The organism is Frateuria hangzhouensis (assembly GCF_026410505.1).
Taxonomy (GTDB): Bacteria; Pseudomonadota; Gammaproteobacteria; order Xanthomonadales; family Rhodanobacteraceae; genus Frateuria_A; species Frateuria_A hangzhouensis.
In genome coordinates, this window is record NZ_JAPMIU010000014.1 from 1 (window position 1) to 82,464 (window position 82,464).

The window sequence follows — 82,464 nt, forward strand, 5'->3', positions numbered from 1 at the left end:
TGCCGGCCCGTGGTCCCTGCGACCACCTCGACGAGGCCTCATACATAGACGCAGCCGGTCGTTCTTGACAGCAAACGGGGGTTGACCGTGGAGGCGAGTCCATACATAGGGTGGGCTTCAGCCCACCCGCTCTCCGGCACGGTGGCCCGAAGCCCACCCCGCGAAAGTCGGTGCATACGCCGCCGTCCGGTGCAATCCCTCGATTCAGGTCGTAAGCTTGTCCGGATGCCTAACTTGCGCCTCGCCAACCTGATCGACGGCCGCCTCGTGGCCCCGCGTGCGGACCGCTGGCTCGACGTGCACGAGCCGGCCACCGGCGAGGTTTTCGCGCATTGCCCGGATTCCGACGCCGACGACGTGGCCGAAGCGGTCGCCGCCGCGCAGCGCGCCGCGCCGGCCTGGGCAAACACGCCGATCGAGCAGCGCGCAAGCCTGCTCAATCGCCTGGCCGAACTGATCGAACAGGACCTGGACGCCTTTGCCGCGCTGGAGTCGCGCGACAGCGGCAAGCCGCTGGCGCTGGCGCGCAACCTGGATATCCCGCGCGCGGTCAGCAACCTGCGCTACTTCGCCGCCGCGATCCAGGGTTGGGACAGCCAGTCGCACGCCATGGCGCTGGGCCAGCCCGACAGCGGCGCGATCAACTACACGTTGCGCCAGCCGCTGGGCGTGGTCGGCTGCATCAGTCCGTGGAACCTGCCGCTGTACCTGTTCACCTGGAAGATCGCGCCCGCGCTGGCCGCCGGCAACGCGGTGGTGGCCAAGCCGTCCGAGGTGACGCCGTGCACCGCCGCGCGCCTGGCCGGGCTCAGCATCCAGGCGGGCTTTCCGCCGGGCGTGCTCAACATCGTGCAAGGCCGCGGCCCGGGCGTGGGCCAGCCGCTGGTCGAGCATCCGGGCGTCAAGGCGATCTCCTTCACCGGCAGTACCGCCACTGGCGCGGCCATCGCCGCCGCCGCCGCGCCCCGTTTCAAGAAGGTCTCGCTGGAAATGGGCGGCAAGAACCCGGCGATCGTGTTCGACGACGCCGACCTGTCCGATGCCAACCTGGACACCATCGTCCGTTCCGGCTTCGCCAACCAGGGTGAGATCTGCCTGTGCGGTTCGCGCCTGCTGGTGCAGCGTTCGATCTACGAGCGCTTCCGCGAGCGCTACCTGGAACGCGTGCAGCGCCTGGTCGTGGGCGATCCGCAGGATGGCTCGACCCATCTCGGCGCGCTGGTTTCCCAGGCGCATTTCGACAAGGTGATGCGCTGCATCGCCGAGGCCCGCGAGGTTGGTGCCACCGTGCTGTGCGGCGGCGAGGCGGTTCAACCACCCGGCCGTTGCGCCCATGGCTGGTTCGTCGCACCCACGGTGTTCGAGGGGCTGTCCAACGCCTCGACCGCCCACCAGACCGAGATCTTCGGCCCGGTAGTGGGCCTGATCCCGTTCGAGGACGAGGCCGAAGCGATCGCGTTGGCCAACGACAGCCGCTACGGACTGGCCGCGTCGGTATGGACGCAGGACCTTTCCCGCGCCCACCGCGTCGCCGCCGCGCTCGAGTTCGGCATCGTCTGGACCAATTGCTGGCTGCTGCGCGACCTGCGCACGCCGTTCGGCGGCGTCAAGCATTCGGGCATGGGCCGCGAGGGCGGCACCGAGGCGCTGGCCTTCGTCACCGAGCCGAAGAACATCTGCATTCGTTACTGATCCAAGGAAAGCCCATGCCGCACACGCTCAAAGATCTGCTCGCCAACAACCGCCGCTGGGCCGCGGACGTCACCGCCGCCGACCCGCACTTTTTCGAGCAGTTGTCGCAGCAGCAGGCGCCGAAGTACCTGTGGATCGGCTGCTCCGACTCGCGCGTGCCGGCGACCCAGATCGTCGACCTGCCGCCGGGCGAGATCTTCGTCCACCGCAACGTGGCCAACGTGGTGGTGCACACCGACCTCAACGCGCTGAGCACCATCCAGTTCGCGGTGGACGTGCTCAAGGTCGAGCACATCCTGGTGGTCGGCCATTACGGCTGCGGCGGCGTGGGCGCGGTGCTGCGCAAGGACAAGCTGGGGCTGATCGACAACTGGCTGCGTCACGTCAAGGACGTGGCGTTCAAGCACGCCGATGCGCTGCCTTCGAGCGTGCCTTTCGCGGCGCGCCACGACCGCCTGTGCGAGCTCAATGCGATCGAACAGGCGCTCAATGTGTGCGGCACCAGCATCGTGCAGGACGCCTGGGAGCGCGGCCAGAAGCTGGCGGTGCATGCCTGGGTCTATGGCCTCACCGACGGCCACATGCACGACTTGGGCCTGGTGGTCACCGGCCGCGACGACATGACCGAAGCCTATCGCCGTGCGCTCGGCGGCATGGCCGAACGCTGGCAGGCAAAGGCATGAGCGGGGGCATCCGCACCGACAGCGCGCCGTCCCCGGTCGGCGCCTATCCGCATGCGCGCCGCGTGGGCGATTTGTTGTTCCTCTCCGGCGTGGGGCCGCGCGAACCGGGTACCAACAAGGTGCCGGGCAATGTCTACGAGCACGACGGCGGCCTCGCCGCCTACGACATCGAGGCGCAATGCCGGCAGGTGTTCGCCAACGTGCGCGCGGTGCTCGAAGCCAGCGGTGCGCGCTGGGAGGACCTGGTCGACGTGACCGTGTTCCTTACCGACATGGCGCGCGATTTCCCGGTCTACAACAAGTTGTACGCCGAGCATTTCGCCGGCGTGGATGCCTGCCGCACCACCGTGGGCATCAGCGCCCTGCCTACGCCGATCGCGATCGAGCTCAAGTGCATCGCCGCGCTGTCGGGCGGTTGATTGCGTAGGGTGGGCTTCAGCCCACCTCATGCGACGGCATGGTGGGCTGAAGCCCACCCTACGTGGCTCAGGCCAGGCAGGCGCGCAGCAAGGGTGCGATGACGCCGCGCAGGACCATGGCCTTGTCCTCGTCCCAGGCGAAGCTGTCCTCGTCCATGTAGCAGCACTGGGCGATTTCCAGTTGCACTGCATCGACGCCTTCGTCCGGGCATCCGTAGTGCCTGGTGATGTAGCCGCCCTTGAACCGGCCGTTGACCGCATAGGTGTAGCCGCTCTGGCCGAGCACGCCCTGGAGCTGCTGCTGCAACGCCGGCGAGCAGCTGGCACCGTCGGCGGTACCCAGGTTGAGATCCGGCAGGCGCCCGTCGAACAGCATCGGCACGCGGCTGCGGATCGAATGACCCTCCCACAGCACCACGCGGCCGTGCAGCGCACGCAGCCTCGCCAGTTCCTGCTGGAGCGCGGCGTGGTAGGGGCGCCAATACGCGTCCACGCGGCGCTGGACCTCCGATGCATCCGGTTCGCCTTCGCGGTACAACGGTTCGCCGTCGAAACCGATGGTGGAGACCAGCCCGGTTTCCCGCTTGCCCGGATACAGCGCATGGCCATCGGCCGGCCGGTTGAGGTCGACAACATATCGCGACGCCAGCGGACGCAGCAGGCTGGCGCCCAGCATCTGCGCCAGCGGCGCATACAAACGGGCGACGTGCCAGTCGGTATCGGACGAGCGGCGCGCCTGCGGATGCATGCGCGCGGCGATGTCGTCGGGAACATGGCTGCCGTCGTGCGGCAGGCTGATCAGCAGGGGCGACGTGCCCTGGTCGAGCTCGAAGATGTCCATCGGGCCAGTGTAACGCCGACCCATGCGCGCCTTTTCCCGGTCAGTGCATCAGCAGCATCTCTTCCGACGACGTCGGGTGGATCGCCACCGCGCTGCGCAGTTCGCGCCGGGTGAGGCCCTGGCGCATCGCCACCGCGAAGCCCTGCAGCATCTCCTCCACGCCGGGCCCGAGCGCATGCATGCCGAGCACGCGTTCGTCGTCGCCCGTGCAGACCAGCTTCATCACGGTGGGCTGGCGGTGTCCGGCCACCGCGAACTGCAAGGGCACGAAGTGTTTGGTGTACACCCGCACCGCATCCCCATGGCGCGCCCGCGCCTGCGCCTCGGTCAGGCCGATCTTGCCCAGCGGCGGGTCGGCGAAGACCACGGTGGGTATCGCCTGGTAATCGAAGGACGCCTGCGGCTGCCCGCCGAACAGCCGCTCGACCAGCGCGTAGCCCGCCGATACCGCCACCGGCGTGAGTGCCGGGCAGGCGGTGGCGTCGCCGATCGCGCTGATGCCGGGCACGGTCGTGTTCTGGTGCGCATCGACCTGGATGAATCCCTTGTCGTCGCGCGCCACGCCGACCTCGTCCAGCCCCAGGCCATCGCTGTTGGGCACGCGCCCGACCGCCCACAACACCGATTCGTAGGGTCCGTGCGCCGCACCGCGGGCATCGTCCAGCAGCAATTCGCCGGCCTGGCCGCGGGCCGCGGTGACGTTGCTCTGCGGCGTGATCCGGATGCCCTGCCCGCGCATCTGCGCGGACAGCGCCTGCGCCAGCTCGGCGTCGAAACCGTCCAGCAGTTGCTTGCGGATCAGCATCTCCACCTCGCAACCCAGCGCCCGAAGCAGGCAGGCAAACTCGGTGGCCACATAGCCGCCGCCGACGATGCCGATCGACCGCGGCAAAGCACTCAACGAGAAAATGTCGTCGGACACCATGCCGAGCTCGAAACCGGTCAGCGGCAGCCGACGGGGCCGCGCGCCGGTGGCGATCACGATCTGCGGCGCGCGATAGCGCGTGCCGCCGGCTTCGACCGTGTCGCGATCCACCAACCGCCCTTGCGCGCCGAGCCACGCCACGCCAGCCTCGTCCAGCCGCTGCGCATAGCGCTGGCGGATGCCCTCGATGTAGCGGTCGCGCAGGCCGCGGAAATGGTTCCAGTCCAGCCGCCCCGGCGCCAGGTCGAAGCCGTAGTCCGCCGCAAGCGCCTGCGCCTGCGCCAGCTGCGAGGCGAACCAGAGCGCCTTCTTCGGCACGCAACCGAGATTCACGCAGGTACCGCCCGGCGGTCCGGAATCCAGCAGTGCCACCTTTGCGCCGTACCGCGCCGCGCGCTGCGCCACCGTCAGGCCACCGGAACCGGCGCCCAGCACGATCAGGTCGAAATCGGAAGTCATGGCCCCTCCGTGATGGTTCCGCCCAGCATGCCAACCCCGGGTTGGCCGGATGTGAACGGGAACGTCGCCGCCCCCTCCACGGCCCAGTCGCATGGCCCTTGCCCGAACCGCCATGCGGCGCCTAGTCTGGCTCCGGGCACTCCAGGGGAAATAAGCGCATGCCGTTTCGCTTGACCGTTGTTCTTGCCTGCGTGCTGGCCGCCGCATCGACCCAGCCTGTCCCGGTGCAGGCGAGCGATATCTCCACCCGGCAGTTGCTGGCCGCCATGCGCGACACCAACGAGCTCGGCCGCTATGGCTACCTGCTGCAGGCCATGCCGCAACTGGAGCCGGCCGACAGGGGCATGGCGCAACAGTACTTCGCCTTCAGCGAGAACGAACTGGGGCTCTACGGCGAGGCGGTGCGGGATTTCCCGCTGAAGGCCCGCCTGCCCGGCGATACCAAACTGCCCTCGCCCTCGGACTGGCAGGCCACCGACGCGGTGGATGCCATCGTCGACCTGGCTGCGCACCGGCGCGTGGTGATGGTCAACGAGGCACACCATGACGCCCACACCCGGCTGCTGACGCTCGAACTGCTGCCCCGGCTGCGGGCGATCGGTTACACCCACCTGGCCATCGAGGCGCTCACCGAAGACAACTCGCCGCTGCGCCAGCGCGGCTACCCCACCAGGCGCAGCGGCACCGAATACCTGCGCGAACCGGTCTACGGCGAAATCGTCCGCGAGGCGCTGCGGCTGGGCTACGTGCTGGTGGCGTACGACGGGGCGGACCATGGCGCCGACGACCGCGAAAAGGGCCAGGCGCGCGCGCTCTACGACAAGGTGCTCGCCGGCAACCCGAAAGCGAAGCTGCTGGTGCATGCCGGCTACGCGCACATCGACCAGGCGCGCGGCCGGCTCGGCAACGTGCTGCCGATGGCCGCGCGCCTGCACGCGCTGACCGGCCTGGACATCCTCAGCATCGACCAGACCGACGTGCGCGAGGAAGAGCCGTCCAACGAGCTGGAGGCCCACCGCATGGTCAACAACGCCGTGCGCACCGGCGACTCGCTGCGCGGCGTGCCGCCCAGCGGCCTCACGCCGCACCTGGACGCGCGCGGCATCCTGCGCCAGCCCTACCACCAGATCGTGCAGGCGTTCCATCCTCACGGGCCGATCGTGCTGCGCCATGCCGGTGACGGCCGGTTCTGGAGCGCTCGCCCGCGGCTTTACGACATGAACGTGATCCTGCCGCCGGCCAACCAGCGAGTCAGCTCCTACGTGCGCGACCGCGTGATCTCGCTGCGGGTCGACGGCAAGACCGCGATCGCCCTGCCGCCCGCGGCCGACGGCCACCGCCCCGGCTGGCTGTCACTGGACGGCCGGCGCAGGCCGGTGCCGGTCAGCCCGGATCTGTGCGCGCAGACCTTCCCCTGCCTGGTGGAAGCCCATTACGCCAGCGAGTCGGACGATGCCGTGGCCGCCGATCGCTACGTGTTCCTCGAAGGCGGCGCCGGCAACACCCTGTGGTTGCGGCCGGGTCGCTACCGGTTGCGCAGCCTGGATGCCGCCGGCAAGGTGCTGGCGACCCGGCCCGTGCGCGTGGATGCGGCGCATTGAGAGCTGCAGTGCCGCCTCACCAACTTGACGCAAGCCATTGATTGGATAAGCTCGGGCAAAACACTACCGAGGTAGCCATGACCGGGTCCGGACGCCTTTTCTCCGCCACGCGCCTGCGCCTGGTCCTGGTCGGGACGACGGCGCTGCTGCTGGCCGCCTGCGCCGGCGACCCGCACCGTCGCCAGCCCACGTTCAAGACCTCGCACTCGTCCCTGGCCGACCTGCCGCCGAAGGCTCCCTCGGCGGCCAGCGCGGGCACCGCCAACGATGTGTTGTTCCGCGCCATCGCACTGGTCGGCACGCCTTACCAGTGGGGAGGCAACACGCCCGATGGCGGCTTCGACTGCAGCGGGCTGGTCGACTACATCTATCGCAACGCAGCGGACATCCTGCTGCCGCACAACTCGCGTGCCATGTCCGAAGTGGACGGGCGCAAGGTGCGGCGGATGAGGGAGCTGGCCAGCGGCGACCTGGTGTTCTTCGACATCGGCGGCGACATCAGCCACGTGGGCGTCTACGTGGGCAAGGGCCGCTTCGTGCATGCACCCAACAGCGGCGGCACCGTGAGGCTGGACGACATCGACGGGCCGTACTGGCGCGACCATTTCGCGTTCGGAAAGCGGTTGCTGGATTGAGGGCTGGGCTGGATTGGCCCCGAGCTTTTCCCCGGAGGGCAGGGGCAAAGGAAAGGGCCGAGGCCAGGTCGATCCCTCATCCCAACCTTCTCCCCGCAGGGGAGAAGGTGCGAAGGAAAACGGCGCCCGAGGGCGCCGTTGTCGTTACCGTTTGAAGCGCGTCCTGGCGCGCTTCGCGCTTCAGTGCGCTTCCTGCCCCGGCGGATGCGCGTGCCCATGTTTGAGCTCATCCTCGGTCGCCTCGCGCACGCCCTCGATCGCCACGTCGAAATGCAGCGTCTTGCCGGCCATCGGATGGTTGAGGTCCACGTCGATCGTGCTCATGCCGACCTTGTGCACGGTCACTGCGCGATGGCCGCCTTCCTTCAGCGACAGCACCGTGGCCATGCCCGGCTTGAGCTTGGCCGCCTGCTGGAAATATTTCTTCGGCACGCGCTGGATGCGGCCGTCCTCGCGCTCGCCGTAGCCCTCGGCCGGCGCGATGTCCACGGCGAGCGTGTCGCCCGCCTCGTGGCCTTCCAGCGCCTTCTCCAGGCCCGGGATGAGCTGGCCGTGGCCGAGCAGGATCCACAGCGGCTCGCCGTTGTCGTGCGAGTTTTCCACCTTGTCGCCGTCCACCGTGAGCGTGTAGTGGAACGCGATGACGTTGTCCTTGCCTGCCTTCATTGCCTGTCTCGTGGGAATGCGAAACCCGGGATTCTATCAGGCCCGCGACCGGCCGAAGCGCCCGCCGGCGTGGATCACGGGCCGGCTCACGCAATGTGAACGGCACGCTCATGCCGCCGCTTCCAGCATCGGCTCCGGCCATCAAGCTGGCACGCGGTCGTGTGCAGCTGCGACGAGCATGTTGCGCAGCAAGATGCCATCTCCCCAGAGCGACGTAGCGTGCCCAGCCGGCACCTCGCCTCCTTGGGGATCGGCGAGTGCCGACACATGGCGCGACGGGGCAGGAGGCTACTGACCGCCCATCCATTTCCTCGGGAGGGAAACACCCATGATGCAAAAACCGCTTGCCGGCGCCCTGCTCGGCGCCCTTGGCCTGGCCGTGGCCGCCGCCGCCCCGGCCGCCACGCCCCACACCATCCACGCGCCCGCCATGGGCCAACTCAATACCAGCGCCCTGGCCCAGCGCCTGGGCATGGACCCGCAGGCCACGCTGGCGCCCGGACTGCAACTGCGTACCGCCCGCGGCACCCTCAAGACGCGTGAGCACCAGATGTTCCGCGGCGTGCCGGTGTACGGGCGCAGCGTGGTGGTCGAACGCGACGCCGCGGGCAACGTTCGCAGCGTCGAGGGCCATCTTTCCAACGGCCTGGGCTTCGATCTGGCTTCGGTCAGGCCTCGCGTCAGCGGCTCGGGCGCGGTGACCGCCCTGCGCCAGCATGCCGGCCTGCTGCCGCTGGGCATCGGCACCGGCATCAACGCGGTATCGGACGCCGACCTGCAGAACGTCAAGCACCAGTTGTACGTCTACGCCGAAGGCAGCAAGGCGCGGCTGGTCTACCTGACCTCGTTCTTCGTCGACCGGCACGGTCATCCCACGCGCCCGACCGCGATCGTCGACGCCAATACCGGCGCCATCATCGAAAGCTGGGAAGGGCTGACCACGGGTAACGGGCATGGCAAGCCCGGCGGCGGTGGCGGTGGTGGCGGCTCCGGCACGGCGGCCGCGGCCAACGGTCCGGGCGGCAACGAGAAGACCGGCCAGTACTTCTACGGCACCGATTACCCGGCACTGTCGGTGACCCAATCGGGCAGCACCTGCTCCATGGTGAACGCCGACGTCAAGACCAACGACATGGGCCAGAGCCGCAACCGCGCCACGCTGTGGACCTTCACCTGCCCGACCAGCAGCGGCGACGGCATCAACGGCGCCTACTCGCCGATCAACGATGCGCACCACTTCGGCGCCGTCGTGCACGACATGTACAACGCCTGGTTCGGCGCCCCGCCGCTGAACATGCAGCTGGTGATGAACGTGCATTACAGCCGCAACTACGAAAACGCATTCTGGAACGGCAGCTCGATGACCTTCGGCGACGGCGCCAGCACGTTCTACCCGCTCACCGCGCTGGACGTGACCAGCCACGAGATCAGCCATGGCTTCACCGAGCAGAACTCCGGCCTGCAGTATTCCGGCCAGTCCGGCGGCATGAACGAGGCGTTCTCGGACATGGCCGGCGAAGCGGCCGAATACTATGACCGCGGTGCCAACGACTGGCTGGTCGGCGCGGACATCATGAAGCGCGGTACCGCATTGCGCTGGATGTGCACGCCGGGCAACGACGGCGGCTCGATCGACAACGCGGCCGATTACTACAGCGGGCTCGACGTCCATTACTCCAGTGGCGTCTATAACAAGGCCTTCTGCACCCTGGCCAAGTCGTCCAACTGGAACACGCACAAGGCGTTCGAGGTGTTCGAGCGGGCCAACGCGCTGTACTGGACGGCCAACTCCACGTTCAACGCCGGCGCCTGCGGCGTGGAGAACGCGGCCGACGATTACGGCTACTCGCGCAGCGACGTGGTGGCCGCGTTCAACGCGGTGGGCGTAACCTGCCAATAACCGCCAGACCGTCGCATGACCAAAGAGCCCGGCTTCGCGCCGGGCTCATTTTGCGAGAGTCCAATGTGGGGCCCGACGTGCCGCGCAGCGCTTACGCAACCTCGAATTACCCCTCTGGCGCGATCCCTTGTAGGGAACCTCGAAAACCCCGAATGCTTGCGACGCCCACTGTAGGAGCCCACTTGTGGGCTACAAAAGCGTCGCGCGAAAGAGAGTTATTCAAGGTTCCCTGTAGGAGCGCACCTGTGCGCGACCGCCCGGAGGGCCAGGCCAACGGCCGCGCACAGCTGCGCTCCCACGGAGATCCGGCCGGTTTTGCGACGTTGCCTCATGGCGCATCGTCGCCGACGCGAGCCACTCGATAGCACGCCTGGGCGCGCATGCGCTGCCTGCACATCCGGCGCGCGGAGGCCGCCTATACTGGCGTCCCGTCCGCGGAGTGCGACCATGCAGCGATCGTCCCGACACGAGGCCCGCCCCGCGCCCGGCCAACCGGAGCGCCAGCCTTGACGGTGCGGCCGCGCTACCGCCTCGACCGTTCCATGCGCGCCACGCTGTCGGCGCGGTTCACCGGTTTCAACCAGCGCCAGTACGTGCGCGGCAAGCTGGCCGGCGATCCGGTTTATACGGCGGTGGCGCGGCTGCTACAGGAATCGCGGCCCTTCCCGCTGCTCGACGTGGGTTGCGGCATGGGGCTGCTGGGCCATTACCTGCACGGCTGCGGCGTGCTGCATGGCTATGTCGGCATCGACCACGACGAGCGCAAGATCGCCGACGGCCGGGCTGCCGCGGCGGCGATCGACGATGCGCTGGACCTGCGCTGCGCGGATGTCGCCGACCTGCCGGACTTCCGTGGCCACGTCAGCCTGCTCGACGTATTGCATTACCTGCCGGCCGCGCGCCAGGCACCGCTGCTCGAACAACTGGCCGGCCACGTAGCGCCCGGCGCCCAGTTGATGATCCGCAACGTGCTGCGCGCCAGGCACTGGCGCTTCCATGCCACCGTGATCGAGGAACACGTGCTGCACGCCACCGGCTGGATGCGCGTGGGTGCCGACCACTACCCCACCGCCGAAGAAGTGACCGCGCCACTCGAACGCGCCGGCCTGGTCACCTCCCTCACGCCGCTGTGGGGCCGCACCCCGTTCAACAGCTACCTGGTCGTGGCACGCCGGCCGGACTGAAGCCCGGACTGGCGGATGCTCGCGACAAACCATCCGCGAACAACCTGTAGGAGCCCACTCGTGGGCGATGCTCTTTGGCCGCGATCGATCGGCCGCAAGTGATACCGGCCATCTCGAATGACGCGCTGACCCGATCCCGAACGGATTTTTTCGAGGTTGCCCCGGTTGGCCATGGCGCAACTTGCCGCCCACAATCCGCAGCCGGCACCTTGCCAACGGTTGCGCTATACTGCGCGGACGGCCTCGAAGCCGTTGCGGCCCACAGCCGCCCCTTTCCCCATATCGCAACGCGGTTCTGAATGAACGCTCCGGGTTGCACAGGAGTGTTTTCATGTCTTTCGAATCGCTGGGCCTTGCGCCCGCGTTGTTGCGCGCGCTTGCCGAACAGGGCTACACCCAGCCCACCCCGATCCAGGCCGGCGCCATTCCCCTAGTGCTGGAAGGCCACGACTTGCTGGCCGCCGCGCAAACCGGCACCGGCAAGACCGCCGCCTTCGCGCTGCCGCTGTTGCAGCACCTGTCCACCGCCGGCGCCACGCAGACCCGTCGTCCGCGCGCGCTGGTGCTGACCCCCACCCGTGAACTGGCCGCCCAGGTGCACGACAACCTGCGCGGCTACAGCAAGCACCTGCGCGTCTCCAGCACCACCATCTTCGGTGGTGTCGGCATGGGTCCGCAGATACAGGCGCTGCGCCGCGGCGTGGACGTGGTCATCGCCACCCCGGGTCGCCTGATCGACCACATGCAGCAGCGTTCGGTCGACCTGTCCGGCGTGGAAGTGCTGGTGCTGGACGAAGCCGACCGCATGCTCGACATGGGCTTCCTGCCGGCAATCAAGCGCATCCTCACCGCGGTACCCAAGCAGCGCCAGACGCTGCTGTTCTCGGCCACCTTCGCCGAGCCGATCAAGGCGCTGGCGATGCAGTTCATGCGCTCGCCGCGCGAGGTGTCGGTTACCCCGCCCAACACCGTGGCGCCGCTGGTCACCCATCACGTGCATCCCGTCGATGCCTCGCGCAAGCGCGACCTGCTGCTGCACGTGCTGTCGCAGGACAGCCGCCGCCAGAGCCTGGTGTTCAGCCGCACCAAGCACGGCGCCGACAAGCTGGTGAAGTTCCTGGAAGCGTCCGGCATGCGTGCCGCCGCGATCCACGGCAACAAGAGCCAGAACGCGCGCACCAAGGCGCTGGGCGACTTCAAGAACGGCCGCGTGACCGTGCTGGTGGCCACCGACATCGCCGCGCGCGGCATCGACATCGACCAGTTGCCGATGGTGATCAACCACGACCTGCCGATGGTGGCCGAAGACTACGTCCATCGCATCGGCCGCACCGGTCGTGCCGGCTCCGAGGGCATGGCCGTGTCGCTGGTCAGCCACGAGGAATCGGGCCTGCTGCGCGACATCCGCAAGCTGCTCAAGCAGGAGATCGAGATCACCGCGGTGGAGGGCTTCGAGCCTTCGGCACCGCTAAGGCTCGATGCCGGTGCGCCGCGCCCGGTGCAGGGCCAGCGCCAGCCGCGTGCACCGCGCAATGGCGGGCATGCCGGGCATGGCGGCAACCATGGGCAGAATCGCAACGTGGCGGCCAACGCCGGGCGCAACAACCGTCGCCCCCGTCGTGGCGGCAGTGCGTCGCGGCCGGAAACGCGCGGCTGATCGATTCACGGCGGCGGCGCGTGGCGACACGCGCCGCCGCGGTCCTTGCGAGCGACTACAGGCCCAGCGCCCGCGCGTGATGGCGCAGATGGTCGTCGACGAAGGTCGTGATGAACCAGTAGCTGTGGTCGTAACCGGGCTGCCGCCGCAGTACCAGTGATTGCCCGGCCCCGGCGCAGGCCTGCTCGAACAGCTCGGGCCGCAACTGTTCCATGAGAAAGCGGTCCGCCTCGCCCTGGTCGATCAGGATGGTGCCGGGGAAGGTCTGCCGGGCCACCAGCGCGCAGGCATCGTAGTCGGCCCAGGCCCGTCGGTCCTCGCCCAGGTAACGCGCGAACGCCTTCTGTCCCCACGGCACCTGCGAAGGCGCCACGATGGGCGCGAACGCGGACACCGATCGATAGCGTTGCGGGTTTGCCAAGGCGAGGGTCAGGGCGCCGTGCCCACCCATGGAGTGCCCGCACACGCCGGCTCGTTCGATATCCACCGAAAAATGGGCAGCCAGCAGCGCGGGAAGCTCGTCCACCACATAGCTGCGCATACGGAAGCGCGCAGACCACGGCGCCTGCGTGGCATCGAGATAGAACCCCGCGCCCTCGCCGAACTCCCAGTCGCCGGTGGCGCCCGCCAGGCCGGTATCGCGCGGGCTGGTGTCGGGCATCACCAGCGCAAGGCCGAGTTCAGCGGCCAGGCGCTGCGCGCCGGCCTTGATGGTGGCCGTCTCCTCGGTGCAGGTCAGCCCGGCCAGGAAGTACAGCACCGGGCAAGGTTGCGCCGCCGCCTGGGGCGGCAGATACAACGCGAAGCGCATCGGCCCGCCACACGCCTGCGACTCGTGCCGATAGAAGCCCTGCACCCCGCCAAGGCAGCGTTGTTCGGAAAGCGTTTCGATCGTCGCCATGCGGCGGCTCCACATCCACACAAGCCTTCGATCATAACCACGACCCGCCGACGCCACGTGTACCTTGCGCCGACGCCTTACCCGCGAGGCTGTTAGAATGCCGCGCCCGCGCGGCGCCGCCCCAGCTATCGCCGCTGCCCTTTTTCCGAGGTTCCCATGTCATCCCCCGTTTCTGGTCCCACGCCGGCCGAGCACGACCCGGCGCCGGCCGGTTTTGCCGCGCTCGCACTCGGCCCCGAAGTCCAGCAGGCACTCGCCGATGTCGGCTACGAGTCGCCCTCGCCGATCCAGGCCGCGACCATTCCGCCGCTGCTGGAAGGCCGCGACGTGCTCGGCCAGGCGCAGACCGGCACCGGCAAGACCGCCGCCTTCGCGCTGCCGATCCTGTCGCGCCTCGAAGCCAGGCCCGGCAAACCGCAGGCGCTGGTGCTGGCGCCCACGCGCGAACTGGCCATCCAGGTGGCCGAGGCGTTCCAGCGCTACGCCGCGCACATTCCCGGTTTCCAGGTGCTGCCGATCTACGGCGGGCAGAGCTACGGCCCGCAGTTGCATGCGCTGCGCCGCGGCGTGCACGTCGTGGTCGGTACCCCCGGCCGCGTGATCGACCACCTGGACAAGGGCACGCTGGACCTGTCCGAGCTCAAGTACCTGGTGCTCGACGAAGCCGACGAAATGCTGCGCATGGGCTTCATCGACGACGTCGAGAAAGTGCTCGAGGCCACGCCACCTACCCGCCAGGTCGCGCTGTTCTCGGCGACCATGCCGGCGCCGATCCGCAAGATCGCCCAGCGCCATCTGAAGGAACCGGTCGAGGTCACCATCAAGGCCAAGACCACCACCGCGGCGAACATCCGCCAGCGCTTCTGGTTCGTCAGCGGCATGCACAAGCTCGATGCGCTTACCCGCATCCTGGAGGCCGAACCGTTCGACGCGATGATCATCTTCGCGCGTACCAAGCAGGCCACCGAAGAGCTGGCCGAGAAGCTCACCGCGCGCGGCCTGGCCGCCGCGGCGATCAACGGCGACATCGCCCAGCCGCAACGTGAGCGCGTGATCCAGCAGCTGAAGGACGGCAAGCTGGACATTCTGGTCGCCACCGACGTGGCCGCGCGCGGCCTGGACGTCGAGCGCATAAGCCACGTGTTCAACTACGACATCCCCTACGACACCGAAAGCTACGTGCACCGCATCGGCCGCACCGGCCGCGCGGGGCGCAGCGGCGAGGCGATCCTGTTCGTCACGCCGCGCGAAAAGGGCATGCTGCGCGCGATCGAGCGCGCCACCCGCCAGCCGATCGAGGAGATGAAGTTGCCCACCGTCGAGGCGGTCAACGACGTACGCATCGCACGCTTCAAGCAGCGCATCACCGACACCCTGGCGCAGGGTGAACTGGCCCAGTTCCAGCAGTTGATCGAGCAATACGAGCAGGAGCAGAACGTACCCGCGCTGGAGATCGCCGCCGCGCTGGCGAGCATCGCGCAGGGCGACCGCCCGCTGCTGCTCACGCCCCCGCCCAAGCGCGAATACGAGCCGCGCGAACGGGCATCGCGCGAGCGTGCCGGCGAACGCCGCCCGCCTCAGGAGCATAAGCCGCGCGAACCCCGAAGCTTCGACAACCGCCCGCCGCGTCCGCACAACGCGCCGGAGCCGGGCAAGCGCACCTACCGCATCGAGGTCGGCCACGAACATGGTGTCAAGCCGGGCAACATTGTCGGTGCGATCGCCAACGAGGCTGGACTGGAAAGCGGATTCATCGGCCGCGTCAGCATCCGCGGCGACTACAGCCTGATCGACCTGCCCGAAGGGATGCCGCCGGAAGTGTTCGAGCATCTCAAGAAGGTCTGGGTGAGCCAGCAGCAGCTGCGCATCGCCGAATGGGACGGCACCGAGACGCCGGCCGGCGACCAGCCGCCCCGGCGCCCGCGGCCGGGCGGTTTCAAGCCGCGACCGGGCGGCAAGCCGCCGCGGCGCAAGTAACCCCACGCGGGTCCTTCGGCTTCGCGCCGCACCCCGTGTGACGGCGCGGGGAGCGTGCGCGCCGCCCGCTCGCCCTCGGCCCGCGGCGGGACGTACCATCGCCGTTCCACCCGGCGAGACTACACAATGCCCGCTTCCTGGCCCCGCCCCGAGCACCCGACCGACATGGCCACGCGCACCGCGGGTCTCTCGCCCGGTCAGGTGCAACGACTGGAGGCGGCGGCCCGGGGCATTCGCGATGGCGCGCTGCCGCCGGCCCAGCACACGCTCGGCACCCTGCTGGCGGAGGCTTCGGAGCATCCCGAGGCCCTGCGCCTGCTCGGCATCCTGCACACCCGCGCCCGGCAGCCCGACGCGGCGCGCGAGGTGCTGACGCGGGCGCTGGGGCACTGGCCCGACGACCCGCTGCTGCTCACCGACCTGGGCAACGCCGAACAGTCCGCCGGCGATGTGGAGACCGCGCTAGCGTATTGGCGGCGCACCTGTGCGCTGGCGCCGGATTACCCGATGGGCTGGTTCAACCTGGGTCGCAACCTGCAGGTGCTGGGTTTCACCGAGCCCGCGATCGAGGCGCTGGAGCACGCCTGCGCGGCCGACGCCGGACTGCTGCCCGCGCACGTTCTGCTTGGCGATGCGCTGGTGCATCTGGGCCGCTTCGACGAAGCCGACCGCAGCTACCGCGCGGCGCTGGGGCTGCACCCGGCATGCGGCGATGCCTGGCGCGGCCTGGCCAACATGAAGACACGGCCGTTGTCGGCCACGGACCGCGACCGGCTGGCCGCCCTGCTCCAGCGCGCCGACCTGGCCGAAACCGACCGCATCGCCATGGGCTTTGCCCTCGGCAAGGCGCGCGAGGATCAGGGCGCCTACGCGGAAGCCTTTGCCGCGCTGGGCGATGCCAACGCACGCCAGCGTCGCCTGGCGCCCTGGAACGCGGGCGGCTTCCACGCATTCACCAAAGCGGTGGTCGCCGCCAGCGGCGCGCTGCCGACGCCGGTAGATCCCACGCTGGGCAGCGAAGCCATCTTCATCGTCGGCCTGCCGCGTTCCGGTTCCACGTTGTTCGAACAGATCCTCGCCGCACACCCGCAGGTGGAAGGCGCCAGCGAGCTGCCCGACCTGGGCGAGGTGCTGGCGGAGGAGTCCGCCCGCCGTCGCCAGCCGTTCCCGCAGTGGGTACCCGCCGCCAGCGCGCAGGACTGGCAGCGGCTGGGCCAGCGCTATCTCGAGCGCACCGAGCGCTGGCGCCGGCAGCGTCCGCGCTTCACCGACAAGTTGCCGGAAAACTGGCTCTACAGCGGCGTGCTGGCCGCGATGCTTCCGGCGGCGCGCATCGTCGACGCGCGGCGCGATGCACTGGAGGCCGGATGGTCGTGCTTCAAGCAGCAGTTCTACCGGCTGCCGCACTTCGCCTGCACGCTGACCGACATCGCCGCCTACGTGCGTGATTACGAAGCGGCCATGGACCGCTGGCAGGCGGGGGCGCCCGCGCGCATCCGCACCCAGCGCTACGAGGCGCTGCTGGCCGATCCGGAGGCCGAGATCCGCGCCCTGCTCGACTTCTGCGGCCTGCCCTTCGACCCTGCCTGCCTGGATTTCCACCGCGCCATGCGCAGCGTGCGCACGCCCAGTGCCGCACAGGTACGCCAGCCCCTCGACCGCAACACCGCACGCGCCGAGCGCTACGGCCACCTGCTCGATCCGCTGCGATTGGGCCTGGGACGGCCGCTGGCGCCACGGTAGGGGCACTCCGGGGACATCGCGCGGCGTTCTCGGCTTCGCCGCGCCGGAACCGCGCGCCCCGCGCCCCTCACGCGCTCTGCGGCAACGGAGGCACGCTGTCGTCCGGATGGTCGAGCCAGTCCTCCGGCGCGAGCGGGGTCAGCCCGTGGGCGATGCGGCCTTTGTCGCACTGGGGGCTGTGCCGCCCGAACTCCCACGACGGCTCGACCTCGCGGCACACCGAGGGCTTGATCGGATGGATGCCGCAGTGGGCGGCCTCGCCGATGGTCCCCTTCAGCGCCACGCAGCGTGGCTGCTTCGATTGGGTACCGCGCATCACCACCCGGTGTGGGTCAAGCTTTTCGGTGAGCTCCGCGGGCACGGTTCCGCCCAGGAAGGGGTCGGTTTCGGACCAGTGGAAGGCAATGCGGAAGTAGGCGCAGCACGCGCCGCAGCTCAGGCAGGGATGGGCCATGGGACGGACCGAAGGCGCACCCCCTGGCGCGCAGCGCGCGGATTCTAGGGTATGGCGAAGTTTTGCGGTAGAGGGATGGAGGGGAGGAAAAACCCTTTGGAGGCAGCTGTTTAGGGATGATTGGGTTTGGCTGTCCTGAGGCTGGCAACCCTTCGACTTCGCTTCGCTACGCTCAGGGCGAACGGCATGGGCGAACGGTATGGGTGAACAGCATGGATGGACCGTTCACCCTGAGCGTAGGCCCGCAGGGCCGAAGTCGAAGGGCCGCCCCGCGACCGCGCTCACTCAGATGTCCCCGGAGAAGGTGTCGCAACTGGACGGCTGCCCACTCTCCAGCCCGGCCTTGAACCACTTCACCCGTTGCGCCGAGCTGCCGTGGGTAAACGAGTCTGGCACCACCGTGCCCCGTGCTTCGCGCTGCAGCGTGTCGTCGCCGATCTGGCTGGCGGCGTTGAGCGCCTCCTCCACGTCGCCCGCTTCCAGCCAGTGCAGCCGTTGCTCGCTGCGGTTGGCCCACACGCCGGCAAAACAGTCGGCCTGCAATTCCTGCCGCACGGACAGGCCACGGGCGCCTTCCATCGGCGCGCCCTGCGCGCGCGCCTGTTGCACCTGGTCGAACACGCCCAGTTGCTTCTGCACATGGTGGCCCACCTCGTGCGCGATCACGTAGGCCTGGGCGAAATCCCCGGCTGCGCCGAAGCGGTCCTGCAATTCCTGGAAGAAGGACAGATCGAGGTAGATCTTCTCGTCGCCGGGGCAGTAGAACGGCCCGACCGCGGTGGAAGCCAGTCCGCAGGCGGTGCGCACGCCACCGCTGAACAGGTCCAGCGTGGGATCGGCGTACTGGCGCCCGCTGGCGGCGAAGATGTCGCCCCAGGTCTTCTCGGTCGAACCGAGGATCGCGCTGACGAAGTCGCGCTGTTGCGGATCGACCTGCGCCGGCTGGCCGGCCGGCACCGCCTGGCCGGGCTGGCCGCCCTGGTCGAGCAGCGCGGTGGGATCCTTGAAGAACACCCAGCCCAGGATCGCCAGCACGATCAGGCCGCCGACGCCCAGCCCGCGGCCGCCGCCGAAGCGGAACCCGCCACCGCCGCCCCGGCCGCTGTCGATCTCGACGTTGCGACTGCGCTCGCCCTTCTGCCAGTCCATGCCGTCCGCCTCGCCATGCGCCGCAGCGCGGTCGCGCGACCATACTCGCCGTCGCGTCTGGCGTGCGTGGACGTTGCCGCTACAGTAGGCCACCGTTCAAGCGATCGCGAAGCCCACCGATGACACAACACCTGCCTGCCCTGGTCACCCTGCTTGCCGTCCTGCTGATGTTCGGCACTGCCTTCGCGGTGGGCCGGGCGCGCGGCCGCTACGGCATCCACGCCCCCGCGACCAGCGGCCATCCGGCGTTCGAGCGCGCCTTCCGCGTGCAGATGAACACGCTCGAGGCCGCGCTGCTGTTCCTGCCCACGCTGTGGCTGGCCGCGGCCTACGGCTTTGCGTTCTGGGCGGGCATCGCCGGCCTGGCTTGGCTGGCCGGGCGCATCTGGTACGCGCTGGCTTACTTGCGCGAAGCATCCCGGCGCGGTGCGGGTTTCGCGCTCGGCATGCTGGCCTGGGTGGCTACACTGCTGATGGCAGTGCTCGGCCTGGGCCAGGCCATGCTGGCCGGCTGACCCGACTTCCGGGGGATTGCGGCGCGCCCGGCCTGGCCGCTAGCGTGGGTGTTCGGGCCGCGCACGTCCGCCCCTTCCAAGCAGATCCCGCACGGCCGATGTCCTCCCGCTCCCTCCATCCCTCACTGCACGATACGCGGCTGCCCCACCTGGGCAGCGCCATCGGGATGATCGTCCTTTATTTCGTCCTGCAGTTCGTGGCCAGCGGGCTGGTAGGGCTGGTGCTGGGCTTCGCGATGGGCGTCTCGGGCACGCCGGCCAGCGGCATGGCGGCGCGCATCCGGATGGTGCTGGCACAACCGGATGTCCACGCGCTGCTGGTGATCCTGACACTCCTGCTGGCCGCCAGCGCGACCCTGGTGCTGGTGCGGCGGCTGTGGCCGGCGGCCTGGTCGCATGGCGCCCCGCCGGGTTTGGGGCTGACCCGTCCCGGCCAGCCGATGTATTACCTGGCGGCGGTGTTGCTGGGGCTGGCCCTGCCGATCGCCGGCGGCTGGCTGACCCGGTGGGTCGCGCACGGCCACGAGGTGACCCAGGACGTCAAGCAGATCGGCAGCGCCGCCACGCTGGCCCTGCGCATTCCGATGGCGCTGCTGGTGGTCAGCCTGGGACCGCTGGTGGAGGAACTGCTGTTCCGCGGAGCACTTCTTTCGGCCCTGTTGCGGCGTGTCGGCACCGGCTGGGCGATCGCCCTCAGCTCGCTGCTGTTCGCCTGCGTGCACCTGCCCGATCTCGGCTTCCTGTGGTACGCCGTGCCCAACCTGGCCCTGCTGGCCGCGGTCCTGGCCTGGCTGCGGCTGCGTTCCGGTTCGCTGTGGCCGGCCGTGGTCGCGCATGGCGTAAACAACCTGCTGGCGGTGGTGGCCTGGTTCGTCATGTCATCCGGCGCTGCCTGAAGAATCAGCGAAACCTGTCGCAACCAGGCGCATGGGTCCGTTGCAGGCCTACAAAGGCATGTCATAGATTCGGACCTTCTCCGTTCCGTATCGAGCAGGACGCCCGATGATGCGATTGCCCCGCCCCGCCCTCCGCACCTTGTTGCTCCTTCTCGCACTGACAGGATGTCTATCCGCCATGGCACTTCCTGCAAAAACCTCGGCCTCGACGACGCACAGGCCGCCAAATCATTTTCCACTTAAGTTCAAGCAGCATAATTTTCGCGCCCATTGCTACAACACAATCGGCTGCGAGGTGATTTACGCCAACAACAACTTCACTCGACGTTATTACGGTGACAAGATCGCTCCACCGCCGTCCTCAACCGATTATCGGGACGCGTGGGGCTTGGCTGGTTATCTAGGAATACCTAATTTCCCACCGCCAGCTGAAGTGAAATGGAAGTCGCTCGATGGCATGGCCCATGAAGCCAAAGTCGATATCGGCGCCATCTTTAAAGACGAACTTATTCGTTATAACGTTCCTAACGACCAGATCGCTGAAGGCCTGTATCCCGGCCCGGGACCAGCAGGACCGCCAAGCATTTTTCTTGAGGTGAACGATCGCACGATAAGCGTTTTCATGAAAGCAATCATTCCCACGAAAAAAGAACAAATACCTGGTAATAAGTACAGCAATTTCAGGGACGATTTGATCTTGACTTGGACGCGAACGTACTAACGACAGGAACTGGAGCCACGGATGGGCAACGAGGACATCACCGACGGCCTTTTGAACGATGGCGTCTCATCTTATCCAGCCAGCGCTAGCGATATGTTGTTCTACCGGGATGCCAGTGCCTCGCTATCGCGCTTCAAGGCACCCACTTTCCTTCGATCGAATGATCCGCACACACGCCTTTTTGTAGCGGCCTTCGACGGCACCGGCAATGACAAGTTCAAAGATCCGCTGCACGCCACCAATGTTGCCAAAATCGATGGCCAGATCGTTGACCTGCTTGATAATGGCCAGCAAAACATTAGCGTCGGCTACGTACCTGGTCCCGGCACGGAGGATCATGCGATCAGGCGTGTCTTTGATGGCGCCATCGGCTTTACCCATGGCGCGCGCGTCGAAGCGATGTATGCCCAATTCTTAGGTAAGGCCGCAGAATGGCTCCGCGAGGATCCGAATGCCAAGATCAGTCTTGCCGATATTGGCTTCAGCCGAGGAGCGGAAGAAGCGGCGAGCTTCGCCCGATTGGTCCACGAACGCGGCATCCAGGATCCGCTTGGCGCGATTTACAGCTACGACTCCCACGGCAACATCACCCACGTTGAGTACACCAAGCCTCCCCTGGTCGAACCCGGCAAGGTAGCCCAGGCCGTCGGGCTGTTCGACCCGGTAGGCACCGGCGCGCCGGTGAAAGACTACGACCGGCGGCTACCGCCGTCGGTGATCTCCGGCGTGCAGATCTTCGCCAAGGACGAGCACCGCGGGTTGTTCAAGTCCGATCACATCATCGATCCAGGCCTGACGCCGGACGGCCGCTTCTTGGGCGTGCTGGTGCCAGGCGCGCATTCGGACGTGGGTGGCGGTTACCTGCGCAACGGCCTGAGCATCCGCAGCGGCAACCTGATGGTTGATTACCTCAACGCACTGAGCGACCGCCCGTTCCTGGAAAAATCGCCCGAGCCGACCGACCCCCGCCTCAACGTGGTGCACCGGTCCACCGAGGGCTTGTTTCTCTACCGGGTGTGGAACAAGGTCGACCGGCTGGAGCCGGGCGGCTATAACACGCTGGAGGCACCGACACACCATCACCACGGCTACCGCGTGGTCGGCGATCCCTACAACGCCCTGCCGCGCGACGAGGCGTTGATCCAGCAATTCGAATTCCAGCCGGTCGCCATCGGGCCGGTCCCGGAAGACGCTCGCGAAACGGGCCGACAGCCGACAACGGCCGATCAGGACGCCACGCAGCCGGCCCTGGCCGGCGACGTCAGCGGCAACTCGGTCGATGCCATGGTCGAGCGGCTATACCAGGCCGCCCTCAAGCGCGACGATAGCGCCATGGATGCCGTGGCGGGCGATTACCTGCGGTCGCCGCAAGGCGGCAACTGGTGGCGCGAGATCCAGCAGTACAGCCAGGCAACGGCGATGCCTTCGCTGGAACCCGTGCTTGCCGGCCAGGGCCCGATGCAGGAGGCTTCCGCGGCGGTGGCCATGCAGCGGTGACGGAAACACAGGCGAGAGAGAAGCCCATGGACGGCGGTCACATCGACGAAGTGAAGCAAATGCTGGTCAAGCTCGCGGTCATCGCCGAGCAGCTTGACGCGCGCAGCCGGGGCGTCCTGCAGCGCATCGAAACCAATGCAACGGCGCTCGACCGCAGCGCGCAGCGCTGGACCGACGGCGCTGACGCCTTCTCGCGCAAAGTGCTGGAAGCCATCGGTTCGCAGGCGCGCGAAAGCATCGCGTCCGCGACGCGGCAGGCACTGGGTCCAGCAGACACGCAACTGCGCCAGAGCGCGGACGCGGCGAAATGGGCGGCCAACGCCCTGGCCGAGCAGCGCAAGCTGCTCACGCGCGCCCAGGGCTCGCTGCTGCGCAACGGCCTGCTCGCCTTGCTGGCAGGCACGGTGCTGGCCGTGGCAGGCAGCGGCTGGATCACCTGGCACAACATGCACCGCGCCGCGCTGGGGGATGACGTGCTGCAGGCGGTGCGCTCCGGCGCGCTCGTGCGCTGCCCGGACAGCCCGTCCCTGTGTGTCAGGATCGGCGCCCAGCCTCGTCGCAGTGGCGATCGCGGCCAGTACCTGGTGGTGCAGCCGTAAGCGCCCCCTAGTCCGGTAGGATGCCGAACCCGCGCAGCAGTCGCGCGGTCTCGAACAGCGGCAGTCCCATCACGCCGGAATAGCTGCCCTCCAGGCGCTCGACCAGCACCGCGCCGCGTCCCTGGATTGCATAGGCGCCAGCCTTGCCGAACGGCTCGCCCGTGGCGACATAGGCGGCGATCGTCGCCTCGTCCAGGGCGGCGAAGCGCACGCTGGAGAGGCAAAGCTCGTGGCGTGCCTGCCCCGCGCTCACGCCCCACACCGCCGACACGACCGCGTGCGTACGACCCGCAAGCCGCCGCAGCATGTCCGCGGCCTGCCGTGCGTCCGCCGGCTTGCCGAACACCTCGCCGTCCAGTACCACTTCGGTGTCCGAGCCGAGCACGATCGCAGCGGAGACATCCGCCAGCCCGGCCAGTCCCGCCTGCGCTTTGTCGCGCGCGACACGGCTGACGTAATCCTCGGGCGACTCGCCCGCTTCGCGCACTTCGGGCACGTCCACGTCCAGCGCTTCATAGGACACGCCGAGTTGCCGCAACAGTTCGCGGCGACGGGGAGACTGGGAGGCGAGATAGAGCATGGCGGACCGGTCGGCCAAGGGAGTCAGGATCAAGGGCCGGGAGTGCGCCTCGACGCAACCGGCCATAAAGACGTGCCGCTAGAGCGTGAGCGCGTACTCGCAGAACTGGCGGTCGCGCTGCCAGCCCAGCGCTTCGTAGAGCGCCTGCGCCGGCCCGTTATCCAGCGCGGTAGACAGCGACAGGCTGGCCGCGCCGAGCGCGCGGGCATGCGCGGCCGCCTCGCGCAACAGCGCCCCGGCCACACCCTGCCGCCGCGCCGAAGGCGCCACGAACAGGTCGTTGAGCAGGTAACTGCGCACCATCCGCACCGACGAGAACACCGGGTAGAGCTGGGTAAAGCCCAGCCCGGCGCCCTGCCCGTCCAGCGCAAGCAGGATCACCGACTGGTGGTGCGCGAAGCGCGCCGCCAGGAAGCCGCGGGCGCCCTCCGCATCGGCGCGCTGGCCATAGAACTGCCGATAGCCGTCGAACAGCGGCACCAGCACATCGAGGTCGTGGACGGTGGCTTGGCGGACATGGACGGGCATGGCGACTCCGGCAAAGGGAATGCGCCGAACGTAGCGATCCGCCGGCATCCGCACAAGCCTGCCGCCGCCAAACATGACGAGCCGCCTTCACGGCCGCTAGAGCGCGCCTTTCCGGTCCGGCGGCTAGCGTTCGGGCTCCACGCCTGCAACGGAGCCGTTCATGAAGCTGCCATCAGTCCCGACCCCCGCCGCTCGCCGCCTGCTGCTCGGCCTTGGGCTCGCATGCGCTGCAATGGCCCCGCCGTCGCCCGCCGCGGAGACGCCAAGCACGTCGCACACGCTGAACAAGCAGGAACAGGCCTTCGTCGCCAAGGCCACCGCCGACAATTCGATGCAGATCACCCTGGCCAAGGTCGCGCTGGACCGCTCCGCCAGCGCTCAGGTTCGCGCGTTGGCGCAACAGGTCATCGACGACCACGAGGCCTTGAACCGCAAGTTCACGGATTTCTCGGTCGCCCAGAAGGCCCGTGGCCAGGCCCACGGCACGCCGCCGGAAGATGTCACCGAGGACACCCTGCAACTGCAGCGGTTACAGGGCGAGGCGCTGGACCAGGCCTTCGCGGGCATGATGGTCAAGGAGCACCAGAAGATCATCCCGCTGTATGAACAGGCGGCCAGGGACGCCCACGATCCGGAGTTGCGCGGGATCGCGCGCGACGGACTGCCCATGCTCAGGGACCACCTGCAGGTTGCGCAGGCGATCACGGCCAAGTGAGGCGTTCGCCTCGCGGGGATCAGTTATCGACGGCTCCGGCCGGACTGTTGCCGCGGACATGCGGTCCGTAAGGGAACCTCGAACAACTCCCTCTCGCGCGACGCTTTTGTAGGAGCCCACTTGTGGGCGATGCCCTTACGCCTGATTGCACCGGCAGAAGCATCGCCCACAAGTGGGCTCCCACAGTGGGCGTCGGAAGCTTTCGTTTTTCGAGGGTTTCCGTAAAGAGCGCGCCCGTGCGCGTCCGGTCCCGTCCGGATGCCCCTACGGTCGCGCGCGTCCAGCCGCCGCCGGTCGTTGCAGGTGTCTTCGGGCGGGTGTGGCTTTCCGCTCGCCCGATAGCCCGCAAGTGGGCTCTACAGGTGCTCGGCACGGTGATCGGTCGGCGGACGGTGAGGCGGCGGCGATGCCGGGCTCAGTCGGGACCGGCCAATACGAAGGCTGCCGCCCTCTCGCCGATCATGGCCGAGGGCGCCTCGGTGTTTCCGCTCACGAGCGTGGGCATGATCGAAGCGTCGGCCACGCGCAGGCCCTGTACGCCGCGCACGCGCAACTGCGGGTCGACCACGGCACGCGCATCGGCACCCATGCGGCAGGTGCCGACCGGGTGATAGATGGTGTCGGCGTGCGCGCGGATCAGCGCGCGCAAACCCTCGTCGTCCTCCGCGCCGTTGCCGTGCAACGGCCGCCCGCGGTAGGGGGCCCATACCGGTGCGGCGAGGATGCGGCGCACGATGCGCGCGCCCTCGAGCAGCAGCTCCCGATCCTGCGGCGCGGCGAGGAAGTGCGGATCGATCAACGGCGCGCGGGCGATGTCGGCCGCGGCCAGGCGCACGCGGCCGCGGCTTTGCGGGCGCAACACGCAGACGTGCAGCGCGATGCCGGTGGACAGGTGCATGCGGCGGTTGTGGTCATCGACCATGCCGACGCAGAAATGCAGTTGCAGGTCCGGCCGGTCCAGCGCCGGATCGCTCTTGATGAAACCGCCGGCCTCGGCGGCGTTGCTGGTCAGCAGGCCTTCGCCGCGCGCGCGGAACGCGCCGATGCTGCCGGCCACGCGCGCCACCGCCACCGGATGCAGGCCAAGCAGGCCCGCGGCGCGCATCCGTACGTTGGCGGCGTAGTCGATGTGGTCCTGCAGGTGCTCGCCCACGTCCGGCGCGTCATGCACCACCGGGATGCCTAGTTCGCGCAAGTGCGCCGCCGGGCCAACGCCCGAGAGCATCAGCAACTGCGGCGAGCCGATCGCGCCGGCGCACAGGATCACCTCGCGCCGCGCCTGCAGCTGCCGCCCACCGATGATGACGCCGCACGCACGCTTCCCCTCGAACAGGATGCGCCGCACCGGCTGCCCGGCCAGCACGCGCAGGTTGGGCCGGGCCCCGCCATCGCCGAGGTAGGCGCTTCCGGCATCGACCCGGTGACCGTCGCGCTGGAACACCTGGTACAGGCCCACGCCCTCTTGGCGAGGGCCGTTGAAGTCGTCGTTGGGCCGATAGCCGCACTGCACCGCCGCATCGACGAAGACGCGGCTGAGCGGACTGGGCGAGCGCAGGTCGCTCACCGGCAGCGGCCCGCCGACCCCGTGCCAGTCGTCGGCCCCGCGCTGGTTGTCTTCGATGCGGCGGAACAGCGGCAACACCTCGCGCCAACTCCAGCCCGCGCAACCGAGCGCTGCCCAGCCGTCGTAATCCTGGGGCTGGCCGCGGGTACAGATCATCGCGTTGATCAGGCTGCTGCCACCCACGCCGCGGCCGCGGGGCACGTAGCCGCGACGGCCATCCAGTTGCTCTTGCGGTACGGTCTGGTAGGCGTAGTTGTGACGGTTGCGGAACGGCACCAGCGCGGCGATGCCCAGCGGCACCCGGCTGAGCCAGGAGGGCGTGGCCGGCCCCGTTTCCACGAGGCACACTGACGGCCGCTCCGGCGCATCGGCCAGCCGCGCCGCCACCGCGCAGCCGGCCGGGCCGGCACCGATCACGATGTAATCGGCCGCTTCCGCGTCGGCCAAGCTCAATGCCCCGGATTGAGCGCGTTCTGCAGCAGGTTGTTGAGCACGTCCTCTTTCTTCTTGCTGGGCGGCTCGCGCGTCGCCGGCTTGGCGCTGTCGCCGTGGCTGCCGGCTTCCAGCAATCCGGCGGCGGCACGCGGGTCGAGCTTGAAGCTGGGCGCGCTGGCGGTGCCGCCCACATGCACGCCCACGCCGTTGGTACTCATGCCCTTGAGCAGGCCGCCGAGGGCGCTGCCGGCCTTGGAACCACCCAGCAGGCCAGCCAGCCCCTGCCCGGCCTGGCCGGCCCCGGTGATGCCCTTGTCCAGCTTGACCAGCATGCGGAAATCGAGCCCGCCGTCGGCAGCCATGCGGCCCTAGCCGGTGAAACTGCCCAGCTGCGCGATCTGCGCGCGGGCCGGGTCGGCGTCGATCCCCTTGGGCGAGATGGTGAGCGTGGCCTCGGCGTGGCGGATCACGGTGTCCTTCGGCGCGCTGATGCCGACCAGCGCCAGCGCGCCACCGAGCTTGGCGCCCAGGCTGTAGCCGGCCAGCCGCGTGTCGTCCAGCGCGACCGGGCCGTGGATGACCAGGGCATCGAGCGGGCCGCGCACGGTGAGATCCATGCTGGCGGTACCGCCGGCCAGCCGCGAGTCCTTCGGCAGGATCACCCCGAACACCGGCAGCAGCGGCTGCAGGTCGTCGATCGGCTGCCGCTGGCCTTTCACGGTGAGGTCCAGCTTCATCACCGCCGGCCGGTTGTCGAAGCTGCCGCCGATGGCCAGCTCGGCCGCGCCGCTATGCAGCACGGTGCCGCTGATGCGGCCGGTGCCGGCGGCCAGCCGATAACTGGCGTTGTAGTCGATCTGCAACGGCTGCGGGGAAGGTGCGCCGGAGGCGACCAGTTGCAGCTTGCGCGCCTCGATGCGGCCCTTCGAGGTCAGCACGCCCTTGGCCGAGACAATGCGCGTATCCAGGTCGAGCACGCCGCCGACGCCACTGTCGCGCGCCATCAGCCCGGCGCCGACCAGGTCCAGGTCATGCATCGCCAGTTGCGCGTCGACCGGCGTCAGCACGGCGTTGCCCGCCTTCCACGGACCAAGCTTGCCCTCGAGCGCCAGCGTGCCGCCGCCGGCGATGTCGGCGGCAAGCTGGAACGGGAACGCCGTCTGCGTGCCGACATGGTCCGCGCTCAGCCGCACGTGGCTGTAGACCTTGCGGTCGCCGGCCATGCGCGTCAGTTCGATGCGTCCGTCCTCGATGCGCAACCGCTCGACCGTGAGCCCGGACGGCGCCGCGGCCGCCTCTTCCGGTGCCGGCGCCGGCCCGCCACCAAGCCCGGCAAAGTTCCACTCGCCCTTGCGGTTCTGCAGCAGGCGCACCACGGGCTGTTCGAGCGTCAGCGAGGTGACGTGCAGTTCGCGGTGGACCAGCAGCGGCCACAGTTGCACGCCCAGTTCCAGCGACCGGGCGCTGACGAAGGGCTGTTCGCCGAAGGCCGGGTCGTCGCCGATGCGGATCTGCTCCGCCTCCAGCGAGCCGGACCACAGCGCCATGTGGAGCTTGCCGATGCTCACCTGGCGCCCGACCGCCTTGCCCAGCGAGGCCTGGATCTGCGGACGGAAGTGGTTGACGTCCACCAGCAGCAAGGCCGCGGCGGCGAGTGCCACCAACGCCAACACGACGACGATCAATCCGATCCACAGGCGCTTCATGGCTCATCTCCCCCGGCAAGAATCCCGATACTAACCAAACACCCACGCCGGTTCCGACCTTCCGGCATCGCGGGCGTGACGTGGTTCCCGGGCCCGGTACGGTTGAACCTGCCGCTGAGCGAACCCATTTCGATGCTCCATGGGTTGTCTTCCGGTTCCGCTGTTCTTCCTGCTCGGCTTCGGCATCGGTTACGCCCTGAACGGCACGACGGGTGCGCTTTGGGGTGCGGGTATCGGCCTGGCGCTGGGGCTGGCCGGCATGGGCTGGTTGATCCGCCTGATGCGTAGCCGCCGCTGAACCGGCAGAACCTGCGCGCTGGCGTTTCAGTACGGCGCATAGTCGAATGACAAGCCGTCGCGACCGGAGTTTCGGGTGCTCAAAGACATAGACCGCCTCAACCGACGGCTCGATCGCTTCGAGCGCCGGCTGCCGCGCTGGGTCCGCCTGCCGCTGCGGTGGCTGCGTGCGCCTTCGTCGCGCTGGGTACGCATTCCGGTGGGCGTGCTGTTGATCGTGGCCGGGCTGTTCAGCTTCCTGCCGCTGCTGGGCTTGTGGATGTTGCCGCTGGGCCTGGTGCTGCTCGCCCAGGATCTGCCCTTCCTGCGCCGCCCCACGCGCTGGGCGCTGAGCCAGCTGGAGCGGCGCTGGCTGCGCTGGAGGCGCCGACGGCGCAAGGAGGCCGGGAGATGAAAGTCCCTGCCGCATCCGCCGGGGAGAGGTCGGGCACCAGGTCCTGCCTGCGCCTCGCAACCATGCTCGCCCTGCTCGCGCTGCTCGGCGGCTGCGCGCGGCCGCGCGTGGAAGCGCCGCCGCGCCGCCCGGCCGAGGTGCGCGCGCAGATCGTGCGGATGCTGCCCGCCGATACCGCCGACCGCGGCGGCTGGGCAACCGATGTCTACGCCGCCTTCGCCGCGCTGGACATCCCGCCGACCGACAGCAACCTGTGCGCAGCGCTGGCCGTTACCGCGCAGGAGTCGTCCTTCCACGCGGAACCCCAAGTGCCCGGCCTGGCCCGCATCGCGCGCAAGGAGATCGACCGTCGCGCCGCGCAACACCACATCCCCGGGTTTCTCGTGCGCGCCGCGCTCGCGCTGGACTCACCCGGCGGCAAGAGCTACGGCGAGCGCCTGGCCGCGGTGCGCACCGAGCGCGAGCTCAGCCGGCTGTACGAGGACTTCATCGGCATGGTGCCGCTGGGCCGGCGGCTGCTGGGCGACGGCAACCCGGTGCACACCGGCGGCCCGATGCAGGTCAGCGTGGCCTTCGCCGAAGATTACGCGAACGATCACGCCTATCCGTACCCCGTCGACGGGTCGATTCGCCACGAGGTGTTCAGCCGTCGCGGCGGCATGTATTTCGGGATCGCCCATCTGCTGGGCTATCCGGCGGACTACCCGCGCATGCTCTACCGCTTCGCCGACTTCAACGCCGGCTGGTACGCCAGCCGCAATGCAGCGTTCCAGAACGCCGTGAGCGTGGCCTCCGGCATTCCGCTGGACTTCGACGGCGACCTGCTCCGCTACGACGGCGGCGTCGGCGCCACCGAACGCGCTGTGCGCACGCTGGTGGGCCGGCTGGACCTGGACGAAGGCGACATCCACGACGCACTGGCGCAGGGCGAGAGCCCCGACTTCGCGCGCACCGACCTGTACGCACGCGTGTTTGAGCTGGCCGAGGCCACCGCCCGCAAGCCGCTGCCGCGCGCCATGCTGCCGCGCATCCGCCTGGAAAGCCCCAAGATCACCCGCAAGCTCACCACCGCCTGGTTCGCCAAGCGCGTGGATGGGCGCTACCAGCGTTGCCTGAAGCTGGCATCGCGACACCGGCACTGACCGCGCTCCGCGGGGCGCCCATGTGGAGGCCGGGGCAGGCGCACGACTTCGGCGCTTCGCGCCTACGCGCAGTGCTGCTGGGCCATACCGTCCCGATCTTGAGACCGACCGTAGGGTGGGCTTCAGCCCACCACGCGCTTGCGGGAAAGGCGGTGGGCTGAAGCCCACCCTACGAAGCGCTAGGAAACTTTCTTCCGCCCGGCTGACAGCTCCGCCGGCGGCTCCCAGCCAAACACGCTGCGTCCGCCGTACTCGTGCGAGCGCGCGCGCTCGTCGGCGATGTACTGCTCCACCGACGGGCCCTTGGCGTGCCGTTCCAGCCGGCGCGCCTGTTCGTCGAGCCGCTTGAGCGCGGCCAGTTGTTCGTCGCGGCCCAGCTTCGCGTTCTCCACGGCGGACTTCAGCACGCCGATGGTGTGGTCGTAGACGCGCGTGGGTACCGGGAACGGGTGGCGGTCCTTGCCGCCGTGCGCCAGCGAGAAGCGCGCCGGATCGCTGAAACGGCACGGCGCGCCATGCACCACCTCGGCCACCATCGCCAGCGCGCGCACGGTGCGGGCGCCCACGCCCGGCACCTGCAGCAGTTCGATGAAATCGCGCGGACCGTTCTGCGCCGCGGCGGCCAGCGCGCCATGCAGGCGCCGCGTGACCACGTCGGTACCGCGCACGTCGTGGTGGTCGGGCATCGAAAGGTGCGGCAACAGCCCCAGTTGCAGCGGTGCGTCGGCCGGCGGCGCGGGCGCAGGCTTGCCTTCGATGCGCCCCAGTTCGCGCGCGATGCCGTCGGGTCCCAGCGTCTGCAGCAGATCCAGTTGCGCCAGGCGCGAGGCCTGCGCGCGACGGTCGGCCAGGTTCACGATGCGCCCCTGCCCCGGCCCATCGACCGCCGCGTGCGGGTCGTCGACGAAGCTTTTGAGGTTCTCCGACAGCCAGTGGTAGCGGCGCGCCTGGCGGCGCTCGCCGTTCATGCCCTGCTGCACCACCACCCACTGGCCGTCGTCGCTGACGATGAAACCGTGCAGGTAGAGATCGAACCCATCCTGCACCGCGGCACTGTCCACCTTGGCCACCAGCCGGCTCGCGCTTGCCAGCGCGCTGCCGTCGAAGCCGACCCTCTCGCCGATCGCCACCAGCTCGCCCGGCGTGGCGCGCGAATACTTGCCGCGCCCGCCACACGCGTGGATGCCCAGCTCGCCCGACAGCGGCGCCAGCCCGCGCTTGAGCGCACCGATCACGCTGGTGGTGATGCCGGAGGAATGCCAGTCCATGCCCATCACCGCGCCGAAGGACTGGAACCAGAACGGGTGGGCCAACCTGCGCAGGAATTCGTCGCGGCCGTACTCGCGCACGATCACCTCGGCCATCAGCGCGCCCAGCCGCGTCATCCGGTCCGCCAGCCAGCGCGGCACGCGCCCGCCATGCAGCGGCAGGTCGGCGCTTCCGGATCGTCGGGTCATGCGGTCGGGATCTCCAGCAAATGGGCAGGCGCCACCGCAGGGTGGGCTTCAGCCCACCATGCAAGCAGCGCGCAAGTCCCGAGTATCCCAGAACGCCGTCTCACGGAATGAACCTCCCGCCACCCGCCGCCTACACCGTCCCATGGACCGCGCGCGCGTCGGCTCGCTAAGCTGGGGCGATGCCCCTGCCCCACACGCCCATGACCACCGCCCCCGACCGTGCCGTCACCCGCCTCGCCTGGGCCCGCGCCACCCTCGGCGATACCACGCTCACGCTGGAGCCGGCCTCGTCCGACGCCAGTTTCCGCAGCTATTGGCGCACGCAGTCGGAGGGCACCAGCTGGATCGTGATGGACTCGCCCCCGGCACTGGAAGACCCCGCGCCATGGCTGGCCATCGGCGAGCGCCTGCGCGCGGCCGGGCTGCACGCTCCCGCGGTGCTCGCGCACGATCTCGCGCAAGGCTTCCTGCTGATCGAGGACCTTGGCCGGCAGCCCTACCTGCCGGCCTTGGCTGACGACACGGTCGATGCACTCTACGGCCAGGCCATGGACGCCCTGCTGCGCCTGCAGACCCGCGTCGATGGCACCGACCTGCCGCCGTACAACCACGCCTTCCTGCAGCGCGAACTGGAGCTGATGCCCGAATGGTTCCTGCAGCGCCACCTGGGCTACACGCCCGAGTGCGAAGAGTGGGACGTGATCGAGCAGGCATTCACCGTGCTGCTGCACAACGCCGCCGAGCAGCCGCGCGTGTTCGTGCATCGGGATTTCCACAGCCGCAACCTGATGCTCGTCGGGGACGCCGCAGCCGGTGGGCGCGGGCTGCCCTGCCTGACGCCCTTGCTTGAAACCGAGCCGGCTCCGCAATCAGCCGATCGCGTGCCGCTGTTGCGCAACCCTGGCATCATCGACTTCCAGGGCGCGCTGCACGGTCCGCTCGCTTACGACCTGGCCTCCCTGCTGCGCGATTGCTACATCGCCTGGGACGAGGCGCGCATCACGCAGTGGGTCGAGCAATATCGCCAGCGCGCGCTTCAGGCCAGCCTGCTCGATGCCGCGGTCGATACCGCCCGCTTCCGCCGCTGGGTCGACTTGATCGGCCTGCAGCGCCACCTCAAGGTGCTCGGCATCTTCTGCCGCCTGTGGTACCGCGACGGCAAACGCGGGTATCTGGCCGACCTGCCGCGCGTGCTCGGCTACGTGCTCGACGTCGCGCGCCGCTATCCCGAACTGGCCGACTTCGCTGCCTTGATCGAGCGTTGCATCGGCGATCGCGACATCACCAAGCCGGCGACCGCATGAGGCACGCGCTGATCTTCGCCGCGGGCCTGGGCGAGCGCATGCGTCCGCTCACCGAGAACACACCCAAACCGTTGCTCGAGGCCGGCGGCAAGCCGCTGATCGTATGGCATCTGGAAAAGCTCGCCGCCGCCGGCGTGCATTACGTGGTGATCAACACGTCACACCTGGCCGGTCAGTTCCCCGAGGCGCTGGGCGACGGCAGCCGCTGGGGCCTGCGCATCCGCTACGCCTACGAGGGCACGGTGCCGCTGGAAACCGGCGGCGGCATGCTCAACGCACTGCCGTTGCTTGGCGAGGCGCCCTTCATCGCGGTCAACGGCGACATCCACAGCGATGTGGACTATGCCGCGCTGCCGCTGGAGCCGCAGGGCCTCGCGCAGCTGGTGATGGTCGAAAATCCCGCGCATCACCCGCAGGGCGATTTCGCCCTCGACGCCCAAAGTCACCTGCACGACGAAGGCATGCCGCGGTTGACCTTCAGCGGCATCGGCGTCTACCGCCGCGAGCTGCTGGAGCACTGGCGCGCGGCGATAGGCGACGCCGCCGGCGCCGACGACACGCCGCCGCGGTTCAAGCTTGCTCCGCTGCTGCGCGCAGCCATGGCGCGCGGCCAAATCGGCGGTACGCACCACCGCGGAGCGTGGACCGACGTCGGCACCCCCGCCCGGCTGGCCGAGCTCGACCAGCGCCTTCCGCGGCACGACTGAGCCGCGCCACGCCGAGGCTGCCTGCACGTGGCGGCGCCGAGCTGGCGCGCGCCGTCGCGGGGGCAGGCAGGCTCCCGTGTTCCGGGTGCTGCGATGACGTGCCGTGCATGGCGCGCGCCTATAGTGGAAGAAAACAAAACCGACGAACATGCGGCCCATGGACGATAACCAACGGATGCAAGCCGATCCAGGGATGGCGCAGCGCGTGCGCAGCTACGACTGGGGCGCTACCGCGCTGGGGCCGATGGCATCGTGGCCGCAGGCGTTGCGTACCGTGGTCGACATCATCCTGTCCTCCAACCTGCCGATGGTGATGGCCTGGGGCCCGGACGCCCAACTGGTCTACAACGACGCCTACGCCGTATTCGCTGGCGGACGCCATCCGTACCTGCTCGGCCTCAATGTGCTGGCGGCCTGGCCCGAAGTGGCCGAGTTCAACCAGCACGTGCTGGACACGACGCTGGCGGGCCGGCCGCTGTCCTACAAGGACCAGCCGCTGGTGCTGTTCCGCCACGGCCATGCCGAGGAGGTCTGGCTGGACCTGGACTACACCCCGCTGCGCGACGGCGACGGTGCGCCGCGCGGCTTCCTGGCCACCGTGGTGGAAACCACCGCCCGCGTGAATGCCGAGCGCGCGTACCATCGCGCCCGCGAACAGGTCGAGCTCGCGCTCGATGCCGGCGCGGTGATCGGCACCTGGTTGTGGGACATCCAGGCCGACCGTGTCACCGCCGACAGCCGCTTCGCACGCACCTTTTCGATCGATCCGGCCCAGGCGGCCGCCGGCGTGCCGATCGATGTTTTCACCGAGCGCATCCACCCGCGCGACCGGCCGGAAGTGGAGGCGCGCATCCGCGAAAGCCTGCAGGGCGCGCCCTACCGCTGCCAGTACCGCATCCGCCAGCCGGACGACACTTACCTGTGGGTCGAAGCCTCCGGACGCTGCGAGCAGGACCCGAACGGGAAACCGACCTGCTTCGCCGGCCTGATGGTCGACGTGCAGGAGCGCAAGCTGTCCGAGCAGCAGCAGCGCACGATGATCAACGAACTCAATCACCGGGTGAAGAACACCCTGGCCATCGTGCAGTCGCTCGCCGCGCAATCGTTCAGCGGGGCTCCGTCGGTGGAAAGTGCGGCCGAGGTGTTCAACGCGCGCCTGATCTCGCTCTCGCACGCGCACGACGTGCTGACCCGCGAGCACTGGCTCAGTGCCCTGCTGGGCGACCTGGTCGAACAGATGGCGCGATCGCACAATTTCCGCGGCAGCGAGCGTTTCGACATCGAGGGGCCCCGCGTGCGGCTGTCGCCGCAGAACGCGCTGTCCTTCGCCATGGCGCTGCACGAGCTGGCCACCAACGCGATCAAGTACGGCGCGCTGGGCAACCGCGGCGGCGGCGTGCGCATCCACTGGCGGCTGGGCGAAGCCGACGGCCGGCGCGTGCTTTACCTGGACTGGGTCGAACATGGCGGCCCTTCCGTGCGCCCGCCGGAGCGCAAGGGGTTCGGCACGCGGCTGATCGAACGCAGCCTCAACCCCTCACGCAACGGCGCCGTCTGCATCGACTACCGCGAAAGCGGCCTGGCCTGCCACATCGCCGTGCCGTTGCCGGAGGTGGCAGCGGAGCCGGGCGTCCTCCTGTAGGCAACCCTTATTACCCGCTGGCCCGATCCCTTGCAGGAGCGGCGGTGGGTAGGCGCCGAAAGCTCAGCGACCCGCGGGACGCAGCGTCGGCGGGATCGGCAGCGCCGTGATCGCTACGGGCTCGCTGGCGGGAATGAGGTTGCCGGGGGGCGCGCCCTGCGTCGGTTCCGCCGCGGGCGGGACGATGTCCGCGGTCGGCGCCGGCGCGGCTTGCGTGGCCGCCGTGGGCGCCTTGCCGGGCAACGGCGGGCGGATGTCGACCACGTCCTGCGACAATGCCGCCGCCTCGGCCGCTTTGGTCATCACGATGATGCTGATGCGCCGGTTGATCGGGTTGGCCGGATGGGCCTTGTCCAGCGGCACCGAGGCGGCCAGCCCGAGCACGCGGGCAGTCTTTCCATCGAGCATGCCGCCGGCCAGTAAAGCGCGGCGCGCGGCATTGGCGCGATCGGTGGACAGCTCCCAGTTGCTGTAGTCGCGCTCGTCGGCGTACGGCGCGTCGTCGGTGTGGCCGGTGATGCTGATGCGGTTGGGCACGCGATTGATAAAATCGCCCAGCTCGCCGAGGATGGCGCGCGTGTAGTCCTTCAGCTGCGCGCTGCCCAGGTCGAACATCGGGCGGTTGAGCTTGTCGACGATCTGGATGCGCAACCCTTCGGAGGTGATGTCCAGCAGCAACTGGTCCTTGAATGGCGCCAGCGCCTGGCTGTTCTGGATGGCCGCGTGCAACTGCTCCATCAGTTCCTGCAGCCGTGCCTTTTCCTGCGCGCGGGCACGCTGCTCGAGCGCCTCCTTGGACACCGGGGCCGACGGGCCGTTGTGGCGGTCCTTGCCCGGGCCATGGGACAGATCCATAGCGCCGCCCAGCTGCACGGCCGCGTCACTGGCGCCACCGGGGCCCATCTGGCCCGGCGGTGCGACCGTGGCGTTGCCCGGGGTCATGCTGGGGTTGCGGAAGTACTCGGAAATGGCCGCCTTCTGCTCACGCGTGCCGGCGCCGAGGATCCACATCACCAGGAAGAACGCCATCATCGCGGTGACGAAGTCCGCGTAGGCGACCTTCCAGGCGCCACCGTGATGGCCATGCGCCTGCTTCTTCACCCGCTTGATGATGATCGGCGGGCCGCCCCCCTCGCTCATGCACCGGCTCCGGCGCGCGCGCCCTTGAGGTGATCCTCGAGATCCTGGAAGTTGGGTCGCGAATGGGCCGACAGCACCTTGCGCGCGAACTCCACCGACACCTTGGGGTTGTAGCCGCGCATGTTGGCCAGCAGCGCCACCTTGACGCACTCGAAGGCCTTGCCGTCCTCTCGCACGCGGCTCTCCATCGCCGCCGCCAGTGGGCCGATGAAGCCGTAGCAGAGCAGAATGCCCAGGAACGTGCCAACCAGCGCGCCGGCGATGTGCGCACCGATCTGCGAGGTGTCGCCGCCCAGGTTGGACATGGTGGTGACGATGCCCAGCACCGCCGCCACGATGCCGAAGCCCGGCAGCGCATCGGCCATCTTGGCCACCGCCTGCGCGGGTGCCTCGGCTTCGTGGTGATGGTTGTCGACTTCGGCGTCCAGCAGCGCCTCCAGCTCATGCGCCTCCATGCTGCCGCCGACGATCAGGCGCAGGCAATCGGTAATGAACTCGACCAGGTGGTGCTCGCCCAGCAGACGCGGATAAGCCGAGAAGACCGGACTCGATTGCGGGTCCTCGATGTGCGGCTCCATGCCGAGCACGCCTTCCTTGCGCATCACGCCGAAGATGTCGTACAGCAGCGCCAGCAGATCCACGTAGTCCTGCTTGCGGTACTTCGGACCCTTCAGCAGGCTGCCCACGTCACTCAGCGCGGCCTTGACGATCTTGCCGGGATTGGCCGCCAGGAAGGCGCCGATCGCGCCACCGAAGATGATCAGCAACTCATACGGCTGCCACAGCGCCAGCAGCTTGCCGTGCGACATCACATAACCACCGAGCACGCAGCCCAGCACGATCAACGAACCAACCAAAACCAACATGTCCAACACTCCGGCGGCACGAGGCCTGGCAGCATTCCGGGTTATCGGTTCGGCAACAAAAAAATTTAGGTTCATCGCCCGACCGCGGCGACTTGTCGGCCACCGGCAACCGCCCAACCGAAGAAGCCCGGCGCAGGCGAGCCAAGTGGCGGAAAGGCCGCGCAAGAGCAGCAACGTTCCTGCCCGCATCCCCGCGAGCCCCGGCCCCTCACCCCAGCCCTCTCCCCGGAGGGGAGAGGGAGCAGAGCACGCGGCTCCCGAGCGACCGCGGTAAAGCGGCGGCAGCTCCTCTACGAGCAGGCGCCCGCCAGGCAAGGCAAGAAGGCACCTAGCTCTTCTCCCACCCCGCGCTCCACAGACCCTTTCTTTTGGTTACTTTTCTTTGGGTCCGCAAAGAAAAGTGACTCGAGCGCCGACAGGCGATCGAAAGCCCGCCGCATGCGGGCCAGGTCGCGGAAGCACCGCGCAAGAACGGCGAGCCAAACAACGTCATTGCCACATTCCGGCGAGCCCCGGCCCCTCACCCCAGCCCTCTCCCCGGAGGGGAGAGGGAGCAGAGCACGCAGCTCCCGAGCGACCGCGGTAAAGCGGCGGCAGCTCCTCTATGAGCAGGCGCAAGCCAGGCAAGGCGAGAGGGCGCCTAGCTCTTCTCTCTCCCCGCGCTCCACCAGACCCTTTCTTTTGGTTACTTTTCTTTGGGTCCGCAAAGAAAAGTGACTCGAGCGCCGACAGGCGATCGAAAGCCCGCCGCAGGCGAGCCAGGTCTAGGAAGGACGCGGCCAATGCGACAAACGGCACAGCGCCCTTGCCGACATTCCCGCGAGCCCCGGCCCCTCACCCCAGCCCTCTCCCGGAGGGGAGAGGGAGCAGAGCGGCGGCTCTCGAGCGACGCCACAAAAAAGCCCGGCACGAAGCCGGGCTTTTCCAATCCCGTACCGGGAAACTCAAGGCCGGCGCGCCAGCTCCGGATTGTCCTTGGTCTGCGGCATCAGGTCCTTCTTGGACACGCCCAGCCACAGCAGGATCGGGCTCGCCACGAAGATCGAGGACAAGGTGCCGACCACGATGCCGATCAACATGGTGATCGCAAAACCGTGCACCTGCGGGCCACCGAAAAAGTACAGCGCCGCCATGGTGATGCCGGTGAACAGCGACGTGATGATGGTTCGCGACAGCGTGGTGTTGATCGAGCGGTTGAGGATCTCTTCCGGCTCGGCCTTGCGGGACAACCGGAACAACTCGCGGATACGGTCGAACACCACCACCTTGTCGTTGATCGAGTAGCCGATCACCGCCAGCACCGAGGCCAGCACGGTCAGGTCGAACTCGCGCTGCACCAGCGAGATCACGCCCAGCGTCACCAGCGTGTCGTGCACCTCGGTGAGCAGCGCGGCGATGGCGAAACGGCGCTCGAAGCGGATCCACAGGTACACGCCGATGCCGATCATCACGAAGATCGCCGCGATCGAGCCATCGCTCTTGAGCTCGTCGCCCACCTGCGGGCTGACGAAGCTGTGGCTGTTCTCGGTAGCGTCCGGGCGATCCTTCTTCAGCGCCGCCATCACGCTGGCGGCCACCTTGTCGGCGCGAGTGGAGGCGCTCTCGCCGGCCGCGGCCGCGTCACCTTCCACCTTCTTCGGCTGCAGGCGGATCAACACCTGCCGCGAACCACCCAGGCTCTGCACCACCGGATTTTCGATACCGCCCTCGTCCAGCGCGCGACGCACGTCGCCGACGTCGACCGCACGCTCGTACTTGACCTCGACCGAGATGCCGCCGGTGAAGTCCAGGCCGTAGTTGAGGCCGCGGGTGAACAGCAGCGCGATCGAGGCGATCATCAGCACGGCGGCGATGACGGTGCTGATCTTGCGCCAGTGCAGGAACGGAACATTGCTGTTGTGGTTGAAGATTTCCATTGCGTGTCCCGCCCCTTACACCGAAAGGGTCTTGAGCTTGCGATTGCCGTGGATCAACGCGGTGATCGCGTGGGTCACGGTGACCGAGGTGAACATCGAGGTCAGGATGCCGATCAGCAGCGTCACGCCGAAGCCCTTGATCGGACCCGAGCCCATCGTGGTCAGCGCCAGCGCGGCGATCAGGTGGGTGACGTTGGCATCGAGAATGGTCGCCCAGGCCTTTTCGTAGCCGGCGCGGATCGAGGCGTGCGGGCTGGAGCCGTTGCGCAGTTCCTCGCGCACGCGCTCGCAGATCAGCACGTTGGCATCGATCGCCATGCCCAGGGTCAGCACGATGCCGGCGATGCCCGGCATGGTCAGGGTCACGCCGATCATCGACATCACCGCGACCAGGATCACCAGGTTGAAGAACAGCGCGATGTCGGCCACCAGGCCGAACAGGTGGTAATAGATCGCCGCGGCCAGCAGCACCAGGCCCAGGCCCAGCAATACCGCGCGCAGGCCCTTCTCGATGTTGTCCTGGCCCATGCTCGGGCCGATCACGGACTGCGAGGCGATGTTCATCGGCGCGGCCAGCGAGCCCCCCTTGAGCAGCAGCGCCAGCTCGGAGGCTTCCTTCGGGCTGTTCAGGCCGGTGGTCTGGAACTGCTTGCCGAACACGCCCTGGATGGTCGCGTCACTGATGACCTCCTGGGTGGTGTGCGGAATGTGGACTTCCTTGCCGTCGACGATCTTGGTGTCGTAGACAGTCTCCACGTAGACCACCGCCATCGGCTTGCCGACGTTGGCGCTGGTGAAGTCGAGCATCTTCTTGGCGCCGGACGCGCTCAGGGTGACGTCCACCTTGGGCGTGCCGCTCTGCTGGTCGATGCCCGAAGCGGCGTCGGCCAGTTCGTCGCCGGTGACGATGATGCGCTTGCTGACCAGCACCGGCAGGTTGCTGCCGCGCTCGTAGTACAGATTGGCGTCCGGCGGAACGTTGCCGGTGCGCGCGGCCTCGACGGCGCGCGGGTCGCCGGGATAGCCGATGCCGGCGCGATATTCCAGCGTGGCGATGGCGCCGATCACCTTCTTGGCCTCGGCCGGGTTCTGCACGCCGGCCAGTTCGACCACGATCTGGTCTTCGCCCTGCTGCTGGATGACCGGCTCGGAGACGCCCAGCGCATTGATGCGGTTGCGCAGCGTGGCGGTGTTCTGGCGGATGGTGGCCAGCGCCAGCTCGCGCAGTTTCTCCGGCTTGACGGTCACGTTGAGCGGGAAGCGGTCGCCGGTGCTGCTGCGTTCCTGCACCAGCAGGTCCGGATAGTCGATGGCGATCGCGTCGGTCGCCGCGCTGCGGTCGGCAGCCGAGCGCAGCACCACGTTGATGCCCTGCCCGCGCTGGGAGCTGCGGGTCAGCGACTCGTAGCGGATGTTCTTCTCGCGCAGCAGGGCGCGGATGTCGTCGGCATAACGCTCTTCCTGCTTGTCGACGACGGCGTTCTGGTCGACCGCCATCAGGAAGTGCACGCCGCCCTGAAGGTCCAGGCCCAGCGGCATCGAATTGGCGTGGATGGCGCGCAGCCATCCCGGCACGGTCGAGGCCAGGTTGAGCGCCACGGTGTAATCGTCGCCCAGCGCGGCCTTGACGACGTCGGCCGCCTTGGCCTGCACGTCGGCGTTGGGGAAGTCGGCGACCAGGTGGTCACCGTCGATCTCCAGCCCGCTGTAGGCCACCTTCTGCGCGGTCAGCGCATCGGCCACCTTCTGCTTGACCGAGGCATCGAGCGGCGCGCCGTGGGTGGCGAGCACCTGCACCGACGGTACCGGCGGGAAGGCGTTGGGCAGCGCGTAGATGATGCCGAACAGCAATACCAACGCGACCAGCGCGTATTTCCAGCGTGGAAAGTCACTCATGCCTGGGAAGCCCGTTCTCGTTACTTCGAAGGCCGCGGCCCCCTCGGCCGCGGCGGATGGCCTGGGTCGGCCTGATCAGGAGGCCTTCAGCGAGCCCTTGGGCAGCACCTGGGAAATGGCGCCCTTCTGCAGCTTGACCTTCACGTTCGGCGCGATCTCGACGGTCAGGAAGCTCTCGCCCACCTCTTCCACGCGACCGGCCATGCCGCCGTTGGTCACCACCTCGTCGCCCTTGGCCAGCGCCGAGACCATGTTGCGGTGTTCCTTCTGGCGCTTCATCTGCGGGCGGATCATCAGGAAATAGAAGATGACGAACAGCGCGATCAGCGGCAGGAAGCTGAAAAGCGGGTTGCCCGGCGCGGCGGCGGGGGCGGCCTGGGCGATCACCAGGGACATCGGAAGGCTCATCGTTTCATCCTGCAAGTAGCGGCGTGGACAGGGATTTCTGCCCGCGCCCGAAAAAGGTCTTGGATTATGCCATGCGGCCCAAGGGCATGCACGGAGCGTTCACGCGTTCCTGCATGGCGGCGGGTGGCTGCGTTTGCAAGCTCCGCGCCTTGGTAAACGGCCGCGGCGGGAAGTTCCCTCGGTACTGTAGGAGCGCACTTGGGCGCGGCCGCCATCTCCGCCATACGCGAGCTCCCGGGTGTGGCCATCATGGCGGCCGCGCCCAAGCGCGCTCCTACGCCGCGGCCCCCCGCCGGCGGGCGTAGAACGCGGCGACGAAGTCCTCCAGCGCTCCGGCGGCGATCGCCTCGCGCAGCCCGGCCATCAAGCGCTGGTAATGGCGCAGGTTGTGGTGGGTAGCCAGCTGGCTGGCGAGAATCTCGTTGCATCGGTCGAGGTGCCGCAGGTAGGCGCGCGAGAAGCCGTTGGCGCAGGCGTAGCAGTCGCAGCCCTCCTCGATCACCCGCGTGTCGTCGGCGTACTTGGCATTGCGGATACGCAGGGTGCCTTCGGGCACGAACAGGAAACCGTTGCGCGCGTTGCGGGTGGGCATCACGCAGTCGAACATGTCGATACCGCGGCGCACCGCCTCGACGATGTCCTCCGGTCGACCCACGCCCATCAGGTACCGAGGCTTGTCCCGTGGCAGCATCGCCACGGTGAAATCCAGGGTGCGGTTGCGCTCGTCTTCGGGCTCGCCCACGGCCAGGCCGCCGACCGCGTAACCGTCGAAACCGATGCCCACCAGGCCCTCGGCCGAGCGACGGCGCAGCGGCTCGTACACGCCGCCCTGGACGATGCCGAACAGCGAATTGGGGTTCCCCAGCTCGTCGAACGCGCGCCGCGAGCGCTCGGCCCACCGCAACGACATCGCCATCGAGTCGGCCGCCTGCTGTTCGGTCGCCGGGTACGGCGTGCATTCGTCGAAGATCATGGCGATGTCCGAATCCAGCGTCTTCTGGATCTTCATCGACACTTCCGGCGACAGGAAAACCTTGGAGCCGTCCACCGGCGAGGCGAAGGTCACGCCCTCCTCGGCCAGCTTGCGCTTGTGCGCCAGCGAGAACACCTGGAAACCGCCCGAATCGGTGAGGATCGGTTTGTTCCAGCCGATGAAGCGGTGCAGCCCGCCGAACTTTTCCACGATCTCCAGCCCGGGCCGCAGGTAGAGGTGGAACGTGTTGCCCAGGATGATCTGTGCACCGATCTCGGTGATGTCGCGCGGCGTCATCGCCTTGACCGAGCCGTAAGTGCCCACGGGCATGAAGGCGGGGGTCTCGATGGTGCCGCGGGCGAAGGCCAGGCGGCCGCGGCGGGCGGTGCCGTCGCGGGCGAGGAGCTCGAAAGTCATGGAAGTCATCGCGGCATTATCGCATCGCCGCGCTTCTGCCCGCCGGTTCACGCGCGTCGTAGGGTGGGCTTCAGCCCACCGCCCCTGGCCATGCACGTGCCTGGTGGGCTGAAGCCCACCCTACGGATCCGGCGGATAGGAGATCAAGCGCGCGGCAGGATCAGCATGGCGTCGCCATAGGAGAAGAACCGGTACCGCTCGCGCACCGCATGCCGGTACGCCTCCAGCATGAACTCCCGTCCTGCCAGCGCCGACACCAGCATCAACAAGGTCGACTGCGGCAGGTGGAAATTGGTGATCAACCCATCGATGCTGGTGATGCGATAACCCGGGAAGATGAAGATCTGCGTCTCGCCCGCGAACGGGTGCAACTGGCCGTCCTTCGTCGCGCTCTCCAGCGCCCGCACCACCGTGGTGCCCACCGCGATCACCCGCCCGCCGGCCGCCCGCGTGCGGCGCACCTTCTCCACCAGCGCAGCGCCGACGTTCAGCCACTCCCGGTGCATGGTGTGCTGGTGGACATCTTCCACCCGCATCGGCTGGAACGTGCCGGCACCCACGTGCAGCGTGACATAGCCGGAATCCACCCCCAGCTCGCGCAGGCCTGCGAGCAGCGGCTCGTCGAAATGCAGCCCGGCGGTGGGCGCGGCCACGGCGCCGGGTTCGCGCGCGTAGACGGTCTGGTAGCGCTCCAGGTCGGACGCATCCGCGTGGCGTTCGATGTAGGGCGGCAGCGGCATTTCGCCGAGCTTCGAGAGCAGCCTTTCCAGCGGCTCCGGGGATTCGAAGCGCAGCTTGAAGAACGCGCCTTCGCGGCCCAGCACGGTAGCATGGCTGCCATCGCCCAGTTCGATCCGCCCGCCCTCCTTGGGCTTCTTGCTCACGCCCAGCTGCACCGTCGCCTCGTGCGCGCCGGTGACGCGCTCGATCAGGATCTCCACCGCGCCGCCGGAATCCTTGCGCCCGTACAGCCGCGCCGGCAGCACGCGGGTGTCGTTGAACACCAGCAGGTCGCCGGGACGAAGGAACGAGGGCAACTCGCGGAACCGGTGGTCTTCCAGCGTGCATGCGGCCGGGTCCAGCCACAGCAGGCGGCTGGCCGAGCGCTCCGGCAAGGGAGCCTGGGCGATCAGCTCGGGCGGCAGGTCGAAATCGAAATCGGACTTCTTCAAGGCGGGTCTCTGCTGGCTCTTGTAGGAGCGCCCTCGGGCGCGGCCGCCATGCCCCGGTCGCGCCCAAGGGCGCTCCTACAGGAAATGCCAGGCGGCGGCCGGCAATGATAGCCCTCCCCCGCGGCCCCGTGCTGCGCTGCGCATCGGCTACACACCGCATATCTGCTAGCTTTACGGGCTTTGCATCGACTCGGGACTCACCCTGCATGTTCGAGCGCGTACTGATTGCCAACCGCGGCGAGATCGCCTGCCGCGTCATCCGCACCTGCCGCCGGCTCGGCATCCACACCATCGCGGTGTACTCGGAGGCCGACAAGGACGCCCAGCACGTGCGGCTGGCCGACGAGGCCTGGCCGATCGGCGGGCCGCGCCCGGCCGACTCCTACCTGCGCGGCGAGGCCATCCTGGAGGTGGCGAGGCGGGCCGGCGCACAGGCGATCCATCCCGGTTACGGCTTCCTGTCGGAAAACACCGGCTTCGCCCGCGCCTGCGTCGAGGCCGGCATCGTATTCATCGGTCCGAAGCCGGAGAGCATCGACGCGATGGGCTCCAAGGCCGCCGCCAAGGCGCTGATGGAACACCATGCGGTGCCGCTGGTGCCGGGTTACCACGGCGACAACCAGGAGCCTGCGTTCCTCGCCGAGCAGGCGCGCAAGACCGGCTTCCCGCTGATGATCAAGGCGGCGTCCGGCGGCGGCGGCAAGGGCATGCGCATCGTGCGTGATGAAGGCGAATTCGCCGACGCGCTGGCCTCGGCGCAGCGCGAGTCGGCCAATGCCTTCGGTGACACGCGGGTGATCCTCGAGCGCTATGTCGAGCATCCGCGGCATATCGAGTTCCAGGTGTTCGGCGACACCCAGGGCAACGTGATCCACTTGAACGAGCGCGAATGCTCCTCGCAGCGGCGCTACCAGAAGGTGCTGGAAGAGACGCCCTCGCCGTTCCTCACGTCTGAGCGGCGGCGCGCCATGGGCGAGGCGGCGGTGGCCGCGGCGAAGGCGGTCGATTACGTGGGCGCGGGCACGGTCGAATTCATCGTCGGTACCGACGGCGAGTTCTTTTTCATGGAGATGAACACGCGCCTGCAGGTCGAGCATCCGGTCACCGAGGAAACGTTGGGCCTGGACCTGGTCGAATGGCAACTGCGCGTGGCCGCCGGGCAGCCGCTGCCGCTGATGCAGGAGCAGATCCATGCCCAAGGTCATGCCATCGAGGTACGCCTGTACGCGGAGGATCCGGAGCAGAACTTCCTGCCGAGCTCGGGAAAGCTGGTGCGGTTGCGGCTGCCGGCTCCATCGAAACACGTGCGGATCGACGGCGGCGTGGTCGAGGGCGACACGGTTTCGATCTTCTACGACCCGATGATCGCCAAGCTGATCGTGTGGGACATCAATCGCCCACAGGCGCTGGAGCGGCTGCGCGAGGCGCTGACCCAATGCGAGATCGTCGGGCCCAAATCCAACATCGCCTTCCTTGAGCGCCTGGCCCGCCACCCGGCAGTGGTGAAAGGCCGCATCGATACCGGCTACCTCGACCGGCACCTTGACGAGTTTCTCGAAGGCGACGCGCCGCCGGCCGGCCGCGTCCTGTTCGCCGCGGCCACCGCGGCATTACTGCAGGAAGAGCGCAGCGCGACCACCAATCCGGCCGATCCGCACTCGCCCTGGGCCAGTGCCGATGCCTGGCGCATTGGCCACGCCGGCAAGCGCGTGGTGGCACTGTCGCTGCGCGAGGAGCGCTACGAGGTCACCGCGCATGGCCACGGCGGCGACTACCGGCTGCAGCATGGCGAGGCGGCTTGCGAGGTCCACGGTGCACGCCTGGAACCCGATGCCCTGAGCGCCCGATTCGACGGCGAGGCACAGCGCCTGCCCGCACGGATCGACGACAGCCGCGTACTGCTGCACGACGCCGCCGGTCGCCGCTATCGCTTCGTGCGCACTCCCGCGTTCGCCTGGGCCTCGACAGAGAGCGCCGGCGGCAATCAGGTGGTCGCGCCGATGCCCGGCCGCATCGTGCTGGTCAAGGCCAAGCCTGGCGACAGCGTCGAGCAAGGCCAGGAGCTGCTGGTGATGGAGGCGATGAAGATGGAGCTGGCGCTCAAGGCACCGCGTGCCGGCACCATCGAGAGCGTCAACGCCATGCAAGGTGAGTTCGTCGAGGCGGACGCCGTGCTGGTGCGGTTCGAAAGCTGAGCGAAATCGGCTCCCTCTCCCTTCGGGGAGAGGCTGGAGTCAACCCCTCTTGCGGGGCATCGCCACCCACCGATACCTCCTACGAAAAAGGGGTCTGATGCGTCGGGCGGATCATGGCTGCGAGGACTTTCCCGCACATCCGCCAGGAAGCAAAGAAAAAAGGCGGCCTTTCGCGGCCGCCTTTCCTTTACTGCTTCTTCTTGGGTCCGATCATCATGACCATCTGGCGCCCTTCCAACCTGGGGAAGGATTCCACCTGGCCATTGTCGCCGATGTCCTCCTGGATCTTGCGAGCCAGGTTCTGGCCCAGGTCCTGGTGGGACATCTCGCGACCACGGAAACGGATCGTGACCTTGACCTTGTCGCCCTCTTCCAGGAAGCGAAGCATGTTGCGCAGCTTGATCTGGTAGTCGCCCACGTCCGTGACCGGACGGAACTTCACTTCCTTGATCTCGACCTGCTTCTGCTTCTTCTTGGCGGCGGACGCCTTCTTCTGGTTTTCGAACTTGTACTTGCCGTAATCCATGATCCGGCAGACCGGTGGGTCGCCGTTGGGCTGGATCTCGACCAGGTCCATGCCCGCTTCCTGCGCGAGCGCCAATGCCTCGTCGCGGGAAAGAATGCCGAGCTGTTCCGAGTCGACGCCAATCACGCGTACGCGCGGCACGCGGATGTCGAGGTTGCGGCGGTTGCCCTTGTTGTCGGTGGTAGCGATACCACTATCCTCCAGAAGAAGTTATCGAATTAGGCCACGCGGAACATCAACGCCGCGTTTCGGCCTCAAGTCGTTCGATGAAGGCGGACAGCGGCATGCTGCCCAGATCCTCACCCGAACGGGTACGCACGGAAACGGCCCCCGCTTCCTTCTCGCGATCACCGACCACGAGGAGATAAGGGACCTTCTGCAACGTATGCTCGCGGATTTTATAGCCGACCTTTTCGTTGCGCAAATCGGCCTCCACCCGGAAGCCTTTGTCGACAAGGGCTTGCGCCACTTCGGCGACATAACCGGCCTGGGCGTCGGTAATCGAGAACACCGCCGCCTGCACCGGCGCCAGCCAGGCCGGAAGATGGCCTGCGTGGTGCTCGATCAGGATGCCGATGAAACGCTCCATCGAACCCACAATGGCCCGGTGCAGCATGACAGGATGGCGCTTCTGCGAGCTTTCGTCCACATATTCGGCACCCAGGCGCTCGGGCATCATGAAATCGACCTGCATGGTGCCGACCTGCCAGGCGCGTCCGATCGAGTCCTTCATGTGGTATTCGATCTTCGGGCCGTAGAAGGCGCCCTCGCCGGGCAGTTCCTCCCATTTCACGCCCGCGGCAGCCAGGGCCTTGCGCAAGGCATCCTCGGCGCGGTCCCACACCTCGTCCGAACCGATCCGCTTGTCCGGGCGCAGCGCGATCTTCAGCGCGATGTCCTGGAAGCCGAAGTCGGTATAGACCTGCATCGCCTGCTGGTGGAACGCGGTCACTTCCGGCTCGATCTGCTCGGGCGTGCAGAAGATGTGGCCGTCGTCCTGGGTGAAGGCACGCACGCGCATGATGCCGTGCAGCGCGCCGGACGGCTCGTTGCGATGGCAGCCGCCGAACTCGCCGTAGCGGATCGGCAGCTCCCGGTAGCTGTGCAGGCCGGTGTTGAAGATCTGCACGTGACCGGGGCAGTTCATCGGCTTGAGCGCGTAGGTGTGCTTCTCCGACTCGGTGAAGAACATGTTCTCGGCGTAGTTGTCCCAGTGGCCCGACTTCTTCCACAGCGACACGTCCAGCACCTGCGGGCAGCGCACTTCCCGGTAGCCGCTCTTGCGGTACACGCCGCGCATATACTGCTCCACCTGCTGCCAGATCGCCCAGCCGTTGGGGTGCCAGAACACCATGCCGGGGCTTTCTTCCTGCTGGTGGAACAGGTCCAGCGCCTTGCCGATCTTGCGGTGGTCGCGCTTCTCGGCCTCCTCCAGCTGGTGCAGGTAGGCCTTGAGGTCCTTGTCGTTCAACCAGGCGGTGCCGTAGATGCGGGTCAGCATCGCGTTGTTGCTGTCGCCGCGCCAGTAGGCGCCGGCCACCTTCATCAGCTTGAACGCGCGCAGCTTGCCGGTGTTGGGCACGTGCGGGCCGCGGCACAAATCGGTGAACTCGCCCTGGGTATAGAGCGAGAGCTCCTCATTGGCCGGGATCGACTCGATGATCTCGGCCTTGTAGGTCTCGCCCAGGCCGCGGAAGAACGCCACCGCCTCGTCGCGCGACTTGACCGTGCGCGTGACGGGCTGGGCTTCCTTGACGATTTTCCCCATCTCGGCCTCGATCTTCACCAGGTCCTCGGGCGTGAACGGCCGTTCGTAGGCGAAGTCGTAATAGAAGCCGTTGTCGATCACCGGCCCGATGGTCACCTGCGCGCCCGGATACAGCCGCTGCACGGCCTGGGCCAGCAGGTGCGCGCTGGAGTGGCGCAGGATCTCCAGCGCCTCGGGGCTCTTCTCGGTGACGATCTCGAGGTTGGCGTCGTGGTCGATCGGGCAGCTGGCATCGACCAGCTTGCCGTCGACCTTGCCGGCGAGCGTCGCCTTGGCCAGGCCTGCGCCGATGGAGGCGGCCACGTCCTGCACGGTAACGGGATGATCGAACGGCTTCTTGCTGCCGTCGGGAAGGGTGATCTGGATCATGGATGGAAACCTGATGCGCCCGGCGCGGGCGAACAATGGAAGGGGAAAGCGGGCAACAAAAAAGGGCGCGCAGCGCCCTTCGACAAGCTCAGGCCTGGCACGCGGATCAGCTGGAGTATGGCGTAGTTTCCATGTCGCACACTCGGCCGGCAGGCAACTGCGGGCCACCTTCTCGTCGTTTTGCAGGGATTGGGAAAGCTAGCCCGGGCGGCCAGACCTGTCAACGACGAGGCCCGTTGCTTCCGCAGGGCCGCCGAACCGCTCCCGGCAGGCCACCGTGCGAAGAACCTGCAGGAGCCCACTTGTGGGCGATGGCCTTACGCCTGATTGCACCCGCCGAAAGCATCGCCCACAAGTGGGCTCCTGCAGTGGGCGTCGGAAGCTTTGGGTGTTTCCCGACAAGGGCGCAGCGATCAGAAGTAGTACCCGAAGTTGATGTTGAAGCGGTGCTCGACCTCGCCGTCGCCCACCATGCTGCCCCCGATGAATGGCTGGTTCCTCGCCGTGACGAAGTCGAAATAGGTGAACAGCCCGCCCGCAGCCACCGACATGCCGGTGATGTTCATCCAGGTGTGCGGCAGGCCGCCGGACTTGCGGTTCACCATCGAGTAGTCGTTGTAGAAGGTCAGCGCGGTGACCGGCCCCCACGACACCGGCCACGTGTAAGCGAGGTTGCCGGTCCAGCTGCGGGCACGCGCGGCGATCGAGTCATAAAAGTCATACGCACCCACGGCAATGCGATCGGCGCCGCCATTGATCTGGTAGGCGTAGCGGGCGGCCTGCAACTGCAGGTTCCAGCGGCCCAGGTTGGCGTTGGCGTGCAGCGCCTCGGCGTCGTAGTCGCCCGCCCGCGCAACACTGCCTTCCAGGCTGCCGCGCAACGCCGAGACACCCACCTCGATCGCCGCGTCGTCGGCTGGATGGAAGGTGTAGCCCACCCGCGCCACGGCGGTGTCGGCCACGCCGATCGGGTGCAGGGGATCATCGCCACCGCCCTCGCCCGGCTCGCGGTAACCCACCACGTTGTAGGTATAGCTGTCGGCGCGATTGCTCACGAAGCCGTCGACGCCGCCCATCGAATCGTTCTTGAAGAACCCCAGCTGCACGTTCCACGGATCGCCGCTGTGCACGTACAGCGCGCCCATCTGGTAGGCGTCCTCCAGGCCAAGGTAGTAATTGGAACTGAAGAAGTAGCTGTGCGAATCGAATGGCTGGTTGCCGAACGGCACGCGCGTGATGCCGAGCTGGCCTTCGTCCTGCTCGGTGAACTTGTAGCCGACCCAGGCATGGTGGATCGCGCCCATGTACTGGAACCAGCGGTACTGCGCCGACAATTCCACGTCGCCGATCGAGCCGTCGAGGTCGAGACGGAAGATGTCGAAATCCATGTCGCCGCGGCGCTTGCGGTTGCCTTCGCTGTAGCCCTCGCGGCTGTACTGGAAGCGCACGGCGCCGCCGAGCTTGATACCGTCCTCGTGGGCCTCGGCCGCGCTCTGGCGGCTCTCCTCTGCGGCCGCAACCGATTCGGTGGCGCTATCGACCGGCATCGCCGCGGCGGCGGCCTGCTGCTGGCGCATGGCATCGAGCTGGTGCTGCAGCGCGTCGATCTGTGCCTGCATGGCGGCCATCTGCGCCGAGGCGTCGGTGGCCGGCGCAACCTGCGCCTCGGCGGCATGAAGCGGTGCGGTGAGGCTTGCGGCCAGCCCCAGGGCGATGGCGCAGGCAAGGGGTTTGATCGTCATGGATCGGTTCCTTGAAGTGGGAAGTGTCATCCGGTGGAGGCAGTCGGCCATGGCTTTACGGAAAATGGCGGCTCGGCTTTTCCAGGCGCACGGCCGCCGCGCCGCCCTTGCGGGCGGCGGGAAGCCACATCGGGAATCAAGCCCGGCACACGGCCGGGCGAACGTTTACGGCGCGGCCGAAGTCCAGCTCGCCACCTGCTCCGCGTGGGCCTTCACCCATGCCTTGGCATTGGCCATCGCATCGGCGCCCTGCGCCTGGTCGGCAGCCATCACCTGCTGCATCGCCTCGGGCGTCCAGTGGAAGCCATCGAGGATCTGCCAGGCCTTCGGGCTGTCCTGCTTGAGCCCCTTGCGCACCAGCGTGTCGATGTTCTCGGCACCGCCGTAGACGCCCTTGGGATCGGACAGGTACTTGAGATCCCAGCGCGCCCACATCCAGTGCGGCGTCCAGCCGGTGACCACGATCCACTGCTGGTTGTCGATGGCGCTCTTGAGCGCCGCGGTCATGGTGGCGCCGCTGCCGTCGATCAGTTTCAGCGGGAGCTGGTACTCGTCGATCGCCTTGTGGGTGATGCCCATCTCGCCGGCGCCCGGATCGATGCCGACAATGCGGTCCTGGAACTTGCCGGCGTTGGCTGCGAGCTGGTCGATCGAATCGATGGTGACGTAGTCGGGCACGACCAGGCCGATCTTGGTGCCGCTCATGTTGGGACCCAGGTCATCGAGCTTGTCCCGGGTGCGCTCGAAGTAATTTTTATGGGTGCTGGGCAGCCAGGCGCAGACGGTGGCGTCGGCATCGCCCTGCGCCAGCGCCTGGTACATCGCCGCGCCGCTGACCGAAAGCGCATCGACCTTGAAGCCCTGCTGCTCGAGCACCGACTGCACCACGTGGGTGGCGGCCGTGCAGCTGGCCCATTCGACGTAGACCAGCTTGATGGTCTTGTCCGCCGGGCTGGTCGATGCACCCGCGTCGGAAGCGGTGTCCTGCCCGGCCGGCGAACAGGCACCCAGCACGGTGGCGGCGAGCACGCCGACGATCGCCGCGCGCAGGCGGTTGCCCTGCTGTCGATTGAAAAAGGTTCCCATGGCATTCTCCTTTGGCTGTGCCGCGATCACTTCGCGGCCTTGGCGGACGGGTTGCGCCCGATACGTTGGGTGACACGGTCCAGGATCATCGCCAGGATCACGATGGCGATGCCGGCCTCGAAGCCCTTGCCCGGCTCCAGCCTTTGGATCGCCCGCCAGACTTCGCCGCCCAGGCCGCCGGCACCGATCATCGCGGCGATCACCACCATCGACAGCGACAGCATGATGGTCTGGTTGACGCCGGCCATGATGGTCGGCACCGCCATCGGCAACTGCACCTTGAACAGCTTCTGCCGGCGGGTGGAGCCGAACGCGTCGGCCGCCTCGACCAGGTCTTCGGGCACCTGGCGGATGCCCAGCGCGGTCAGGCGGATGGTCGGCGGCGTGGCGAAGATCACCGTGGCGACGCTGGCCGACACCGCGCCCAGGCCGAAGAACGGAATCGCCGGGATCAGGTAGACAAACGCCGGCATGGTCTGCATGAAATCCAGCAGCGGCATGACGACGCGCGAGGTGCGCGTGCTCAACGCCGCGGCGATACCCAGCGGCAGGCCGATCGCCACCGCGATCAGGGTCGAGATCAGCACCAGGGTGAAGGTTTCCACCGTGGCCGACCACAGCCGCAGGTCCCACAGCAAGAGCAGCCCGAGCAGGCTGAACAGGGCCACGCGCCAACCGGCGGCGCGCCAGGCGACCAGTGCGACGGCGGCGATCAGCAGCCACGGCGGCAGCCACAACAGGCCATTCACCAGGCCATCGATCAGGATCGAGATGAAATGGCTGAACGCCTTGGTGATGAACGCGCCATGCGCGGTCAGCCAGTCCAGCGCTACGTCGATGCCGTGCGCCAGCGGGAGTTTGGGGACAGTCATCAGGCTCATGCGCGCGCCTCCGGGGTCGGGGCCAGCATCTGGGCGGCCGGCGCCGAGCGGCTCTGCGCCAGCGCGTTGATCACGCGTGGCCGGGTGACCACCCCGAGCAGCTTGCGTTCGGCGTCGACTACCGGCAGCCGGTACGGCCAGGCGGCCATCTGGTTGATGATCTCGGCCAGCGGCGTGTCCGGGTCGAGCGTGGGCGCGTCGTGCTGGACCCGCGCGGCAATGCTCTGCTGGCCCTCGCGCATGGCCTGGTCCAGCGCATCCAGGGTGATCATGCCGACCAGCGTGTGATCACGCTCGACCACCAGCATGCTGGTGTCGTTGCCCTCGGTCATCTTGTGCAGCACGGTGCGTGGGCCGTCCTGCGGGAAGGCCACCTCGCGCGCGCGGCCCATCACCGAGCGCGCGGTGAGCACGCGCGACATGTCCACGTTCTCCACGAAGCGCTCGACGTAGGCGTCGGCGGGATGGTTGAGGATCTCCTCCGGCGTGCCGATCTGCACCACGCGGCCGTCCTTCATCAGCACGATGCGGTCGCCGATCTGCAGCGCCTCGTCCAGGTCGTGGGTGATGAACACGATGGTCTTTTTCATGCGCCGTTGCAGCGAGGCGAGCTCCTGCTGCATGTCGCGGCGGATCAGCGGATCGAGCGCACTGAACGCCTCGTCCATCAGCAGAATGTCGGACTTGACCGCCAGCGCCCGGGCCAGGCCCACACGCTGCTGCATGCCGCCGCTCAACTGGCCGGGCTTGGCGTTTTCCCAACCCTTCAGGCCGACCAGCTCAAGCGCCTCGATGGCCCGTGCACGGCGCTCGGCCGGCTCCACGCCCTGCACTTCCAGCCCGTAGGCGGCGTTGTCCGCCACGCTGCGATGCGGAAACAGCGCGAAGTGCTGGAACACCATGCTGATCTTGCGCCGACGCAGGTTCAGCAGCTGCTCGCGATCGGAGCGGGTGATGTCCTCGCCGTCGATGAAGATGCTGCCGCGGGTGGACGTATTGAGGCGGTTGAGGCAACGCAGCAGGGTCGACTTGCCGCTGCCGCTCAAACCCATGATGACGAGCAGCTCGCCCTCTTCTACGCTGAAGGAAACGTCGGCAATGCCCACGGCGTGGCCGGTCTTGCGGATGTCCGCGTTGCTCGCGCCGCCGTCGAGCATGCGCAAGGCCTGCTCGGGATGCGGTCCGAAGACCTTGGTGAGCCTGTCTACCTTTATTTTTTTCATGGGCCTCTGCCTGGATTTTTCTTGGCCACACTCGGTGCAAGGACCGCGCGGCTGCGCTTCGACGAAGCGACATGGGGCAATCGCTGGGGCAAGAAGACGCCAGGGCGAGGGCACGAAGACATGCCAGCCCAGGTTTGCGGAGAAGGAATCCCGCCATTGTAGCGGATCGCCGCAGCTAGCTCAAATAAGCACGGCGCGCAATAGATGCGTGATCAAGAAATGATGGGTGTTTTGTTACCAGTCAGCTAAACACGATGCCCACGCACCAGCGTCCGCACGGCCGCCTGACGCCGGCAATGCAACCTGCCCCGCTAGAATCACCATTCCTGTACCGAACGGAATCCCGATATGCGCATCCTCGTCACCGGCACGGCCGGTTTCATCGGCGCGGCCCTTGCCAGGCGGCTGCTCGAACGCGGCGACGAGGTCTACGGCATCGACAACCACAACGACTACTACGACCCGTCGTTGAAAGAAGCGCGCCTGGCGCAGTTCGCCGGGCATCCGGCCTACACCCACCTTCGCGCGGACCTGGCCGATGCCGATGCGGTCGACCGCGCCTTCGCCGACTTCCAGCCGCAACGCGTGGTGAACCTGGCCGCGCAGGCCGGCGTGCGCTACTCGCTGAAGAACCCGCGCGCCTACGTGCGAAGCAACCTGGACGGCTTCCTCAACATCCTCGAGGGCTGCCGCCACGCCAAGGTCGAGCACCTGGTCTACGCCTCGTCCAGCTCGGTCTACGGCGCCAACCGCAAGATGCCGTTCGCGGTGGAAGACGCGGTCGACCATCCGGTCAGCCTGTATGCGGCCAGCAAGAAGGCCAACGAGTTGATGGCACACAGCTACAGCCATCTCTACGACCTGCCCACCACCGGCCTGCGCTTCTTCACCGTGTACGGCCCCTGGGGCCGGCCGGACATGTCGCCGATGCTGTTCGCCGACCGCATCAGCCGCGGCGAGCCGATCGACGTGTTCAACTTCGGCAATCACAGCCGCGACTTCACCTACATCGACGACATCGTCGAAGGCGTCATCCGCACGCTCGACCATCCGGCCCGGCCCGATCCGGCCTACGACGCCGAACGACCGAGCCCCGGCACCTCCGGCGCACCCTACCGGGTCTACAACATCGGCAACGACCAGCCGGTGCAGCTACTGCGCTTCATCGAACTGCTCGAGCAGAACCTCGGCCGCACGGTGGAAAAGAACCTGCTGCCCATGCAGCCCGGCGACGTGCCCGACACCTGGGCCGACGTCTCCGCCCTGCGCCGCGACGTCGGCTACGCGCCGGATACGTCGATCGAGGAAGGCGTGGCCCGCTTCGTGAAGTGGTATCGCGAATACCACCAGGACTGACTTCCGCCAGGAATGGCTTGACCCGATGGCCTTTTGTAGGAGCGCACCCTGTGCGCGGCCGCGACGTAGGCCCAGCTGTACGGTCGCGCACAGGGTGCGCTCCTACACGGCGGACGTCTAACCTTCAATCAGAACGGCTTGGCCAGCACCAGGAAGATCACCCCCAGCAGCAAAAGCACCGGCAGCTCGTTGAGCCACCGCAACGCCCCGGCCGACGGCAACGCCCCGCCCTTTTCGCTCCGCTTGAGCATCCGCCCCACCACGATGAAGTACGCCAGCAATACCGCCACCAGCCCCAGCTTCAGATCGATCCAGTGCATGCCCGCCGCCACGTTCGGCAACGTCGAGGGAAACACCCGCCACCCCTGCCACAACACCAGGCCGAACAGAAAGGCCATGCCGAACATGTTGTGCCCGAACTTGTACAACCGCCGCCCCATCAACAGCAGCCGCGCCCGCACCGCAGGTTCACCGCCCGCCTCGGCCACATTCACCAGGATGCGCGGCAGGTAGAACACCGTCGCCATCCAGGCGATGACGAACAGCAGGTGGAAGGATTTGATCCAGAGGTAGGTCATGGTTGCGGCGCCTGGTAACGAAACCGTGCCATTGTGGCGCACTACCTGCTGCTCCGGGGCCTGTCCGGTCGCCGGCCACCACAGGACACGCACGCATCATCCGATGATCGTACCCGCGACCTGCGTTTCCGGTTCGGTGGCGGCCGGGGCCGAACGGCCGTGTCAGGCCCCCTGGCCGACGGCGCGGGCCGAAGAGCTTGCACGTGAGAAAAAGCGGTGCATCGCGCGCGGCGCGCTGCAGCCAACCGCAGCGCTCCGCAAAGTGCTGGCGGTCAAAAATGGCTCCCCTTAGGTGGCGTGAAGCAACGTCATTCTGACGAATGGGCGCACCGGCCAAGCCGTGATGGCGGCCATCTGACGATAGGAGATCACACAAAGGTCTGTAGCATTATCCCTAACACCCTTCTGATCGGCTCCCCTCGATGAATCCGCACAAGCCCGATGCCGCCAAACTCGATCGCATCGTCGCCGAGGCCCGCCGCGCTGCCGAACAACGCGAACTGGGCTATCGCGAGCGCGCGCTGAAAATGTACCCGTGGGTGTGCGGCCGCTGCGCACGCGAATTCACCCGCACCAATCTGCGCGAGCTGACCGTGCACCACCGCAACCACAACCACGACGACAACCCGCCCGATGGCAGCAACTGGGAACTGTTGTGCGTGTATTGCCACGACAACGAGCATTCGCGCCACATCGACCACGTGCGTGGCGCCGGCTACGAAGCCACTGACGCGGCACCCGCCACCGGCAACCCGTTCGCCGACCTCAAGGCGATGCTGGAAGGCAATGGGAAACGCGGGACCTGACCCTCGGCATGCTCGCAAGGGGAGGGTTGGCGCGAGCGCCAGTGCGGCGATGCAACGCCTGTTCGACAAGATCTGCCGCGTCGCGCCGCTGGACGTGACCGAAGGCCACCCTCCCTTGTAGGAGCCCACTCGTGGGCGATGCTCTTCGCGGGTCCGCCAAAGAGCATCGCCCACAAGTGGGCTCTTACAGGGATATCTGGAGCAAGGCCGGGCGGCTCTCCAACCCCGACGTGGATGCTGTTTGGCTCCGACTGCCCCCACCCAGCCTCCCCTGCAAGCCGGGGAAAGGCTTGTCCACAGCCGTACTGGCGAGCCTGCGGCTGCGTGAGGCGGGACGGTAGCTACGGACGCGAGTAATGCCGCACTTGTGGGCGATATTCCGACCTATCGTCCGAGGCCCTGCTCAGAGCGGCTGGCTATACGGTCGTCCCGCGCGGCAATCGTCGATGTCGCCCGCCTCCAGGCTCGCGTAGGGACGCAGCGCCTGGACGCTGTCGACCATGGTCACCTGGGTGTCGAGCATCGTCTGCAACAGCGCGCAGAACTCCGGCGAGTGCGGGATCGCGTTGGCATCGGCCTCCACGGCATCGCCCGCGTGGTCCGCGCCATGCATGACCAAGCCGAACAGCACGCGCGGTATCGCGAACTTCACCAGCCTGGATGCGTCGCGCAGGGAATGATCCACGACATCGAGCGCCGCGTGGCGGTACGCCAGCGTGGCGGCCTTCTGGCTGCGGTCGATCGGCAGTGTTTCATCGCCGATGGTCACGCTGCCGTCGGTTGCGATGGAGGCCGGGGGCAGGCCCTGGCTCGCCCGCAATTCCAGCGGCGCCTGGTGCGCCTGTATGCGGTCGGCCTCGATCTCGTGCCGTGCGGACGTCGCGCAACCGCCGACCAGGGCGGCGAGCAGGAGAATGCCGATGCCCGGCAGGCTTCGGCGGGCAGCGCCGATTGCGGTGCTACCTGACCGAACGGACGGATGGATGGCCGAACCTGACTTCATGGGGGTGCCGTTTCGTACTGACGAAACATCACCCTAGGCGAGCACGCCGGCACCATCAATATGACTGTCGACAGGGGAACGCGCCCCGTGCGGCACTAGCCGCAGTGGCCGCAGCAGGTGCTTCCGCCGCTGATGTGGACGTCCTTCTCCAGCGGCCTGACCACGCAGCCGAGCCCCTGCAGCACGTCCATGACCTGTACGACGGTGGCGCTTGCGAGTACCTCCAGGCGACCGCGCCCGGCGTCAAGGGCAACCTCTACGCTCGGGTCGAGCCGGCGCAGCGCGGCGGCAAGGTCCGCGGCGACATGTCCGCGGGTGGAAAGTTCGAATTGCATGCGTCGCTCCTGGGGACGGGATGCCGGCATCGGCCGGCGCGGCATGATGCGCAATGCCCGCTCCCCTGCCCTTGATCCGGATCAATTGCGGCAGTGGTTGCCGCACGTCGGGCGCGCGGCCGATGCAACCGGGCGGAGCGGCTACCATCGGAACACCGCAGCTCCGGCATTCCCCGCATGCGCCCGATCGAAAAGCAGGCTACCTCCGGCGTCTCGCGCGGCTCCATGGTGATCGCCGCGCTGTCGACGGTGGTGGAGTGGTACGACTTCACGCTCTACCTGTACTTCACCACGGTGCTTTCGCGGGTGTTCTTCGGCGGTGGCGAGAACTCGCTGCTGGCCACGCTCGCGGGCTTTGCCATCGCCTACGGCATGCGGCCGCTGGGCGCGATGGTGTTCGGCCACGTCGGCGACCGCATCGGGCGGCGTCGCACGCTGCTGCTGTCGATGATGCTGATGACGATGGCGATGCTGGCCACGGCGTTGCTGCCCGATTACGCCACGATCGGGCCGGCGGCGGGTGTCCTGTTGATGCTGCTGCGCTGCTTGATGGCATTTTCGGTCGGCGGCGAATACACCGGCGTGGTGGCTTACCTGCTGGAAGGCGCACGTGCCGAGCGGCGCGGCCTGATTACTTCGCTGGCATCGGCCGCCAGCGAGATCGGCGCGTTGCTGGCCGTGGCCTTGTCGGCGTTGACGGTGGCGGTCATGGATGCCGCCGATCTGGACGCCTGGGGTTGGCGCATCCCTTTTTTCGCGGGGGCGGCGCTGGCCGGTGGCGTGTGGATCGCACGCTCGGCCATGGAGGAATCGCCGGATTTCCTGCGCCAGGTGGCGCAGCGCACGGTGCCCGACTCGCCACTGCGCCACACCCTCGCGCATCACCGGCCGGCACTGTTGCGCACCTTCGCCATCTCGGCGCTCGGTTCGATCACCTACTACGTCGGCATCACCTACGTGCCGACCTTCCTGAGTTCGTCGGGCGGACTCGCCGAGGGCCATTCGCTGGGGCTGTCGACGCTCGCCGCGGTGGCGGTGATCCTGGTCACGCCGCTGGCCGGCGCGTTGTCGGACCGGGTCGGACGCAAGCCGGTGCTGGTGTGGCTGGCGGTCGCGTCGGTGCTGCTGCCGCTGGCGATGTTCGGCCTGATGACGGACGGCGCCGAGGCGACCATCGCAGGTGCGGCGATCGTGCTGGCCTGCCTCGCCGGCGGGGTGAGTGCCGTCGGTGCACCGGCGACGGCCGAGCAGTTCCCCGGCGAAGGCCGGCTCAGCGGCCTGGCGCTGGGTGTGACGGTCGCCACGGCGATCTTCGGCGGCCTGACACCCTTCCTCGCCGAGTTGCTGATCCGTTCGACCGGTTGGAACGCCCTGCCTGGCGCCATGATCGCCGCGGTTGCCCTCGTGGTGCTGCCGGTCTTCCTGTCGATGCCGGAAACCCGTCCCGCGCGCCAGGCCGCGAACGAGGCAGGTGCGACTTCCTGAAAGCAACCTCGAGTCACCACATTTGTCGGCTCGAAAGACCGGTTGCTCCCTGTAGGAGCCCACTTGTGGGCGATGCTCTCCGCCGGATTCGACAGGAGCATCGCCCACAAGCGGGCTCCTACAACGGCGGCGGATGGGCGAGGTTCCCTGGAATCAATCCGGGAAGCGGACGACCGCGTTCTCCACCGGCCATTCGTCGCGGCGCCGCGACGATTCCTTCGCCGGCCTCGGCGCCCAGCGGGCCTTGCCGAGCTTACCTAGGTCGCCATAGCTGCCCAGCAGGTCGAACGCCTCGAGGACGAAGGGCCGGCCTTCCGAGGCGACCGTGGACGGTCCGTCGGCCACGTGGAAGTGCAGGTGCGGGCCGGTGGATGCGCCGGTAAAACCCAGTTCGCCCAACACGTCGCCCCGATCCAGCCGTTGTCCAGGCCGGACCGCCACGCTGCCGGGGCGCAGATGTTCGTAGAAGGCGTAGCGGCCGTCGTCCAGGTGGATCGTCACGTAGTTGCCGGCGTCCTCGTCCAGCGTGTGCTTCGGGTTGTCGGACACGCGGGGCGATTCGGCCATGGTGTCGCGCACGGCCACCACGGTGGCCGCGGCTACCGCCAGCACCTCGGCGCCGTAGCCGAGTGCGTTGCCGGGCACGTCCGGATCGCCCTGTGCGGTACGGCCGGCTGCGTCGACACGCACCCAGTCGACGGCGAAGCGCCCCGGGATGCGCGCCTTGCCGTCGACCGCATTGAACACGCGCCGGTGGCCATGCGGCCATGCGGCGGCATGGATGGCGACCCACGGGCCGCCACGCAGCGGCGGACCCAGCGGGGCGCCCACGTCGTACGACACGATGGCAGCACCGCCCCGCACGGTGGCGGTCGCCGCCGCCGGCAGCGCGGCATAAGTCACAACGTGCCGGATCGTCCGCGGATGGTGCCCGTGCGTGGGCCATTGGAGGTAGACCACGCCGTGGCGGCCCGGCGCGACGACCGCGCCCTGCCCCGGCCCGGCCGGCCCGATCAAGGCGAACCGCTGCTCGAGCGCTGCGCCCGCAATGCTGGCCAGTACGTGTCCGTTCGCCGCATCCACCACATCGACGCGGGAAAGGCGCAGCGGCGCTTCGGCGAAGCTGGTCAGGTGCAGCTCCTCGAACACCGCTTCGCCGGCATCGGTACGGGTTGCGTGCGGCGCGTCGGCCACGCGCAGGTCGAACGATGACCGGAGCGGTTCGGCGCGGACCGGCGCGACGCACGCAACAGCGAGGAAACCGGCGACCCACAGGCTTGTCATGGATGGCATGGCGTGTTCCTGAGCGAGGGCGTGCCACCGTGCAACAAGGCGCGCCCATGGCACGAGCGGTGCGGGACGAGGCGTACGCATCGCGGGGCCAGCGGCGCCATAGAAGTGACGACATGACGCCCACTCTCGAACGGATCGCCGGCCTCTTGGTCGGGTTCTTCACGGTGAGCCGGACCAGAGTCTTGAACGCCACGACGCCGCTCCGACGCATCACGCAAGGTTTTTGTAGGAGCCCACAAGTGGGCTCCTGCAGGGAACTCGGCGGAGCTCCTATTTGCGCGCGGCGATGATCTCGCTCAGGTAGTCCGGCGTGCCCTGCACCCGCACCAGGTGCGGGTACTGCAGGCCGCCGTGGTAATCCACCGGCACGGTCCGGTAGCTGCCTTGGAACTTCAGCAGCAGCTGGATCGGCGCCTTGCCGTTCTTCGCCGCCGTGATCGCCTGCTCCAGCGCATCGTCCGAATAGTCCTTGCCGTTCACCGCCACGAGCGTGGCGCCGGTGCTGACGCCCGCCTTGAACGCCGGCCCGTTCCAGCGCACGTCGTTGATCCGGCCGCCGTTACCCAGGGTCAGGCCGATCGACCAGGCGAAGTTGTAGAGGTGCCGCGGCGATTGCGGGCGGCTGTCGTACTGCTTTTCGTAGGCGCTCGGCTGATCGGTATAGACCAGTTTCCAGCCGGTGCCTGCCACGCCGTCCAGCAGCGGCGGATCGAGCGCATCGACGCGCGCGCGCAGAAAGCCCGTCCAGTCGTACTTGGCCACGTCGTTCAGCGCCGCCGCCACGTCGCCGAAGGTGTAAGTCCGGGTGACGAAACTGCCGTTGTCGACGCCGAAGAAGGAGCGCGCGAAATCGTCGAGCGACTTGTCATCGTGCGTCAGCGCGCGCAGCTTGGCATCGACCGCCAGCCACAGCATCTGCCCGCCGCTGTAGTACTCCTCGCTCATCTGCCAGCTGCGGTACGGCAGGCTCGCGCGATGGGCCGCCGTGGCGTCGTTGGTGGTGTCCTCCAGCGTGCGCCACTGCAAGCCCTGGCGGTTGCGCTCGTAGTTGGCCGCGACCATCGCCAGTGCATCGCGAAACTGCTGGGGCGTCCACAGGCCGGCACGCGCGGTCAGCACGTAGCCCCAGTACTGGGTCTGCCCCTCGTACACCCACAGCAGCGAGTCGCCCATCGGCACATTGAAATTGGGCGTCCACAAATCCGCCGGGCGGCGGAACTTGCCGTTCCAGGAGTGGGTGTATTCGTGCGCCAGCAGGTCGCGGCCAGGCGCGGCGTCCTTCCAGGCGGTGAAGTAATCGGCGCCCACGCCGTTTTCGCTGGACTGGTGGTGTTCCAGCCCGTTACCGCCCAGGTGGTCCGACAGCGAAAACAGGAAGTCGTAGTGGTCATAGTGATGCGAGCCGAACAGCTTCACCGCCTGCGCCACCAGCGACCGGTGCGCCTGCACCTGCTCCGGCGTCATCTGCAGATATTCCGGCGCGTCGGCGACGACGTCCAGGTAGACCGGCGCACCGCCCGCGGGCGTGAGATCGACGCGCTTGAAATAGCGCCCCGCATAGATCGGCGAATCGACCAGCGTGTTGAATGGCATCGGCTTGAACGTGGTGGTGTCGCCCGAACGCGAGGCGTGGCCCTGGCCGGCGCGTTCCAGCGCGCTGCCGAACTGCCAGCCATGCGGCAGCGTCACGCTGGGCGCAAAGGTAATGCCGCGCGAGAAATGGCCGGCCGGATACAGCGCCATCTTGTTCCATTCCAGGTCGAGCATGCGGTCGGTCATCTCGAAGCCGCCGCTGCGGTCGGACAGGTACTGGAAGTCGGCCTCGATGCTGGACACACCGGCAGGCACGTCCAGGTGGAAGGCGTAGACGTCGTATTCGTCGCGGGTCCACTTCAGCGGCTTGCCATCGGCGCTGATCTTCAAGCCGGCGAGCATGGCCACCGGACCACTCGGCGAGTGGTCGCCCGGAATCCATTGCGGATACAGCAGGGTCAACGCGCCGGCCTTCACCGGCAGCGTTTCGTGGACGCGGAAAATGCCCTGCCTCGTGTCGCTCGCGTCGACGTGGATCGCCACCGTGCCCGGATAGGGCGTGTCCTGCGGCGGCGGTACACGGTCGCCTGCCGTGGCCGGTTGCGCACCGACCACGCCGGCCGCCAGCGCCAGCGACACGGCCAGCACAAGACGCGACACGCGGCGGCGCACAACCGTCGACCTGACAACACGAGGGGCATGAGACATGAGGAGCTCCGCAGACAGGTGAACAGCCTGGGAACTTAACAGCAAACGGCCCGCGCCTCCCCCCTTACCGGACCTTGTCGCTCCCGCCGTCACTGCCCGCGCGCAAGGGCTTGCGCCAAAGCGCCGAGACCCCTGCTGTCGCCGCAAGAACTTTCGTCGAGCGGGCCGAACGGTGTTATGCACGGACATGACAAACGAAATTCCAACATCCGACGACGCGGGGGGTTCATGGAGGATTCCTATGAAACGTCTATCGCCATCGTGCCGCGCGATCGCGGCTCTGTTTTTCACTCCTGTTTCGGCCTCGTTCGCCTACCAGGCAGCGCCGGCCCCCATCCAGCCCATGGCAGTCGGCTCGACCGGCCCGGCCACGAGTGCGCCCCATGTGCCCGTCCCACGCAGCACCCCCTGCGTGGTCGACCTGTTCCAGGGCCAGTCTCTGATGGAGCAGGGCCAGGGCATGCCGGAAAGCGGAACCCACTACACCTATGTCCCGCCCGCCGGTTGCCGGGGACCTTGGGCCAAAGTGGTGCTGAAGGTCGCTGTCGACGAGGACGGTTTCACGGATGCGGCCAAGGCTTATATCCGCCTCGGCGGCATCAAGATCTTCGAGGGATCGTTGTCCGGTATCGCCTCGAGCGCCCCGCCATCTCCGTCAGAACCAGGTTGGGAGGCCGAGCGTGACGTGACCGACCTCGCCTCGCTGCTGGCCAACCCGCACAACGGCCAGGTCGGCCTGAAACCGGAACAGGCCATCTGGCAGAACAACATGACGAACCAGGGCGCCACCCTGAGCGCGCAGTTGCTGTTCTATCGCGCGTCCTACGCCACGCCGGCACAGAAGACGCCCGATGCCGTGTTCCGGGTCATGCCGCAGGCGGACACAGTCACGCTGCCGCACAACATCGTCCGCGCGTATCTGGACGTCTATAACCAGGAGCCATGGTGGTTCACCTGCGTACCCGACCATGAGCTGCACCGGGGGTGGCCCTTCTGGAGCGAACTGGCCCCGGGCGGGGCGAACAAGATCGGCATCTACGAGCCCTACCAAGGTTGTAGCGGCGGCAGCTTCGCGGAAATACAGGTGAGCATCGACGGCACGCCTGCCGGCGTCGCGCCGGTCTTCCCGCTGCTGTCGTCGAGCCTCAACTACCGTTTCACGAACATGGTCAATGCCCCGACCCAGCCGCCGCAGATGCTCGACTACATGCCTTATCGGGTGGACCTGACCCCGTTCGCGGCCATCCTCAACGAAGCGGGCGAGCACACGATCGCGCTGAGCCGCCCGGCAAGCGCCTATCTGCTGGTCTACCAGGACAAGCGGTCCACGCGCGTCAGTGGCGCGGTGACGCTCAACTCCCTGGCAGGATCGCCCAGTTCGCCGGTGGTAAGCGATACGCTCGAACAGGCGGGCGATACGGTATCCGGACAGGTCGCGACCGGTCTGGATCGCAATTTCAAGATCACCGGCTTCGTCAATACGTCGCACGGTCGCGTGACATCGTCGGTCCATCAGAGGAGCCATTTCCAGGACACGCAGACGTTCTACCTCGATGGCCTGCAGTTCCCCGAATACCTGCATTACCGGCAACACCTGCAACTGAGCAGCTGGACGCTGGAACACAGCCGCCGCACAAGGGGCGGGGCCGTGCTGGACAACAACCTGCTCACGACCGCTTACCCGCTGACATGGCGGTATGACATGGACGGCTACACCATCGACGATAATCCCGACGACACCGAGGCGATCCCTTCGAAGGGAACCGTCAGCGTCGAACAACGACGCAACCTGGATGCGTCCTACGACCACCACGGCCACCGCCGCTACGCCAGCGGCGTCCGCGAACGCTTCGAATCCAGCCGCACCTTCGACGTGCAGGCCGCGCAGAACAGCAACTGGCAGAGCACCGCCCGTTACCACTTCTACGACAACCGCGGCAGTTGCTACCGGACGGCGTTGACGGCGCTCGATGGCGCAGTGACCGGCGAAACCCGCGGCCTGGGCTGCCCCGACGGGCACAACCACGTGCGCTGGTTCGCTCATTCGGACGGCTCGCCCGACAGCCTCGGATGGATGCATTGACTCACTTGGAGGGCGCCCGGAATGGCGCCCTCTTCCGCCGACCAGGAGATTCGCGTCTCCCGTCACCCTGAGCGGCCAGGCGCCCGGGACGGCGGGCAGCGCTACAATCCGCGCCCCATCAGCCGCAGTCCGTTCCGCCATGCGCAATCTCCTGCAAGACCAACTACTCAAGGCCGGCCTGGTCAAGAAGGGCAAGGTCGACCAGGTGGCGCGCGAGCAATCGAAGCTGCGACAAGGCAAGGCCGCGGCCGGTCCCGGTGCCGGGCAGGTCGAGGCGCAGCGGTTGAAGGTCGAGCGCGACCGCGCCCTTGCCGCCGAGCGCAACGCACAGGCGCGCGCCAGCGAGCTGCGCGCACAGGCGCGGCAGATCGTCGATGCGCACAAGGTCGAACGCCGCGGGGAGATCCCCTACCGCTTCGCCGACGGCCAGCGCATCACCAGCGTGCTGGTCGACGAGCGGCTGCGTTCCCAGCTGGCCAGCGGGGCGCTGGTGATCGCACGCCACGGCGAAAGCTACGAACTGGTGCCGCGCGCCGTCGCCGACAAGATCGCCGAGCGCGATCCCGACCTCATCGTGCTCGACCATGGCCGCGCCGGACAGAAGCCGGCCGCTGACGATGACGATGCCTACTACCAGCAGTTCCAGGTTCCCGACGACCTGATCTGGTAGCGGCCTGCCCGGCTGGAACCCGGCGCCGCGGGCGAGTAAAGGCAGCCGGCTGTTCCCCTCGTGGGTGAACGCACGCCACGGCGACCACCCGGGTTCCACCGTCCTTTAACCGTGCCGGTGCCACAACCAGGCGCAGGACAGCCGACCCGGAGCCTGCCATGAGTGACAACCTCGACGATCGCGGCCCTGCCGACCGCACTCGCGTGAACATCGACGAAGACTACGAAGCCCGCTACTGGGCCAACAAGTGGGGCGTCAGCCAGGACGAACTGCGCGCCGCCGTGGGCCGCGTCGGCGTCATGGCGGACGATGTCGAGCAGGCGCTGAAACACTGAACGTTCCTCCGGACAAGGCGTCGCTCAGGCGCGCCTTGCCCGGATCCGATCAGTGCGCCGCCGATTCGCCCTCGCCATCGACCGCACGCTTGATCGCGGCGACGAACGCGCGCCGCGCCTCGACCAGCGCCTTGCTGGTGGCCTGCGGCCACGCCGCCACCTGGGCGATCACCAGCTTGCGTGCCGGATCGACGTAGACCAGCTGGCCGAAGATGCCGATCGCCGCATAGCTGCCATCGGTGTCCGTCCACCACAGATACCCGTAACCGCGATCGGGCTCGTCGACATCGGCCTGGCGGCGCAACGCGCCCTGCAGCCACGCGTCGGCGATCACCGGCTTGCCGTCGATGCGGCCGCCCTCGAGCATGAACTGGCCCAGCCGCGCGTAGTCGGCCAGGGTGGCCGACAGCCCGCTGCCGCCGGTATCGCTGCCATCGCATTCGTCCTTGATCCAGTACGCGTCGGCGGCCATGCCGAAGGGCTGCCAGACAGACCGTGCCAGATAGCCGGCCAGTGACTGGTGCGTGGCCCGCTGCACCAGGATGCCGAGCAGGTCGGTCTCGGCGGTGTTGTAGTTCCAGTGCGTGCCGGCCGGCCATTGCCGCGGCAGCTTCGCCAGGTACGACAGCACGTGCGCGCGGCCGCCGACGCAAGCACCGTCGTACATTTGCGCCACGTCCGAATCGGCGTCGGCGTAATCCTCGTTCCAGCGCACGCCCGAACGCATCGTCAGCAGCTGTTGCACGGTGACGTCGGCGTAGGCGGTGCCGTGCAGTTCCGGGATGTAGGTGGCCAGCGTGTCGTCCATGCTGTGGATGTAGCCCTGTTGCAGCGCGATGCCCAGCAGGGTGGAGGTGACCGACTTGGCCACCGAGAACGAGGTCCAGCGCTGCTGCGGACCGAACCCGGGCGCGTACCGCTGCAACCGGACGTGGCCGTCCTGCAGCACCATCACGCCGGCAATGTGGTGCTTGTCCATGTAGCCGGCGAGCCAGGCCGACGCGTCCTGCCCGTCCATGGCCAGCGGCCGGCCCTGCGGCAACGCGCGCACGTGCTTGCCGTGGGCGGCCCGGTCGCTGGGAAACAGCTCGTACATTTTCGGGAAGCGCGCCTCGCGCTGCGCCTGGGTCCAGAACAACACCGCCTCGCGCTGCTGGCCGATGGTCGGGGTGGACGGCCCGGTGGCTGCCGAAGGCAGCGACAGGACCAGGCAGAAGGTGGCCGCGAACAGGCGGGTGGCGAGGTTGGGACGCATATGGGGGAACGGCCAGGGTGGGGGAACGGCCATTTTAGCGGGCCGGGCCGATGCGGGCTGCGGCATCCGGGAGCGCACCTGTGCGCGATCGAGGACCCCGCGCTCCACGCGGTCGCGCGCAGGTGTACTCCTGCAAAGGGCGCGCAACGCCATTCAAGGTTGCCGCTAAGGGCGGCGTAAGGCCCGCCGCCTAGGGTGGCAATCCACCGTACCGACCGCGGCAGGCCATGCACCCCCACGACAAGCACGCGAGCAAGGTTCCCGAAGTCACGCTGCTGTTCTGGGTCACCAAGATCCTCGCGACCACGTTGGGCGAGACCGGCGGCGATGCGGTATCGATGTCGATGCAGCTGGGCTACCTGGTCGGCACGGGCATCTTCGCGGTGATCTTCGCCGTCGCGGTGACCACGCAGATCCGCGCCACCCGGTTCCACCCGTCGCTGTACTGGCTCACCGTCATCGCCACCACCACGCTGGGCACCACGCTGGCCGATTTCGCCGACCGCTCGCTCGGCATCGGCTACGCCGGCGGCGTCGCGCTGCTGCTGACGCTGCTGCTCGGCTCGCTGTTCGCCTGGCATGCACGGCTCGGCTCGGTCGCGGTGGATGCCATCACATCGCTCCAGGCGGAAGGCTTCTACTGGGTGACGATCATGTTCTCCCAGACCCTGGGTACGGCGCTCGGCGACTGGACCGCCGACAACGCCGGACTGGGCTATCTGGGTGGCGCTGTCATTTTCGGCACGGCGCTGATGATGCTTGCCGCTGCCTACGCGTGGACCCGCATCTCGCGCGCGGCGCTGTTCTGGACCGCATTCATCCTGACCCGGCCGCTGGGCGCGGTACTGGGCGATTTTCTCGACAAGCCGATCGACCACGGTGGCCTGGCTCTCAGCCGCTACAGCGCCTCGCTGGTGCTGCTGGCGGCGATCGCCCTGTGCGTTTTCGGCTTTCGCCACCGTGCCGCGGGCGGATCCCGCGCGGTGCGTTGAGCCCGGCTCGGCCAACCACATGTGAGCATCAGCTCCTCCGCTGCTCGCAGGGGAAGGTTGGGAGGGAGTGCCTGTTCGGAGCGAAAGAGCCCCCCTCCCCAACCCTCCCCTGCAGGCAGGGGAGGCAGCAGATGGCTTGTCGATTGGGACTCGTCAGAGCGGCCGCCAGCGCTCAAAGCTCCGTGTAGCGCGCGCAGGAGACGCGTGGATTCCACATGGAGAACACGCCGACCGGATTGTGCTTCCATGCCCACACATGCAGGCTGTAATGCGCCGGCAGGCGGAAGCGGTTCGGTCCCTCGGAGTAATCGAACAACTGCCCCATCAGCGTCGGCGGCGAGCCATCGGTGTGCGTGCCGTCCCATGCCTCCGCGATCGCCAGGTACTCGGCCGCGACCAGGCGCATCCGTCCGTTGCCCAGTGGCTCGTAAACCAGCAGTTCGGGGTGCGCCACATCCACCACGCCGTCGCCGAGCAGGCTGGCCTTGAGGTAATGCGCACCCATGGCACCCATGTCCGGTCCGCTGACACACCCGAGCACCGGGACGTAGCCGTCCATTTCGGCCCGGGACACATCCCGGTAGCGGTAGGTGGCGTCGCGAACCGCCTGGACCAGCGGGCCGGCCCGGTGATGCGTGAAGTTCCACGCTGCTTGTTGTTCCGACTGCGAGTCGGTGCCCGCGGCGGTGGATGTTCCGGCCAGCAGTGCCGCGGCGCAGAGGCCGATGAAGACCGCGTCGAATCGACGTTTCATGATGTTCTCCCGGATCGGATGGTCGATCCCCGCCCGCGCTTGCTGAGCGCAAGCCGGCAAGAGACGGGGACCGATAAGAAAGAACACCGCCTGCGCGCGAGTTGCGACATGCCGGTTGATACGAAAAACCCTCTCCTCCGGGAGAGGATTGGGAAAGATCCGGCCCTTGCGGCCGGCTCCCGGCACAGCCCGGACCGGCTGCCGTTCCGCCAGACGCAACCGAACGGATCTAGTGCGCCAACGCTTCCTCGACCGCGCTGAACGCCGACTTCCCGCCTTCGCGTTCGTCCGGCATCCCGGTGGCGAACCACACCACGCCGGCGCCGCCCTTGCGGTCCACCCACAGCCCTGCCTGCAACCCGTAGGCGGAACCCGAGTGGCCCACGCGCGCCACGCCATCGCCGAACGGATCGTCGCGGCAACCCTCCGTGGGCGTGGCCAGCGTCTGCACGGCCAGGCCGTAGCGGCAGAAGAAGCCCTGGTCGACGTCGCCGGTGTCTTCCTCGTAGGTCTTGCCGTCGCCGGTCCCGTACTGCCACTGCGGCGTGATCATCGCCTGCACCGATGCGGGCGTCAGGAACCGCTTGCCGTCCAGCGTGCCCCGGCCCAGCAACAGGCGGCCGATCCGGGCCAGGCCGTTGGCTGAAATGCGCAGGCCGCCCTGCGGCGAGAACAGCGCGCCGTTCTCGCCGGCACGCCAGCGCGACAGATCGCAGCTTCCGTCGCTGGCCGGCATCACCGGGCATTCGGGCTTGCGGCCGTGATTGTCGTCCTTCACCGGCTTGCCGTCGGTGTCGTACAGCACTACGGCGCGGGCGGCGGTGGCCGCATCGCAGGCGTCCCAGTTGAAGCAGCCGTCGATGCCCAGCGGACGCAGCACGAGCCGTTCCATCAGCTTGTCGAAGCGCTCGCCGGTGGCGCGCTCCATGATCTGCGCCACCAGCGGAAAATTGAGGTTGGTGTAGCGAAAATACGTGCCCGGCGCGTGCGCGGTGTCCCATGCGCGCGGATCCTTCACGATGTCGCGCAGGGATCCGCCCAGCGGCGTCTGCCAGTAGCCTGCGCCGTCGGTGAGGCTGGAGCGGTGCGACAGCAACAGGCGCAAGGTGATCGGCGTGTCCGGGAAAGCCGGGTTGCGCAGCGTCCAGCCAAGCAGGCCGGACGCATCCGCATCCAGGTCGAGCTTGCCGGCCTCCACCAGCCGCATTACGCCCAGCGTGGTCACCAGTTTGGAGATCGAGGCGATGCGCACCGGGTCGTCCGCGGTGACCTTGCGGCCCGTTGCCTTGTCGGCCAGGCCGTGCACCCGCGTGGCGGTGATGCCGTCGCGGTCGAAGGCGACGCGCACCGTGGCGACGGGCTCGTCCGCCCGGGCGGCCATGCAGACCACCAGGGACAACAGGCAGGCAATCCACCTCAGAGGCATGGTTCTCTCCGTTTGGCTGGGCGGAGACGGGGAACCGGGGCCCCTGGCATCGCGCCAGCTCCGTGCAGCCCGAACCATACCCGGTCAGCGTTGGCCGCGCTGAAGTTGACCGGCGGCATGTGGTGGGTTAACTGTGGCTCGAATCAGGGACGAGGGGAAAGCATGACCAGGATGCCCACGTTCGCAGCGTGCCTGTTGGCGCTGTGTCTGCCGCTGGCGGCGGCTGCCCCCAGGACATTGCGCGTCGTCGGCGACAACAACTATCCGCCCTACCTGTTCATCGGCCCGGACGGCAAGCCGCAGGGCTACGCGGTGGATGCGTGGAAGCTCTGGGAAAAGAAGACCGGCATCAAGGTGGAACTGACCGCCACGAGCTGGGCCGATGCCCAGCATCGCCTGCAATCCCGCCAGGCCGACGTCATCGACATGATCTTCCGCACGCCCGAGCGCGCGGCCAGGCTCGATTTCACCCGCCCCTTCGCCACGGTCGAGACGGCCATCTACGCCGATCGCGAGCTCACCGGCATAGCCGATGCGTCGGGCCTGAGGGGCTTCGTGGTCGGCGTCCAGCGCGGCGATGCCTGCGTGGAACGACTGCACCGGGCCGGCGTGTCGAGCACCCGGGCATACACCAGCTACGCCGACATCATCGGCGCCGCGCGCAGCGGCGACATCCGCATCTTCTGCATGGACCGCTCCCCGGCCGAGTACTACCTCTACCGCCTGCACGCCCAGGACGAGTTCGTGAAGGCGTTCGATTTCTACGGCGACCGCTTCCGCCGCGGCGTGCGCAAGGGCGACGCGGCGACGTTGGCCCTGGTCGAACAGGGCATGGCGAAAATCACCCCGCAGGAGCGGCAGCAGTTGCAGGACAAGTGGATGGGCCAACGCGTCGACCTGACCGGGTACGCGTCCATCTTCAAGACGGCGGCATCGGTGCTCGCGCTTGTCGGCATCGTGCTGCTGGCCTGGATCTATTCGCTGCGACGGGCGGTCAGGAAACGGACGCGCGACCTGCGTTTCCTGGCCCACTACGACCCGCTCACCCGCCTTCCGAACCGGCACCTGCTGCTGGACCGCATCAACCACGCGCTGGCGCAACCAGGCATCGCGCTGTCCGTGCTGCTGGTCAACCTGGACAACTTCAAGCGCATCAACGACCGCTTCGGCCACCCGCTCGCCGACCAGCTCCTGCAGCAGGTTGCCGAGCGGCTCAAGGCCCTTGCGGACCCGATCGACACGGTGGCCAGGCTCGGCGGCGACGACTTCGTGCTGACCCTGCGCTCGAGCGATGTCAGCCAGGTCACCGCGCTGGCCGAACAGGCGCGCCAGGCGATCGCTGCCGTCCTCGTGCTCGAGGGCGAGGAGGTGTTCCTCAGCGCCAGCGTGGGCGCGAGCCTGTATCCGCACGACGGCGAAAACGGCGTGGTGCTGCTGAAGAACGCGGACACGGCGATGTCCCGCGCCAAGCAGAGCGGGCGCAACATCATCAGCTTCTACCGCGCCAGCCTGAGCGCGCAGGCCAGCCACTTCGTCACCATGGGCGCCTCCATCCGCCGCGCGATGCAGCGCGGCGAATTCGAGCTGTTCTACCAGCCACAGCACTGCCTGCGCTCGTCCCGGATGCAAGGCGTGGAAGCCCTGCTGCGATGGCGCAGGGACGGCGAACTGGTGTTGCCGGCCGAGTTCATTCCGTGCGCAGAGGAGCTCGGACTGATCGAGGAGCTCGGCGAGTGGGTCATGAAAACCGCCTGCCGGCAACTGGCCGATTGGCGGGCCCGCGGCGCACCCGCGCTGCGCATGGCCGTCAACCTTTCCGCGCGGCAATTGACCAGCCCCGGCCTCGTGTCCGCGGTGGAGTCCGCGCTTGCGCAAGCACGGCTGCCCGGGGACCTGCTGGAGCTGGAAATCACTGAGAGCGCACTGGTGGGCAGCGAAGCCGAGATCAGCGCCACGCTGGAAGCCATCCGCGCGCTGGGCGTGCGCATCGCCATCGACGACTTCGGCACCGGCTATTCCTCGCTCGCCTACCTGCGCCACCTGCCGGTCACGGTGATCAAGATCGACAAGAGCTTCCTGGACGGCGCGCCCGAGGACCCGGCCGCCGCGGAGGTCATCGGCGCCATCGTCGCCATGGGCCACGCACTCAACCTCACCGTCGTGGCCGAGGGCGTGGAGAGCGCCCCGCAGGCCGCGTTCCTCGAGGAGATCGGCTGCGACCTCGCGCAGGGCTGGTTCTACAGCCGCGCCGTGGCACCGGAGCAGATCGCCAAGGCGCTCTAGCGGAGCCAAGCCGAAGCGACGACTGCGACGCCGAACGCTTCCTCAGTCCGGCCGCCGACCTGTTCGTGATCGATACCGCCACGGGCGACGCAACGCTGGTCGCGGCTACCGTCCGGGCGCCCTACGCCGGATGGGGCGTGGGCGACATTCCCCATGACGGCCACGAGGTGATTTACGGCGTCGTCTACGACACGCACCAGCCTGGTCCCTGCAACCAGCCGACCGATTCGAGCCATGGTCTGGTGCGCCAGGAACCTGCTGACGGGAGCGACTGCCCGGTTGACCGATCCCGGCAATGTCGTCCAGCTCGGCTTTCAGGGGCAGGCGCTGATTTCGCCTGACGGTTCCGAAGCGTATCTGGCAGGCACGGCCGATCTGAGCGCCTTCAACCCCGAGGTCGAACTTTACGGCGTCAAGACCGACGGGAGCGGCCTGCGCAGGATCACTTCATCATGCATCGCCATGGATTCGGCGACCTCCATGCGGTGGCAACCGGTGCGGCTGTCGCCGGATGGCAAGCGGATGCTCGCCAACTGCCATACCGAACACTTCCCGCCCGCCCCCGTCGTGCGAACGGACAAGATCATGATCGTGCACCTCGACGACGGCAGCGCCTGCTTCGTGACCCACGGCCGGGCATACGACTGGCACGTACCGACGACGTAGCCGCAGAAAGGAGGCGCGGGCCAGAGTGCTGCCTGGCCCGCGCTTGCACCTGGCAGGACCACGAGGTTCTCGTGCCGGGCGCGAACGCGGGTTCTCCGCTGTCCGCCACAGCGTGTCCCATCATGCCGGGTTCGCACTCGACCCTAATAATGGCGGGCACCTTTTCCGCATGGAGCGCGTCATGGTTTTTTTCGTCGCCCTGGCCTTGCTGGTGCTGCTGGTCGCCGTCGGCAGCCTGGCGCCGCAATGGCTTTCCGTCTCGATGCACAAGGTGCTCGACGGCACCATTGCCTACGCCGGATGGTTCTACCTGCTGGTGGTGTTCTTCGTGGTCGCTTTCCTCGTATACCTGGCGTGCAGCCGGTTTGCCCAGTTGCGCATCGGCGGCGAGGAGGCGGAACCGGAATTCTCCGGCACCAGCTGGTTTGCGATGCTGTTCTCGGCGGGCATGGGCATCGGGCTGGTGTTCTGGGGCGCGGCCGAGCCGATCTCGCATCTGGCCGAGCCTCCGGAAGGCATCGAGCCGATGAGCAACGGTGCAGCATGGGCCGCACTGCGCTATTCCTACTTCCACTGGGGCCTGCACCCGTGGGCTATCTACGCCGTGCTGGGGCTGGCGCTGGCCTGGTTCAAATTCAACCGGGACGCCAAGGGGCTGATCAGCGAGCTGCTGCGGCCGCTGTGCGGGCGGCTGGTGGATGGCTGGCTGGGCGGGCTGGTGGACGTGCTGGCGATCATCGCCACCGCCGTCGGCGTGGCCACCTCGCTGGGCTTCGGCGCGCTGCAGATCGGCGCCGGGCTGAACCACATGTTCGGCCTGCCGCAGACCAGCGGCACGCGGCTGGGCATCATTGCGGTGGCGCTGGTGCTTTACCTGCTTTCCTCCACCACCGGGCTCAACCGGGGCATCAAGTGGCTGTCCAACCTGAACATGATGCTCGCCACCTTGCTGCTGCTGGCGTTTTTCGTGTTCGGGCCGACCGGCTTCATCTTCGATGCCTTCACCAGCACGCTGGGGCAGTACCTCAACTACCTGCCGTCGATGAGCCTGCGCATGACGCCTTTCACGCAAGGCACCTGGGTGGCCGACTGGACCATCTTCTACTGGGCGTGGTGGATCAGCTGGGCGCCGTTCGTCGGTTCGTTCATCGCACGCGTCTCCTACGGTCGCACGATCCGCGAGTTCGTGGTGGGCGTGCTGGCGGTGCCGGCGGCACTCAGTTTCCTGTGGTTCGCGGCACTGGGCGGCACCGCCCTGCACATGCAGCTGGCCGGCCAGGTCGATCTGGTCGCGGCATTCGCCCATGGGCCCGAGCAGGTCCTGTTCGGCGTACTCGACTCGCTGCCCTGGGCAGGGACGCTGGCCGTGCTGGCGACCGCGCTGCTGCTCAGCTTCTTCGTCACCTCCGCAGACTCGGCCACGCTGGTGCTCGCGGCGATGTCCTCCCATGGCGCGCTCGACCCGCCGAACTGGAAAAAACTGGTGTGGGGCGTGGTACAGGCGGCGGTGGCAGGAACGCTGCTGGTCGCCGGCGGGCTGGACGGGCTGCAGTCCATGGCCATCATCAGCGCCCTGCCCTTCGCCCTGATACTGATGGCCGTCTGCTTTGCCTTGCTGAGCGTGCTGCGCGAAGAGGAGACCCGGGTCGAGCACGAAGAAGTGGCACAGCGTCAGGCGTTCCGGCGGTGGCTGGCCAGGGAGCGCGATGGCGGGAAGCCTGAACGACCAACCTGACCGGCCTCATCCGGCAAGAACGGCCAGGCCGCAAAAAGGCCGGGCTCGTCTGTTGTTTGCGGCCGGATCAGAGCCCTCCGTCTGGCGGGCTCTGATCCGGCCTGCCCCATGTCCCGCCTGTTGGCGCAAGCACACCGGTTCGATGCCCGTGGCGAGGCCGGCCCTCGGGATCGCTCACGGGGCGACATCGCGTAACTGCATCTGCAGCCGTCGGCCATCGCCGAGCACAAGCTCCAACGCGGTGCCTTCGCGCTGCCAGTGGGTCATCTCCCGCAGCTGGCCCTGGCCGATGGATGTCGCCGGCTGGCCGTCGACGGCGACGATCTCATCGCCCTGCTTCAGGCCAGCCTGCGCCGCCGGACCGCCTGATATCACCCAGCTCACCCGATAGCGGTCCGGCCGCCCCGCCGACTTGCTGGCACGGAAGCCCGCCGTGGCATAACTGCGCTCGACCTCGTGATCGCGCGGCAACAACACCAGCTGGCCGCGGCGATAGTCGAAATGCTGGTTGAAGCGCGCGAGCACGTCCTGCCCGATGTTGGCGGCCTCGCTGGGGTTGCCGGTGGCGCCCGCGTCCGCCCGGGTGAGCAGGCCGACCACGTTGTCGGTACGCCAACGGCCCAGTTGCAGGCTGCGGATATGGGCGAGGTGGGCGGTGTAGCTGCCACCCACGCCACCGGTCGGCCTGGGCGCACCCTTGGCGTAGCGCGCGTCGATGCCGTTGCGCGCGGCCCACTGGGGAAACACCAGGGTGATCCCCGAGTTGCCCGTGTCGATGCCGAACACCCCGTCGTGCCCGTCCAGGCGGCCATCCACCAGCGGCATGTCGTAGGTGAAGCGCAGCGGCAGCACGTTACCTTCCACGGCCGCCGGCGCGTCGCCATGGTCGTAGGGTTCGAGCACCAGTTGCTGCCGGTCGTAATCGAACGTGACGGCGAAGCGCTGGAAGATCTCCAGCCCCAGGATGCCGGCGATCGGCTCGCGCCCCTCGCCGCGCTCGCACATCTCGAACGGATAGGGCATCACCAGGAAGGTGAGGTCGCGGATGTCCGCCTGGCCCATGCCCAAGTGCGCGACCTTGGTGTAAGCCGTGCTCATCGCCCCCGGCCCGGAACCGGTACTGGAGCCTTGCCCCTGCGTGGACAGGCCCAGCTTGCGCGCCGCATCGGCCGTGAGGATCGCATGGCCGCCCGTATCGAGAATGAAAGGCAGCGGGCCGTGGCCATCGATGCTTGCCTCCACCAGCAGGCGGCCGCCTTCCAGGTGCATCGGGGTGATTGCGCGCCGTGCGTCGCCGGCCATCGTCACGTCACCCACCTTGTTCTGCGGCCGCTCCAGGCGTTGGGTGGGTACGCGGTCGATCCAGCGATAACGCTGCACGGTGACGGTGCTGTCCGTATCCACGCCGCCGCCCGTCGTCACCGCCCGCCGGTCGAGGCGGAACGGCAGCCAGCTGCCCGCCACCGACCGGTAGTCGCCATAGCGCCAGGTGACGTGCAGGAACGAGCTTTGCCAGGTGGCGTGGTCCAGGCGATGGGTCGCCGGATCGATCCACAGCACGATGGCACGGCCGCCCGCCGGCGTCGCTTCCAGGCGCTGGAAACGACGCCCGTCCTCCTCCGCATCGGGCAAGACACGGTAGTGCGCGCCATCACCCGCATCGAGAAAGCCGAATCGACGCAGCCAAGTCTCGCTGGCGGCCACGATGACCGCTTCCCGCGAGTCGTAGGGATGGGTCAGACCGCTGGCGCCCCGGTGCCAGCGGCCGTGCCCGTCGTAGCCGTCCGCCACCGTGAACACCGGGTTGTGCGCCTGTTCGGCGAAGTAGCCGTTACTCAGGTCGACCGTCAGTTGCCAAAGGCCTTCCATCCCCTCGGACCGCTGGCGTCCCTCGGCCACCAGCGCGGCGTGGCGGGACAGTGACCCGGCACCGTGCGCGTGCCTGAGCTGGCGCAGCAGGGTGTCGGCGTCCGTTGCACTGGCGAGCGCCGGCAACAACAAGGCGAGGAGCAGGTACAGGAGCGGGTTTCGCTTGGGCATGGGGTCTTCCGTGTGCGCGGGGCACCGATACTGCCCCGGCCCTGCGGCGGCAGCTAGGACGAGCACGATGTTTCAGGACGCGCTTTGCATCCGCCGCCGGAAATTGCGCGGCGTCTCCCCGGTCATCCGCTTGAACACGCGCGCGAAATGGCTCTGGTCGGCAAAACCGGCCTCGGCCGCAACCTCGGCGATCGGTCGCCCGTCGTCCGTCAGCGCCTGGCAGGCCCGACGGATGCGCAGCGCGCGGCGGTACTCCCCCACCGACATGCCCTGTGCCCGCTGGAAGCTGCGCGCCAGGTGCGCCGGATGCACGCCGGCCGCCTTGCCGAGCTCGGCCAGCGACAAGTCCGCCAGGGGGTCGTCGTGCAGCCGCTCGAGCACCGCGGCCAGCCAGCCCGGATGCCGGTCCTCGCGCTCGCCACGGCAGGCCAGCGCCACCAGCTCGAGCACGGCGGCCTGCAAGGCCAGTGGGGCGGCGGCATCGGTGGCCGCCAGTTCGCGTCCGACGCGCGCCAGCAGGCGCGGTGTCTCCGGCAGGCGCAACAGCCGATAGTCGCCGAGCAGGCTGCGGATCGCGCGGTCGTCAGCCAGTTCGCGCGACAGGAAGATGCTCAGGCACTGCGCCCCCGTCGCCGCGAAGCGATTGGCATGGCGATGCCCCCGCGGATGCACCAGCAACAACCCCGACCTGCAATCGGCCTCTCCGCCGCGATCCCGCTGCACATAGCCCCCGGCGCCCACCAGGCACAGGTACGCCTCGTCGTGCTCGTGGAACGGCAGAGTGCCCTCGCCGGCGTACTGCGTGGCGGTCACCAGCAGCCCGCCGACGGAACGGCGGTGCAGCGGCGAACCGAAATTGGCGCGACCAAGGCGATGCATCGCGACAGTGTACGGAGGCGCCGCTGATGGCCATGTGCCATGGGTCAGGGAATGCGGGAACGCGGCAGGCAAAAACGCGGGTCAGGGTGGGCTGGCCCGGGCTTCCCTTTGCGTTTCGGTTACCTGGTTTCCAGCTACGCTCGCGCGATGGATGGTAGGAGGCAGCACGCGCCCGTCAGCGCTGCGCGTACATGCAGCCAAGCCAGCCATTCCTTGGACAAGCGAGGCGATCATGATCCACACGCACCGTCGATCCGGTTCTCCCTTTTCCCGGACGCGCCTCATGCTCGGTGCGCTGCTCGCCCTTGCCAGCCCGATCGCCTTGGCCGCCGCCCGTAGCGCCGACGCGCCACCGCGGGTGACGGTGGACCAAGGCATGCTCGAGGGCAAGCTGGCGCACGTTCATGGCACGGTGCTGCGGGAGTTCCAGGGCATCCCTTACGCAGCGCCGCCACTGGGCGAACGGCGCTGGAAGCCGCCGCAACCCGCGGCCTCCTGGCAAGGCGTGCGAGCGGCAACCCGTTTCGCGCCGCGCTGCATGCAGCTGCCACTGTTCGGCGACATGGTGTTCCGCTCCAACGGCATGGCCGAGGACTGCCTGTACCTCAACGTGTGGACGCCGGCCAGCGACGCGCGCGCGGGCTTGCCTGTGTTCGTCTACTTCTACGGCGGCGGCTTCGTCAGTGGCGATGGCTCGGAGAACCGCTACGACGGCGCCAGCCTGGCCAGCCGCGGCATGGTCACCGTGACGGTCAACTACCGCCTGGGCGTGTTCGGCTTCCTGGCCCTGCCCGAGCTTGCCGCCGAATCCCCGGTGCACGCGAGCGGCAACTACGGCCTGCTCGACCAGAACGCCGCGCTGCGCTGGGTCAAGGGCAACATCGCCCGTTTCGGCGGTGATCCGCGGCGGATCACGATCGGCGGCGAATCGGCCGGTTCCATCTCGGTCAGCGCGCACATGGCCTCGCCGCTGTCGCGCGGGCTGATCGCCGGCGCGATCGGCGAGAGCGGCGCCTTGATCGCGCCGATCGCACCGCAAAGCCAGGCCGAGGCGCAAACGCAGGGAGCCGCGTTCATGCGCAAGGCCGGCGCCGCGACGCTCGCCGCGCTGCGCGCGATGCCGGCAACCGCCCTGCTCTCAGCCAGTGCCGCGCCGGCACCGGACATGGGACCGGACATCGACGGCCTCTTCCTCACCGAGCCACCCGCCGCGACCTTCGCCCGCGGCGACCAGGCGGACGTGCCGCTGCTGCTGGGCAGCAACACACAGGAAGGCTTCTACCCGAACCTGCTAGGCAGGCTACCGCCGACAGCGGCGAACTACCGCGCGGCCGTCACGCGGCTGTTCGGCGACCAGGCCGAACGGGCGCTGGCGCTGTATCCCGGCGGCGATCGCGCGCAAGTCGAGCGCTCGGCCAGCGACCTGGCCGGCGACCTGTTCATCGCGCACAGCACCTGGCGCTGGATGAACCTGCAGCGGCGCACCGCCGACGCGCCCGTGTACTTCTACCTGTTCGCCCGGCCGCGACCCGCCAAGCGCCATCCGCTACCCGGCGAACAGCCCGACCCCGGCGCCGTGCACAGCGGCGAGATCGAATACGCGCTGGGCAACCTGGACAGCAACCCGGTGTACGCCTGGACGCCCGCCGATCACAAGGTGTCGCGCGTGATGGAGGGCTACGTCGAACGCTTCGTCAAGACCGGCAACCCCAACGGCCCCGGCCTGCCCGCATGGGCGGCCGTAGGCAACGCGGATGGCCCTGTGCCGCGGCAGCGGATCGACGTTGATACCGGCACCATCAACGACACCGGCGCGGCTCGCCAGGCGTTTCTGCAATCGTTCATCGCGACGCACCCGGCGATCGCGCTTCCCTGAAGAAGACCGCGCAGGGTGCAGGCGGCCGGACGGTGGGCCTAACTGCCCCGTCTCTTTGTCGCAGCAGGGCAGCTGGCTCATGCAAGCCAGCGTGCCCATTCGGCGGAAGCGGCTAAGGCAAACCGCTTCCCGTGCGCAGCGGAGCCCGTGGGTGGTAGCGGCGTGTTTCGGCGGTGTGCTGGCGATAGGCCAGGAGCAGGCCCCAGATCAGAATGGCGACGCTGAAGGCGCAGGTGAGGATGCCGATGGCGGTAAACACGATCATGGCGACTCCTTGGCGAGGGCAAAGGCAGGCGTGTATCCAGACGTGTTGCGGGGGCAAGCATAGCGCGCGGGAGCACTGCAGGGGCTTGGTGGGCAACCTGCTTCCGAGGAAGGGGCTCTGACCGGCTTAAGTTGGAGTTCGGTCTAGTGCTCGGGCCGCAGCCCGAACAGCCTGCGTAGCTCACCACGCAACTCTTTGTCGGCGTCCAGAAGCAGAGGTTCCGAACGATCGAGCCGGGAGGCCGCGCCGACCCACCCGGGGCCGAACCAGAGCATGCACAAGACGCGACCGTCCCGAGCTTGGAAGGCGACGCTCGTCTCACCCGTGGGGTAAGTCGTGCTGGCCGCGTGCCACTGGCGATGCTGGATCAGTTCCAGAGCCCGTTCGATAACAAGGTGTTGTCGGACCACGTGGGTGGATTGATCGGTGTAGCCGTCCTCCACCGTCGCATAGGCCACATCGCTGGCCTCCGGAAACAGGGGCGCTGGCCTGCTCGAGCAAGCACAGAGAACACACACAAAAGCCAAGATGACAGCTCGCATCCGCCTTCCGCTATGAAAGTGCACTCTGCGCTGACCCACATTTTTGCAGACGTGTCGCGGGGCAACCATAGCGCGCGCGCCACTGCAGGGGCTTGGCGGGCGACCTGCTTCCGCGGAAGGGGCTCTGACCCTGAGGTTTCCCCACGTTTTCACGCCAGGATCCTCATCTGATCGAGTACTGATGACGGGAGCGCTCGTAAGCGCTGCAGCCACTGCGATGTTCGTTCCAAAGGCCACGCTCGGACCAGTGCTTCGCGTCCGATTCGCAGGACCGAGTAAAGCCGGCGTGCGGAGGCAACGGGCGATAGCCACCGGTCAACGCCCGTAGCCTCGCAGGCCAAGCCGGCCAACCAACTGGCGAAGGCCGCCAGTGCATTGACCAGCAAAAGGATCTCGATGCGCTTGCCACCACGCGTCAGACTGTCCTCGAAGCCTTGGCCATAACGGTGCGATTTTCAGATCGCGAAACGACAGTTCGATCTGCATGCGCCGGCTGTAAAGCGTGACCAGGTGGCGTGCGCTGAGCGTCGTCAGCGCAGGCGAGGCTACGATCCGCCGAAAGAGGGTCAGGTTCACTTCGGGACGCGCGATGAGCGAATGTGACTCCGTTTCTAATGTGACTCCGTTTCTAGTGCTGCCCAAGCGGAGAACGCGTCTAACCCCTCCGCCCGCTTTATTCGCCCGGAATAAGGGCACGCTCACATGGCATGGCGATGACGAGAACGCGCCGCTGGCGCAGGCCGTTGCACGGCGGGGAGTGACATCAAGCGCGAAGTTTGGCCGCTTGGGCTGCCTTGGCTGCGGCAAGCTTTCCTGTCTTTTTCCGCTCGTAAACCCCGACGTTAGCCTTTGTCACCTTGTTCTTTGATCCCTTGTTTGGCTTCTTGCCAGAAGGCACAGCCTTCTTCAGCGAAGCCGGCGCAGGTCGACGAGCGGGGCTAACTCCCATCTTGAAGCCAAGTGCGCGGACGACCTTTCCTACGGTTGCGTAGCCATGGGTCGCACCAGGCTTCAACGCCTTGTAGAGGCTCTCGCGGCCAACGCCAGCATCCTTGGCCAGCTGAGCCATGCCGCGCGCCTTTGCAACATGGCCGAGCCCGCGTAGAAGCTCATCGTCATCGCCATCGGCCATAACTTGCGAGAGGTACTCGGCAATGGCCTCCTCGCTGTCGAGAGAGTCGAGGATGTCGAAGGTCGTTAGTTGAAGGGTCATATCAGACTTCCTTTGCAAGCTTGGCAGCGTGCTTGATGTCGCGCCGCTGGGTCTTCTTGTCACCGACGTCCCCCCGCCTTTGAGTAGCACATCGGTTTGGAGTCCAATCCCCCATTCGAAGGAGATTGGACGTGAAGAAGCGTTTTTCCGAAGAGCAGATCATCGGCTTCCTGCGTGAGGCGGAAGCCGG

73 protein-coding genes and 1 pseudogene are annotated in these 82,464 nt (G+C 67.9%); 34 read left to right on the forward strand and 40 right to left on the reverse strand.

All coding sequences use genetic code 11. From position 1 onward, the window contains the following. Positions 1 to 225: 225 nt before the first annotated feature. Genes OSC30_RS13800 through OSC30_RS13810 form a run of 3 tightly spaced genes read left to right on the forward strand, consistent with a single transcriptional unit; the run spans position 226 to position 2,794 of the window. The gene (locus OSC30_RS13800; protein ID WP_267172448.1) at positions 226 to 1,692 is read left to right on the forward strand and encodes an aldehyde dehydrogenase; all 1,467 of its coding nucleotides are present in this window, start codon (positions 226 to 228) and stop codon (positions 1,690 to 1,692) included. A gap of 14 nt (positions 1,693 to 1,706) precedes the next feature. Continuing rightward, positions 1,707 to 2,375: a carbonate dehydratase gene (can, locus tag OSC30_RS13805; RefSeq protein WP_267172449.1), complete on the forward strand. Its 669-nt coding sequence runs from the start codon at positions 1,707 to 1,709 to the stop codon at positions 2,373 to 2,375. Beyond that, the gene (locus OSC30_RS13810) at positions 2,372 to 2,794 is read left to right on the forward strand and encodes a RidA family protein (protein ID WP_267172450.1); all 423 of its coding nucleotides are present in this window, start codon (positions 2,372 to 2,374) and stop codon (positions 2,792 to 2,794) included. Before can ends, OSC30_RS13810 begins: the two co-directional genes overlap by 4 nt. Positions 2,795 to 2,861: 67 nt before the next feature. Here OSC30_RS13810 and hutG read toward each other — a convergent pair whose 3' ends face one another. Beyond that, positions 2,862 to 3,659 carry an N-formylglutamate deformylase gene (gene hutG / locus OSC30_RS13815; RefSeq protein ID WP_425474756.1) on the reverse strand — a complete coding sequence of 266 codons (798 nt, stop codon included), beginning with the start codon at positions 3,657 to 3,659 and terminating at the stop codon, positions 2,862 to 2,864. A gap of 16 nt (positions 3,660 to 3,675) precedes the next feature. Beyond that, complete coding sequence (gorA, locus tag OSC30_RS13820) at positions 3,676 to 5,019, reverse strand: glutathione-disulfide reductase (protein WP_267172451.1); 1,344 nt, start codon at positions 5,017 to 5,019, stop codon at positions 3,676 to 3,678. Positions 5,020 to 5,177: 158 nt separating this feature from the next. Between gorA and OSC30_RS13825 the strand changes: the two genes are divergently transcribed. Together OSC30_RS13825 and OSC30_RS13830 are read left to right on the forward strand one after the other, a co-directional pair. Next, a complete protein-coding gene (locus OSC30_RS13825; RefSeq protein ID WP_267172452.1) occupies positions 5,178 to 6,620 on the forward strand; it encodes a hypothetical protein in 1,443 nt (480 codons plus the stop codon). A 77-nt stretch (positions 6,621 to 6,697) separates the two neighbouring features. Next, complete coding sequence (locus tag OSC30_RS13830) at positions 6,698 to 7,255, forward strand: C40 family peptidase (RefSeq protein ID WP_267172453.1); 558 nt, start codon at positions 6,698 to 6,700, stop codon at positions 7,253 to 7,255. Positions 7,256 to 7,435: 180 nt separating this feature from the next. On the opposite strand, the gene OSC30_RS13835 is transcribed toward OSC30_RS13830, so the two are convergent. Next, entirely contained in the window at positions 7,436 to 7,921 is a 486-nt protein-coding gene (locus OSC30_RS13835) for an FKBP-type peptidyl-prolyl cis-trans isomerase (protein WP_267172454.1), read from the reverse strand. A gap of 328 nt (positions 7,922 to 8,249) precedes the next feature. Between OSC30_RS13835 and OSC30_RS13840 the strand changes: the two genes are divergently transcribed. The 3 genes from OSC30_RS13840 to OSC30_RS13850 all read left to right on the forward strand — a co-directional run bounded on the left by OSC30_RS13840 (position 8,250) and on the right by OSC30_RS13850 (position 12,662). Further along, positions 8,250 to 9,821: a M4 family metallopeptidase gene (locus OSC30_RS13840; RefSeq protein WP_267172455.1), complete on the forward strand. Its 1,572-nt coding sequence runs from the start codon at positions 8,250 to 8,252 to the stop codon at positions 9,819 to 9,821. A 512-nt stretch (positions 9,822 to 10,333) separates the two neighbouring features. Then, positions 10,334 to 11,005, forward strand: coding sequence for a class I SAM-dependent methyltransferase (locus OSC30_RS13845; RefSeq protein ID WP_323374219.1), 672 nt, complete (start codon positions 10,334 to 10,336; stop codon positions 11,003 to 11,005). 331 nt (positions 11,006 to 11,336) lie between these two features. After that, a complete protein-coding gene (locus OSC30_RS13850; protein ID WP_267172457.1) occupies positions 11,337 to 12,662 on the forward strand; it encodes a DEAD/DEAH box helicase in 1,326 nt (441 codons plus the stop codon). Positions 12,663 to 12,717: 55 nt separating this feature from the next. On the opposite strand, the gene fghA is transcribed toward OSC30_RS13850, so the two are convergent. Further along, entirely contained in the window at positions 12,718 to 13,563 is an 846-nt protein-coding gene (gene fghA, locus OSC30_RS13855; protein WP_323374218.1) for an S-formylglutathione hydrolase, read from the reverse strand. A gap of 156 nt (positions 13,564 to 13,719) precedes the next feature. Between fghA and OSC30_RS13860 the strand changes: the two genes are divergently transcribed. Together OSC30_RS13860 and OSC30_RS13865 are read left to right on the forward strand one after the other, a co-directional pair. Further along, positions 13,720 to 15,540 (forward strand): DEAD/DEAH box helicase, encoded by a 1,821-nt coding sequence (locus tag OSC30_RS13860; RefSeq protein ID WP_267172458.1) that lies wholly within the window; start codon positions 13,720 to 13,722, stop codon positions 15,538 to 15,540. Between the two features lie 165 nt (positions 15,541 to 15,705). Then, on the forward strand, positions 15,706 to 17,283 hold the full coding sequence (locus OSC30_RS13865) for a tetratricopeptide repeat-containing sulfotransferase family protein (RefSeq protein ID WP_267172459.1): 1,578 nt from the start codon (positions 15,706 to 15,708) through the stop codon (positions 17,281 to 17,283). 67 nt (positions 17,284 to 17,350) lie between these two features. On the opposite strand, the gene OSC30_RS13870 is transcribed toward OSC30_RS13865, so the two are convergent. Continuing rightward, positions 17,351 to 17,737, reverse strand: coding sequence for a YkgJ family cysteine cluster protein (locus tag OSC30_RS13870; RefSeq protein WP_267172460.1), 387 nt, complete (start codon positions 17,735 to 17,737; stop codon positions 17,351 to 17,353). A gap of 285 nt (positions 17,738 to 18,022) precedes the next feature. Beyond that, positions 18,023 to 18,886: a KPN_02809 family neutral zinc metallopeptidase gene (gene ypfJ, locus OSC30_RS13875; RefSeq protein WP_267172461.1), complete on the reverse strand. Its 864-nt coding sequence runs from the start codon at positions 18,884 to 18,886 to the stop codon at positions 18,023 to 18,025. Positions 18,887 to 19,005: 119 nt separating this feature from the next. Between ypfJ and OSC30_RS13880 the strand changes: the two genes are divergently transcribed. From OSC30_RS13880 to OSC30_RS13900, 5 genes are all read left to right on the forward strand, one after another. Then, entirely contained in the window at positions 19,006 to 19,401 is a 396-nt protein-coding gene (locus OSC30_RS13880; protein WP_267172462.1) for an MAPEG family protein, read from the forward strand. A 98-nt stretch (positions 19,402 to 19,499) separates the two neighbouring features. Next, positions 19,500 to 20,297 carry a CPBP family intramembrane glutamic endopeptidase gene (locus OSC30_RS13885; RefSeq protein ID WP_267172463.1) on the forward strand — a complete coding sequence of 266 codons (798 nt, stop codon included), beginning with the start codon at positions 19,500 to 19,502 and terminating at the stop codon, positions 20,295 to 20,297. Positions 20,298 to 20,475: 178 nt separating this feature from the next. Then, positions 20,476 to 21,018, forward strand: a complete 543-nt coding sequence (locus OSC30_RS13890) for a hypothetical protein (protein ID WP_267172464.1) — start codon at positions 20,476 to 20,478, stop codon at positions 21,016 to 21,018. 21 nt (positions 21,019 to 21,039) lie between these two features. Next, on the forward strand, positions 21,040 to 22,515 hold the full coding sequence (locus OSC30_RS13895; protein ID WP_267172465.1) for a phospholipase effector Tle1 domain-containing protein: 1,476 nt from the start codon (positions 21,040 to 21,042) through the stop codon (positions 22,513 to 22,515). Positions 22,516 to 22,541: 26 nt separating this feature from the next. Next, positions 22,542 to 23,114, forward strand: a complete 573-nt coding sequence (locus tag OSC30_RS13900) for a hypothetical protein (protein WP_267172466.1) — start codon at positions 22,542 to 22,544, stop codon at positions 23,112 to 23,114. Positions 23,115 to 23,121: 7 nt separating this feature from the next. On the opposite strand, the gene OSC30_RS13905 is transcribed toward OSC30_RS13900, so the two are convergent. Both OSC30_RS13905 and OSC30_RS13910 read right to left on the reverse strand, forming a co-directional pair. Beyond that, complete coding sequence (locus OSC30_RS13905) at positions 23,122 to 23,694, reverse strand: Maf family protein (protein ID WP_267172467.1); 573 nt, start codon at positions 23,692 to 23,694, stop codon at positions 23,122 to 23,124. A 78-nt stretch (positions 23,695 to 23,772) separates the two neighbouring features. Continuing rightward, positions 23,773 to 24,222, reverse strand: coding sequence for a GNAT family N-acetyltransferase (locus OSC30_RS13910; protein WP_267172468.1), 450 nt, complete (start codon positions 24,220 to 24,222; stop codon positions 23,773 to 23,775). 160 nt (positions 24,223 to 24,382) lie between these two features. Here OSC30_RS13910 and OSC30_RS13915 point away from each other — a divergent pair, with 160 nt between their 5' ends. Next, positions 24,383 to 24,937 (forward strand): DUF4142 domain-containing protein, encoded by a 555-nt coding sequence (locus tag OSC30_RS13915; RefSeq protein ID WP_267172469.1) that lies wholly within the window; start codon positions 24,383 to 24,385, stop codon positions 24,935 to 24,937. Between the two features lie 415 nt (positions 24,938 to 25,352). Here the strand turns inward: OSC30_RS13915 and OSC30_RS13920 are convergent, their stop codons facing one another. From OSC30_RS13920 to OSC30_RS13930, 3 genes are read right to left on the reverse strand one after another with little or no spacing between them, the layout of a single operon-like run. Next, a complete protein-coding gene (locus OSC30_RS13920; protein ID WP_267172470.1) occupies positions 25,353 to 26,948 on the reverse strand; it encodes a GMC family oxidoreductase in 1,596 nt (531 codons plus the stop codon). A 2-nt stretch (positions 26,949 to 26,950) separates the two neighbouring features. Then, positions 26,951 to 27,298, reverse strand: a complete 348-nt coding sequence (locus OSC30_RS13925; RefSeq protein ID WP_267172471.1) for a hypothetical protein — start codon at positions 27,296 to 27,298, stop codon at positions 26,951 to 26,953. A 6-nt stretch (positions 27,299 to 27,304) separates the two neighbouring features. Further along, positions 27,305 to 28,642: an AsmA family protein gene (locus OSC30_RS13930; RefSeq protein ID WP_267172472.1), complete on the reverse strand. Its 1,338-nt coding sequence runs from the start codon at positions 28,640 to 28,642 to the stop codon at positions 27,305 to 27,307. A gap of 139 nt (positions 28,643 to 28,781) precedes the next feature. On the opposite strand from OSC30_RS13930, the gene OSC30_RS13935 reads away from it, so the two are divergent. The 3 genes from OSC30_RS13935 to OSC30_RS13945 all read left to right on the forward strand — a co-directional run bounded on the left by OSC30_RS13935 (position 28,782) and on the right by OSC30_RS13945 (position 30,475). Next, a complete protein-coding gene (locus tag OSC30_RS13935) occupies positions 28,782 to 28,940 on the forward strand; it encodes a hypothetical protein (protein WP_267172473.1) in 159 nt (52 codons plus the stop codon). A gap of 75 nt (positions 28,941 to 29,015) precedes the next feature. Next, complete coding sequence (locus OSC30_RS13940; protein WP_267172474.1) at positions 29,016 to 29,333, forward strand: hypothetical protein; 318 nt, start codon at positions 29,016 to 29,018, stop codon at positions 29,331 to 29,333. Positions 29,334 to 29,395: 62 nt separating this feature from the next. Next, positions 29,396 to 30,475: a DUF1615 domain-containing protein gene (locus OSC30_RS13945; protein WP_267172475.1), complete on the forward strand. Its 1,080-nt coding sequence runs from the start codon at positions 29,396 to 29,398 to the stop codon at positions 30,473 to 30,475. Positions 30,476 to 30,654: 179 nt separating this feature from the next. Here the strand turns inward: OSC30_RS13945 and OSC30_RS13950 are convergent, their stop codons facing one another. Continuing rightward, positions 30,655 to 31,932, reverse strand: coding sequence for a DUF763 domain-containing protein (locus tag OSC30_RS13950; RefSeq protein WP_267172476.1), 1,278 nt, complete (start codon positions 31,930 to 31,932; stop codon positions 30,655 to 30,657). A 200-nt stretch (positions 31,933 to 32,132) separates the two neighbouring features. Here OSC30_RS13950 and OSC30_RS13955 point away from each other — a divergent pair, with 200 nt between their 5' ends. From OSC30_RS13955 to OSC30_RS13965, 3 genes are all read left to right on the forward strand, one after another. Then, positions 32,133 to 33,236, forward strand: coding sequence for an aminoglycoside phosphotransferase family protein (locus tag OSC30_RS13955; protein ID WP_267172477.1), 1,104 nt, complete (start codon positions 32,133 to 32,135; stop codon positions 33,234 to 33,236). Further along, entirely contained in the window at positions 33,233 to 33,943 is a 711-nt protein-coding gene (gene murU, locus OSC30_RS13960; RefSeq protein WP_267172478.1) for an N-acetylmuramate alpha-1-phosphate uridylyltransferase MurU, read from the forward strand. The genes OSC30_RS13955 and murU overlap by 4 nt, the downstream gene beginning before the upstream one ends. 157 nt (positions 33,944 to 34,100) lie before the next feature. Then, a complete protein-coding gene (locus OSC30_RS13965) occupies positions 34,101 to 35,585 on the forward strand; it encodes a sensor histidine kinase (RefSeq protein ID WP_267172479.1) in 1,485 nt (494 codons plus the stop codon). A 63-nt stretch (positions 35,586 to 35,648) separates the two neighbouring features. Here the strand turns inward: OSC30_RS13965 and motB are convergent, their stop codons facing one another. From motB to queA, 7 genes are all read right to left on the reverse strand, one after another. Then, entirely contained in the window at positions 35,649 to 36,725 is a 1,077-nt protein-coding gene (gene motB, locus OSC30_RS13970; RefSeq protein WP_267172480.1) for a flagellar motor protein MotB, read from the reverse strand. Then, positions 36,722 to 37,591 carry a flagellar motor stator protein MotA gene (gene motA / locus OSC30_RS13975; RefSeq protein WP_267172481.1) on the reverse strand — a complete coding sequence of 290 codons (870 nt, stop codon included), beginning with the start codon at positions 37,589 to 37,591 and terminating at the stop codon, positions 36,722 to 36,724. The genes motB and motA overlap by 4 nt, the downstream gene beginning before the upstream one ends. 944 nt (positions 37,592 to 38,535) lie before the next feature. Beyond that, entirely contained in the window at positions 38,536 to 39,507 is a 972-nt protein-coding gene (secF, locus tag OSC30_RS13980) for a protein translocase subunit SecF (protein WP_267172482.1), read from the reverse strand. A gap of 15 nt (positions 39,508 to 39,522) precedes the next feature. Next, positions 39,523 to 41,403, reverse strand: a complete 1,881-nt coding sequence (secD, locus tag OSC30_RS13985) for a protein translocase subunit SecD (protein ID WP_267172483.1) — start codon at positions 41,401 to 41,403, stop codon at positions 39,523 to 39,525. Positions 41,404 to 41,478: 75 nt separating this feature from the next. Beyond that, complete coding sequence (yajC, locus tag OSC30_RS13990) at positions 41,479 to 41,811, reverse strand: preprotein translocase subunit YajC (protein ID WP_267172484.1); 333 nt, start codon at positions 41,809 to 41,811, stop codon at positions 41,479 to 41,481. 274 nt (positions 41,812 to 42,085) lie between these two features. Next, positions 42,086 to 43,210: a tRNA guanosine(34) transglycosylase Tgt gene (gene tgt, locus OSC30_RS13995; RefSeq protein ID WP_267172485.1), complete on the reverse strand. Its 1,125-nt coding sequence runs from the start codon at positions 43,208 to 43,210 to the stop codon at positions 42,086 to 42,088. Between the two features lie 134 nt (positions 43,211 to 43,344). Further along, entirely contained in the window at positions 43,345 to 44,373 is a 1,029-nt protein-coding gene (gene queA, locus OSC30_RS14000) for a tRNA preQ1(34) S-adenosylmethionine ribosyltransferase-isomerase QueA (RefSeq protein ID WP_267172486.1), read from the reverse strand. Positions 44,374 to 44,579: 206 nt separating this feature from the next. Between queA and OSC30_RS14005 the strand changes: the two genes are divergently transcribed. After that, the gene (locus tag OSC30_RS14005; RefSeq protein WP_267172487.1) at positions 44,580 to 46,568 is read left to right on the forward strand and encodes an acetyl-CoA carboxylase biotin carboxylase subunit; all 1,989 of its coding nucleotides are present in this window, start codon (positions 44,580 to 44,582) and stop codon (positions 46,566 to 46,568) included. A gap of 187 nt (positions 46,569 to 46,755) precedes the next feature. Here OSC30_RS14005 and infC read toward each other — a convergent pair whose 3' ends face one another. The 6 genes from infC to OSC30_RS14035 all read right to left on the reverse strand — a co-directional run bounded on the left by infC (position 46,756) and on the right by OSC30_RS14035 (position 54,163). Beyond that, positions 46,756 to 47,283 (reverse strand): translation initiation factor IF-3, encoded by a 528-nt coding sequence (gene infC / locus OSC30_RS14010; RefSeq protein ID WP_425474757.1) that lies wholly within the window; start codon positions 47,281 to 47,283, stop codon positions 46,756 to 46,758. Positions 47,284 to 47,329: 46 nt separating this feature from the next. Next, positions 47,330 to 49,231: a threonine--tRNA ligase gene (gene thrS, locus OSC30_RS14015; RefSeq protein WP_267172488.1), complete on the reverse strand. Its 1,902-nt coding sequence runs from the start codon at positions 49,229 to 49,231 to the stop codon at positions 47,330 to 47,332. Between the two features lie 413 nt (positions 49,232 to 49,644). Continuing rightward, on the reverse strand, positions 49,645 to 50,973 hold the full coding sequence (locus OSC30_RS14020; RefSeq protein WP_267172489.1) for a carbohydrate porin: 1,329 nt from the start codon (positions 50,971 to 50,973) through the stop codon (positions 49,645 to 49,647). 165 nt (positions 50,974 to 51,138) lie between these two features. Beyond that, positions 51,139 to 52,059, reverse strand: a complete 921-nt coding sequence (locus tag OSC30_RS14025) for a glycine betaine ABC transporter substrate-binding protein (protein ID WP_267172490.1) — start codon at positions 52,057 to 52,059, stop codon at positions 51,139 to 51,141. Between the two features lie 26 nt (positions 52,060 to 52,085). Beyond that, positions 52,086 to 52,940, reverse strand: a complete 855-nt coding sequence (locus OSC30_RS14030; RefSeq protein ID WP_267172491.1) for an ABC transporter permease — start codon at positions 52,938 to 52,940, stop codon at positions 52,086 to 52,088. Next, positions 52,937 to 54,163, reverse strand: coding sequence for a quaternary amine ABC transporter ATP-binding protein (locus OSC30_RS14035; protein ID WP_267172492.1), 1,227 nt, complete (start codon positions 54,161 to 54,163; stop codon positions 52,937 to 52,939). The genes OSC30_RS14030 and OSC30_RS14035 overlap by 4 nt, the downstream gene beginning before the upstream one ends. Positions 54,164 to 54,511: 348 nt before the next feature. Here OSC30_RS14035 and OSC30_RS14040 point away from each other — a divergent pair, with 348 nt between their 5' ends. Further along, the gene (locus OSC30_RS14040; protein WP_267172493.1) at positions 54,512 to 55,519 is read left to right on the forward strand and encodes an NAD-dependent epimerase; all 1,008 of its coding nucleotides are present in this window, start codon (positions 54,512 to 54,514) and stop codon (positions 55,517 to 55,519) included. Between the two features lie 128 nt (positions 55,520 to 55,647). On the opposite strand, the gene OSC30_RS14045 is transcribed toward OSC30_RS14040, so the two are convergent. After that, positions 55,648 to 56,097 (reverse strand): CopD family protein, encoded by a 450-nt coding sequence (locus OSC30_RS14045; protein ID WP_267172494.1) that lies wholly within the window; start codon positions 56,095 to 56,097, stop codon positions 55,648 to 55,650. A gap of 422 nt (positions 56,098 to 56,519) precedes the next feature. Between OSC30_RS14045 and OSC30_RS14050 the strand changes: the two genes are divergently transcribed. Next, entirely contained in the window at positions 56,520 to 56,903 is a 384-nt protein-coding gene (locus OSC30_RS14050) for a YajD family HNH nuclease (RefSeq protein ID WP_267172495.1), read from the forward strand. A 403-nt stretch (positions 56,904 to 57,306) separates the two neighbouring features. Here the strand turns inward: OSC30_RS14050 and OSC30_RS14055 are convergent, their stop codons facing one another. Next, complete coding sequence (locus tag OSC30_RS14055) at positions 57,307 to 57,906, reverse strand: hypothetical protein (RefSeq protein ID WP_267172496.1); 600 nt, start codon at positions 57,904 to 57,906, stop codon at positions 57,307 to 57,309. A 95-nt stretch (positions 57,907 to 58,001) separates the two neighbouring features. Next, complete coding sequence (locus OSC30_RS14060) at positions 58,002 to 58,241, reverse strand: hypothetical protein (RefSeq protein ID WP_267172497.1); 240 nt, start codon at positions 58,239 to 58,241, stop codon at positions 58,002 to 58,004. Positions 58,242 to 58,418: 177 nt separating this feature from the next. On the opposite strand from OSC30_RS14060, the gene OSC30_RS14065 reads away from it, so the two are divergent. Beyond that, positions 58,419 to 59,726 (forward strand): MFS transporter, encoded by a 1,308-nt coding sequence (locus OSC30_RS14065; RefSeq protein ID WP_267172498.1) that lies wholly within the window; start codon positions 58,419 to 58,421, stop codon positions 59,724 to 59,726. Between the two features lie 153 nt (positions 59,727 to 59,879). Here OSC30_RS14065 and OSC30_RS14070 read toward each other — a convergent pair whose 3' ends face one another. Next, entirely contained in the window at positions 59,880 to 61,019 is a 1,140-nt protein-coding gene (locus OSC30_RS14070; RefSeq protein ID WP_267172499.1) for a M23 family metallopeptidase, read from the reverse strand. A gap of 270 nt (positions 61,020 to 61,289) precedes the next feature. Next, positions 61,290 to 63,260 (reverse strand): M61 family metallopeptidase, encoded by a 1,971-nt coding sequence (locus OSC30_RS14075; protein ID WP_267172500.1) that lies wholly within the window; start codon positions 63,258 to 63,260, stop codon positions 61,290 to 61,292. 412 nt (positions 63,261 to 63,672) lie between these two features. On the opposite strand from OSC30_RS14075, the gene OSC30_RS14080 reads away from it, so the two are divergent. The 3 genes from OSC30_RS14080 to OSC30_RS14090 all read left to right on the forward strand — a co-directional run bounded on the left by OSC30_RS14080 (position 63,673) and on the right by OSC30_RS14090 (position 66,348). Next, positions 63,673 to 65,343, forward strand: coding sequence for a peptide-N4-asparagine amidase (locus OSC30_RS14080; protein ID WP_267172501.1), 1,671 nt, complete (start codon positions 63,673 to 63,675; stop codon positions 65,341 to 65,343). Between the two features lie 139 nt (positions 65,344 to 65,482). Next, complete coding sequence (locus tag OSC30_RS14085; RefSeq protein WP_267172502.1) at positions 65,483 to 66,013, forward strand: DUF2058 domain-containing protein; 531 nt, start codon at positions 65,483 to 65,485, stop codon at positions 66,011 to 66,013. A gap of 158 nt (positions 66,014 to 66,171) precedes the next feature. Then, positions 66,172 to 66,348: a DUF3606 domain-containing protein gene (locus OSC30_RS14090; protein WP_267172503.1), complete on the forward strand. Its 177-nt coding sequence runs from the start codon at positions 66,172 to 66,174 to the stop codon at positions 66,346 to 66,348. A gap of 49 nt (positions 66,349 to 66,397) precedes the next feature. Here OSC30_RS14090 and OSC30_RS14095 read toward each other — a convergent pair whose 3' ends face one another. Continuing rightward, entirely contained in the window at positions 66,398 to 67,603 is a 1,206-nt protein-coding gene (locus OSC30_RS14095; RefSeq protein ID WP_267172504.1) for a serine hydrolase domain-containing protein, read from the reverse strand. A gap of 227 nt (positions 67,604 to 67,830) precedes the next feature. Here OSC30_RS14095 and OSC30_RS14100 point away from each other — a divergent pair, with 227 nt between their 5' ends. Then, positions 67,831 to 68,595, forward strand: a complete 765-nt coding sequence (locus OSC30_RS14100; RefSeq protein WP_267172505.1) for a COG4705 family protein — start codon at positions 67,831 to 67,833, stop codon at positions 68,593 to 68,595. A gap of 172 nt (positions 68,596 to 68,767) precedes the next feature. Here the strand turns inward: OSC30_RS14100 and OSC30_RS14105 are convergent, their stop codons facing one another. Next, positions 68,768 to 69,349, reverse strand: a complete 582-nt coding sequence (locus OSC30_RS14105) for a hypothetical protein (protein WP_267172506.1) — start codon at positions 69,347 to 69,349, stop codon at positions 68,768 to 68,770. Between the two features lie 229 nt (positions 69,350 to 69,578). Then, complete coding sequence (locus OSC30_RS14110; protein ID WP_267172507.1) at positions 69,579 to 70,775, reverse strand: serine hydrolase domain-containing protein; 1,197 nt, start codon at positions 70,773 to 70,775, stop codon at positions 69,579 to 69,581. Positions 70,776 to 70,946: 171 nt separating this feature from the next. Here OSC30_RS14110 and OSC30_RS14115 point away from each other — a divergent pair, with 171 nt between their 5' ends. From OSC30_RS14115 to OSC30_RS14125, 3 genes are all read left to right on the forward strand, one after another. Next, positions 70,947 to 73,058, forward strand: a complete 2,112-nt coding sequence (locus OSC30_RS14115; RefSeq protein WP_267172508.1) for a putative bifunctional diguanylate cyclase/phosphodiesterase — start codon at positions 70,947 to 70,949, stop codon at positions 73,056 to 73,058. Between the two features lie 234 nt (positions 73,059 to 73,292). Next, a complete protein-coding gene (locus OSC30_RS14120) occupies positions 73,293 to 73,724 on the forward strand; it encodes a TolB-like translocation protein (RefSeq protein ID WP_267172509.1) in 432 nt (143 codons plus the stop codon). A gap of 181 nt (positions 73,725 to 73,905) precedes the next feature. Then, positions 73,906 to 75,459: a BCCT family transporter gene (locus tag OSC30_RS14125; protein WP_267172510.1), complete on the forward strand. Its 1,554-nt coding sequence runs from the start codon at positions 73,906 to 73,908 to the stop codon at positions 75,457 to 75,459. 174 nt (positions 75,460 to 75,633) lie between these two features. Here OSC30_RS14125 and OSC30_RS14130 read toward each other — a convergent pair whose 3' ends face one another. Both OSC30_RS14130 and OSC30_RS14135 read right to left on the reverse strand, forming a co-directional pair. After that, positions 75,634 to 77,499 (reverse strand): aspartyl protease family protein, encoded by a 1,866-nt coding sequence (locus tag OSC30_RS14130; RefSeq protein ID WP_267172511.1) that lies wholly within the window; start codon positions 77,497 to 77,499, stop codon positions 75,634 to 75,636. Positions 77,500 to 77,571: 72 nt separating this feature from the next. Next, positions 77,572 to 78,378, reverse strand: a complete 807-nt coding sequence (locus OSC30_RS14135) for a helix-turn-helix transcriptional regulator (protein ID WP_267172512.1) — start codon at positions 78,376 to 78,378, stop codon at positions 77,572 to 77,574. A 283-nt stretch (positions 78,379 to 78,661) separates the two neighbouring features. Between OSC30_RS14135 and OSC30_RS14140 the strand changes: the two genes are divergently transcribed. Next, the gene (locus OSC30_RS14140) at positions 78,662 to 80,254 is read left to right on the forward strand and encodes a carboxylesterase/lipase family protein (protein WP_267172513.1); all 1,593 of its coding nucleotides are present in this window, start codon (positions 78,662 to 78,664) and stop codon (positions 80,252 to 80,254) included. Positions 80,255 to 80,366: 112 nt separating this feature from the next. Here OSC30_RS14140 and OSC30_RS14145 read toward each other — a convergent pair whose 3' ends face one another. The 5 genes and pseudogenes from OSC30_RS14145 to OSC30_RS14165 all read right to left on the reverse strand — a co-directional run. Then, positions 80,367 to 80,519, reverse strand: coding sequence for a hypothetical protein (locus tag OSC30_RS14145; protein WP_267172514.1), 153 nt, complete (start codon positions 80,517 to 80,519; stop codon positions 80,367 to 80,369). 143 nt (positions 80,520 to 80,662) lie between these two features. After that, the gene (locus tag OSC30_RS14150; protein WP_267172515.1) at positions 80,663 to 80,977 is read right to left on the reverse strand and encodes a hypothetical protein; all 315 of its coding nucleotides are present in this window, start codon (positions 80,975 to 80,977) and stop codon (positions 80,663 to 80,665) included. 233 nt (positions 80,978 to 81,210) lie between these two features. After that, positions 81,211 to 81,613 (reverse strand): annotated as a pseudogene (locus tag OSC30_RS14155) (transposase); the annotation flags it as partial. Positions 81,614 to 81,824: 211 nt separating this feature from the next. Further along, on the reverse strand, positions 81,825 to 82,274 hold the full coding sequence (locus OSC30_RS14160; protein ID WP_267172516.1) for an addiction module antidote protein: 450 nt from the start codon (positions 82,272 to 82,274) through the stop codon (positions 81,825 to 81,827). Between the two features lies 1 nt (position 82,275). Next, a partial coding sequence (locus OSC30_RS14165) for a type II toxin-antitoxin system RelE/ParE family toxin (protein ID WP_267172517.1) occupies positions 82,276 to 82,464 on the reverse strand: 189 nt, incomplete at its 5' end.

What these genes read in the sequence shown, in the direction of transcription:
- OSC30_RS13800 (WP_267172448.1), top strand. Translation starts at nt 226, where the DNA reads ATGCCTAACTTGCGCCTCGCCAACCTGATCGACGGCCGCCTCGTGGCC.
- can (WP_267172449.1), top strand. Translation starts at nt 1,707, where the DNA reads ATGCCGCACACGCTCAAAGATCTGCTCGCCAACAACCGCCGCTGGGCC.
- OSC30_RS13810 (WP_267172450.1), top strand. Translation starts at nt 2,372, where the DNA reads ATGAGCGGGGGCATCCGCACCGACAGCGCGCCGTCCCCGGTCGGCGCC.
- hutG (WP_425474756.1), bottom strand. Translation starts at nt 3,659, where the DNA reads ATGGGTCGGCGTTACACTGGCCCGATGGACATCTTCGAGCTCGACCAG.
- gorA (WP_267172451.1), bottom strand. Translation starts at nt 5,019, where the DNA reads ATGACTTCCGATTTCGACCTGATCGTGCTGGGCGCCGGTTCCGGTGGC.
- OSC30_RS13825 (WP_267172452.1), top strand. Translation starts at nt 5,178, where the DNA reads ATGCCGTTTCGCTTGACCGTTGTTCTTGCCTGCGTGCTGGCCGCCGCA.
- OSC30_RS13830 (WP_267172453.1), top strand. Translation starts at nt 6,698, where the DNA reads ATGACCGGGTCCGGACGCCTTTTCTCCGCCACGCGCCTGCGCCTGGTC.
- OSC30_RS13835 (WP_267172454.1), bottom strand. Translation starts at nt 7,921, where the DNA reads ATGAAGGCAGGCAAGGACAACGTCATCGCGTTCCACTACACGCTCACG.
- OSC30_RS13840 (WP_267172455.1), top strand. Translation starts at nt 8,250, where the DNA reads ATGATGCAAAAACCGCTTGCCGGCGCCCTGCTCGGCGCCCTTGGCCTG.
- OSC30_RS13850 (WP_267172457.1), top strand. Translation starts at nt 11,337, where the DNA reads ATGTCTTTCGAATCGCTGGGCCTTGCGCCCGCGTTGTTGCGCGCGCTT.
- fghA (WP_323374218.1), bottom strand. Translation starts at nt 13,563, where the DNA reads ATGGCGACGATCGAAACGCTTTCCGAACAACGCTGCCTTGGCGGGGTG.
- OSC30_RS13860 (WP_267172458.1), top strand. Translation starts at nt 13,720, where the DNA reads ATGTCATCCCCCGTTTCTGGTCCCACGCCGGCCGAGCACGACCCGGCG.
- OSC30_RS13865 (WP_267172459.1), top strand. Translation starts at nt 15,706, where the DNA reads ATGGCCACGCGCACCGCGGGTCTCTCGCCCGGTCAGGTGCAACGACTG.
- OSC30_RS13870 (WP_267172460.1), bottom strand. Translation starts at nt 17,737, where the DNA reads ATGGCCCATCCCTGCCTGAGCTGCGGCGCGTGCTGCGCCTACTTCCGC.
- ypfJ (WP_267172461.1), bottom strand. Translation starts at nt 18,886, where the DNA reads ATGGACTGGCAGAAGGGCGAGCGCAGTCGCAACGTCGAGATCGACAGC.
- OSC30_RS13880 (WP_267172462.1), top strand. Translation starts at nt 19,006, where the DNA reads ATGACACAACACCTGCCTGCCCTGGTCACCCTGCTTGCCGTCCTGCTG.
- OSC30_RS13885 (WP_267172463.1), top strand. Translation starts at nt 19,500, where the DNA reads ATGTCCTCCCGCTCCCTCCATCCCTCACTGCACGATACGCGGCTGCCC.
- OSC30_RS13890 (WP_267172464.1), top strand. Translation starts at nt 20,476, where the DNA reads ATGGCACTTCCTGCAAAAACCTCGGCCTCGACGACGCACAGGCCGCCA.
- OSC30_RS13895 (WP_267172465.1), top strand. Translation starts at nt 21,040, where the DNA reads ATGGGCAACGAGGACATCACCGACGGCCTTTTGAACGATGGCGTCTCA.
- OSC30_RS13900 (WP_267172466.1), top strand. Translation starts at nt 22,542, where the DNA reads ATGGACGGCGGTCACATCGACGAAGTGAAGCAAATGCTGGTCAAGCTC.
- OSC30_RS13905 (WP_267172467.1), bottom strand. Translation starts at nt 23,694, where the DNA reads ATGCTCTATCTCGCCTCCCAGTCTCCCCGTCGCCGCGAACTGTTGCGG.
- OSC30_RS13910 (WP_267172468.1), bottom strand. Translation starts at nt 24,222, where the DNA reads ATGCCCGTCCATGTCCGCCAAGCCACCGTCCACGACCTCGATGTGCTG.
- OSC30_RS13915 (WP_267172469.1), top strand. Translation starts at nt 24,383, where the DNA reads ATGAAGCTGCCATCAGTCCCGACCCCCGCCGCTCGCCGCCTGCTGCTC.
- OSC30_RS13925 (WP_267172471.1), bottom strand. Translation starts at nt 27,298, where the DNA reads ATGGCTGCCGACGGCGGGCTCGATTTCCGCATGCTGGTCAAGCTGGAC.
- OSC30_RS13930 (WP_267172472.1), bottom strand. Translation starts at nt 28,642, where the DNA reads ATGAAGCGCCTGTGGATCGGATTGATCGTCGTCGTGTTGGCGTTGGTG.
- OSC30_RS13935 (WP_267172473.1), top strand. Translation starts at nt 28,782, where the DNA reads ATGGGTTGTCTTCCGGTTCCGCTGTTCTTCCTGCTCGGCTTCGGCATC.
- OSC30_RS13945 (WP_267172475.1), top strand. Translation starts at nt 29,396, where the DNA reads ATGCTCGCCCTGCTCGCGCTGCTCGGCGGCTGCGCGCGGCCGCGCGTG.
- OSC30_RS13950 (WP_267172476.1), bottom strand. Translation starts at nt 31,932, where the DNA reads ATGACCCGACGATCCGGAAGCGCCGACCTGCCGCTGCATGGCGGGCGC.
- OSC30_RS13955 (WP_267172477.1), top strand. Translation starts at nt 32,133, where the DNA reads ATGACCACCGCCCCCGACCGTGCCGTCACCCGCCTCGCCTGGGCCCGC.
- murU (WP_267172478.1), top strand. Translation starts at nt 33,233, where the DNA reads ATGAGGCACGCGCTGATCTTCGCCGCGGGCCTGGGCGAGCGCATGCGT.
- OSC30_RS13965 (WP_267172479.1), top strand. Translation starts at nt 34,101, where the DNA reads ATGGACGATAACCAACGGATGCAAGCCGATCCAGGGATGGCGCAGCGC.
- motB (WP_267172480.1), bottom strand. Translation starts at nt 36,725, where the DNA reads ATGAGCGAGGGGGGCGGCCCGCCGATCATCATCAAGCGGGTGAAGAAG.
- motA (WP_267172481.1), bottom strand. Translation starts at nt 37,591, where the DNA reads ATGTTGGTTTTGGTTGGTTCGTTGATCGTGCTGGGCTGCGTGCTCGGT.
- secF (WP_267172482.1), bottom strand. Translation starts at nt 39,507, where the DNA reads ATGGAAATCTTCAACCACAACAGCAATGTTCCGTTCCTGCACTGGCGC.
- secD (WP_267172483.1), bottom strand. Translation starts at nt 41,403, where the DNA reads ATGAGTGACTTTCCACGCTGGAAATACGCGCTGGTCGCGTTGGTATTG.
- yajC (WP_267172484.1), bottom strand. Translation starts at nt 41,811, where the DNA reads ATGAGCCTTCCGATGTCCCTGGTGATCGCCCAGGCCGCCCCCGCCGCC.
- tgt (WP_267172485.1), bottom strand. Translation starts at nt 43,210, where the DNA reads ATGACTTCCATGACTTTCGAGCTCCTCGCCCGCGACGGCACCGCCCGC.
- OSC30_RS14005 (WP_267172487.1), top strand. Translation starts at nt 44,580, where the DNA reads ATGTTCGAGCGCGTACTGATTGCCAACCGCGGCGAGATCGCCTGCCGC.
- thrS (WP_267172488.1), bottom strand. Translation starts at nt 49,231, where the DNA reads ATGATCCAGATCACCCTTCCCGACGGCAGCAAGAAGCCGTTCGATCAT.
- OSC30_RS14020 (WP_267172489.1), bottom strand. Translation starts at nt 50,973, where the DNA reads ATGACGATCAAACCCCTTGCCTGCGCCATCGCCCTGGGGCTGGCCGCA.
- OSC30_RS14025 (WP_267172490.1), bottom strand. Translation starts at nt 52,059, where the DNA reads ATGGGAACCTTTTTCAATCGACAGCAGGGCAACCGCCTGCGCGCGGCG.
- OSC30_RS14030 (WP_267172491.1), bottom strand. Translation starts at nt 52,940, where the DNA reads ATGAGCCTGATGACTGTCCCCAAACTCCCGCTGGCGCACGGCATCGAC.
- OSC30_RS14035 (WP_267172492.1), bottom strand. Translation starts at nt 54,163, where the DNA reads ATGAAAAAAATAAAGGTAGACAGGCTCACCAAGGTCTTCGGACCGCAT.
- OSC30_RS14040 (WP_267172493.1), top strand. Translation starts at nt 54,512, where the DNA reads ATGCGCATCCTCGTCACCGGCACGGCCGGTTTCATCGGCGCGGCCCTT.
- OSC30_RS14045 (WP_267172494.1), bottom strand. Translation starts at nt 56,097, where the DNA reads ATGACCTACCTCTGGATCAAATCCTTCCACCTGCTGTTCGTCATCGCC.
- OSC30_RS14050 (WP_267172495.1), top strand. Translation starts at nt 56,520, where the DNA reads ATGAATCCGCACAAGCCCGATGCCGCCAAACTCGATCGCATCGTCGCC.
- OSC30_RS14055 (WP_267172496.1), bottom strand. Translation starts at nt 57,906, where the DNA reads ATGAAGTCAGGTTCGGCCATCCATCCGTCCGTTCGGTCAGGTAGCACC.
- OSC30_RS14060 (WP_267172497.1), bottom strand. Translation starts at nt 58,241, where the DNA reads ATGCAATTCGAACTTTCCACCCGCGGACATGTCGCCGCGGACCTTGCC.
- OSC30_RS14065 (WP_267172498.1), top strand. Translation starts at nt 58,419, where the DNA reads ATGCGCCCGATCGAAAAGCAGGCTACCTCCGGCGTCTCGCGCGGCTCC.
- OSC30_RS14070 (WP_267172499.1), bottom strand. Translation starts at nt 61,019, where the DNA reads ATGCCATCCATGACAAGCCTGTGGGTCGCCGGTTTCCTCGCTGTTGCG.
- OSC30_RS14075 (WP_267172500.1), bottom strand. Translation starts at nt 63,260, where the DNA reads ATGTCTCATGCCCCTCGTGTTGTCAGGTCGACGGTTGTGCGCCGCCGC.
- OSC30_RS14085 (WP_267172502.1), top strand. Translation starts at nt 65,483, where the DNA reads ATGCGCAATCTCCTGCAAGACCAACTACTCAAGGCCGGCCTGGTCAAG.
- OSC30_RS14090 (WP_267172503.1), top strand. Translation starts at nt 66,172, where the DNA reads ATGAGTGACAACCTCGACGATCGCGGCCCTGCCGACCGCACTCGCGTG.
- OSC30_RS14095 (WP_267172504.1), bottom strand. Translation starts at nt 67,603, where the DNA reads ATGCGTCCCAACCTCGCCACCCGCCTGTTCGCGGCCACCTTCTGCCTG.
- OSC30_RS14100 (WP_267172505.1), top strand. Translation starts at nt 67,831, where the DNA reads ATGCACCCCCACGACAAGCACGCGAGCAAGGTTCCCGAAGTCACGCTG.
- OSC30_RS14105 (WP_267172506.1), bottom strand. Translation starts at nt 69,349, where the DNA reads ATGAAACGTCGATTCGACGCGGTCTTCATCGGCCTCTGCGCCGCGGCA.
- OSC30_RS14110 (WP_267172507.1), bottom strand. Translation starts at nt 70,775, where the DNA reads ATGCCTCTGAGGTGGATTGCCTGCCTGTTGTCCCTGGTGGTCTGCATG.
- OSC30_RS14115 (WP_267172508.1), top strand. Translation starts at nt 70,947, where the DNA reads ATGCCCACGTTCGCAGCGTGCCTGTTGGCGCTGTGTCTGCCGCTGGCG.
- OSC30_RS14120 (WP_267172509.1), top strand. Translation starts at nt 73,293, where the DNA reads ATGGTCTGGTGCGCCAGGAACCTGCTGACGGGAGCGACTGCCCGGTTG.
- OSC30_RS14125 (WP_267172510.1), top strand. Translation starts at nt 73,906, where the DNA reads ATGGTTTTTTTCGTCGCCCTGGCCTTGCTGGTGCTGCTGGTCGCCGTC.
- OSC30_RS14130 (WP_267172511.1), bottom strand. Translation starts at nt 77,499, where the DNA reads ATGCCCAAGCGAAACCCGCTCCTGTACCTGCTCCTCGCCTTGTTGTTG.
- OSC30_RS14135 (WP_267172512.1), bottom strand. Translation starts at nt 78,378, where the DNA reads ATGCATCGCCTTGGTCGCGCCAATTTCGGTTCGCCGCTGCACCGCCGT.
- OSC30_RS14140 (WP_267172513.1), top strand. Translation starts at nt 78,662, where the DNA reads ATGCTCGGTGCGCTGCTCGCCCTTGCCAGCCCGATCGCCTTGGCCGCC.
- OSC30_RS14145 (WP_267172514.1), bottom strand. Translation starts at nt 80,519, where the DNA reads ATGATCGTGTTTACCGCCATCGGCATCCTCACCTGCGCCTTCAGCGTC.
- OSC30_RS14160 (WP_267172516.1), bottom strand. Translation starts at nt 82,274, where the DNA reads ATGACCCTTCAACTAACGACCTTCGACATCCTCGACTCTCTCGACAGC.